The following is a 114,073-nucleotide window of genomic DNA, read 5'->3' on the forward strand; positions in this document are numbered from 1 at the left end:
TCGATGCGGCCAAGCGCCTGAAGGATGAGCTACCGGAAGGCACGCCGGCCGGCGAAGTGCTGATGCACTGGTTGAAGTCGGCGCGCGCCGACGATGCCGCACGCGGCGTGATCTGGCCGACGGTCGATCCGGTGCATGTGGGGAAAAGCGGCACCGCCTGGCAGATCTTCCCGAATTTCCAGATCGGCCACGCCGTCAACAACATGCTGTGCTACAGCGCGCGGCCCTACGGCGTTGATCCCAACAAGTGCATCTTCGAAGCCGCGGTCTACGAACTGTTCCCCGCCGGCCAGGAACCGAAGACCGAATGGCAGTACTCGCCGGCGACCGAAGAGGCCTGGTGCTACGTGCTCGGCCAGGACTTCTCGAACATGGCCGCCGTGCAAAAGGGCATGCAGTCCGCCGGCTTCCGCGGCACGCAGCCGAATCCGTACATGGAACGCAGCACGATCAACCTGCATCACAACCTCGCCAAATACATGGGCACCGGCGCGCCGCGACCGCTCAAGTAAGCAAAGTATCTCCGGAGATCCAACAATGAGTTTCAGCACCAAGGAACTGACGCCGCGCATCGCGAGCGAAATTCACGCCAGCAAGGCGGACCTGCTCAGCGGCAAGTACGCGGCGAAGATCCGCGAACTGCTCGAGCAGCGCGGCGTGCTGGTGTTCCCGCAGGTGAATTTCAACGACGACGAGCAGGTCGCGTTCACCAACACGCTCGGCACCTTCGCGCCCGAGCATGACGGCGAGATCATCTACAAGGTCACGCTCGACAACAACGTCAACCCGAAGGCCGATTACCTGAAGGGCTCGTGGTACTGGCACATCGACGGCACGATGAACAAGGTGCCGATCCTCGCGTCGATCCTGTCGGCCAAGGTGCTGACGACGACCGGCGGCGACACCGACTTCTGCAACACCTACGCCGCCTATGACGATCTGTCGGACGACGACAAGAAGGCCTTCGAGAGCCTGCGCGTCATGCACTCGGCCTGGAACACGCTGTTCTACTACGACCCGGAACCGGATCCGCGCCTGCTCAAGGGCATGATGCAGATCGGCGACCAGGAACTGCCGCTGGTGTGGAAGCACCGCTCGGGCCGCAAGTCGCTCGTCATCGGCGCGACCGCACGCCACGTTGTCGGCATGGACTACAAGCAGAGCATCGAGACGCTGGTGCGCCTGCGCGCCTGGGCGACGCAGCCGCAGTTCTCGTACCGCCACAAGTGGACGGTCGGCGACACGGTGATCTGGGACAACACCGGCACGATGCATCGCGCGACGCCGTATGACCCGAATGCGGGGCGGCGTCTGCATCGGACGAAGCTGCAGGGCGAAGAGGCGTTCTCGTAAGGACTAACCCGTCATTCCCGCGAAAGCGGGAATCCAGGGTTAAGAAGCACAGCACTCTCCGCCCTGGATGCCCGCTTTCGCGGGCATGACGGAGTTTGAAGAACGACGAACACACGAGGAGAGCACGATGGGCGCGCAGCAAGGTGCAGCAGCAGAATGGCGAGGCTACTGGTACCTGCCGCTGATCGCCGCGCTCGGCTACGCGACGTCGGTCATCCACGTCTACGCGATTGGCCCGTTCATCGAGCCGCTGCAGGCTGAGTTCGGCTGGTCGCGCGCGCAGATCTCCTTCGGCCTGACGATCTCCAGCTTCATCAGCGCGGTGTTCTGCATTCCGCTCGGCATGCTGGTCGACAAGATCGGCCCGCGCCGCATCGGCCTGCTCGGCGTGGTGCTGATGACCGGCGCGTTCGCGCTGCTCGGCACCGCGACCGGCACGAAAGCCAACTGGGCACTGCTGTGGACCGTGATCGCGTTCTCCACGGTCGGCGTGCAAGCCACCGTCTGGACCGCCGCGGTCAACAGCCGTTTCGAGAAATCCCGTGGTCTGGCGCTGGCCATCACGCTGTCTGGCGCGTCGCTCAGCGCCGCGTTGTTTCCGATGCTGGCGACCTGGCTGATCTCCAGCTACGGCTGGCGCATGGGCTTTCACGGCATGGGCGGCTTGTGGATCCTCGTCGTCTTTCCGTTCCTGCTGCTGTTCTTCCGCAGCGCGCGCGAAACCAAGACTGCGATTCCGAATCCTGAACTGGCGCGCGTCCATAGCGGCCTGACCTTCGCCGAAGGCCTGCGCACGCCGGCGTTGTACAAGCTGCTGCTTGCGGCCGGCCTGTTCTCGTTCACTGCGGTCGGCACGCTCGTGCATTTCGTGCCGATCCTGACCGGCGCCGGTTCGACGCGGCTTGAAGCCGCCGGCATTGCCGGCCTGATCGGTGTGTTCTCAATCATCGGCCGCCTCGGCACCGGCTTTCTGATCGATCGCTACCGCGCGCAGTACATCGGCGCCCTCGCCTTCATGCTGCCGGTCTTCGGCCTCGGTCTGCTGCTGCTCGACGCGACCAATCCGCTGCATCAGTCGCTGGCCGCCGCATCGATCGGCCTGACGCTGGGTGCCGAGGTCGATGTCGTCGCCTACCTCGCCGCGAAGTTCTTCGGTTTGAAGAATTTCGGCGCGCTGTATGGCGCGATGGTCATGGCGCTGTCGCTCGGTACGTCCTTCGGCCCCCTGACCGGCGGCGCGATCTTCGACGCCTTCGGCAACTACGCGCCGTTCATGCTGCTCAACATCGGCCTGATGAGCCTGAGCGCGCTGGCGCTGCTCAGCCTCGGCGCTCCGCCCGTCCATGCCGAACCGGAAACCGCTTAAGCCCGTTCAAACCCCATGACCAGCTCACCGATGAATTGCCAGCCGACGCAGACACCCGGGAATATCGACATTCCGGCGCTGCGCGAGAAGTACCGCATCGAGCGCGAGAAGCGCTACAACAGCGAAGGCCAGAAGCAGTATCTGCGGCCCAAAAATGGCTCCGAGCAGCTGGCCGATCCCTACAAGCCGGTTGCACCGCGCGCGCCGCTGGTCGAGGAGATCGACGTCGCCGTGCTCGGTGGCGGCTTCACCGGCCTTCTCGCCTCGGTGCAGCTGAAGAAGGCCGGCGTCACGAGTTTCCGCAACATCGAGCAGGCGGGTGACTTCGGTGGCGTCTGGTACTGGAACCGCTATCCGGGCATCCAGTGCGACAACGAGTCGTACTGCTACCTGCCGCTACTCGAGGAGACCGGCTTCATTCCGAGCAAGCGCTTCGCCGATGGCGTCGAGATCCAGAACCACTGCGTGCGGATTGCCAAGCAGTTCGGCCTCTACGACAGCGCGCTGTTCCATACCCAGGTCAGATCGCTGAACTGGGACGAGTCGATCAAGCGCTGGCATGTGAAGACCGATCGCGGCGACGACATCCGCGCGCGTTTCGTCATCATGGCCGGTGGGCCGCTCAACCGGCCGAAGCTGCCGGGCATTCCGGGGCTGCAGGATTTCAAGGGCAAGGTGTTCCACTCGGCGCGTTGGGACTACGGCTACACCGGCGGCAGCTGGGAGAATCCGGTGCTCGACAAGCTCGCCGACAAGCGCGTGGCGATCGTCGGCACCGGCGCAACCGCGATCCAGATCGTTCCCTATCTCGGCAAGTACGCGAAGCAGGTCTACGTGCTGCAGCGCACGCCGCCGAGCGTCGACGCGCGACCGAACCCGCCGACCGACGCGGCGTGGGCAAAGAGCCTACAGCCGGGCTGGCAGAAGCAGCGCCAGGAGAACTTCCACCGCGGGGCGATGGAAGGCTTCCATCCGGGCGAGCGCGATCTAGTCTGCGACTTCTGGACCGAGATCAACCGCAACGTTGCGGCACGCCTCGACAGCGATCAGGCCTGGGCCTCGTTGACCGCCGAGAAGTTCATGGCGATGCGCGAAGAACAGGACTTCAACGTCATGGAGCGCTTCCGCCGGCGCATCGACGAAATCGTCGAGGACAAGGCGACCGCGGAGTTGCTCAAGCCCTGGTTCCGCTTCCACTGCAAGCGGCCGCTGTCGAGCGACAGCTACTACCCGACCTTCAATCTGCCGAACGTCGAGCTGATCGATGTGTCGTCGACCAAGGGCGTCGAGCGACTGACCGAGCATGGCTTTGTGCAGGTCGGCAAGGAATACCCGATCGACCTGCTGATCTGCGCGAGCGGCTTCGAGGTGACCAGCGATCTCGACCAGCGCTGGGGCATTGATGAGATCAAGGGCCGCAATGGCGTCTCGCTGTACGACTACTGGGAAGATGGCTACAAGACCCTGCACGGCGTGGTCTCGCGTGGCTTCCCGAACCAGTTCTTCACCGGCTACATCCAGGGCGGCCTGTACGCGACGACGGTCGAGCAGTTCAACCGCCAGGGCCATCACATCGCGCAGATCATCAGCGCTGCCCTCAAGAAAGGCATCAAGGCGCTGGAGCCGACGCAAGCCGCGCAGGACGCCTGGTGCGCGACGATGGCGCCGTCGACGGATTTCTCGAAGTACATGCAGAGCGAATGCCCGCCGAGCTATCTGAACAACGAGTCCGGCAAGTTCCGCTACTACCTTGGCGAGTTCTATCTGGCCGGCTTCACGGCCTTTGAGCAGCTGCTGAAGGACTGGCGCGACAAGGGCGACTTTGAAGGGCTCGATGTTGAGCGCTGACACACATCGTCATTCCCGCGAAAGCGGGAATCCAGGGCTGAGAGCGCAGTTGCCCGTTCCCTGGATTCCCGCCTTCGCGGGAATGACGGGTGATTGAAAGGACAGGCAGGAGGATGTGATGAACAAACCGACCAACCTAACTATCGACGATCTGACCGAGCCGCTGACCTACCCGGTCGACGCTTTCCTGTCGCGCGACTACGCGAAGCTCGAAGGCGACCGCCTGTGGGCGAAGGTCTGGCAGCATGCCGGCCGCGTCGAGGAGATTCCCGAGGTCGGCAACTTCATCACCTACGACATCGGCAGCGATTCGATCGTCGTCATCCGCACCGGCGCCGACACGATCAAGGCTTATCACAACGTCTGCTCGCACCGCGGTCGCCAGCTGATCGACACGCCGCCGGACAAGCACAGCGCCTGCGGCAAGCGTTCGCAGTTTGTCTGCGGCTTCCACGGCTGGCGCTACAACCTCGACGGCGAATGCACGTTCAAGCTCGACGAGGACGACTGGAAAGGCACGCTGACCGATGTGCGCACGCATCTCGGCGAGGTCAAGGTCGATACCTGGGGCGGCTGGCTGTTCATCAACATGGACCCGCAGGCACAGCCGCTGCACGAGTATCTCGATCCGGTCACCAAGACACTCGGTCCGTTTTCACTCGACAAGATGCGCTACAAGTGGCGCCAGTGGGTGATCTTCGACTGCAACTGGAAGACCGCGATCGAAGCGTTCATGGAGCCCTACCACGTCGAGGGCACGCACACGCAGCTGCTCAAGTACGGCCAGTACTACGCCTACAGCAAGGCGCACAAGCTGCACGGCGTCAGCGGCTTCGACGAGCGCGACCCGAAGATGAAGATGAAGCAGAGCAGCTCGATCACGCGCGCCGGCAAGGGTGCGGACGCGCGCGTCTCGACCTACGAGCTGCAGAACGAGATCTACACGACGGTCAACAACGCCAGCACGACCGAGACCTTGGTCAATGCCGCGAAGCGCCTCGTCGACGAACTGCCGGAAGGCACGCCGCCGGCCGAGGTCATCAAACACTGGCTCGCGTCAGCGAAAGCCGACGATGCCGCGCGCGGCGTTGAATGGCCGACGGTCACGCCGGAGCAGATGGGCGAAGCCGGCCTGGCCTGGAGCGTGTTCCCGAACATGTCGATATTGCACGGCATCACTTTTGCGCTGTGCTACCGCGCCCGCCCCTACGGCGACGATCCGAACAAGTGCATCTTCGAGTCCTACGCGATCGAGCGCTATCCCGAGGGCCAGGCGCCGAAGACCGAATGGGTCTACGCCGAAGCCGGCGCCGAGCGCTGGGGCAAGGTGCTGTCGCAGGATTTCTCGAACATGGCCGCCGTGCAGCGCGGCATGAAGTCGCGCGGCTTCCGCGGCACGCTGCCGAATCCGCACCAGGAGCGCAAGGTCACCAATTTCCATCGCGTGCTCGCGGACTACATGCAGGCGGGAACGCCGAAACTCATCAAGTAGCCGCTGCCGCCTTCACAACAGACAAACGACAAGAGAAACGCACATGGCTGTCAAAGTTTACGAACGCATCCTCGATCTGCTCGAAGCCGAAGGCATCGACACCGTCTTCGGCATTCCGGATCCCAACTTCGTGCATCTGTTCGTCGCCGCCGAAAAGCGCGGCTGGAACGTCGTGACGCCGCATCACGAACTGTCCGCCGGCTTCATGGCCGAAGGCTATGCGCGCATGACCGGCAGGCCGGCGCTGTGCATCGCGACGCTGGGCCCGGGCGTTGCGCTCGCCTCCGGCTCGATGATGACCTCGCTGGTCGAGAACACGCCGGTGATCTATCTCGGCGGCCAGCGCGCGCGCATCACCGAGCAGCGCGTCCGTCGCGGCCGCATCCAGTTCATCCAGCAGGAAGCGCTGTTCGAGAACTCGGTGAAGTGGAGCGCGAGCATCGAGTACGCCGAGCAGACCGATGAAATCATTCGTCACGCGCTGCGTGTCTGCCAGTCCGGCACGCCGGGTCCGGTCTATATCGAGTATCCCTCGCACATCATCCAGCAGGATCTGGAAGTGCCGCCGGCGCTGCCGCCGTCGTCCTACCGCCTCGTCGAGCCGGGCGCGGACGGCAACATGGTTGCCAAGGCCGTCGAGCTGATCAAGAACGCCGAATGCCCGGTGCTGCTGGTCGGCCATGCGGTGCAGTGCACGCGCGCCGGCCAGAAGGTCAAGGAACTCGCGCAGCTGATGGGCTGCCCGATCCTGCAGACCTCGGGCGGCAACGCCTTCATCGAAGGCGTCGAGGACCGCACCTTCCCGTATCTGTTCTCCGAGGTCGGCGACGACATTGTTGCGAAGTGCGACGTCGTCGTCGCGATTGGCACCGAGATCGGCGAGCCGATCCACTACGGCCGCAACTTCCTGTGGGCCAACGGCAAGACCGATCGCCAATGGATCTATGTGGAGCTCGATCCGGAAGCGATCGGCCAGAACCGGCCGATCGACATTCCGTTGGTCGGCGACCTGCGCACCGTCGTGCCGCAGCTCTCCGCCGGGCTCAAGGGCAGCCCGCGCAAGGAGCATCCGGATCTGCCGCGCTGGATAAAGGAAGACAAGCAGCGCCTGGAGACCCTCGCCAAGCAGGACTTCAAGACCGACAGCGGCCGCGTGCACACCGGCCAGTGGGTCGTCGAAGCGACCAAGGCGATGCCGAAGAACGCGATCCACGCGCGCGACGGCGGCTGCACGGTGGTGTTCACCTGGACCTATCTGCAGGCCAAGCCGCACGACGTGGTGTGGAACCAGAACTTCGGCTGCCTGGGCACTGGTCTCGGCTACGCGATCGGCGCGTCGATTGCCGACGGCCGCCAGCGGCCGGTGCTGCTGACGACGAGCGACTCGTCATTCCTGTATCACATCGGCGATCTTGAAGTGGTTTCGCGCCTGAAGATTCCGCTCGTCGTCGTCGTCGCCGTCGACAACGCCTGGGGCCTCGAAGTGGGCGTCTACAAGCGCACCTTCGGTCATGGCAACACGACCGAGCCGGGCGTGCACTGGAGCAAGGACGTGCGCTTCGACCAGATCGCCAAGGGCCTCGGCTGCGAAGGCGTCTACGTCGAGAAGGGCGAAGACCTCGGCGCCGCGGTGACCGCCGCGTTCGCGAGCGGCAAGCCGACCGTCATCCACGTGCCGATCGACCCGGTCATCAACCACGGCGGCAACCAGAATCTGGATACGCCGAACTATGCGCGCTTCCGGACCTGGTATGCGGAAGGTCAGTCGTAAGATAAAGCTGTAGTTCCCTCTCCCCTTGCGGGAGAGGGCTAGGGAGAGGGGTCTGCGCACCTGCAAAGCCCCCTCTCCCCTAACCCCTCTCCCACAAGGGGAGAGGGGAACAAAAGGACAAGGAGAACCCATGCGCAGCTATCTGAAGTTCTACATCAACGGCCAGTGGGTAGCCCCAACAACGCCGAAGACCGCCGACGTCATCAACCCGGCGACAGAGCAGGTTTCGGGGCAGATCTCGCTGGGCAGCGAGGCGGACGTCGAAAAGGCCGTGCAGGCTGCGCACAAGGCGTTCCCGAAGTGGTCGCAGACGACGCGCGAGCAGCGTCTTGCGCTGCTGCAGGCGATTCAAGCCGAGTATGCAAAGCGCGAGAAGGAAATCGGCGAGGCGATCACCGAGGAGATGGGCGCGCCGGCCGCACTCGGCGGCGGCTTCCACATCGGCCTGGGTGCCGGCCATATCGCGACGGCGATCGAGGTGCTGAAGCATTTCCCGTTCGAGGAACGCCGCGGTTCGACGATCTTCGCCAAGGACCCGATCGGTGTCTGCGCGCTGATCACACCGTGGAACTGGCCGATGAACCAGATCACGGTCAAGGTGCTGCCGGCGCTGGCGACCGGCAACACGATGGTGCTCAAGCCGCCGCAGCTCGCGCCCTACTCCGCGCAGATCTTCGCCGAGGTGCTGCATGCCGCCGGCGTGCCGGCCGGCGTATTCAACATGCTGCAGGGCAGCGGTTCGGTGATCGGCGCGGCGCTGTCGAAGCATCCGCTCGTTGATCTGGTCTCGATCACCGGCTCCGAAGCGGTCGGCGTCGAGATCGCCAAGTCGGCGGCACCGACGGTCAAGCGCGTCTGCCAGGAACTCGGCGGCAAGAGTGCGTTCATCGTGCTCGACGACGCGAACTTTGCGGCGAATGTCGCCGGCGCGACCGGCGGCATGATGATCAACTCCGGGCAGACCTGCAGCGCCGGCTCGCGCCTGCTGGTGCCGAAGGCGCGCATGGCCGAAGCGATTGCGGCCGCGAAGGAAGCGGCGGCGGCTGTCACGGTCGGCGATCCGAACGGCAACTTTGCGATGGGCCCGGTCGTGTCGAAGAACCAGTACGTTGAGGTGCAGCGCTACATCGAAATCGGCATCCAGGAAGGCGCGACGCTGATCGCCGGCGGCCCCGGCCGCCCGGATGGCCTGACGAAGGGCTACTACTGCAAGCCGACCGTGTTCGCCAACGCGCGCAACGACATGAAGATCGCCCGAGAGGAAATCTTCGGACCGGTGCTCGTCATCATCGGCTACGACAACATCGATCACGCGATCGAGATCGCCAACGACTCCGACTTCGGCCTCGCCGGCTATGTCAACGGCGTCGATCCGGAGCAGTGCCGCAATGTCGCGCGGCGCCTGCGCACCGGCTGGGTGTCGATCAATGGCGGCTTCGACTTCATGGCGCCGTTCGGCGGCATCAAGCGCAGCGGCAATGGTCGTGAATGGGGCGAGCATGGTTTCCATGAGTATGTGGAGACGAAATCACTCATTGAGCCGGCACCGGTGGCTGCATAGATTCTCTGTTGACGTCTCCCAAAGTCCGTTCGCATCGAGTGCCGTGCGCGCAGCGCACGGTGTATCGAGATGCCGCAGCTGAAGCGCAGGTGTCTCGGACATCAATCATTCGACACGAACGGAGATTTGTTGGCACTCCCTGAATCGGAAACGACCCCATGACCGAACTCCGCTACGACAACCGCGTCGCCGTCATCACCGGCGCCGCCCGCGGTCTCGGGCGCGCCTACGCCGAACTGCTTGCTGCGCGCGGCGCCAAGGTCGTCATCAATGATCTGGGCGGCAGCCTGCAGGGCCACGGCAGCGATGCCAGTCCGGCGCAGGAAGCTGTCGACGCGATCAAGGCAGCCGGCGGCGATGCGGTCGCCAATACCGACTCGGTGGCGACCGAGGCCGGCGGCAAGGCGATCATCCAGTCCGCGCTCGATCACTACGGCCGCATCGACATCGTGATCCACAACGCCGGCAACGTCCGCCGCGGCCTGCTCAAGGAGCTCAGCTACGAGGACTTCAACGCGGTGCTCGACGTGCACCTGCGCGGCGCGTTCCATGTCGTGCGGCCGGCATTCCCGCACATGATCGCGGCCAACTACGGCCGCATCGTGCTGACCTCGTCGGTCAGCGGCATCTACGGCAACCAGACCGTCGCGAACTACGCGACCTCAAAGACCGGCATGATCGGCCTGTGCAATGTCGCGGCGCTCGAGGGCGCTGCGCACAACGTGCGCTGCAACGTCATCGCGCCCGGTGCAGTCACGCGCATGGCCGAAGGCCTCGACACCTCGCAGTACCCGCCGATGGGCCCGGAACTCGTCGCGCCAGTCGTCGGCTGGCTCGCGCACGAGTCCTGCTCGGTGACCGGTGAAATCCTCAGCTCGATGGCTGGCCGCGTATCGAAAATCTACATCGCTGAGACGCCGGGCGTGTATCAGCCATCCTGGACGGTCGAGCAGGTCGGTGAACAGATCACGGCGATCGGCGATCAGGCCGAACCCTGGATCTTCCCGCCGGTCCCCAGCGGCCAGATGAGCCATATCCTGCGCAGCTTCGAGATGGCCAAGAAAGGCGGCGCCGGCAAGCGCTGAAGGTCGTGTCTTGCGTAGCCCGGGTGCAAGCCGGGATCGACGAGCTCGGCCGGGCAAAGTGCCCGTGGTTCACCCGGGCTACTTCGAATACCTACCGTTCAAGCCAAAATTCCACGCGCTCATCGCGGAACATTTCCGTCAGCACGACTTTTGCGAGTCAATACAGCAGCACTTTCGCGCCACCACCCAGGGGCTGCAAACCATGAGCAAGGCGAGCGCCAACGCTCCGCGGATCGAGGACTACTACGTTCACGGTCCGTATCGGCTGTCTTACGAGGTTTACGGCCCGGACGACGGCGTTCCCATCATTCTGCTGCACGGCATCCTGCTGAACACCCACTGCAACCGCGATATCGCGGCGTGGCTATCGGACGAAGGCTATCGCGTCATTCTGCTCGACCTGCTCGGCCACGGCCGCAGCGACAAGCCGCTGAAAGCCGCCGAACACCGCGTGGATTTCTACTCCGAGCAGGTGCTGGGCCTGATGGATCACCTCGGCATCGAACGCGCAATCCTCGGTGGCCTGTCGCTCGGCGCGATCACCGCGCTGACGGTGGCCTGCCACGCCCCGCATCGCGTGCGTGCCCTGCTGCTGGAAATGCCGGTTGCTGAAAGCGGCGTGCCGGTCGCCGCGCTGACACTGGTGCCGCTGATGCTGCTGGTGCATTACGCGCGCCCGGCCTGGCGCCTGCTGGCGCGGGCGCTGCGGCGCATTCCGGACACGCCCTACGCGCTACTCAACAGCGCGATCCACGCTGGCGCCGTCGAACCCGAAGTCATCCGCGCCATCCTGCACGGCGTGCTCGTCGGCCCGATCGTGCCTTCGGTACGCCGCCGTCAGCATGTCCACCAGCCGGCGCTGGTGATCGGCCACGCGGGCGATCCTCTCCACGCGCTCGCAGACGCCAAGGCCTTGCGCCGGCACCTGCCGAATGCGGAGGTCATGATCGCGCGCTCGATCCTGGAACTGCGCACGCGGCCGGAACGCCTGCGGCCACGCATTCTCGACTTCCTGCACGAAGCCGTGGCGAGCACCGAGAAGGCGCCGCGTCCGGGCAAGCTGGCATTGGCTTCGGCACGCTGAGCGATGGGCTTATCAGCCCATCCTACGTAGATCTTCAGACCCGTAGGATGGGCCGCAAGGCCCATCGCTCAGTCCAAATCCAGCGAGCGGATCTCCGCGCTCGCACCCCAGTCCACCGGATAAAGATTCCGTTCGACGTAGCGATGAAAGGAGCTATGCGGCCACGCGACGGGGCTGGCCACGTGGCCATGCTTCACCGGGTTGTAATGGACGTATTCGACATGCCGGCGCAAATCGTCTTCATCGCGGATGAGATGCTCCCAGTACCGTCGCTGCCAGATGCCGCGCTCGCGCTTGCTGATGCGACTCGCGCTGCGCGGCTCATCGGTCTGCAATCCGCGCGAGAAATGACCCTTGATCAGATTCCAGCGCTTGGGATAGTCGATATCGGATTCAGGCAGGCGCCAGATCATGTGGAGGTGGTCGGGCAGAACGACCGCTGCGACGATGTCGAAAGGGTGCGCCAATTGGACCCGGCGAACCGCTTCACGCAATTTCCCAATCTCGCGCATCAGTAGATTGTTATTCCGGCGTTGCACCAGATTCACTGTGAAGAAGTAACTCCCGCCGGGAGTGAAAGCTCGGCGATATTCGGTCATTGGCTGACTCTTGGACGATGGGCTTCGCGATGCTCAGCCCATCCTACGCCCAACAAAGCACTCCGTAGGATGGGCTGAGAAGCCCATCAACGAGGCCTATCCCAATCCCTGACCCCGATCTGAGAACCGGTCGCGCAACTCGCGCTTCAGAATCTTGCCGCTCGCGTTCTTCGGCAGCGCGTCGACGACCTCGACGAGCTTCGGCGCCTTGTAGCCGGCCATGCGTTCGCGGCAGTGCGCGACGATGTCCTCGGCCTTCAAGGGCTGCCCGGGGCGGGCGACGACGACGGCCATCACCGCCTCGATCCACTTCGGATGCGGCACGCCGAACACGGCGACTTCCGACACCGCCGGATGCGTGAAGATCATCTCTTCGACTTCGCGGCTCGCGACGTTCTCGCCGCCGGTCTTGATCATGTCTTTCTTGCGATCGACGATGGCCAGATAGCCCTCGTCGTCGATGACGCCGAGATCGCCGCTGTGGAACCAGCCGTTGCGGAAGGCTTCGGCGGTCTTCTCCGGATTCTTCCAGTAGCCGAGCGTGACATGCGGGCCGCGATGGACGACTTCGCCGACGGTGCCGGGCGGCACCGGATGGTCGTCGTCGTCGACGACGCGGGTCTCGACGTTGATCGCCGGCCGTCCTGCGGAGCCGAGCTTGCGCAGCTGGTCCTCGGGCCGCAGTACCGTCGCGACCGGCGACATCTCGGTCTGGCCGTAGAAGTTGAACAGGCGCAGCTGCGGCAGGCGCCGGCTGATTTCCTTGATGACCTCGACCGGCATGATCGACGCGCCGTAGTAACCCTTCTTCAGCGACGACAGGTCGGTGTTGTCGAAATCCGGATGTCGCAGCAGCGCGATCCAGATCGTCGGCGGGCAGAACAGCTTGGTCACGCCTTCGGCCGCGATGGCCTTCAACAGCGCGCCGGCGTCCGGCCCGGGCAGGATGATCGACGTCGCGCCCAGGTACAGATCCGGCGTCAGGAAGGCATCGAGCTGCGCGCAATGGAACAGCGGCAGCGAATGGACTTCGATGTCCTCGCTCGTCATCTCGCCGTCGGCGATGCAGCTCGTGTAGTGCGCGTAGAGATTGCGCGCCGACAGCATCGCGCCCTTGGGGCGCGATTCGGTGCCGCTGGTGTACAGCAGCTGCGCCGGCGCATCGTCGTCGATCAGTACATCCGGTGCCGTGGCGTCGGCATGCTGCATCCAGTCCTGCACTCGTTCCCAATCCTTCGGTACGACATCGCCCTTGTCGTCGATCGCGCCGCGCAGCTTGCAGCGGATGCCTGACTCCGCAATCGCCGCGGCGGCAACGCCGACCAGCGCATCCTCGGCCACCACGCCGCTGACCTCGGCATTGCCGAGGATGAAGGCAACCTCCGTTGCGTTGAGCATGAAGTTGATCGGCACGACGACCGCGCCGAGGCGTGCCAGCGCGAAGCGCACGACGACGAACGCATGGTTATTGCGCGACAGCAGCGCGATGTGATCGCCCTTGCCGACGCCGCGCGCGGCCAGCGCGTTGGCGGCGCGATTGACCGTCTCGTCCAGCTCGGCGTAGGTCTGCCGCAGCTCACGGTAGACCAGCGCCGTCTTGCGCGGAAAGCGCGCCGCGCTGCGATGCAGCATGTCGGCCAGGCGATAGCTGCGCGCACTGGCAACCAGTGCGGCCAGCGCGGGATCGACGGACTGGGAACTCATGGGGGGAACTCCTGGGAAAATGTCGGCGTCTGCGGCGGATTCTAGCGCCAGGCAACGCAGTGCCCGGACCCTGCATCTGCGGAACAGCCTGACAGCGTTGGCAGACAACGCCGGAGCGCTCGGCACGGGCGATTCTCGACGATGATCAATCCGTAGAAAAAGCGAGTGAAACTCCAGGCTCCATCGATGAAAAAGCTCTCTCTGGTCGACGATACCTTCCTGCGCCTCGAAAGCCGCCGGCAGCCGCTGCACATCGGCATGCTGATGCTGTTCGAGCCGCCGGCCGATGCGCCGGCCGACTTCGCCGCGAAGCTGGCCGAACGCCTGCGCCAGTCGACGCAGGCGACGGCACCGTTCAACCAGCTGCTGGTGCGCCGCCGCGGCCTGCACTATTGGCAGGAAGACGGCGACTTCGATCTCGCCCATCACTTCGTCCACATGTCGCTGCCCAGGCCCGGCCGCATCCGCGAGCTGCTGGCGATGGTGTCGCGCGTGCACTCGGGGCATGTCGATCGCGCGTACCCGCTGTGGCGCATGTACCTGATCGAGGGCATCGAGGACGGCCGCATCGCGGTGTACCTCAAGGTGCATCACTCGCTGGTCGACGGCGTTGCCGGCATCCGCATGCTGACGCAGTCGATGTCGAGTGACCGCGCGACATCGGCGACCATGCCGCCGCCCTGGGAGATCGGGGCGAAGCGCGCCTCCGGCCAGGCGCTGCCGGTGCCGGCACCGGCGGCCGATGGCTTCAATGCGCTGCGCGCCCTCGCCCGCGAAGGCCTGCAGTCGGCCATGCCGGTGATCCGCCAGGTGCGCGAGACGCTGCGCGAGTTCCGCCGCGGCGACGGCGACGTCGCGCTCGCCGGCCAGGCGCCGCGCTGCCTGCTCAACAGCAAGGTCAGCGCAACCCGGCGCTTCGCCGCGCAGCAGTACTCGACGCCGCGCATGCGTGCGGTCGCGACCGCGTGCGGGGCGACGCTCAACGATGTCGTCCTTGCGATGTGCGGCGGCGCGCTGCGGCGCTACCTGACCGCCTTCGGCGAATTGCCGAACCGGCCGCTGATCGCCGGCGTGCCGGTGTCGATCCGCCGCGACAACACCAAGTTCGGCAACGAGGTCGCGTTCACGATCGCCCATCTCGGTACCCACATCGACGATCCGCTCGAACGCCTGCAGGCGATCAAGCGCTGCATGGACAAGAACAAGGAGCGCATCCGCCAATTCTCTCCAGCGCAGGTCATGGCCTATGCGGCGCTTATGCTGATGCCGGGCGCGCTCAACAAGCTGGTCGGCCGTGGCGCCGGCAACGCCTTCGGCAGCGTCGTCGTCTCGCACGTGCCGGGACCGCGCGAAGACCTCTACTGGCAAGGCGCGCGACTGACCGGCCTCTACCCGGCCTCGCTGCTGTTCGATACGCTCGCGCTCAATATCACGATCGTCAGCCGCCACGATTTCGTCGACTTCGGCCTCATCGCCTGCCGCAAGTCGGTGCCGCAGGTGCAGCGCCTGCTGGAGCATCTGGAGGACGAACTGGTCGCGCTCGAAGCGGCCGCCGGCATCGTCGCACCGAAGCCGGCACCGAAGCCGAAGGCGTCATCCAAGAAATCACCCAAGTCATCACCGAAGCCGCGCGCGAAGCCGGCCGGATCGTCCAAACCCAAAAAGAAGAAAACCGGAGCCCGCGCATGATGGCGAACTGGACCACTGCGGATATCCCCTCGCAACGCGGCCGTGTCGCGATCGTGACCGGCGCCAACAGCGGCATCGGCCTCGAAACGACGGTCGCCCTCGCCGCCGCCGGTGCCCGCGTCATCATGGCCTGCCGCAATCCGGACAAGGCCGCCGCGGCACTGGCGCAGGTGCGTGCCCGCGCACCGCAGGGCGAGGTCTCGGTGCTTGCACTCGATCTGGCGAGCCAGGCCTCGGTGCGTGCCTTCGCGGACACCTTCCTGCGCGAACACGCGCGGCTCGATCTGCTGATCAACAACGCCGGCATTCTCGGCGCGCCGCTCGGCTACAGCGTCGATGGCTTCGAGAATCATATGGCGGCGAATCATTTCGGCCACTTTGCGCTGACCGGCCTGCTGATCGAGCGCGTGCTCGCGACACCGGGCGCGCGCATCATCACCGTCGGCAGCCTCGGCCACTGGCGCGGCAAGCTCGATCCCGATGATCTCGCGTACAAGCACACGCCGTACACGCCGTTCGCCGGCTACTGCAACAGCAAGCTCGCCAACCTGCTGTTCGTGTTCGAGCTGGCGCGGCGCCTGCAGGCGCGCGGCGCGGGCGTCGTCGCCGCCGCCGGACATCCGGGCGGCGCGGACACCAACATCCAGAAGAAGAAAGGTACGTTCCTCGAACGCATCCACGAGAAGACCATCGAGCCGCTCGCACGCAAGTTCGTCGTCAACACCGCCGCGGCCGGCGCCCTGCCGACGCTGTACGCGGCGACGATGCCGGACGTGCAGCAGAACGACTACTTCGGCCCAACCGGCTTCTTCGGCATGAAAGGCGGCCTCGGCAAGGCCGGCCGCCAGAAGCGCGCCAGCGACGCGCAGATCGCGCAGCGCCTGTGGGAACAGTCGGAGCAGCTGACCGGTGTGCGCTATCTCGACTGAGATGAGCGAGCGGATTCCGGCCAGCTGGGACGCCATCACGCCCGAGTGGCTGACGCAGGCGCTCGCTGCGCAGCATCCCGACGCCGTTGTCGGCGGAGTCAAGATTCTGATGCGCGACGACGGCACCAACCGGCGCCTGCGCGTGGGGCTTGAGTATGCGCGCGGCAGCGGACCGGCATCGCTGTTCCTCAAGGCCAACGAACCCGCGCATCGCGAGGTGCACCTGCGCAACGGCAACCTGTTCAACGAGGCGCAGCTGTTCTCGTCGGCGACGCCGCTCGCGGTGGATCATCCGCTCGTCTACAAGGCGATGGTCGATCGCGAAGGCGGCAACTTCCTGCTCGTCATGGAGGACCTCAACCAGCGCGATGCCGATCCGCGCGATGCAACGCGACCGATGAGCATCGAGCAGGTCGCCGATGGCCTGCGCGGTCTGGCGCGCCTGCACAGCCGCTACTGGGGCTTCTCCGGCCTGACCCATCCGTCGCTCGCCTGGGTGCAGACCTGGGCACCAACCGAGGGCTGGCAGGTCGGCCTGCGCAAGCGCATCCCGATCGGCATCGCGCGCAGCGCCGCCACGCTGCCGGCGGGCGTCGCACCGCTGGGCGCGGATGCCTTGCTGGCGCTGTGGACGCGCTACGTCGCGTCGCTGACTCAGGGCACCATGACCTTGCTGCATGGCGACGCCCACATCGGCAACAGCTACGTGTTGCCGGGCGACAGGGTCGGCTTCCTCGACTGGCAGGTCGTGCGCCGCGGCGACTGGTCGCAGGACGTTGGCTATTTCCTGGTCGGCGCCCTGACCGAAGCGGATCGCCGCCACGGCGAGCGCGATCTGCTCGAGGCTTATCGGCTGGCACTGGAACTGGATGCCGCCGAACGCCCTTCGCCGCAGGCCGTCTGGCAGCGCTACCGGACCACGCCGGCCTACGGACTGCCGATCTGGCTGTCGACGCTCGGCACCGATGGCTGGCAGCTGCCGGAAGTTTCGCAGGCGCTGGTGCAGCGCTATGCCTGCGCGTTCACCGAACTCGACACGCCAGCCGCGCTCGCCGGCACGCGCTGAGCGGCGACGCGGCTGCAGCGGAACCGGCGCCGGCCTGCCGGGCCCGCCATAACGGCACGCCCGTTGCATTGATAAGGCTGCCGCGCCCGCTGCCGGCTTCAATGCAATCCGCCATGCGCCAGTTTCGTCTGTTTTCCACCGCCGTCGTCCTCTGCGTCGCATCCGTCGCCGCGCAGGCCGCTACCTACGTCGAGCTGTACCAGCAGGTGCCGGTGCCGCCGACCGACCTCGCCAGCGCCCGCAGTGCCGCGGCGGACGGCAAGATCACCGCGCCCGACCTGCTGGCGTTCCGGCAGGCGCTGGAGAGCGAGAAGGCCGCGATCGCTGCACTAAATGGGGGCGCCTACCCTGAGTTCAGCGACGAGGTGCCGCCGATGCCGGCCGCCGATGCGCCGGAAGTCATTTCCGCCGCGCGGGCTTTCGCGAGCTATCTGAACTTCAATTCCGGCGACAAGACGCCGGTCAAGGCCATGGCCAAGCGCACCCGCTGGGTGATGCGCGCCAAGGGCCAGCAGCACAGCGCCCTCGCCAAGACCGGCGCGCAGGGGCCGGACTTCGAGGCCAAGCGCGATCGCCTGATCAACGAGGAGCTGGTGCTGTGGGACGCGCTGTACAAGGACTGGAAAACCACGCGCTCGCCGCTGGTCGGCACCGCGCAGCCCTTGCTGACCGCCACCGATCTCGGCGCCAAGGCGCAAAGCGCCGAAGGCAAGACCATCATCGCGCGCTACCGTGCGGCGATGCTGCAGGAAGTCGAGCTGCTGTTCTCGCTGACCGAGCTTTCGGTGCTGCGCACCGATGCCTTCTCGCGCAATGCCGGCGACAGCATGCCGGATGCGCTCAGCGGCGCGACGAAGAAGTCGAAGTCGCCCTGACGGCGCGCACGACGCGCAGCCGGCACCGGAATTCGGCTAGGCCTGTTAACGCTATTCGGGTCGACCCGAATAGCGTTAACAGGCCCTAGTCGAGAATCGACCGCGCGATGATCTCCTTCATGATCTCCGACGTGCCGGCGAAGATGCGATTGATGCGCTCGTCCTGATACATGCGGCAGATCGGGTATTCGTCCATGTAGCCGGCGCCGCCGTGCAGCTGGACCCCCTCGTCGACCGCGCGTCCGTAGACTTCACTGCAGAACAGCTTGGCGCGCGCCGCATCCTCGGCGCTGAGCTTGCCTTCGTTATGGACCTCGACGCAGCGGTCGACGAAGGCCTGCGCGACTTCGATCTCGGCATCCAGCGCAGCGAGCTTGAAGCGGGTGTTCTGCATCTTCGACAACGGCTTGCCGAAGACCTTGCGATTGCGGACGAACTCGCGCGTCGTGTCGACGGCGAGACGCGCAGCGACGACATTGCCGGCCGCCGACAGCAGGCGCTCCTCGGCCAGCGCGTGCATCAGATGATAGAAGCCGCGATTCGCCTGGCCGAGCACATTGGCCTTGGGCACTTTCACATCATTGAAGAACAGCTCCGCGGTGTCCTGCGACTTGAGGCCCATCTTCTTCAGGTTGCGGCCGCGTTCGAAGCCCGGCATGCCGCGCTCGACGAGGAACAGCGTCACTGCGTGCGGATTGTCAGGCGCGGTGCGTGCCGCAACGATGACCAGATCACACAGAATGCCGTTGGAGATATAGGTCTTGGCACCATTGAGCAGCCAGTGGTCGCCATGATCCTCGGCATGACTCTTCATGCCGGCCAGGTCAGAGCCGGCGTCGGGCTCGGTCATCGCGACGGCGAGAATGCATTCGCCGCTGATGATCTTCGGGAAGAAGCGCTGCTTCTGCTCTTCGGTGCCGAAGGTGCCAAGGTAAGGCGCGATCAGGCGGCTGTGCACGGTCATGAAGAAGCCGGCATCGCCGTGCACCGCGTTCTCCTCGATGAGGATCTGCTCGTAGCGGAAATCCTTGATGCCGAGGCCACCGTACTGCTCGTCGGCCCACATGCACAGGTAACCCGCGGCACCGGCTTTCAGGAAGGCCTCGCGATCGACGATGCCGGCTTCACGCCAGCGCTCGGCATGCGGGCGTATCTCGGTCTGGAAGAACTTGCGCGCGCTGTCGCGGAACATTTCCATTTCCGGCGTCAAAGGCTGGCGTTGCATGCAGCAGATCCCCTGGTTGATTCGCGAAAGTCTTCGAAGGCGCAGCGCGCCTACAGTGTCTTGAGGTATTCGATCAGCGCCCGACGCTCGATGTCGGTCAACACGGCGGCGAAATCGTGGCCGCCGTTGCCCTGGCTGTACAGGTACGTGTTGTAGATCTTGCGATCCTCGACTTTCTGGTTGCCGACTTCGAGGAAGATGGGCAGTTGCCCGAGATTCCAGGCGAGCAGCACATTGCCATACAGCTCATGAAGGATCTGCTGCGTCAGCGGTGTCGCATCGCTGCCCGGCATGCAGTCGAGAAACGGCAGCGTGCCGGTGCCGCAGGCCAGCGTCTCGTACTTCCAGCCCATGCGCGCCTGGTCGTAAGCGCGTTCCAGACTGATGTCGTAACCCATCGCCACCTTGCCCTGCTGATCGGTGCGCGCCGGCGTTGACGCGCGACGCCAGAGCTTCGGCCGCGCCTCGGGCTTGAGCAGGCTCTCGACATCGGGCACCGAGCCGTTGTGCAGATACGGCGCCGTGGCCCAGACGCCGTACAGCGGCGGCGCGAGATAGCCGAGCGGACGCTCGCCGCGAATCTCGCTGCGATTCTGCGGGCCGCAGTCATTGTCGGTGCCGATCGTTTCTGAGTAACCGAGGAAACTCGTCGAGCCGTATTGATTGACAGCCTCGTTGTTGGTGTCGGCGCGACGGCGGTCGGTGCGGATGACCTCGTGCGGCGCGATATTGCTGGCCACACCTTCAAGCGCGGGATCGGCGAGATAGGTCGGATCGTTGACGTAACGCGGCGAGTAAGCGCCGTGGCAGCTCGCGCAAGAGCCGTTGCCGCCGCTCGGACGCGGCACCGGATTGTCGAGATTCGCCGCCCACAGATCCTTGCTGTGAAAAAGGATCGCGCCGCGTTCGGCCAGCGCCGTGTCCACCGGCAGCGGATACGCCGGCGACTTGAGCGAGAGGATCCACTTGTCGGCGTGCTGGCCGTACGCGCGAACCCAGTTCTCGCCGGCGGAGGCGCCAACAAAGCCATCCAGCGGCGTGTAGAAGATCAGGTCGACACGACTCGAGTCGGCGGCGAAATAGCCGTCCTGGAACTTCAGCGGTCGCGAGCCCATGTTCCACCACGACGGCGTATCGCCGGACGCGGTGGAGCCGGACATCAGCATGTCCAGCGTGTACTGGTCGATGCGCAGACCGGAGTCCTGGTTGGCGAGGAAGAACACATTGACGTCGCTGGCGTTGTTGGTCCCGCGGCTGGTCCCGAACAGCGCGAAGATCGCGCCGGCGGACAGACCGCTCTCGCCCAGCTCGCGCGACATCAGCGAGATGTCTTGCAGGTTGTTGCCCTGGCCGTAGTTGAAACCGCCGCCTTCGCCGGACAGGCCGGCGGCACTGCTGTGGCAGGCGTGGCAGGTGAAGCCGAAGCGGCCGGTCCATTCGCCGTTCGGTCCGCGCAGCTGGGTCACGAAGGCCGGCAGCTGTCCGCTGCCGCCATCGGTCCGGTTCGGATCTTCGCCAGGCAGCGGATAGGGGTTGCGCCCCGGCGCGATCGGCATGCCGTAGCGCTCCGCAACCAGCTGGTCGAAATTGTCCGGCCGCTCGCTGAGGCCCCACAGACGCCACAGGCGGTTGTAGGCATCCAGAGAGCGCTGCAGGAATCGCGCATCGTGATCGGCGCCCGCGAAGAACGTGCCGGACTTGGGGCCGCCGTTGCCGCGCATCAAGTCCTCGCCGATCTGCCAGCTGGCACGCAGCTCGCCGCAGGTTTTCGGTTGCGCCGATTCGCCAACCAGCTCGGGGTCGGCATGACAGTCAACCCACCAGGCGTTGTAGTGCACGGCCTTGCCGTCGCTGACCCCAGGCCGGACCAGCGAGCGCGGATCGGCCGGCAGGGGCGCCGCATCATCGCGGCCGTCGCAGTAGTCGAACCACCGATGACCGCCGTGCCTGCTGCCGAGCAACGGGTATTCGGCGGCAACCGGTCCACCGCCGAGTCCTCCGAGCAGCGCCGCGCATTGGTCCGGCGTCGCGAAGCATTTCAGCAGCACGTCCATGTCGGCATAGGCCGCCGAGCCCTGTGGCCAGGGCGCGCCGCCGGAATGCGGCAGTTCCTGGCCGGAGGCCATCAGCAAGATGCGCGACACCGGCGCGTTGCCGCCCAGGCGCTCCCAGCTTGCACGCAGATTGTCGAGATCCTGCGCCTCGGCGCCGAGCATGAAGTTGCGTCCCTTCTCGACGTCGCCGACGCCGCCCGGCAGATGGCAGCTGCGGCAGAACGCCAGACGCGGCTGAACCCGCTCGTTGAACAAGGCCTGCATGCTGCCGACCTGCGCGGACCCGCCACCGGGCTGCGGTGCGGCACCGCTGCCGCTGTATTCGCCGGCGCAGGCGCCGAGCAACAGCGCGATTGCCATCGTCGCCATCTGGCGCAGCTGCTTTCCGGCGTGGGCGTTCATGCATCCTCCTCGCAGAAAAAAACCGGGCTTGGTTGTCGCATTGGCCGTGTCGGCTCTTGTCTTTGCACTATCCGAGTTAAATTGACATTTGTCAATTTACGATCCTGTATATATTCTGGGCACCATGGACGATGCCCTAGACCCGCAGGCGGTAGCACGCCAACCCACGCAGCAGCGCGCCAAGGAGCGCTTCAACAGCATCCTGCACGAAGCGGAAGTGCTGCTGATCGAAAATGGTCTGTCGGGTTTCTCGATTCCGGATCTTGCCGAGCGGCTGGGTTACACGCGCGGCAGCGTCTACGCTTATTTCCCGACGCCCTACGCGATCCTCAACGAGCTGGTGAAACGCTATCTCGTCGACCTTGAAGCCCTGTTCTATGCGCGCGCTGCCGAGTTGCGCGAACTGGACTGGCGCGAAGGCATCGCGCGCGTCGTCGAGCTTGCGGTCCGCTTCCACAACGCGAATCCTGCCGCGCGCCTGCTGATTCTCGGCGGCGCGGTGACCGACGACAGCTACCGTGCGCAGGAGCTGACCAACAAGCATCTCGGCGAACTCGGGCGCAAGGTCTGGTCGCCGTCCAAGTCCCTGCCCAAGGGGCCACCGGATGTGACGACGCTGTGCGTCGACATCGGCACCGCGGTATTTCGCCGTTCGTTCTTCGTGCATGGCGAAATCACGCCGGCCTATCGCGACGCCGCGATTGCGGCGATGACCGGCTTTCTTGCGCCCTACGTCGAATCCGACCTGCACAAGCTCACTGGCAAGGCGGTCGCGAAGGTCGGCAGCAAGAAAAAACCGGCGCCGCGCCGCGGCTAGAAATTCCAGATCAGCTGCAGGTAGTACGAGCGCGGCGGCGCCAGCGTCGGCTGCACGCCGAAATCGGTCGCGAAGAAGCCAGCGGTGTAGAACTCATCGGTGAGGTTGCGCGCGCCGACGGTCGCGCGCAGGTTCCAGCGTTCGTAGAGATAGCTCAACCGTGCGCCGAGCAGCCAGTACGCCTCCTGGGTCGATGCCTCGCGATTGCTGGCCTCGTAGAAGAACCTGTCCGTGTAGTACGCGTCGACGACCGCCTCCAGCGGTCCGCCGCCGACACCCCAGGTCTTGCCCAACGAGAATGTCGTCGTCAGCTTCGGCGTGCGGATCAGTTGGTTACCGCTGTAGTTCTCGTTGTTGACGAAGGTGCCGTTGGAGCTGAAGCCCGAGGCGCCGTCGAAGTCGAGGTACTCGCTGTCGAGATAGGCGGCGCCGCCGCTGAGCACCAGATCGTCGAAGGTGCCGGGAAACAGCTGCAGATAACCGTCGAAGTCGAAACCGGTGATGCGCGCGCGACCGGCGTTCTGGAAGCTGATGACGCCGCCGGCGAACAGCGAAAGGTAATAGGTCTGCAGATTTTCGACGTCGTAACGGAAAGCCGCCGCATTGAAACGCAGCAGGCCGTCGAAGGCGGTCGTCTTGATGCCCAGCTCGACGGCTTCGATCTCTTCCGGCGCCACATAGTCGGGGCGGTCGTAGATCGCCACCGTGTTGTAGGTCGCCGCCTTTACCGCCTGCTGCCAGGACAGGAACAGCAGCGTCTCGCCGGCACCCGGCCGCCATTGCAGCGAGACCTTCGGCGAGAAATCCTTCTGCGTGTCGCGCGACGGATAGGGATCGCCGTTGCTGTCGGTCGCGCGATCGCTGTTGTCGAACAACTGCGTCTGGCTGCCGTCCTGGTTCTCCAGGCCGACCGTCGATTCGACGATGAAACGATCTTCGACCTGATAGCGGCCACCGAGCGTCAGGTCCAGCTGATCGCTGAGCTTAAAAGTCGCCTGGCTGAATACCGCGCGCGAGTCGGTGCCGATCAGGCCGGTCAGGTTGATCGCGCCGGTCGGCGTTCCTTGCACGAGGTTCAGGATATTCACCAGCGGCTGAGGCAGGCGCAGTCCGGCAAGACGCCCTTCTTCCAGGTCGATGCCGCCGATGACAAAGTTCAGTTCGCCGAAACCGTTCGTCGAGCGGAAGTAATACGCACCGAGTATCCATTCCAGCCAGTCCGGTCCGGCCTCGCCGTTGGACAGCAGCTGCAGCTCCAGCGATTGCGCGTCGATGTACTGGCTCGGCGCATCGAAGGTCGAGACCGGCAGGCGCGAGCCATCGAAATCGCGCGTGCCGGCGGTGTCCATGCGCTGGTCGCTGCCGAGCAGCTTGATATCGAACCACGGCGCCTTGTAGGCGATGCTGCCGTAGTACACGCTGTTGTCGTCGGTCTCGGCATAGGGATAGGCGTCAACCGAGCCTTCGTAGCCAGGCTGCGGCTGGATGCCAATCGTGCGCCCCAGCGCGGAAGGATTCGCGGTGTAGGCCGCGCTGCCGGCCACTGACATCATCTTGAGCTTGACGGCCGCGATGCGCAGATCGAGGTTCTCCGTTGGCTGCGCGCGCAGCTTGAAGCGGTAGCCGGTCATGTCGTCGCCTTCGAGCGGCTCCTCGAGCGATCCACGCGTACCCTTGTAATACCCGTCGGAGCGGCTGGTCACGGCCGTGACGTTGAAAGCGACGCTGTTGCCCAGCGGCAGGTTGGCATAGGCACGAAACAGCTGGGTGTTAAAGCTGCCGATGTTCGCCATCAGCTCGCCCTGCATCTCCTCGGTCGTCGGCTCCTTGGTGTAGACCGCGATGGCGCCGCCAGTCGCATTGCGGCCGAACAAGGTGCCCTGCGGCCCCTTGAGGACCTCGATGCGGTCGACGGCGCCGAAGTTCTGCGCGAGGTTCGACGCGAACGGATAGTAGATGCCGTCGATATAGGTCGCGACGCTGGGGTCCGCCGCGATCGTCGCATCGGTGCCGATGCCGCGCAGGAAGGTCATCACGTAGCTGACCTGCGTCGTGACGTTCAGGCCGGGCGTTGCGCGCTGCAGATCGGACTGATCGTTGATGCCGAGCGCATCGAGCATCTTGCCGCTGAAGGCCTGCACCGAGATCGGCACATCCTGCAGGTTCTCTTCGCGCTTTTGCGCGGTGACGACAATCTCCTCGACGAGGCGGCTGCGCGACGCGGGCGCGCTGCGCACCTCGGCTGGGCCTGCGGCTGCCGGCAGCGCAATCGTTTCAAGAGGCCGCGGTTCCGCTGTCGGGCCGGTTGACGTCGAAGTCTCTGCAGGCGGCTGGGCATCCGTTGCTGACGGCACCGGTGTGGCGGCCGGCGCCGCGCTAGGTTCCGCCGGCGCTGCCGCCGGCTCGTCGGCGTACAGCCAGTCAAGATCGTCCTGCCCCAGCACCGGCAGCGGGCAACACACGGCAGCGAGAACTGATACGGCCGCGATGGCGGTCCTTCTCATCCCATCTTCTCCCCTGCATAGACATTCGCCTGGAGACTGCGTGGCTACGCACGCTCAGTCCTGACCCAGCTGGGCTGAGGGAGAAAATGGCCGTTTTTGTGACAATTGTCAATTTCGAGGGGGCTGCCCTTCCGCCCCGCACCGACAGGAAGCAATCCCCGCTCAGCGGCCTTTGAAATGGCCCGGCCGGCGCTCGGTCACCGCGCGAATGCCCTCGGCGAAATCCTCACTGGGTTGCAACAGCAACTGCTGACGATGCTCTTCGGCAATCGCCGCAGTGACTTGTTCGTGCATGCCAGCGCGCAAGGTCGCGCGCGTCGCCAGCAGGGCCAGCGGTGCGTTCTCGGCAATCTCGGCGGCAAACTGCAGCGCGACAGTTCGCAGGCTCTCTCTGCTCGCCATGCGGTCGTACAGGCCCCAGCCGGCGCATTGCTCGGCGCTGTAGCGCGTCGCTGTCATGAACATCTCGGCGGCGCGCGTCGGCCCCAGCAAACGCGGCAGCGTATGCGTCAGGCCAAAGCCCGGATGGAAACCCAGCTTCGTGAAGTTCGCGGCGAAGCGCGCGTCGGGCGACACGACGCGGAAATCGGCCGCGACAGCAAGACCCAGGCCGGCGCCGATCGCCGCACCCTGCACCGCCGCGACGATCGGCTTGCGCGACGCGTAGACGCGCAGCACCTGATCGTAGAACTCGCGCAGCGGATCGCTGCTCTCTGCGCCAAAGCCATTCGGTGACACCAGGTCGGCACCGGCGCAGAAGGTCTTGCCCTGCGCGGCGAGCACGATCGCGCGGACCTGCATGTCGCCATCGAGCTCGTGCAGATGATCGGCGATCAGGCGCATCAGGCCGATCGTCGCGTAGTTGTGCGGCGGGTTGCTGAACTGCAGCAGGGCCACGTGGCCCTGGATTTCGACATCGACCTGCTCTTTCATGAATCACCTTCCGACAATGTAGCCCGGGTGAAACCCGGGAAGCCTGCATTCCGAATGCTCAATGGCCCCGGATTGCGTCCGGGCTACGGCTCAGAACCCTCTGTGTTGTATCTCGTGCGCCGCCCGATCCAGCGTCTCGCGGAAATCCGGATGCGCAATCGCGATCAGGCGACGTGCACGCTCGGCAAGGGCCTGCCCCTTCAGCTCGGCGGCGCCGAATTCGGTGACGATGACATCGACCTCAGTGCGCGCCGTCGTCACCGGGCCGGACAGGCTCGTCACGATCTTGCTGAGCGTGCCGCCCTTTGCGGTCGCCGCCAGCGCGATGATCGAACGGCCGCCGCGCGAGCGCATGCCGGCGCGGACGAAGTCGACCTGCCCGCCGGTGCCGCCGAAGTACTGCGCACCGCTCTGCTCGGCATTGACCTGCCCGCTCAGATCGACCTCGAGCGCCGAGTTGATCGTGACGAGGCGCTCCAGCTGCGAGAGCACCGCGGCATCGTGTGTATAGGAGGTCGCGCACATGCGCATCGCCGGATTGCGGTGTGCCCATCGGTACAGACGCTGGGTGCCGATCAATGCGCCATTGATCGAGACGCCGGTGTCGATCTTCTTGCGCGCATTGGTGACAACGCCGGCTTCGACAAGATCGACGAGGCCATCGCCGAGCATGCCGGAGTGCACGCCGAGATCGCGGCGGTCGCGCAGCAGGCGCAGGATCGCATCGGGTACCGCACCGACGCCGGTCTGGATGACCGCGCCGTCTTCGATGTACGCGGCGGCGTACCGCGCGATGGCCTGGTCGGTGTCGCTGATCTTCGCCGCCGGCACTTCGACGAGCGGGCGCGAGACATGGATCGCGCAATCGATGCGCGATGCCGGCAGCGTTTCACCGTAGCTGAAAGGCACCTGGTCGTTGATCTCGGCGATGACGACGCGCGCCTTGCTCACCGCCGCCTGCACGAAATCGCTGATCAGGCCGAAGCTGTGATTGCCCTGCTCGTCGGCCGGGCTGAGCTGGACGAACGCGACGTCGCAGCCGATCAGACCCTGCTCGATGTACGGACCGATCTGGCCGACATGGCAGGGAATCACCGCGAGCTTGCCGGCCGCGGTCAGCGTGCGCAGCGTGCCGATCGCGCCCATGCTCGACAGGCGGATTTTCTCCGCCGCTTCGGGCGTCAGCAGCTTCGAGAAACTGGTCGCCGCGAACGCCGACAGCTCGCCGATGGCATCCGCCTGTTCGATCAGCTTTTCGATCAGCGTCGTCGGCTCTCCGCAGGCCTGGCCCCAGACGATGCGGTCGCCGCGCTTGAGGAAGCGGCCGAGATCGAGGCCGGCCGCGTCGGTGACGACGGTCATGCCTGGCCCGCGAGCTTCAGCAGCTGCTGTGCGCGCGCCAGATACGGCCGGTCGAGCATCGCGCCCTTGTAGCCGATCGTGCCGAGACCCGGATTGGCGGCGAACAGATCGACGATCTCCTGAGCCTGCGCGATCTCGTCGGCGCTCGGCTTGAACGCCTCGTTGATGACGTCGACCTGCGCCGGATGGATCGCCAGCATGCCGCGGAAGCCCGCGCGGCGGCACTGCTCGGCACGGCGGCGCAGGCCGTCGAGATCCTTGTAGTCGCCATGAATGGTATCCACCGCGGCGACGCGCGCGGCGGCGGCGCCAACCAGGCACAGGCTGCGCGCCAGCTCATAGGTGAAGCCGTAACTGCCGTCGGCGTTCTTGTTCTCGCTGGCGCCGAGCGCGTCGGCCAAATCCTCGGCGCCCCAGGTCATCGCGACCAGACGCGGCGCGCCGGCGTAGCTGCCGGTCGTCAGCATGCCTTCGGCGGTTTCGGTGACGAGCGGAAACACCCTGGTGCTGCCCGGCTCGATGCCGTTGGCCACTTCGAGTGCTGACAGATAGTGATCGAGCACGACCAGATCGGCGCCACTGCGCGTCTTCGGCACCATGATGCCGCCCGGCTTGCCCGGCATCACCGCAGCCAGATCGTGCAGCGCATGCTCGCCCTGCAGCGGATTGATGCGCACCCACAGCCGCGCGTGATCGCCGGCCTGCGCCTTGAGAAAGTTCTGCACGAGCGTGCGCGCCTTCGGCTTCTCGGCATCGGCAACCGCGTCCTCGAGATCGAACAGCGCGATGTCGGCGGCGCTGTCGGCCGCCTTCTGCATTTTCTTCTCGCTGTCGCCGGGGGCGAACAGCCAGGAACGGGCGGCGAAGAGTTCTTTGCTGTACGTCATCGATATTCTCGTTTTTCTCTACGTAGGCTGGGATGCAGCGAAAGCGGAATCCCAGCGGCTTGCGAGATCTGCTGGGATTACGCTGCGCTGCATCCCAGCCTACGGTTTGCGTTGAGCTGTCCGTCAGTAGGACTTCGGCAGTTCCAGCACTTTCTCGGCGAGGAAGTTCAGGATCATGTGCGGGCTGACTGGCGCGGTGCGCGGAATCAGCACTTCGCGCAGCAGTCTTTCGACATGATATTCCTGCGCGTAGCCCATGCCACCCAGCGTCAGCATCGCGGTATGGCAGGCCTCGAACGCGAACTCCGCCGCCAGATACTTGCCGGCATTGGCTTCGACGCCGCAGTCGACGCCCTTGTCGAACTGCGTCGCCGCCTTCATGACCATCAGGTTCGCCGCTTCAAGCTGCGCCCAGCACTTCGCAAGCGGATGCTGGATGCCCTGGTTCATGCCGATCGGCCGGTCGAAGACGATGCGCTCGCGGGCGTATTTCGCCGCGCGCTGGATCGCCGCGCGGCCGATGCCGATCGCCTCGGCGCCGAGCAGTATGCGTTCCGGATTCAGGCCATGCAGGATGATCTTGAAGCCGTCGCCTTCGGCGCCGATGCGATCTGCTTCCGGAATCCACAGGTCGTTGATGAACAGCATGTTCGAATCGACGGCGTGGCGGCCCATCTTGTGAATCAGCCGCACCTCGATCTTGCTGCGATCCAGATCGGTGAAGAACAGCGACAGGCCATCGGTCTTGCGTTTGACCTGGTCGAGCGGCGTCGTGCGCGCCAGCAGCATCATCTTGTTGGCGACCTGCGCGACCGAGATCCAGATCTTCTCGCCGTTGACGAGATAGCCGCCGTCGCGCTTCTCGGCGCGGGTCTTGATCTTGGTGGTATCGAGGCCGACGTTTGGTTCGGTGACCGCGAAGCAGATGCGATCCTCGCCGCGCAGCACCGGCGGAATCATGCGCTGGCGCTGCGCCTCGGTGCCGAACAGTTGCACCGGCTGCATACTGAACACCGGCCCGTGGATGCTCGACGCCGCGGTCATGCCGCCGCCGGCCTCTGCAACCGCCTGCATCATGATCGCCGCCTCGGTGATGCCCAGGCCGGCGCCGCCGACCGCTTCAGGCATCGCCACGCCAAGCCAGCCGGCTTCGGCCATGGACTTCTGGAAGTCCATCGGGAACACACCATCGCGGTCGCGCTCCAGCCAGTAGTCGTCGGAGAACTGGGCACAGTGCTTGAGGATGGTGTCGCGGATGTTCTGCTGGTCCGGCGTGTAGGCGAAATCCATGGTTCTTATCCTGAACTTGACCGTACCGATATTAGCTCAATGTACTGGAATCTGTACGCTGCCCGTGAAACAATCCGGCCCGTCAGCAACGGGGAATTCATGGACAAGTCTGCGAAGCGCACGGGGCCGATGGCCGGCGTGCGGGTGATCGATCTGACCGCGATGGTCATGGGCCCCTATTGCACGCAGATCATGGCCGACATGGGCGCGGACGTGATCAAGATCGAGCCGCCGGACGGCGACGGCACGCGCTACATCTCGGTCGGCCCGTCGCCGACGATGGGCGGCGTGTTCGCCAACGTCAACCGCGGCAAGCGCAGCGTCGTGCTCGACCTGCAGAGCGACGCCGGCAAGGCCACGCTGCGCGCGCTGATTGCGACCGCGGATGTCTTCATCCATACGATGCGCTCCAAGGCGATCGCCAAGCTCGGCTTCGACTACGCGGCGGTCTCGGCGATCAAGCCGGATATCGTCTACACCAATGCGTACGGTTATGGCCGCCGCGGCCCGGACCGCGATCTGCCCGCCTACGACGACACGATCCAGGCCGAGTGCGGCCTGACCGCCGTGCAGCAGATGCTGACCGGCGAAGCTAACTTCGTCGGCTCGATCGTCGCCGACAAGGTCGCCGGCCTCACCGCGGTCTACGCGACGACGATGGCGCTGTTCCACCACGCGCGCACCGGCCAGGGGCAGGAGGTCGAGGTCGCGATGTTCGAGACCATGGCCTCGTTCATGCTCGTCGAGCACGCCAACGGCGCGATGTTCAGCCCGCCGCTGAGCCGCGCGCACTATCCGCGCGCCGTCGCGCCGAACCGCAAGCCGTACAAGACCAAGGACGGCTACATCGCCGCGCTGATCTACAACGACAAGATGTGGGCCAAGTTCGTCGAGGCGGTCAAGCCGGCCTGGGTCGACGGCAACATGGCGACGCTCAAGCAACGCGCCCAGCAGATCGACAAGGTCTACGGCCTGCTCGCGCAGACCTTCCTCGAACGCACGACGCAGGAATGGCTGGAGCTGCTGCAGTCGCTCGGCATTCCCGCCGCGCCGCTGCGCACGCCGGACGAGTTGTTCGACAATCCGCATTTGAATGCGGTCAACTTTTTCGAGACGGTCGATTCGGAATACGGCCCGGTGCGTTTTCCCGGCGTGCCGACGCTGTTCTCGCAGACGCCAGGGCGCGTGCATGGCCCGGCGCCGGAGCTGGGGGCGCATACCGAGGAAGTGCTGGCCGAAATGCGCGCCGCGGCGCGTGATCGCTAGACGCTGATACCGATCAGCGCCAGCTGCTCGCGCAGCGACAGCGTCGCCGCCGGCAGCCAGGCCAGCACGCCGATCGCGAACACGGCGTAGAGCGCCGCCGCCCGTCCCGCGGACAGCGGCGCGCCGCGGCGCTGCTCGGTGTGCTGATACCAGGCGACGCAGGCAAGGCTGAAGACCAGCTCGATCAGAATCGCGACCTGCGGCATCGTGCCGTAGGTGTTCATCGAGATCGTCGCGCCATCGGCGTGCAGCAGTTGATGCTCGAAGCCGACGACGAAATCGCAGAGCACATGGAACGTCGCGAGGAAGCCGCACCACAACGACAGGCTGCGATCGCGATAGAACGCGTGAACGACCGCGCCGACGATGACGCCCTGCAGCAGACCGGGAATCAGGTTGTGGCTGTAGGTCATGTCGACCTGCAGATTCCTGAAACTCGCGTCGAACAGCGACGGCGGCGACGCCGGCTCGATGCCGAGCAGCGCGAGGATCAGCCAGAGGAACTCCGGCACGTTCGCGCACAGCAACAGCAGCCAGAACGGATGCTGCCTGAGACGGCTCGCCGGGATCAGCGCCGCTGCGTAATGACCGACGATCATTTCCGCTCGCGCGTGACGATCAGGTTGATCAGCACGAAAAACAGTGCATAGGTCGCGATCAGGCCGATGATCAGCGATGGCACGTCAGTTTCTCCCCGTCCGATAGCCAAGATTGGCCGAGATCGACGCCGCCGCATCCTTCACCTGGCGGGCGAGATCGCCACCCTGGCGCTGCTGGCGCGAGCTCGGCGCCGCGACGATCAGCGCGCCGAGCACCGTTGCCGACGCATCGCGAATCACCGCCGCGGTACCGGCGGCGCCCTCGGCAGCCTGGTCCAGCGTCTGCGCCACGCCACTGGCCCGCGCGGCGTCGATCAGGGCCGCCAGCTCGCGCTTGCCCGTCTCGGTGCTCGCGGTCAGCGCCTGCGGCTTGAGCTTGCGCAGATAGCTGCGCACTTCCGCTTCCGGCAAGGCCGCCAGCAGCACGCGGCCACCGGCGGTGCAGTACAGCGGCCGGCGATCGCCGACGGCGACCGAGAAGCGCACGGCCTTGCGGCTCTCGATGACATCGACATAGGTGAGCGTGCCCGCGCCGTCGTCGGGCACCGCGAACAGCACGGTCTCGCCGCAGCGCGCGGCAAGGCCGCGCATGCCGTCGCGGATCAAATCGGAGGATTGCAGACGGCGGCGCGCCTCCAGCAAGGCACTGCCGATGCCGAAGGCGCGCGGGCCGAGGCGATAGACGCCGTCCGCGGCGATGACGAAATCGGATTCCGCCAGGCCACGCAGCAGCGCGGCCAGGCTCGTCTTTGGCGCCTCGAGCTGACGGCTCAGCTGCGCCAGGCTCAAGGGCTCCACTGCCGCGCACAGGGCTTCGAGGATGTGAATCACGCGCGTGACGGACTGCGGTGAATTCATGGCGGCAGCGGGACCGGATCGGAGAGTGCGAAAGATAGACCAGATCGTAGCCCGGATGAAATCCGGGGCTCGCACTCGCCGGAACCCAGAGCCCCGGATTTCATCCGGGCGACGGCCTCGATCGAATCGCTCAGCCGAACACTTCGTCGAACAATCCGCGCATCACCGCCCACGACCGGCGCTCGGCGTCGGCGCTGTAACGGAAGTTGGCCACGCCACGCGCATCGGCGTCGGGATTGGTGAAGCTGTGCACGGTGTTGCCATAGCTGATCAGCTGCCAGTCGACCCCGTCGCGGCGCAGCTCGCCGGTCACGGCATCAAGAACCTCGGGCTTGACCATCGCATCGTCGGCGCCGGTGCAGATCAGCACCTTCGCCTTCACCGAACCGGCGTCGCCTTCGACCTCGGCAATCAGACCGGCATGGAAGGTCACGATGGCCGCGAGCGGCGCGCCGCCACGCGCCAGCTCCAGACAGCAGGCGCCGCCGAAGCAGAAGCCGATTGCGGCGATATGGCGGGTGTCGACCTGCGGCTGCGCGCACAAGGCCTGGTGAGCAGCGAGCAGCCGCGCCCGCCAGGCCGGACGATCGCCGTACAGCAGGCGGATCGCAGGACTGACGCTGGGCAGATCGGGGAAGACTTCACCTGCGCCATGCGGATCGGCGGCGAAGGTGATGTAGCCAAGCTCGGCAAGCCACGCGGCGCGCACGGTTGCATGCTCGTTGAGGCCGAACGCTTCGGGAAACACGAGGACGCCGGGTCGCTTGCCACTCAGGCGTTCATCCCAGAACAACTGACCCTTGAACGTCGTGCCGCCGCTGGAATATTCGACGAGCTGCTGTCGCATCGCAAACCTCTCCGTGCGCGCCGGGCCGAGCGGCCCGCGAGCGCGCAGCTTACGACGAGTAACGCCCGCCGTTCACGCTCAGCGTATGGCCAGTGATGTAGCCGGCACCTTCGGACGCCAGGAACGCAATCGCCGCCGCCATGTCCTCCGGACGGCCGGCGCGCTTCATCGGCGACGAAGCGATGATCTGGTCGACGGCAGCGCCGATGCCGGCCCGCATCATCGGCGTATCGACGAAACCCGGCGGCACGTTGTTGACGGTGATGCCGGTCGGCGCGAGCTCCTGCGCCAGCGACTTGCTGAACGCGATGACACCGCCCTTCGACGCCGAGTAATGGACCATGCGCTGGGCGCCGGTCTGCGCGCTCGACGACGAGACGTTGATGATACGGCCCCACTTCGCCGCCAGCATGTCCGGCAGCACGGCCTGCGTGCACATCATCACGCTCTTGAGATTCACCGTCATCACCTTGTCCCACAGCTCTTCGGTGATTTCCATGAACGGCGTGAACGCCGAGATGCCGGCGTTGTTGACGAGGATGCTGACCGCGCCGAACTTCTCGTGCACGGCCTTGACCGCCGCGTCGATGTCGACACGCTTTGAGACATCGACCTTCGAAGCGATCGCCTGCATGCCGGCGCGATTCAGCTCGTCGGCCGCCGCCTGTGCGCCGGCTTCGTTGAGATCCCAGATCGCGACACGCGCACCATCCTTGGCGAGCTGCTGTGCGGCGGCGAGACCGATGCCCGATGCGGCGCCGGTGACGATGGCAACCTTGCCTGCGAGTGACATGTCTGGATTTCCGGTGACTTACTTGAGCGGCAGTTCGACGTCGACGACGCCGGTCGCGAGCTTGACGCCGTCCTGGTTCGCCATCGTCACGGCCAAGCGCACGAGCGGCACGCCCCAGGTCGTCTCGTCATGCTTCTCGATGACCTCGGCGGTCATGTAGGTGATGTCGCCTTCCAGCGCCGGGCCGCGGAACGAGGTGTTCGAGTAGCGCACGAAGCCCTGGTGGCCAGCCCAGTACGAGACGTAGTCCGTGACCCAGGCGCCCATCGTCGCGCCGTAGCCGTAGGCACGCGGCATGCCGATCTCGCCGGCCTTGTCGGCATCGACGTGACCGCGCGAAGGGCCCATGTACAGGCCGTCGCGCAGACGCGGATCGATCATCGCGCCCTTCTCGTCGAAGCCGAAGCCTTCGACCCAACCCGGATCCTGGTTGATCCAGGGATCCTTCATGCCCGGCACGCCGATCCAGCGGAAACTGCCCCAGACGTTGAACACGAAGGCGCGATATTCGGTCGCGAAGCTGACCAGCGTGTGCGGACCGATGACGCGGCGCACGAGCTTGTCGCCGACCTTCACTTCTTCGTAACGCGGCGACACGCCCTGGCGGTACGCCATGATCCAGTCGTGGCGTTCCTTGTCGATATCGATGATCTGCTGCTTGGTCCAGCGCGGGATCGCGCCGGTCGATGCGCCGAGCATGCCGCGCTTCTCGGCCTCGGCGGCGAGATAGCGGATCGACGTCGAACGCGACTTCGAGACCGGCACGTTGTGCTGGTTGTAATGCATCGTGTCGCCGCGCGAGAACAGCGTCGGCCCGGCGAACTTCGTATCGGTCAGCTTGTAGTCGTGGAAGCGGCGCTTCTGAGTCAGACGGTCGCCCGGATGCAGACGCGGGCCGTAGTGCCACCACTCTTCGCCGCCGAAGATCAGATGCGAACCCGGGATATAACCGACGCAGGCCGGCTGCACGCCGTGACCGTAGTCGATGCAGACCGCGAAGGACTGCGGCGCAACAATGCCGCCGAACGGCGAGGCCTTGGCGAACTCGTGATCCCAGTGGATCGGGTTCGGAAAGTCCATCGCCATGACCCAGCGCTTGATGTCGGTGGCCGAGCAGGGTTCGATCAGTTCGCCGCCGCCGACTTCCTGGCCGACCCGCGCCTTGACGTCGCTCAGGTCCATTTCGACGTTTCCGTCCTTGCTCTCTGCGGCCTTGCCCATGTTCCCCTCGTCGCCTGTCTGGGAGCCGGTTAGTGGACGTCCGGGCTCGCCGAATATTGAACCTCTTCGATCCAGGCAAGTTAACTTGTCCGTACGCGTATCGTCAACAGTGTTGTCTATAATGTGAGCACGCCAGAACCACACTGCAGTCATGGAGCGAGCGCATGTCAGTCTCAGGAAAATGGAACATCACGATCAAGGCGCCGACCGGCCCGCAGCACACGGTGCTCGAGATCAAGGAAGCGGGCGGCAAGCTCAGCGGCGCGCAGACCGGCCAGGGCGTCACGACCGAGATCAGCGACGGCAAGATCGACGGCACGACGATCGGCTGGATCAACCACGTGACCAAGCCGATCAAGATCAAGGTGACCTTCACCGGCACCGTCGACGGCAAGACCATGACAGGCAAGGCCAAGGCCGGCTTCATGGGCTCGTATGCCTTCACAGGCACGAAAGCCTGACTTCCAGTGCCTTGACTCGCTAATCAACAATGCTGACTATAATCGGCTTTGTTAAGCGCATGAAACCATTACTCAACGAGGAGAGCAGATCGTGATGCTGCCCGAGGCCAAGCTGTACATCGACGGCAAGCTGCGCAGCGCAGCTGGCGGAAAGACCTACGACAACATCGGCCCCTGGACCGGCGAAGTCGTCGGCAAGGCCGCGGATGCCTCCGCCGATGACGTCAACGAGGCGATCGCCGCCGCGCGTCGCGCCTTCGACCTGACCGACTGGGCGCAGCCGGAAAACCGCAGCGCACGCTTCGAGCTGATGAAGAAGTACCGCGCGCTGCTGCAGGCCAATCGCGACAAGCTGGTGCAGATCGCGCGCATCGAGGCCGGCTCGGCGATCGGCGCCGCCGCGCGCGCGCAGATCGACGGCGCACTCAGCGGCATGGACGGCCTGCTGCAGGAATTCCCCAAGGTGACCTGGGAGGAAGACCGCGGCATCAAGAACGAATACGGCTTCGACACCAAGCGTCTGGTCGTCCACGAGGCCGTCGGCGTCGTCGCCGCGATCACGCCGTGGAACGTGCCGCTCTACGTCAACATCGGCAAGGTCGTCGCCGCGCTGCTCGCCGGCTGCACCGTCGTGCTCAAGCCCGCGCCGGATACGCCGCTGATGGGCACCTACATGGGCGAACTCGCGGTCGAAGCCGGCTTCCCGGCCGGCGTCTTCAACGTCGTCACGTCGGCGGACCCGGCGATGGCCGGCGAGATGCTGACCAAGGACCCGCGCGTCGATCTCGTGTCGTTCACCGGCTCGACCGCGGTCGGCAAGCGCATCATGGAAAACGGCGCCGCGACGCTCAAGCGCGTGTTCCTCGAACTCGGCGGCAAGTCGGCGTACATCGTTCTCGACGATGCACCGAACTTCCCGATGGTCGTCATGGGCTCGATGGTGGTGTTCCACGCCGGCCAGGGCTGCGCCTACCCCACCCGCCTGCTCGTGCCGCGCTCGCGCTACGAGGAAGCGACCAAGGCGCTGGAAATGGCCTACGCCGGCTTCGCCAGCAAGTGGGGCCTCTACGACGAGCCGACCTGCATCATGGGACCGCTGATTTCCAAGCGTCAGCTGGAACGCGTCGCCAGCTACGTCGAGATCGGCCAGCAGGAAGGCGCACGCCTGCTCGCCGGCGGCAAGGTCCGCACCGACAAGGGCGGCGGCTTCTTCATCGAGCCGACCTGCTTCGTCGATGCACGCAACGACATGCGCATCGCCCAGGAGGAAATCTTCGGACCGGTACTGGTCGTGATTCCCTACGACGACGAGGAAGAAGCGATCCGCATCGCCAACGACAGCATCTACGGCCTCGGCGGCGCGGTGTTCGGCAGCACGCCGCGCGCACTCGCCGTCGCCAAGCGCATCCGCGCCGGCGCACTGAGCGTCAACGGCGGCATGAGCATCACCGGCGACCTGCCCTTCGGCGGCTACAAGCAGAGCGGCATGGGCCGCGAATGGGGCCGCGAAGGCATCGAGGAGTTCCTTGAGGCCAAGGCGATCGGCATCCGCGCTTCGTAAGCGACACTGCACAAACGATGGCGCGGACCAGTTCGGGTCCGCGCCATTTTTGTTGGCGCCGAGCTTGTCGCTGCGGCATCTCGATACACCGCGCTACGCGCAGCACTCGATGCTAACGGTGTTTTTTTGGGGCCGACAGAGAAACAGCCTTTCGCCTCGAGTGCCGTGCGCTTCAGCGCACGGTGTATCGAGAGGCCGCAGCGAAACTTAAGCGCTACGCGGCGCGCGCTGGCGAAACTCGTTCGGCGTCGCACCGGTGGCGCGACGGAACGCGAAGCAGAAACTCGACGGCGAGGCGAAACCCAGCGTGTAAGCCACGCCTTTGACGCTGTCCTGCGTGTGCAGCATGCGCTTGGCCAGCTCGATCCGCGTCGCCGCGATGTGTTCGCCGAGCGAGCAGCCGCGACTGCTGCGAAAACCACGTGTCAGCTGGCGCACCGATATCCGGCATAGCGCGGCCAGTTCGCTCAGGGTCGGTGCCGCACACTCCTCGCGCAGGCGCTCGTCGATCAGGCGCAGGCGCCAGCCTGCGAGCCCGCCACCGACGGCCGAGTCGTCGCTGACACCGGCGCAATGCCGCGCCAGCTCGATCGCCAGCTGCGCGATGATCAGCTCGACCAATGCCTCGGTCGCAAAACCCGGATGCCGGACTTCCTGCGTCAGACGCAGCAGCAGGCCGCGGACGTTCTCATTGCGGATGTCGAGGCTGTCCTGCAGGCGCCGGTCGGTCCATTGCAGCTCGCGACCGCAGGCCTTGCTCAGCGCATCCGGCTGCAGATGGCAGAGGATCGATGTCTGTGAAGACGCACCGTCGCTACGCGCCTGCAGCGTCTCGCCGGGCGGCAGCAGGAAAACCTTGCCGAGCCGCTCGTAACGCTGCGGACTCCAGCGTTCGCGATAGCAGGCCCGTGCGTTGCGCGGCCGCGGCGTCAGGCTGAAATCCAGCCAGTAGCTGTCGTCGTGGCGCACGATGTTGTCGGCCGGCTGCGTCATGTCGAAGCGCACCAGCTGCACCCTCGCCTGCGCAACGCGGCACTCGGCACCGACCGTCATCGAAGCTGCGGCAGCGACCATGGCTCTCCTCCTGACCGGCTCAGGCGGCCGGCCTGTGACTCAATCCCAGCGCAGGTGCAGTGTATCGACGCCGACGACGTGGCCGCCATGGAACTTCGGCGGATGCGCCGGATCGAGACGGAAGGCCGGCAGACGCGCGAGCATTTCCTCGTACACCACTTGCAACTCGACGCGCGCGAGGTGCGAGCCGAGGCAGCGGTGCGGTCCGGCGTTGAACGCGATATGGACCTTGTTCTCGCGGTTCATGTCGAACTGGTCCGGATTCGGGTATTCGCTCGCATCGAGATCGGCGGCCGGCAGGTAGAGCATTGCCTTTTCGCCCTTCTTCATCGACGCGCCCATGAACTCCATGTCCTTGCCGATGATGCGCGGCGGCACGGTGAACGTGTAGCGGCGCAGCAGCTCCTCGGTCGCGTCGGCAACCAGCGCCGGATTCGCGCGCAGCTGCGCCTGCAGTTCGGGATCGCGCGCCAGATGCCGCACGCCATGGCCCATGCCGTTCATGACGGTGTCGAGGCCGGCGATGAACAGCAGCACGCCGTAGTTCTCCATGTCCTCAATCTCGGTCGGCTTGCCGTCGACCTCGACCTTCCACAGCATGCTGAGGATGTCGTCCTGCGGATTGTCGCGGCGCTCCAGCATCGTCGAGCGCATGCTCGCGGCAATGCCCATCATGCTCTGCATCATGCGGCGCGGATCGAGGTTGGATGCCGCCAGATGATTGCGCACCAGCGTGCGGTACTCCTCCCAGCGCGACAGCGGCAGACCGAGCATCTTGAGGAACACCTGCACCGGCAGCGGCTCGGCCACCGCGGCAATGAAGTCGGCGTGACCGTCGGGCTTCATCCGGTCGATCAGCTCGCCGGCCAGTGTGCGGATGCTGTCCTTGAGCACCATGATCGCCTTGGGCGAGAACACCCGGTTCAACGGCATGCGGTACTTGGTGTGATCCGGCGGGTCGAGATTGATCGGCACCGCGATCGGAATGTGCGGCGAGCCCGGCGGCAGCATCGTCTTGAGCATCGCCAGCTTCTCGGGCGGGATGAACTGGCTGGAGAAATTCTCGGTATCGCGCGAGGCGTTGAAGTTCGCCTCATGGCTGATGAGCATCCAGTGGCCGCCGTTGCGCGGCGTCCAGAACACCGGCGGCGCGACCTTGTGCAGCTCCAGGATGCGGGCGTGCGGATCTGCGAGCAGGCCCGGATCGGCAAACATGTCGAAGTCGTAGACCACCGCATCGGCGACGTGGGCGGGCTTGGGGACGGCGGGCGTCAGGGTGGCTTGGCTCATGGGCAACGGTTCAGTTCTGGCGGCTTGACGGACCCGCACTATAAATCAACAATGGTGTTTATATATACCTCAGCCGGCGTACCGAGCCGGCACCGCGGAGCAGAGGACGAGCCGCCCGATGAACACCCCAGCCAAGCTGCAGCAGAGCTACGATTTTGTCGTTGTCGGCAGCGGCGCCGGCTCGATGTGTGCGGCACTGCAGATGCGCGCGGCGGGCAAGCGCGTCGCCGTGCTCGAGAAGACCGCCCTGGTCGGCGGCACGACCGCCAACTCCGGCGGCGTGATGTGGATTCCCTGCAACCGCTACATGAAAGAGGCCGGCATCGCCGACAGCGCGGAGCAGGCCAACGCCTATCTCGATGCCGTCATCGGCGAGCGTGCCGACATGCCGGGCGCGAGCCGCGAACGGCGCCAGGCCTATGTCGCGCAGGCGCCGCAGATGCTGGAGTTTCTGATCAGTCAAGGCATTCACCTACGGCGCATGCCATCGTGGCCGGACTACTACGATGCACCCGGCGCTTCGGTGCCGGGCCGCGCGGTCGTGTCGGAGCTGTTCGACATCAAGCAGCTGGGCGACTGGAAGGCGAAGCTGCGCCCGGGCTTCCTGCCGCTGCCGGCGAACCTCGACGAGGCGATGCAGCTGCCGCAGGTCAAACGCAGCGGCGCGGCCAAGAAGACCCTCGCGCGCATTCTCGGCCGCGCGATCGCCGACAAGTTCACCGGCCGCGCAAGGCGCACCGCCGGCGAAGCACTGCAGGCACAAATGCTGCACGCCGCGCTGAAGGCCGGCGTCGACATCCAGCTCAACGCAGCGGTCACTCAGCTGATCGTCGAAGGCAATCGGGTGGTCGCGGTCACGGTCAGGCAAGACGGTCGTGAGCAGCGTGTCGATGCCGGTCTCGGCGTGCTGATCAACGCCGGCGGCTTCGCGCGCAACCAGCAGATGCTCGATCGCTACATTCCCGGCACCCAGGCCAGCTGGTCGAGCTGCAGCGAAGGCGATACCGGCGAGATGATCGGGGAAGGCCAGCGCATCGGCGCGGCGACGGCGCAGATGAGCGAGCGCATCGGCATGCAGATCGCGCTGACTCCGGGCAGCGCCGACAAGGCGGTCAAGACCGCGATGCAGAACGACATCTGCCGCCCGCATGCGATCGTCGTCGACCAGAGCGGCGTGCGCTACGCCCGCGAGTCCAGCGCGCATCCCGTGTTCAGCGAGCACATGATCGAGCGCAAGGCGATTCCGAGCTGGATGATCTTCGACAGCCAGTACCTGAACAAGTACATGCTCGCCGGCACGATGCCCGGCCCGAAGAAACCGAAATCCTGGACCGACGAAAACTTCCTGCGCAGCGGCGCGACGGTCGCCGACCTCGCGCAGTCCTGCGGCATCGATGGCGCGAGACTGCAAGGTACGGTCGCGCGCTACAACGAGATGGTGCGCAAGGGCCGCGACGAAGATTTCCAGCGCGGCGACAGCGCCTATGACCGATGGGTCGGCGATCCGCTGGCCGGCGATTCGAACACGCTCGGCACCATCGAACAGGGTCCGTTCTATGCCGTCGCGCTGTATCCGGGCGATGTCGGCACCTTCGGCGGCCTGCTGACGGACCCTCATGCACGGGTGCTGCGCGCGGACGGCTCGGCGATTGCCGGCTTGTACGCCACCGGCACCTCGACCGCCTCCGTGATGGGCGGTGTCGAGCCCGGCGCCGGTGGCAGCATCGGCCCCGCCTTCACGTGGGCCTACGTCGCCGCGAAACACGCATTGCAGACGCCGTAGCGTCCGCAGCACGCCAAGCCAGCGATGCACGCGAGCCAGGCACGAGGAGAGCAGCACCGATGAACGCAGAGCATTTCTACAGCCTCGAAGGTCCATTGGACTCGATGCCGGTCGAACGGCAGCTTCGCGCCGCCAATCTCAACGGCTTCGGCGAACTGGTGCGCGAACTCGGCGGTGAGCCGCGCGGCATGCTCGACCGGCACAGCATCGACGCCCGCGCATTGCGCGATCCGGATGCCTACATCGACAGCCGCGCCGTCGTTGAGATGCTCGAAGACTGCAGCCGCTCGTTCAAGGACCCGCTGTTCGGCCTGCGTCTCGCCCAGTACCAGGAACCCGATGTGTTCGGCGCCGTCGCGACGCTGTGCCGCTCCGCCGCCAGCGTGCGCGAAGCGCTGAACTGCTTCGTCGATTTCATTCCGGTCGTGCACTGCCCGCTCGTCGAGCTGGAACTGGTCGAAGGCCGCGAGATCGCCGAGCTGCGCTGGAACATCCGTACCGACATCGGCCAGGCCGATCAAGCCCAGCACAAGGGCGCGCTGATGAACATGAAACTGCTGCGCCAGATCGGCGGACGCGCCTTCACGCCCAGCTACATCAAGCTGACCGTCGATACGCGCCAGAGCGACAGCGACGACGTCGCGCGCCGTTACGGTTGCGCATTCCAGGGCCGCACGAAATCGAATGTCATCGCCTTCCCGGCCGCCGTGCTGGATCAATCGGTGCCGAGTGCCAACCGCCTGTTGTTCAAGCTGCTCGGCGGCTATCTGGAGCGCGTACGGACCGCGTCGCGGCGCAGCACCGTCGAGCGCGTCGAGGATTATGTGCGCGGCGCGCTGTCGTCCGGTCAGTGCTCGATCGAGCATTGCGCGAAGAAGCTCGGCATTCCGGTGCGCACGCTGCAGTCGAGCCTGAGCTCCAAAGGCCTGCGCTTCTCCGACATTCTCGAACGCCAGCGTATCGAGCTGGCGAAGAATTATCTCGAGCAGGGCGAGCTGACGATCGACGATCTTGCCGCCGTGCTCGGCTACTCGGAGCAGTCCAGTTTCGGCCGCGCGTTCAAGCGCTGGACCGGAGCGACGCCGCAGGGGTTTCGGCGCGAACTGAAGCTGCGCGCAGCAGCCTAAGCCGCAGCAGAGGGTGCACCGAGAAACCGATCGAGTTCTCGATGCATGTTGAGGATCATCTTTTCCTGGTTCTCGGCCAGCCAGATCTGCTTGCAGCCCTTCGAATGCAGGCCCTTCTGCATGCGCGGGATGTTGTGGAAGTCCTGGCGCGGGATCAGCAGCACCTGCTCCGGATCGTTGATGTCGCTGATCTGCTGCACCTGCGGCTTGGGCGGCTTCTCCGCCGCCGGATAGGTCTTGGTCGACAGGATCTCGAAGATGCACTTGTCGGGATCGAAGCCGTCGGGGCGGATGCGGTAGATCATCGCGTTGCCGGCCTGCGGCAGGATCAGCAGGTTCGGGAACACGAAGACTTCGCCGCCCCACATGCCGAGGATTTCCGGGACGGGTTTGGGCATCGGGCGCTTCTGCATCGCCGCCGTCGTGTACAGCGCCTTGACGTACTCGCCGCCCAGGCTGGAGCCTTCGGGAATGGGTTTTCCTTTCAGCGAGCGGACGATCTCGACGTCTTCCTTCAAGACCATCGCGTCCATGCCGGTGACGAGCAGGTTCAGGCGGTCCGCCATCATGTCGACCGGGTCGCCCGCCAGGCGCGAGTGGCCCTGCATGGCGGTCTTCTTGCCGGCGTAGAAGCGGCCGTGGCCGTACTGGAAATTCTCCGTCATCACGTTGCGATGCGCGAAGTTGGCTTCCGCCTCGGCATTCGGTGTGCCGTTCCAGACGATCTCGGCGGAGTCCGGTTCGAGCTGCGGGTGCGTCGCCGGGACGTGGTAGCCCTCGAAGAAGGCTTCCTGGGCGACTTTCCAGTTGGCGGCGACCGGCAGGGCTTTCCACCAGTAGTGGCGCATGTCGCCGATCGCCAGGCCCTCGAGCAGTTCGCGCACCGGCGCGATGAATTCGTCGAAGGGCTGCGGGTGCTTGTCGAAGTTGATGAAGATGAAGCCGGCGAAGAGGACGTGATGGACTTCGCGCAGCGCGACGTCGCTGTCGCGCAGCTGGCCGTTGCGGAACTCGCCGCGCTCCAGCACGAACTCGTTCTGGCCCTGCAGGTTCCAGCGCCAGCCGTGGAACGGGCAGATGATCTTGCCGTTCTTGAAGTGGCCGCAGCCGCCGCCGGACAGCGCGGTGCCGCGGTGCGGGCAGGCGTTGTGGTAGACCTTGATCGTGTCGGCGTCGGCGCGCGTGATGATCACCGACTGGTCGCCGATGTCGTAGGTCGTGTAGTCGCCGACTTCAGCGACTTCGTCGACCCGCGCCGCCGCCTGCCAGACCCGGCTCCAGAGCTTCTCGAACTCGAGACGCGCAAACGCCGGATCGGTGTAGCGGCCCGTGCGGATGCCGTGTTCCAGCAGCTTCCAGCTGTCGGGCCAGTTCGTCGTTGCGTTCGCGTCCATGCCTGAGTTCCTGTCGAGAACCGGGTGTGTCGTTAGCCGCTAGTGGCGCGACTGGCCACCGTCCACCAGCACCGCATCCGCCTGGACCGGCGAGATCCCGCTCGCCCGATACTGGCGCGGACTGAGCTTGAACTCACGCTTGAACATGCGGCTGAAATGCGCCGGGCTCTTGAAGCCGACGCGGTAGGCGATCTCGCTGATCGCGGCATCGCCGGTCTTCGAGGTCGACAGCCATTGCGCCGCGAGCTGCAGGCGCTTGTCCCAGATCAGCTGCGAGAACAGCGTGCCGCGCAGCTTGAGCAGCAGGAACAGGTAACGCGACGAGATGCCGCAGGCCTTCGCGACCGTCGCGATGCTGAGCTTGGGGTCGGACAGATGCGTCTCGATGTAGCGCAGCACGTCCTGCAGACGCTTTTCGGCCAGGCTCTGGCGCTGCGGCACGCAGGCGGCGTGATCCTTGATCGCCTCGCCGAGCACGCTCAGCGCGGTGTCGACCAGCATCTGCTGCAGCTGCGGCTTGATCTCGCCCGGATCGTCGAACAGATCGGCGAGGATGCGCTCGGCAATCGCGAAGTTGCGGCCCTGGGCCGGCACGCAGAAGCCGGTGACGACATCGTGGCAGACGATCCGGCGCAGCAGGTGCATCGGCACCGTCAGGTGCAGCAGTTCGAGCAGGCCGTTCTTGCCGGTTTCGCAGTCGACGGTGAAAGGCGTCATCGAATGCGTGACGATGAAATCGCCGGCCTCGGCAACGCTTTCGCCACGCTGGTGCGACAACTGCACGCGGCCGTGCCTGACGAAGCACAGCGTCGCGACGTCGGTCGCGTCTTCGCGGATATGCGCGAGCGAGCGACGGAAATGCTGGCGCGAGCGTGAGCGCAGGCGAATAATCGAGGCGGCGCCGATCGCCTTGCGGTCGGCACGCACATCGATCACCGATCCTGCCGAGCCCGGCTCGATCGAGTAATCGCCGGAGTAGTACTCGCGGTTGCGCGGCCCGCGATAGCCGTTGCTGCAATCCTGAAAATTGCGCTCGTCGAAGATGAACAGGGTTTCCATCACGCTCTCCCGCTGGAAGCTATAGTGGCCACTCCGCGCCGCGAGAGAACAACGGCATGCCGGTAGCCTGGAATCATCCTAGCGAGCGGCCGGTGCCGCGGTCCCAACAGCCCATGCCGCTGCTTGGACATTTCGCGCAGGGACAATTTCCGGCAGCCGCCGGACAAGAACCGCCGACCGATCGATACCCGCCGCCAGCGCCCATGAAGCACCGACTGAACACCCTGCCCGCCTGTCTCAGCCTGCTGCTGGCGGTGCTGAGCCTGAGCGCCTGCAGCGACAGCCAGCCCGCCGGCACCGGCCCGGAACCGACCGAAATGGCGCCACGGCCCGCGGCCGACCCGGCGGTGCCAACCGCGCTGCGGACGATCCCCAGCCCGCTGTGCGTCGCCGACTACCTCGGCACGACCGGCCAGCTGCAGACCCTGCCCGACCTCGGCCTGGGCCTGGAGACCGCGATCACCGGCGGCGCGCCGGCCAGTCCGGAGATTGCCGCGACGCTGCCGGACATCGTCCACCTGCGCGACACGCGGGAGAGCTACAACGACACGCACTACTACGCGGTGCGCGACGGCAACATCTACATCAAGGCCAACCGCGAGCTGACCGGCATCGACGAGCCCTGGCGCGCGCTGCTGCAACCGGGCTGTCTGAACAACCGCGTCAGCGCCGTCTCGGTCGACGGCACGGTGATCCTCGCGTTGGACCGGGATCGCTGGATCTACACGCTCGACACCGTCCCTTACGGTCCGCTCAATCTGGGCTGGACGCGGCGCTGGGGCGCCTATTTCTGGACCGATCTCGGCGAGCAGCTGCCGGCCGACGTCGAGCACTGGGCGACCTCGCATTACAGCGGCGAGGACAAGATCTACATCGACGGCGGCGGCCGGGAGCAGGACATCTACGGCATCCTCACCGTCTACGCGCTGCGCGGCGACGGCCTGCGCATCACCTACATGGACCCCTGGCTGCCGAGCGACGAGAGCCGCGAGGTCTGCGGCCCGGAGCGCGGCACGGTCGCGCTTGCCGGCCTGTCCGGCAGCGGCTCGACGGTGATGGCCATCAGCCGCACTGGCGAGGTCTACACGCGGCTTTACGAATTCGATGTGTCCGGCGGCAACAGCCTGTTCTTCGACTACTCCTGGCAGGATCAGGACGATGTCGCCGAGCCGCTGCTGCAACTGCCGGCACCGGAGTGGATTCATCACGCGCGCATTCCCGGCAAGGCCACGCAGCGCATCAGCCTGCGCCAGCTCGGCAACGACACACGGCATCGCCTGATGCGCGTCGAAGGCCTCGACGGCGCCGGTCGCAGCGGCTACTGGGAAAAAGATCTGGCCGATGCGCGCTGGCGCTTCGTCGCGACCGATGAAGCGCTGCGCGGCAGCCTGCTGCCCTGGCCGGGCGCGACGCACTACGCACCTGAGGACAGCAGCTACAGCGGCACGATCGCCGGCTACGCCGCCGAAGTCATGGACTTCAATCCCTATTGCTCACCGGCGACGCTGCGCCTGCAGATCGGCGATGGCGCCGCCACCGAGCTGATCCTGCACAGCACCGACGGCCTGCGCCAGGAACGCCGTGCGCGCGGACTGACGGCGCAGCCGCACGTCTATCGCGGCGCGGTCGAAGTGCCGCGCCCGCTGTGGGATGCACGCGCGGAACAGGCCGAGCCACTGCGATCGTTCCTGCAGGAAAACTTCGGCGAACAGCGCTTCCTGGTCGGCACACTGGCCGCGACCGCAACGAAGCTGCAGATCTCGCAGCCCTGCTGGAACCTCGTCAAGACCGGCGCCAGCCCCGGCCTGAGCGTGCCGAACTACGACCCTGGCCTGTACGTCAACGAAGTGCTCGCGGCATTGGAAGAGAATCGCCTGCCGGCGCTGTGCCTGCCGCCGTAAGGCAGAGGTTCCCGAGTCAGAGTTCGAGGTAATCGAGCAGGATCTGGTTGATCCGCGCCGGCTGTTCGAGCGACATCCAGTGGCCGCCGCTGAGACGCTGGTACTGCCAGCCACTGCGGACGCGCCGCGCTGATGACGTCATCTGATCTTCGGTCAGGAAGTTGTCGTGCTCACTCCAGACGCCGAGCGTCGGCACCGTGACGTCCGGATGAACCTTGAACAGGATCGAGGCCAGGTTCGCCCGATACAGGCGGATTGCCGCAGTCAGCCGACCCGGCGCGCGCATGCGCTCGATGATGGCGTCGATGTGCGGATGCGAGCGCAGCCAGAAACGCAGCCCCAGCGGTCCGCGACGCATCAATAGCCACTCGGCAATGCCGACGAGCTGGAAATACAGCGTGTACCAGCCGAGCAGTTTCTGCCTGAAGCCCGCACGTCCGTAGCTGGTCGGGTGCCCGACCGACAGCACGACCAGCTTGCGCACGCGCTGCGGGAAATAGATGGCGACATACCAGGCGAGCACGGCGCCCCAGTCATGACCGACGAACTGCGCGCGCTCGATGCCGAGATGATCGAGCAACGCGATGAAGTCTGCAGCGACGGTCTGCGCGTCGTAGTCCTTCCGCCGCGGCGCCATGTCCGACTGACCGCAGCCGACCGTGTCCGGTGCCAGTACCCGGAAGCCTTCGGCATGCAGTGCCGCTATCTGGCGCTGCCACATCAGCGCCTCGTCGGGAAAACCATGCAGCAGCACGACGACCGGCCGCTGCGCATCGCCGGGCGCGGAGTCGAGATACGACAGGCGCAGGCCACGATGACCGAAGGACAACCGCTGGAGATCGCTGACGCTCATTGCTGCTGCCGGTGGGGGCTACGGATGGGGGCAGCTTAACGTCTGCAAGGGACTACACGAAATGCCCCGCAAAACACCTATCATCGGCCCTCCGCTCGACACCGAGACCTGCCCGTGTGGTTGTCAGACACCTCCGTCAAACGTCCTGTGCTGGCCACGGTCATCAACCTGCTGCTGGTGATCTTCGGCGCTTTCGGCCTCGCCAACACCTCGGTGCGCGAATATCCGGACATCGATCCGCCGGTCGTTTCGGTGCGCACCAATTATCCGGGCGCATCGGCACAGATCATCGAAAGCCAGATCACGCAGATCATCGAGGACCAGATCTCCGGCATCGAGGGCGTCCGCTCGATCTCGTCGGCCTCGCGTGACGGCGAATCGCGCATCACGATCGAATTCACGCTGTCGCGCTCGATCGACGATGCCGCCAACGACATCCGTGATCGCGTGTCACGCGTGCTCAACGATCTGCCGGACCAGGCCGAGCCGCCTGAAGTCGTCAAGGCCGACAGCGACGCCAGCCCGATCCTGTGGATGGTGCTGACCAGCGACCGGATGAATACGCTGGAGCTGACCGACTACGCGGAACGCTTCCTGTCGGATCGCTTCACGACCCTCAACGGCGTATCGGAGGTCCGCCTCGGCGGCGCCCAGAGCTATGCGATGCGGATCTGGCTGGACCAGGACCGGCTGGCGGCGCGCGGCCTTGGCGCCGAAGACGTCGAGACTGCCCTGCGCGAACAGAACATCGAACGGCCGGCAGGACGCGTCGAGTCGACCGAGCGCGAATTCACCCTGCGCACGACGCGACCCTTCCGCACCGCGGCGGATTTCGAGCAGCTGATCGTCGCCCGCGGCGCCGATGGTTTTCCGATCCGCCTGATCGACGTCGCGCGAGTCGAGCTGGGCTCGGAAAACCTGCGTGGCCTGTTCAAGGCCAACGGCGCCAACTCGCTGGGTGTCGGCGTCATCAAGACCTCCAACGCCAATACGCTGGAAGTTGCCGAAGCGGCCAAGGAAACGATGGCGCATCTGCAACCGACCCTGCCGGAAGGCATGAAGCTGCAGATGAACTACGACTCGTCCGATTTCATCTCGGCATCGCTGGAGGAAGTGATCCGCACGCTGGTGATCTCGGCACTGGCGGTGATCGTCGTGCTGTACCTGTTCCTCGGCAACATCCGCGCGACGCTGATCCCGGCGGTGACGGTGCCGATCTCGCTGATCGCCAGCTTCCTGTTCCTGTACCTGTTCGATTTCTCGATCAACATCCTGACGCTGCTGGCGCTGGTGCTGGCAATCGGCCTGGTCGTCGACGACGCCATCGTCGTCGTCGAGAACATTCACCGCCGCCTCGAACTCGGCGAGCCGCCCTTGCTGGCCGCTTTCCGCGGCACCCGCGAAGTCGGCTTCGCGGTCGTCGCGACCACCGTCGTGCTGTGCGCCGTCTTCATTCCGGTCGGCTTCCTGCAAGGCAACATCGGGCGACTGTTCCGCGAGTTCGCTGTGGCGCTGGCCGGTGCGGTCATCTGCTCGATGATCGTCGCGCTGACCCTGTCGCCGGTGCTGTCGTCGATCCTGCTGCGCCGTCACGGCGACCAACAGCATGGCGCCAGCTCCAGCTGGACCGACCGGGCCTTCGAGCGCATCGCGGCGCTTTATGAATCCACGCTGCGCCGTACGCTGCGGATCATCTGGGCACCGGTCGCCGCACTCGTGGTGCTGTCTGTCGGCACCGTGGCGCTGATGCAATCGATCCCGCAGGAATTCACACCGGTCGAGGATCGTGGCGGCTTCTTCATCCGCATCAACGCGCCGGAGGGCGCGAGCCTCGCCTACACGCAGGCCTATGTGAACCAGGTCGAGGAAGAACTGCTGAAGCAGCTCGGCAAGGGCGAAGTCGCCCGCGTGCTGGCGCGCATTCCCGACGGCGGCGGCACCGAAGAGGTCAACAGCGCGCGCTTCACCGTGAGCCTCGAGGACTGGGCCGATCGCCAGCGCAGCTCCATGGATATCTCGCAGGACTACACGGAAGGCCTGAAGCATCTGCCCGGCGTCAGCACCGCTATCCTGCAGCGTGCAGGCTTCAATACCGGCGGCCCCGGCCAGCCGGTGCAGATCGCGATCGGCGGCGGCGGCGATTACGCGACGCTGGCCGAATGGCGCGATCGCGTACTCGCACGCGCCAAGGAGAACCCGAAGCTACAGCGCCTGGATTCCGACTACAAGGAAACCAAGCCGCAGATCGAACTGGAAGTCGACCTCAAGCGCGCCGGCGATCTCGGCGTGTCGGTCGCCAGCGTCGCGGTTGCGCTGGAGTCGTTTATGGGCGGGCGCCGGGTAACCCGCTTCGAACGCGACGGCGAGGAGTACGACGTCATCATCCAGTCGCCGGAAAGCGAGCGCCGCTCGCCGGATCAACTGTCCGGCATCTACGTGCGCAGCCAAACCGACGGCGCGCTGATCCCACTGTCGAATCTCGTCATCAAGCGCGAGAGCGCGGCCGCGGCCGCCTACAACCGCCTCGACCGCGTGCGCTCGATCACGATCAGCGCCGGCCTCGCGCCGGGCTATACGGTGGGCGAAGCGCTGGCGTATCTGGAAAACATCATTCGCGAAGAACTGCCGGAGACCGTGCAGATCGGCTATCGCGGCGAGTCGCGCGAGTTCCGCGACGCCAGCTCGGCCGTGCTGCTGACCTTCGGCATGGCGCTGCTGATCGTCTTCCTCGCGCTCGCCGCGCAGTTCGAAAGTTTCGTCCATCCGCTGGTGATCATGACGACCGTGCCGCTGGCGATCTTCGGCGCCCTCGCCGCGCTGTGGTCGCTGGGCATGACGCTCAACATCTATTCGCAGATCGGCATCGTCATGCTGATCGGCCTCGCCGCGAAGAACGGCATCCTGATCGTCGAGTTCGCCAACCAGCTGCGCGATGCCGGCAAGGATTTCGACACCGCGTTGGTCGAAGCCGGCCGCATCCGCCTGCGGCCGATCCTGATGACGTCGGTGGCCACGATCACCGGCGCGCTGCCGCTGATCCTGACCGGCGGCGCCGGTTCGGAAGCACGGCAGATTCTCGGCGTCGTGATCTTCTTCGGCGTCGCGTTCTCGACCGTGCTGACGCTGTACGTCGTGCCGGCCTTCTACGGCCTGCTCTGCCGTCGCACCGGCTCGCCCGAGCGGCATGCCGCCGAGCTGGACGCACAGGCAGCGGCGAATCAGGAGAGCGTTTAGGTCACGCGACCTGCCGTGCGCCGATCATCCCGACGCAACAAGGCGCGCCCGGCCCGCCGCAGCTTTGCGGTCTGCTTTTCCGTGACCAGGGAAAACAGATAGGCAGATGCCATGACCATCAGCACGACCGCCAGGAACAGCGCGACATGCCAATGCGTCGGCTGCAGGTACAGGGACTGATTCACACCCTGCGCGGCATCGAAGGCGAACGTCAGCGTCAGCAGCAGAACCGGATAGTGAATCGCGTAGAGCGTGTATGAGTGATCGGCCATGACGCGCACCGGCCTTGCGAAAATCGCGGGGAAAGCCAGCTGCCGGCCTTTCATCTGGTGCAGCAGCATCGCAAGGCCCAGACTCAGAGGAATATCGGAAGCGGCGAAGTTGGACTCCATGCTGAGTCTGCCCATGAGCAAACCGAGAACCAGCAAGCCGACCGCGATACCCAGCAGCAGGTTATTCCGCTTGAACGACAGCACACCGGCCGCCAGACCCGCGAACCAGATCGTGAGGCCGAACAGGAACAGAGCGCCCAGGTAGACGCAGATCGCCACTGCGGACAACAGGCAGATCATTCGGCCGAAGTTCGTTCTGCATCCGAAGCCCAGGCATAGAAACCCGCAGACGATGTAGAACCAGAACTCGAAGGCCAGACTCCAGAGCGGCGCATTCGAACCAACAACCGCGCATGCGAAGCCCTGGAGCATGCCGATATTGCAGGCGACGACGTCCGCCGTTGTCTGCTGCATGACTTCGTCGCTGTAGAAAATGGCGGCGCCCTGCAGGTAGCCGATGCGGTCCAGTCCGATGCCGACCAGGATCGCCGGAATCGCGACGACATGCAGACGCGTCACGCGATCCACCAGATAACGGCCGAACTCGAAGTTCCCGCTCCGCGCATTCGTCCAGGCCCTCGCGCCGACCAGATAGCCGCTCAGCACGAAGAAGACCACCACCGCTTCGTGGCCAAAACCGCTGACGAGATACAGCGCGTAGCTGACCGGATCTTTGTCGGTGACTTCCGCGAACGGCGCAAACATTCGCCAGCGGGCGTGCTGCAGCAGCACGAGGAATGCGGCGCCCCAGCGCAGCAGGTCGAGATAGAGACTGAATGACTGATTGGCCAGAAACAGCGGGCCATCGTTCGAATCGACCGTTGCCTTGTTCACCTCGAGCCCCCACTCGTTGTGTACTGCCGGCACCCCTACCGGCCAGACCTTATTCGAAACACCCTACTCGCCTGGGCTGTTCGGCAGCAACTTGTACTTTCGTAGGAGACCGCGGAACTGGTGGTAGCTCAGCTCCAGCAGCTCGGCGGCGCGTTTCTGGTTGAAGCGGGCTTCCGACAGCGCGCGATTGAGCAGCTCGATCTCGAACTCGGCCACCGTGCGTTCCAGATTCAGCGGCAGATTCGGTGACATGAAGCCCGCGGCGCTGGCCGCGGCTGCCGCCGGCAATGACGCCGGCTGGGGCGCCGGCGCGGCGGCACTGACCGCGGCGGAGATCGTCGCGCTGTCCGCGCTGGCCTGCGGTCGGTACGGCGAAGCGAAGGGATCGAAGTCGACACGCTCGATGACCTGCCGGGCGTGATCCAGACGATAGACCGAGCGTTCGACGACATTGCGCAGCTCGCGCACGTTGCCGGGCCAGGCGTAACCGAGCAGTGCGCGCTCTGCGGCCGGCGAGAAGCCGGCGAAGTATTCGCGATCCAGCTCGCGCGCCATGCCCTCGGCGAACTTCTGCGCAAGCAGCAGGATGTCTTCCTGGCGTTCGCGCAGCGGCGGCACGGTGATGACGTCGAACGACAGGCGGTCGAGCAAGTCCTCACGGAACTTGCCGGCCCGCGCCTGCGCCGGCAGGTCGACGTTGGCGGCACCGACGAAGCGCACGTCGACCTTCAGCGTCTCGCTGGAACCGACGCGCTCGAACTCGCCGTACTCGACGACGCGCAGCAGCTTCTCCTGCAGGCGCGTCGACATCGAGGCGAGTTCGTCGATGAAGATCGTGCCGCCGCTGGCCAGTTCGAAACGGCCGACGCGTGCGCGCGCCGCGCCGGTATAGGCGCCGGCCACATGACCGAACAGTTCGGATTCGAGCAGCTCTTCATTGAGCGCTGCGCAATTGAACTTGACGAAGGGTTTGGCCCAGCGCTCCGACAGATAGTGCAGGCGCGCGGCGATCAGCTCCTTGCCGGAACCGCGCTCACCGATGATGAGTACCGGCTTGGCCAGCGGCGCCACGCGGGACACGCGTTCGAGGGTGGCGAGGAAGTTATCGGCCTGGCCGAGTATCGGATCCGCGGTGTCGGGCGTGTTCATTGGAGGATTCTGCTACTACTTGGTCAAAACCACCACTTCATAAGATTTCGGCCACCAGATGCGGCCACCCTGGGCGCCAATTATTCGAATCTTTATATTTAATTTCAAATGCTTAACCTCGATGGCATGACTTGGCACGAGCTTGGCGATATAGACGGCACATCCGAAATTCGCAGCAAGGAGCCTCGACATGAACAAGCTGACCCGCAAGACCCTGAGCACCCTGGCCGTCCTGACCGCCCTCATGGGCACGGGCGCGGCGCATGCCGACGACAGCCTGACCCAGCGCGTGGTCACCGGCGTCGGCCAGGTCATCGCCGCCCAGGGCAATGCCGCGCTGACGCAGATTCGCGTCGAACTCGGCCAGACCATCGAGCAGGCGCTCAAGCCGCTGCTGCCGACGCCGGAAGCCAAGCTTGCGACGGAAACCGCCGAAAACTCGGTCAAGGGCTAAGCGCCCTCAAGCGTCCCGCAACAGCCGTTAAAGTTTAAGTATCGATAGAGGATCAACAGCCATGGGCATCTTTTCCCGACTCAGCGATGTCATCAATTCCAACATCCACGCCATGCTCGACAAGGCGGAGGACCCGGAAAAGATGGTTCGCCTCATCATCCAGGAGATGGAAGACACCCTGGTTGAGGTCCGCTCGACCGCGGTGCGCTCTCTGGCCCGCAAGAAGGAGCTGCAGCGCACGATCGCCCAGCTCGAGGCCGACATTGCCGACTGGAGCCGCAAGGCCGAGCTGGCGATGAGCAAGGATCGCGAGGATCTCGCCCGCGGCGCGCTCGGCGCCCGCCAGCGCCTGACCGACCACCTGGCCTCGGTGGAGAAGGAAATCACTCACGTCAACGACGAGATCGTCAAGCTCGACGAGGACACCGGCAAGCTCAAGGCCAAGCTGGCCGACGCCCGCCAGCGCCAGAAGACCATCGTGCTGCGTCAGCAGTCGGTCGAGTCGCGCCTCAAGGTCAAGACCACGATCAACGATCGCAAGATGACCGACGCGATGCTGCGCATGGAGCAGTACGAGGGCAAGATCGACCGCATGGAGGCCGAACTGGAAGCCTATGACCTCGGCACGCGGACGATCTCCGACGAGTTCGCCCAGCTCGAAAGCAACGACACGATCGAGGCCGAACTGGCAAAATTGCGTACCAAGATGGGCAAGGACGGCGCTGCCGACAGCGACACGCCGGCCAAGTCCTAAAGTCCTGCAACCCTTAGCCGCTTCGGGAGCCCCGCGTGGAAGAGCTGATTCCGCTGGTCGCCATCCTTTGCCTGTTCGTGATCCTGCCCGGCATGGCGATGTTCTTCGCCGACCGCAAGCGCCGGTTCAACGCCGAACAGGCAAGCCAGACGACGACCAGCAGCGCCGCGCTGGAGTCGCTTGCCGAACGCATGGAACACCGCATCGACGCCCTTGAGCAGATCCTCGACGCTGAGTCGCCGGGCTGGAGGAAAAAGTACCGTGAGCATTCGTAATCGCATCCGCGCTGGCAGCACCTTCGGTCACCTGCATCGTTATCCGCGCGAGGGCTGGCTGTCCGGCGTCTGCGTCGGCCTCGCCGAGTTCTTCGACTGGAACGTCAAGCTGGTGCGCGTCGTGTTCGTCGCGGCGTTCATCATCAGCGGCTTCTTCCCGGTCGGCGTGATCTACCTGGTGCTGTGGTACCTGATGGACGATGCCGATGCCGATGCCGCTCCGGCTCAGCGCACCGAACGTCCCCGCTACCGCGATGCCCCGGCCGGCGCCTACAGCAGCAGTCGCAGCTACAGCACGCCGCCGCGCTCGAGCGAGGACGTCAAGACGCGCTTCACCCGTCTCGAGGAGCGTCTGCGCAACATGGAAGCCTGCGTGACCAGCGAGGATTTCGAGCTGCGTCGCGAGCTGCGCAAGCTCGAAGGCTGATCGCAGCGACGGCGCGCAGCGGCGGGCGTCACCTGTTTGGGATCGGCCTGAGGTATAAAGCCATGTCCAAAACTTTTGAATCGACCCGCCGACATGTTGATATGGATGCCCCGTATCGCGCTGCTCCTCTGTGCGCTGCTTTGCTCGGCTTGCGGTAGCGCCGACGAAGCGGCTGCCAGCCCCGCACCGGCTGGCGCGGCCGCCAAAGCCAAGGCCGCGAGCGCCGTCAGTGTCGAAGTCCGCAAGGTCAGCACGCAGCCACTGAGCCGCGAGCTGATCGCGGTCGGCAGCCTGATTTCCGACGAATCCGTCGTGCTCCGCCCGGAGATCGGCGGCCGTGTCGCCACCATCGGCTTCAAGGAAGGCCAGCCGGTCAAGGCCGGCCAGCTGCTGATTGCGCTCGACGACAGCATCTATCGCGCACAGCTCGATCAGGCGCGCGCCAACCACGAACTCGCGCGGCGCAACAACGACCGCGCGCAGGAATTGCTCGGGCGCAAGCTCATCGCCCAGGCCGATCGCGATCAGGCCAGCGCGACTTTCGATGCGGCCGCCGCCGCGGTCGCCCTCGCCCAGGCGCGTCTCGATCAGTGCCGCATCCTCGCGCCGTTTGCCGGCGTCACCGGCCTGCGTCTGGTCAGCCCCGGCGATTTCGTCGCGGCCGGCCAGGATCTGGTCAATCTCGAAGATCTCAGCATGCTCAAGCTGGATTTCCGCCTCGACGAATCCGCGCTGCCGGCGCTCGCGGTCGGTCAGGCGCTGACCCTCAGCATCGACAGCTATCCGGGCGAGACCTTCAAGGCCGAGCTATATGCGATCGACCCGAAGGTCTCGTCCGCGACGCGTTCGATCGGCCTGCGCGCGCGCCTGTCGAACCCGGACGGCAAGCTGCGCGCCGGTCAATTTGCCCGCGTGCGCTTGGCGGTGGACCAGCGCGTGCAGGCCATCGTCGTGCCGGAGCAGGCGATCTTCCCGCGCGGCGACAAGCAGTTCGCCTATGTCGTCGTCGAAGGCAAGGCGCAACTGCGCGAGTTGCAGATCGGCCAGCGCAGCCCGGGTTCGGTTGAAGTCCTCAGCGGTCTGACGGTCGGCGACGCGCTGGTCTACAGCGGCCTGCAGCACCTTGGCGACGGCACGCCCGTCAGCATCCAGGGCGGCTCCTGAAACGCTGTCGCGGCGCAAGATTCGCAAGCAGAAGTTCAGTACGAATTCATCTTGTTAGCCTAGTCTCGGCACAGGTCATACGCGACAATTCGCGATGCCGAAGCCAAGGGCAGGGACAGCACAACAGCATGAGCATCACGCGCATCAGACACGCCAGCAGCCTCGCGCCAGCGGTTCGCGCGTCGGTCGCTCGTGTCGGGCCAAACCGCGGAGGCCGGGCATTGGCGGATCCTTGCGATTCGCTGGCCGCCGGCTGTTGATGCGCAAGCGCCTGCTCGCACTGGGTCTGTTCGCCTGCTGCGCCTTGTCCTCGGTCTCGGCCGAAGCCCAAGGCAAACTCGATCTCAGCAGCCGGCTCGTCGATCCGCTTGCCGCGACCACACAACCCGATCCGGTCGCTGGCGCCCGGCGCGGCCACGTTTCGCTGACGCCGGCCGATGCCGCACGTCAGGTACAGAGCCTGTATGGTGGCCGTGTCCTTGCCGTGCAACAGGATGCTGACGGCTACCGCGTCAAAATACTCAAGGACGGCGAAGTCCGTATCTACAGCGTCAGCCCTCAGGAATAGAAATGCGAGCACTCGTAATCGAAGATGATCCGAACCTGCGCGAACAGGTCGCCCGCTATCTGGCGGAAGACGGCTTTGCCGTCGATGCCGCCGCCGACGGCACGCAGGGCGCGTACATGGCCGAGGAGTATCCGGCCGATGTCGCGGTCATCGACCTCGGCCTGCCCGGCACGCCCGGCATCGAGATCGTCCGCCGCGCCCGCGCCAGCGGTCGCAAGTTTCCGATCCTGATCCTGACGGCGCGCGACGGCTGGGAGTCGAAGGTCGAAGGCCTCGACGCCGGCGCCGACGACTATCTGGTCAAGCCCTTCCATCGCGAAGAGCTGATCGCACGCGTGCGCGCGCTGCTGCGCCGCTCCGGCGGCTGGGCGACGGCGCAGCTGGCTTCAGGCCCCTACGTTGTCGACACCAGCGCCAAGACGGTGACCGTCGACGGCAAGCCGGTCGAGCTGACTAGCTACGAGTTCCGCGTACTCGACTACCTGATCACGCACGCCGGCAAGGTGGTTTCGAAGTCGGAGCTGACCGAGCACCTGTACACCGAGAACGAGGAACGCGACAGCAACGTCATCGAGGTGTTCATCCGCCGCCTGCGCTCCAAGCTCGACTCGGCCAATCAGTACAACCCGATCACGACGCTGCGCGGTGCCGGCTATCGCTGGGACCTGCCGCGTCATTGATGGCGCAGGCTGGTACCGACAGGCCGCTCGACAACACCGCTCGCCCCGATAATCGATGAACTCGCTGCGCGCCCGCCTGCTGGTTGCGGCTGCGCTGCTGGTCGCGCTGTTCGGCAGCCTGGCCGGCCTGGTGCTCGATCGCGCGTTCAAGGCGTCGACGCTGCAGTCGCAGCAGGACAAGCTGCAGACGCTGGTGTATTCGCTGCTGGCGGCGTCTTCGACCAATGTCTACGGCGATCTGTCGATTGCCGTCGATGCGATTCCCGATCCTCGACTGCGCCAGCCGCTGTCCGGCCTGGACGCCGGATTGATCCGCGAGGACGGCCGCGTCGTCTGGAGCTCCGCCGATTTCAAGCGCTTCAAGCTACCGGCCACGCCGGACGTCGGCGAATGGAAGCTGGAGCGCCTCAACAAACCCGATGCCTTCTCGCTGAGTCTGGGGCTGCGCTGGTTCGACTCGGCGGACGATCCGCGGCGCTACACCGTGATCGTGATCGAGGATGCCGCCGCCTACAACAAGCAGCTCGCGGTCTTCCGCCGCACGCTGTGGGTCTGGCTCGGCGCGACACTGATCGGCCTGAGTCTCGCACTGCTGCTGCTGCTGCGCTGGGGCCTGTCGCCGTTGCGACGACTGGGCAAGGAACTGCAGCAGATCGAAGCCGGCGCGCAGACCCAGATCGTCGGCCGCTATCCGGAGGAGCTGCAGCCGCTCGCGATCGATCTGAACACGATGATCCTCAGCGAACGCCACCAACAGACGCGCTATCGCAACGCGCTGGGTGACCTCGCCCACACGCTGAAGACGCCACTGGCGGTATTGCGTGGCTTCACCGGGGAATCCTCCTTGGCAGCGGCGCAGCGCCAGCAGCTCAGCGAGCAGGTCGACCGCATGCTGCATATCGTCGATCACCAGCTGCGCCGCGCCGCCGCCGCCGGGACGCGCACGCTGACCGAGCCGGTGGCGCTGCGGGCACTCGCCGACAAGCTGCTGTCGGCCATCGCCAAGGTCTATTCGGCGAAACGGATACAGACTGAAAACCTGATCGTCGAGAACCTGCGCGTGCGCGCCGATCAGGGCGATCTCTACGACCTGATGGGCAACCTCATCGAGAATGCCGCGAAGTACGGCAACGGCCATGTGCGCGTCAGCGCGATGAGCGGCCAGCATCAGTGCCTGATCGTCGTCGAGGACAATGGCGGCGGCTTCCCGCCGGACGCCGAAAAGCTGCTGGAGCGCGGCGTGCGCGCGGATACGCGCATGCCCGGCCAGGGCCTGGGTCTGTCGGCGGTTGCCGAGATCGTCCAGGCCTACGGCGGCCGTCTGCTGCTCGATCGCTCCTCGCTAGGCGGGGCCAAGGTCATCGTCAGCCTGCCGACGAAATAAGCCCTCTCGGCTCAGGCCGGCAAGCGGATGAAGGTGCGCCGGTAGTACTCGAGCTCGGCAATCGAGTCGCGCACGTCGTCGAGCGCGAGATGCGACGAGGTCTTGCTGAAACCGCTCGTCAACGCCGGCGCCCAGCGCGCGCACAATTCCTTGAGCGTGCTGACATCCAGATTGCGGTAGTGGAAATGGCGCTCCAGCTGCGGCATCCAGCGCGCCAGAAAGCGCCGATCCTGGCAGATCGAGTTGCCGCACATCGGCGACTTGCCGGCCGGGACCCACTGCGCGAGAAATTCCAGCGTCTGGCGCTGCGCCTCGGCTTCGAGGATCGTACTGGCGCGCACCCTCGCCGTCAGGCCGGAGCCGCCATGCTGGCGCGTGTTCCATTCGTCCATCGCCGCCAGCTCCTCGTCGGGCTGATGCACGGCAATCACTGGGCCTTCAGCGAGCACATTGAGCTGGCTGTCGGTGACGATGGTCGCGATCTCGATGATGCGATGACGTTCCGGAATCAGCCCGGTCATCTCCAGGTCGATCCAAATCAGGTTGGATGGGTTTGCACTCATGGCGATTCGGCAGGGGGCGAGTAGTATCGTAGGCCGCAAGGATAGCGGCTCGGGAGAACGATGGCATGAGTTCAATCAACAGCATCCTCGGCACGATCGGCAACACACCGCTGGTCGAACTGACGCGCTTCGACACCGGCCCCTGCCGGCTGTTCGTCAAGCTGGAGAACCAGAACCCGACCGGCAGCATCAAGGATCGCATCGGCCTGTCGATGATCGAAGCGGCCGAGCGTGACGGCCAGTTGCAACCCGGCGGCACGCTGATCGAGGCCACCGCCGGCAACACCGGCCTTGGTCTTGCGCTGGTCGCCGCGCAGAAGGGCTACAAGCTGATTCTCGTCATCCCCGACAAGATGGCGCAGGAAAAGATTCTTCATCTGAAAGCGCTCGGTGCCGATTGCCGGATCACGCGCAGCGACGTCGGCAAGGGGCATTCCGATTACTACCAGGACATCGCCGAACGCCTTGCGCGCGAGATTCCCGGCAGCTTCTACGTCAACCAGTTCGCGAATCCCGCCAACCCGCTCGCGCACGAGAAGACCACCGGCCCGGAGATCTGGGCACAGTGCAGACATCAACTGGATGCCGTCGTCTGCGGTGTCGGCAGCGGCGGCACCTTGACCGGCCTGTCGCGCTATTTCTCCAGTGTCGAACCACAGGTCGAGATGGTGCTTGCCGATCCGCTCGGATCCATCCTCGACGATGTGGTGCGGACCGGCAGCCCGCAGAAGCCCGCCGGCAGCTGGCTGGTCGAAGGCATCGGCGAGGACTTTGTACCGCCGAATTGCGATCTGTCGCGCGTGCGCCGGAGCTACGCCATCTCCGATCGCGAGAGTTTCGAGACCGCCCGCGCGCTGCTGGCTCGCGAAGGCATCCTCGGCGGCTCCAGCACCGGCACCCTGGTGGCCGCGGCGCTGCGTTACTGCCGCGAGCAGACGAGCGCCAAACGCGTCGTCACCTTCGTCTGCGACAGCGGCAACAAGTATCTGTCGAAGATGTACAACGACTTCTGGATGCACGACCAGGGCATGCTCGAACGCCCGCGCCAGGGCACGCTGATGGATCTCATCGTGCGCCGCTATGCCGAAGGCTCCGCGGTGACCTTGAAGCCGGACGACAGCCTGCTGCACGCCTACCGGCGCATGAAGCTGTTCGACGTTTCGCAGTTGCCGGTCATGGACGCCGATCGGATCGTCGGCATCATCGACGAGTCGGATATCGTCCAGCATGTGCACCTGAGCCCCGACCGCTTCAAGGACCCGGTCAGCACGGCGATGGTCAGCCAGATCGAAACCGTCGCGCCGGACATGGCGGTCGAGCAGCTGCTGCCGATCTTTGCGCGTGACCATGTCGCGATCGTCGCCGACCGCAATCGCTTCATCGGCCTGATCACTCGCATAGACTTGCTGAATTACCTGCGCCAACAGCTCTGACCTGCCGATGCATGAAACCATTGCCGTAGTTTTTGATTTCGACGACACGCTGGCCCCGGATACCACGACCGGCTATCTGCGCCATGCCGGGCTCGCCGATGTTGCGCGTTTCTGGAAGGAGGACGTTGCGCCGCTGACTCTGGACGATTGGGATCCCGTACCGGCCTACCTGCATCAGATGATCGAGGTCGCCCGCGCCGGCCGGATTCCGCCGATCACACGCGAAAGCCTAGCGGCCTGGGGCAGCCAGGCCCCGTTGCACGAGGGTGTGGAAACCCTGTTCTCGCGCCTGCGACGCGCCGCCAGCGATGCCAACCCGCGCGTCAATCTTGAGTTCTATGTGATCTCCAGCGGCATCGGCGACGTGCTGCGCTCGACGCGCATCGCGCACGAGTTCAAGGACATCTGGGCCAGCGAGTTTCATTACGGCGCCGATGGCGCCGCCACGTTTCCGAAGAAGATCGTCAGCTTCACCGACAAGACGCGTTATCTGTTCCACGTGCAGAAGGGCTTCATCGGCAAGGCCGCGCGCGGTCGGCCGTTCGACGTCAACCGCAAGCTGCCGCCGGATCAAATCCGCGTACCGCTGAACCGCATGATCTTCGTCGGCGACGGTTACACCGACATTCCCTGCTTCTCCCTGCTCAAGCAGAACGGCGGCGTACCGATCGCGGTCTACGATCCGAATCACGAGGAAAAATGGGGCAGCGCTTTCCAGTTCGTCAGCGACGGCCGCGTCTCCAATATCAACTCGGCGAACTACAGCGAGAAGTCGGACCTCAGCAACTTCCTGATCATGGCCGTGCGCAAGCTGGCGAACGATATCCTGCTGTCCGAGCGCATCTACCAGGGCTGAACCCATGAACGGACCCGTCAACGGATTCTCGACCCGCTGCATTCACGCCGGCCAGTCGCCGGACCCGACGACCGGTGCCGTGATGACGCCGATCTACGCGACCTCGACCTATGTGCAGCAGAGTCCCGGCGTGCATCAGGGTTTCGAGTATTCGCGCACGCAGAATCCCACGCGCTTCGCCTACGAGCGCTGCGTCGCCGATCTGGAGGGCGGCGTGCAGGCGCATGCCTTTGCTTCCGGACTGGCCGCAACCGCCACGCTGCTCGATTCGCTGGAAACCGGCTCGCACGTCATTGCCTCCGACGACATGTATGGCGGCACCTACCGTCTGTTTGCGCGCGTGCGCCAGCAGAGTGCCGGCCTGAGCTTCAGCTATGTCGACATGCGTGAGCCCGCCAATATCGAAGCGGCGATCCGGCCGAACACGCGATTGATCTGGGTCGAGACGCCGAGCAATCCAATGCTCAAGCTGGCCGACCTCGCGGCGATCGCCGTGATTGCCAAACGTCACGGTCTCATCGCCGCGGCCGACAATACCTTCGCCAGCCCTTATCTGCAGAATCCGCTGGCGCTGGGCTTCGACCTCGTCATGCATTCGGCGACGAAATACATCAACGGCCACTCCGATGTCGTCAACGGCCTGCTGATCGTCGGCGATAACCCGGCGCTGGCCGAACGGCTGACGTTCCTGCAGAACGCCGTTGGCGCCGTCGCCGGCCCTTTCGACAGCTTTCTCGCGCTGCGCGGCGTCAAGACCCTTGCGCTGCGCATGCAGCGGCATTGCGACAACGCATTGGCGTTGGCGCAGTGGCTGGAGAAGCACCCGCGCGTGGCGCGCGTGCACTACCCCGGCCTCGCCTCGCATCCACAGCACGCGCTGGCGAAACAGCAGATGCCGCGCGGTTTTGGCGGCATGATCTCGATCGATCTGAAAGGCGGTCTTGAGGATTCACGGCGCTTCCTCGAACGCTGCGAGCTGTTCGCGCTCGCCGAGTCACTCGGTGGTGTCGAGAGCCTGATCGAGCATCCAGCGATCATGACCCATGCCAGCATCCCCGCCGAGGCACGCGCCGCACTGGGCATCAGCGATACCCTCTGCCGACTGTCGGTCGGCATCGAGGACCTCGAAGACCTGCAGGCAGACCTCAGCCACGCGCTGAACGTTTAGACTACGCGCCCTGCCATTGGCACTCAGCTAAAGAACATGTCCGATCTAGCCAAGAAGAAATGCGTGCCCTGCGAGGGCGGCGAACCGGCACTGGATCTCGCCGCGGCGAGCACTCTCAAGGCGCAGCTCGACGGCCGCTGGAAACTCGCGAAGGAAGGCAAGCTGCTGCACGCGACCTTCAAGTTCGACAACTACTGGCAGACGACCGCCTTCGTCAACGGCGTCGCCTGGATCGCGCATACACAGGACCATCACCCCGACATCAGCTTCAGCTACAACAGCGCGACCATCGAATGGTGGACGCATGCGGTCGGCGGTCTTTCGCAGAACGATTTCATCTGCGCAGCGCGAGTGGATCTGCTGCTCGCCTGAGCAATAGCCCGGGTGAAACCCGGGGACTTTGGCGACTGGATACGCCAACCCGGCTCATCCGGGCTGCAAAGAGATTCAGAGCGTTGTGCGGCCGCTGAGCGCCTGCACCAGCGTTCCTGCATCGACGTACTCCAGCTCGCCGCCCATTGGCACGCCGTGGGCGATGCGCGTCACGCGGATCTCGCGAGCCTTGGCCATCTCAGCGAGGTAGTACGCCGTGGCCTCACCCTCGACGGTCGGATTGGTCGCGATGATCATCTCGCGCACCCAGCCGGCATCGAGCATCTGCGCCAGCGCCGGCAGGCCGAGCTCTTCGGGGCCGATGCCATCGAGCGGCGACAGGCGACCCATCAGCACGAAGTAGCGGCCGCGATACGAGGTGTTGTGCTCGACGGCGATCAGATCCGCCGGCCCTTCGACGATGCACAGCTGCCCGCTCGTTGCGCGCTGCTCGGTGCAGTAGCCGCAACGCGCATCCTCGCAGAACATCCGGCAGTGCTGGCAACGACCGATGCCGTCCAATGCTTCGGCAATCGCCTTGCTGAGCAGCGATGCGCCTTCGCGCTCACGATCGAGCAGATGAAAGGCCATGCGCTGCGCGGATTTCGGGCCAACGCCCGGCAGGCGACGCAGGGCATCGATCAGCAGACTCAGTCGCGGCGAGTACGGGGTCACGGCGTCGTGGATTCAGTAGGGAAACGGCGGCCGCATAGCATAGCCGCAGGCCGCCGTTTCCGTGCCCCGCCGGGCCGGTCTTACGGCGCCGGTGCCGGCATGTCGGTGCGCGGCTCGGTGACCGACGCGGCGACCAGCCGGCGGGTGCCGGCATCGACCAGATAGGCGGCACCGAAGGTTTCGGTGTCCACACCCTGCTCGATGCTCGTGTACCAGTGCTCGCCGACCAGGCGTTCCGGCTGGATGTCGAGCAACAGATAGCCCTGCTGCTCGAGGTTGACGTACTTCATGTGCGGATTGAGCAGCTGCAGCACCGGCGCCAAAGGATTGAGCGCATCCAGCCCCGGCGAGGTGATCGACGTGCAGACGAACTCCACGCCGCGCGAACCGGCGCCGGTGAGCGGGTTGTAGACCAGCGGATTGCCCGGATCGGGCGACAGATCCATCGACCAGGACGTGTGGATGTCGCCGGTCAGCACGACCGGATTCTCCACATTCAGCGACTCGAGCAGCGCGTAGACGCGCGCGCGCTCGGCGCGGTAGCCGTCCCACTGGTCGGTGTTGATGATCAGGCCGCCGGTGCTGACGACCGGCAACGACTGCAGCAGCGTCTGCAATTGCTCGATCGGGATGTTGGTCAGCGCCGACAGTTCCGGCAGGTTGGGAATCCGCAACTGGCCGAACATGACCTGCTGGCCGAGCAGCTTCCAGGTCGTGCCGGATTCCGCCAGCTGTTCGCCGAGCCAGGCGAGCTGCGTGTCGCCGAGCAGATGACGGTCTTCGTCGTTGATCGAAGCGGCATCGACCAGCGAGGCCTGCAGATCGCGGCCGATCAGGCGCGTGTCGAGCATGACCAGGTCGGCCAGATCGCCGTAGCGGAAGCGGCGATAGATGCGCTCCGGCTGCGCAGGATCGATCTGACGGATCGGCAGCCATTCGTAGTAAGCCTGGATCGCCCAGGCCTTGCGCTGCGCCCAGACGCCTTCCGCGCCCTCGGTGTGGTTGTTCGCTCCGTCACGCCAGGAATTGTCGGCCGTCTCGTGGTCGTCCCAGATGTTGATGAAGGGATGCTGGCGATGCGCTTCCTGCAGGTCGGGATCCTGCTTGTACTGGGCGTGCCGCGTGCGGTAATCGTCCAGCGTCAGAATTTCGTGCGAAGGCTCGTAGGCGCGCACTTCACCGTACTGATTGGTGCCGTACTCGTAAATGTAGTCGCCCAGATGCAGCACGACGTCGAGATCGCTACGCTCGGCAATCTTGCGATAGGCATTGAAGTAGCCATGCGCAAGGCTAGAACAGCTGACGACGCCGATGCGCAGATGATCGGTTGCGCCCTGCGGCGCGGTGCGCGTACGCCCCACCAGCGACTGCGCGTCGCCCGCATCGAAGCGGTAGTAGTAGCTGGTTGCCGGCTGCAGACCGGTCACGTCGACCTTGATCGTGTAGTCGCGCGAAGCGTCGGTCGAGGCCGAACCGCTGGTCACGAGCTGGCTCAGGGCCGGATCCGACCAGACCGAGTACCTGACGCTCGCTGTGCCGGAAGTCAGTCCGGATACGCGAGTCCACAGCATCACCCGGTCGGCCAGCGGATCACCGCTGGCAACACCGTGGCGAAACTCCAGATCGGCACCGCCTGGATCGCGCCCACCGGCCCCATCGCTGGAACCGCAGGCCGGCAGTAACGGCAAGCTGCCCAGCGCCACCGAACCCAATGCGGCACGGCGCAGGAAATCGCGACGACTAAGGGCATGAAACCGTGGGGCGCGGATGCGGGGACCGGACATGAGTGGCTCTCGGAAAGATGGCTAAGAAACAGCTGCTGAAGATGAATCAGCCGGTCAGGGTATCTCGCCGATATGACGGTTTATTGATGATCAACCCCATCCTTCGAATCCCCCATTGCCGGCCGCTTTTGGCAGATTCCGACTATATCGCGCTGCCGGGTCGACAGCCGGCCCAACAGCGACACGACGGCTAGCCGCTACGCTTGCGCAACTGCTTCTGCTGCATGATGGTCGCCGAGATTTCCTCGACGGACATCGTCGCCGAGTTCAGAAACGGCACGCCGAAACGCCGGTACAGCTGCTCGGCCTGGCGCAGCTCATAGGAAACCTGTTCAAACGACGCATACCGTGAACCCGGGCGGCGTTCCGCCCGGACCTGCGCCAGGCGCTCGGGATCGGAGGTCAGACCGAAGCAGCGTGATTCCAGACCCTTCAGCGAAGCCGGCAGCCGCATCTCCTGCAGATCGTCCTCGGTCAGCGGGAAGTTGGTCGAAAAAAGACCGTACTGCAGCGCCATGTACATGCTGGTCGGCGTCTTGCCGCAGCGCGACGGCGCAATCAGGATCAGGTCGGCCCGGCTCAGGTCGCGGGTCGAGGCGCCGTCGTCGTGCTCCATCGCATAGCTGATCGCCTCCATGCGGTCGTTGTACTGGCGCTGGTTGGACATGCCGTGCGCACGGCCCTGGGCGTGGGTCGAACGGACCTGCAGTTCCTTCTCCATCTCGTTGATGAAGAGGTCGAACATATCCATGAACAGACCCTTAACCCCACGCAGGATCGCGCGTGCTTCATCATTGACCGTCGTGCTGAAAACCAGCGGCCGCTGACCAGACTGATCGCCAACGAAATTGATATAGTCCACCGTGCTTTGCGCGCGCTCCGCGGTATTCACGAACGGTAGGCTGGCCTTGTCGAATTCGAGGCCATCAAACTGGGTCAGCAGGGTGTTCCCCAAGGTTTCGGCAGTGATGCCGGTGCCATCGGAAACGAAGAATACGGGACGTGGGCTGGCCATCGGGACGCTCTAGAGCTGCTGCGGCATTGCCGCGACCCGGCGACTTTACCCTTTATGACCACCTTTTCGATCAGCGAATGAGCAAGAACGTCCTGTGGTACTCGGAACTCGGCATGGCCGACGTCGAAATCGTCGGCGGCAAGAATGCCTCCCTGGGTGAAATGATCCAGAACCTCGCCAAGTCCGGCGTCAGCGTGCCCAACGGCTTCGCGACGACGGCGGAGGCCTTCCGCGAATTCCTCGCTTATGAGCAGCTCGACGAGCGCATCAAGGGCATGCTCAAGACCCTCGACATCGAGGACGTCACCGCCCTGGCGGCCACCGGCAAGAAGATCCGCCAGGCCCTCGCCGCCGCGCCGTTCCCGGCCGCGCTGGAACGCGATATCCGCACGAGTTACGAAACCCTGGTCAACGAGTCCGGCGCGGAAATCTCGGTTGCCGTGCGCTCGTCGGCGACGGCCGAAGACCTGCCGGACGCCTCGTTTGCCGGCCAGCAGGAAACCTTCCTCAACGTCCAGGGCATCGATTCGGTGCTGGCGGCGATCAAGGAGGTCTTTGCTTCTCTCTACAACGACCGCGCGATCGCCTATCGCGTCCATCATGGCTTTGAACACGCATCGGTCGCGCTGTCGGCCGGCGTGCAGCGCATGGTGCGCTCCGACAAGGGCGCGAGCGGCGTCATGTTCACGATGGACACCGAGTCCGGCTTCCAGGACGCCGTCTTCATCACCTCGTCCTATGGCCTCGGTGAAGCCGTGGTCCAGGGCGCGGTCAATCCGGACGAGTTTTACGTCTACAAGCCCGGCCTGCGCGCGAAGCGCCCGGCGGTGCTGCGCCGCAGCCTTGGCGCCAAGGCCCGCAAGATGGTCTACACAGCGGACCGCACGCTGGGCAAGACGGTCGAGTTCGTCGATGTCGCGGTCAAGGAACGCGGCCAGTTCAGCCTGAATGACGAAGAGATCCAGGCCCTCGCCCAGCAAGCGCTGATCATCGAAGACCACTACGGTCGGCCGATGGACATCGAGTGGGGCAAGGACGGCATCGACGGCAAGCTTTACATCCTGCAGGCGCGCCCGGAAACGGTGAAGTCGCGCGCCTCGGCCAATGTCCTGCGCCGCTACAAGCTCAAGAACAAGGGCACGGTCGTCAGCTCCGGCCGCGCGATCGGCCAGAAGATCGGCGCCGGCAAGGTCCGCATCCTGACCTCGATCGACCAGATGACCCGCGTGCGTCCGGGCGACGTACTCGTGACCGACATGACGGACCCGGATTGGGAGCCGATCATGAAGCGCGCCAGCGCGATCGTGACCAATCGCGGCGGCCGCACCTGCCACGCCGCGATCATCGCGCGTGAGCTGGGCATTCCCGCCGTCGTCGGCTGCGGCGATGCCACCGTGGTGCTCAAGGACGGCGACGACGTCACCGTGTCCTGCGCCGAGGGCGATACCGGCCTCGTTTATGCCGGTCATATCGACTTCGTTGTCGATGAAGTCGCGCTCGACGCGATGCCGGACATCCCGGTCAAGATCATGATGAACGTCGGCACGCCGGAGCAGGCTTTTGACTTCGCCGCGCTGCCGCACCGGGGTGTCGGCCTCGCCCGCCTCGAGTTCATCATCAACCGCCAGATCGGCATCCATCCGCAGGCCTTGCTGGAACTGGATCGCCTGCCGCCGGACGAACGCCGCATCATTGATCCGATGATTGCGCCGTACGGCTCGCCGGTCGATTACTTCGTCAAGCGCCTCGCCGAAGGCATTGCGACGATCGGTGCCGCGTTTGCGCCGGAGCCGGTGATCGTGCGCCTGTCGGACTTCAAGTCCAACGAATACGCCAACCTCATTGCCGGCAAGCGCTATGAGCCGCACGAGGAGAATCCGATGATCGGATTCCGCGGCGCCTCGCGTTATATCTCGGAAACCTTCCGCCCCTGCTTCGAGATGGAATGCAAGGCGATGAAGTACGTCCGCGACGAGATGGGCCTGACGAATATCAAGGTCATGGTGCCGTTCGTCCGAACGCTCGACGAAGCGCGTCAGGTCGTCGATATCCTCGCCGCCAATGGCCTCAAGCGTGGCGAGAACGGATTGCAACTGATCATGATGTGCGAGCTGCCGAGCAACGCGGTGCTGGCCGAGAAGTTCCTCGAACACTTCGATGGCTTCTCGATCGGCTCCAACGACATGACCCAGCTGACGCTCGGTCTGGATCGCGATTCCGGCCTGATTGCGCATCTGTTCGACGAGCGCAACGAGGCGGTCAAGGTCATGCTCGAAATGGCGATCAAGGCCTGCAAGAAGCACAACAAGTACATCGGCATCTGCGGTCAGGGCCCGTCCGACCATCCGGAACTGGCGCGCTGGCTGCTTGATCAGGGCATCGAGTCGATGTCCTTGAACCCGGACACGGTGGTGGAGACATGGATGTATCTGGCAGGCCAGAAGGCCTGAGCTCGCGCGTCGGCAAATTCCTCGCCGCCCTGCTGCTGGCCTGTGCCAGTGGCAGCGTGGCGTCGGCCGACGAGCCCGGTCAGTTCGACTACTGGGTGTTGTCGCTGTCCTGGTCGCCCCAGTTCTGCAAGGCGCAGCCGGGCGCCGAGCAGTGCAAGCAATCGCGCGGCATGGTCGTGCATGGGTTGTGGCCGCAGAACGAGCGCGGCTATCCGGACTACTGCGGCGACCGCGAGCGTGTGCCGATGGAGATCGTCGATCGCATGCTGCCGCTCAGCCCGGATCCCAAACTGATTCAGCAGCAATGGCGCAAGCACGGCAGCTGCAGCGGATTGCCGGTCGGCGAGTATTTTCTCAACGTGGAACGCGCCTGGCGCAGCGTCGTCCTGCCGGCATCGCTGAGCGCCGACACACCCGGACTCGAGTCGTCTGCCCGGGAAATCGAAGACAGCCTGATCGAGGCCAATCCCAAGCTCGATCACGAAAACATGGCGCTGATGTGCAAGGGTCGCTGGCTGAGCGAAGTCCGCATCTGCCTGGACAAGGATTTCCAGCCGCGCGCCTGCGGCGACGACGTCCAGGATCGCTGCAAAGGCGAGGTCAACATCCGCCCGAACCGCTACCGCAAGCCGCAATAGACGCTGCGCGAGGGGCCGGCGAAGCGGCCGCCGAAAGCCGAATCCGGCAGCCGATTATTTTTCCGCTTCAACGGGTTCCATTCTGCTTTTCATTGGGTATAATGCGCGCCCCTGTACGTGGGGCTATAGCTCAGCTGGGAGAGCGCTTGCATGGCATGCAAGAGGTCGTCGGTTCGATCCCGACTAGCTCCACCAAGGTTTTTTTGGATTTCCGCTGCAAACCGCTACATCGCCAGCCTCGTCGATCTAGCGTGCGTCACCGGTGCCACACACCGCACGTCCCTATCGTCTAGAGGCCTAGGACACTGCCCTTTCACGGCGGCGACCGGGGTTCGAATCCCCGTGGGGACGCCATACTTTTTACAGTCACTCGGTCCTGTGACTGCCGGGGAAACCCGCCCAAGCCCGCAGCAGCGGGCTTTTTTGTGTCCGCTTATTCGCAAGTTACCGCAGATCGCGTAATCTCTGGATGACGCAGGGGGTTCGACGATTCGTCGGGCGCGTACAGGTCCAGGGGTACTGAATGCGACAAGGAATGTCCGGGTACAGGCAGGCACGATCGCGATGAGTACCCCGTCGGAAACACCCCAGCTCAAACCGCCTCCCAATCCCAGCGAGGTTCTGGCGGACAGCGCGCTCAGTCAGAGCGTAGGACGCCCTGCAGTCGACGCACTGCGTCGCACCGTCGGCCTTGCAATGGTCGATGTGTTCGGCAGTTTCATTCGCAAGCTGCCGGATACGCTGCGCCAGAGTGTGGCCACTCAGACAGTGGCCGATCAGCGCTATGGCGGCGAACTGGCGAAGTTGGTCGAAGCACAACCCGAACGCTGGATCTCCGGCTTGATCCGGCGCGTAGACGCCAATCTGATCGGCTCGGTCAACGCCTCCAAGCAGATCGAAGAAGACAAGTCGCACTCGGCCGGCGACGAGTTGATGCTGACCCGCATCGAGCTGCGCGCCGAAGCCCAGTTCTCGGAACTGGTGCTTGAACTGAGCACGCGCCTGGACAGCATCCGCCGCACGGTCTATTTCCCGGTGCGCACCGGCGCGCTGGCGCCGGCCGGCCTGTGCCGCGCCCTGCAGGACACCGCCAGCGAGATGAAGTGCGCCAGCGCGCATATTCGCGTGCTGTTCGGCAAGTTCGACGAGCTGGTGTTTCCGGAACTGCCGCGGCTGTATCAGCGTCTGATTTCCGCCCTGAGCGATATCGAAGTCCGCGCGGCGGAGGCGGCCTCCCTGCTGGCCCGGGAAACGGCACGCGCCGCCACACTGCGTGGCGAAGCAGGTCCGGCAGAACCGTCGGGCGCGGGCTATGCGCGACGCAAGGTGGCCGTCGAGCCGCTCGACCCCAAGACCAATTCGATGCTGGTGTCGGTGGCATCAACACCGGCCAAGCCGGGCGAGCCCTATTCCGACCGCGCACTGGCGAGCGATCTGTTGACGCTGCAGACACAGGAACCCTTGTCGGGGGTCGACATCCAGCTTGAACAACGCTGGATTCCTCTACAGCGCATTTCGCTGGCCGGCAAGTTCCTCAATGAGGTGATTGCCGATCCTCTGGTTTCGGGCAGCGGCCTCGGTCCGCAGCACGAATCTGTTCGCTTCCCGCTGCTGAAATCGGCACTCGCCGACTCCACGCTGTTCACCGCGGTGACGCACCCTCTGCGCAGCCTGGTCAACGACCTGATGCTCAAGGCGGCAACCTCGCGCGTCACCGGCACGGTCGAAGCCCGGCAGATGGCGGAAACGCTGCAGCAGGTGCTGGTCCAGTTCGATCTGGCGCCGGACTTCGTCCGCGAGGCCATGCTCAACGCGCAGCCGATCAACGAAGAGCAGATCAATTCGTTCTTCAATCTGCAGAAGCAGCAGGCACGCCAGCGCACCGAGACGGTGATTCACGAGGCCAAGCGCCTGGTCATCCGCGAGCTTGAGCTGCGCACCTTCGGTCGCGACGTGCCGGAGTCGGCGCTGAAGTTCCTCAACACCAACTGGGGCCCGATCCTCGTCAAGGGATTGCTGCAGCATGGCGCGGACAACGTGCATTGGCGCGCCGGCATGGAGCGCATGGAAGAGATGCTCACGCAGCTCTCGATGTCGGATCAGGAAGTGCCGCCGCCGCAGGAATGGCAGGATCTGGTTGCCGCGATGGGCAAGGATCTGGCCGACGCCGGCATGCCGGCCGATCGCATCAAGGCTGCGCTCGAAATGCTCGACCAGGCCTGGCAGGCACCGCAGCAACGAATGCCGTTCTGAGTCCTGCTGACACGCAACAAAAAAGCCCGGCGATCAGCCGGGCTTTTTTGTTGCGTGAGCCTGATCAGGCCGCCGTGCTTTTTGCCGCGAGCTTGGCGTCGGCGTTCTCATAGACGATGAACGGCTTGGCCTCGCCACGAACCACGGCGTCATCGACGACCACCTTGCTGACGTTCTGCATCGACGGCAGGTCGTACATGACATCCAGCAGCAGGTTTTCCATGATCGTGCGCAGGCCGCGCGCGCCGGTCTTGCGATCCTTGGCCCGCTTGGCGATATGCAGCAGGGCTTCCTCGCGGAACTCCAGCTGCACGCCTTCCATGTTGAACAGCTTGCCGTACTGCTTGACCAGCGCGTTCTTCGGTTCCTTGAGGATCGCCATCAGCGCGGCCTCATCGAGTTCGTCGAGCACCGCGGCAACCGGCAGACGGCCAATGAATTCCGGAATCATGCCGAAGCGGATCAGATCGTCCGGCTCCGCCTGCGCAAGCAATTCCGAGGCACGGCGGCTGTCCTTCTCCGACTTCACCGCGGCCGAGAAGCCGATGCCGGTGCGCTCGGTGCGCGCCTGGATCACCTTGTCGAGACCGGCGAACGCGCCGCCGCAGATGAACAGGATGCTCGCCGTGTTGACTTGCAGGAACTCCTGCTGCGGATGCTTGCGGCCCCCCTGCGGCGGCACGCTGGCGATCGTACCTTCGATCAGCTTCAGCAGCGCCTGCTGCACGCCTTCACCAGACACATCGCGGGTGATGCTCGGGTTTTCCGACTTGCGCGAAATCTTGTCGATCTCGTCGATGTAGACGATACCGCGCTGCGCCTTCTCGACATCGTAATCGCACTTCTGCAGCAGGCGCGCGATGATGTTCTCGACGTCTTCGCCGACGTAGCCGGCTTCCGTCAGCGTCGTCGCATCGGCGATCGCGAACGGCACATCGAGCAGGCGCGCGAGCGTCTCGGCGAGCAGTGTCTTGCCCGAACCGGTGGGGCCGATCAGCAGAATGTTCGCCTTGGACAGCTCCACGCCGTCGGCAGAACCTTTCTGCGACAGGCGCTTGTAATGGTTGTAGACCGCGACCGACAGGATTTTCTTCGCCGTGTCCTGACCGATGACATACTCATCGAGCACCGCGCGGATCTCCTGCGGCTTGGGCAGGCCCTTGATCTGCGGCTTGGCGTGGACTTCTTCGCGGATGATGTCGTTGCAGAGATCAACGCATTCGTCGCAGATATAAACCGAAGGGCCGGCAATCAGCTTGCGCACTTCATGCTCGCTCTTTCCGCAGAAAGAGCAATACAGCACCCGTCCGTTCTGTGAACCGCTGCGTGTCTCGCTCGTCATCGTCCTTCCTCAACCGGGCAATTCCACCCGGCGACATCTGTATAGCACAGTGTCATTTTCCTGCAAATTTTCAGCTGAACGGCGCCAGAAGGCAGCCGTTTAGGCCTTGGCCGGTATCCGGCTGCTCAGAATCTGATCAACAATCCCGTATTCCACGGCCTGTTCAGCATTCATGAACATATCGCGCTCGACGTCGCGCGCGACCTTTTCGATCGGCTGACCGGTATGTTCCGACATCAGCCTGTTCAGGCGCTCACGCAGATACAGGATCTCGCGTGCCTGGATTTCGATATCCGTCGCCTGCCCCTGCGCACCGCCCGAAGGCTGGTGAATCATCACGCGCGAATTCGGCAAGATGAAACGTTTGCCCTTGGTGCCGGCACCGAGCAGGAACGCGCCCATGCTGGCAGCTTGGCCGAGGCACATCGTGCTGACATCCGGCTTGATGAACTTCATCGTGTCGTAGATCGACAAGCCCGACGTGATCACGCCGCCCGGCGAGTTGATGTAGAGGTGAATGTCCTTGTCCGGATTCTCAGACTCTAGGAACAGCAGCTGCGCAACAACCAGGTTTGCCACGTGATCGTCGATCCCGCCGACGATGAAAATCACCCGCTCCTTGAGCAGGCGCGAGTAGATGTCGAAAGCACGCTCGCCGCGAGCAGTCTGCTCGACGACCATCGGAACCAGGTGTTGTGCGCGAGTCTGGATGTCAGTCATTGCTCATTCGGGAGCTGAGTGGCCGGCAACACCGGCGGGAACCACACGACTTTCTACCTCATTCTTGAAGCAACCCCGGCCGGACCGCGCCGGGGTTTTCCGCTCTGGCGCGCAGCTTAAGCGGCGGCCTTCGGGTTCATCAGATCGTCCAGGCTCAGTTTCGTCTCCGAAACCGTGCCAGCGGTCGTCAGCGCATCGACGACTTGATCTTCCATCACCATCGCGCTCAGACCCTGCATCAGATCCTGACGCGAGCGGTAGAACTGCTTGACCTGATCCGGCTGCTCGTAATCCATCGCAATCAGATCAAGCTGCGTTTCGATACGTGCCGGGTCCAGCTTCAGGCTCTGCGACTTGATCACTTCGCTGAGCAGCAGGCCCAGGCTCACGCGCTTCTTTGCGGAATCCTGGAACGCTGCATCCGGCAGCAACTCCTTCAACTTCTCGGCATCCACCTTCGCCATGTTCATGCGACCGGCGGCTTCCTGACGCAGGCGCGGAATCTCCTGGGCAACCAGCGCTTCCGGGACTTCGATCGGATTCGCGGCCAACAGCTGATCCAGCACCTGCACCTTCAGACGCGACTGCACAGCCTTGTCGCGTTCCTTCGACAACGCGCCGCGGCACTTGTCACGCAGCCCTGCAAGACCTGCGCCCGCTTCAACGCTGTGCGCCTTGAGGAACTCTTCGTCGATCTCCGGCAGCGTCGCGCCTTCGACCAGCTTGAGCGTCAATTCGAACTGGGCGGTCTTGCCGGCCAGGTTCTCGGCGCGATAGTCCGCCGGGAAAGCGACATCAACAGTGAACGTCTCACCTGCAGTGTGGCCCACGACGCCGTTTTCAAGGTCGGGCAGGAACTGGCTTGCACCGATCTCGAAGCTGACATCCTTGCCTTCGCCGCCGGCAAAGGCTTCGCCATCGAGCTTGCCGAGGAAATCAACCTTGACGCGATCGCCGCTGGCGGCGGCGCGGCTGACTTCGACGTACTCACGCTTGGCCTTGCGCAGGTTTTCGATCAGCTTGTCGACGTCGGACTCGTTGACCTCGACCACCGGCTTTTCGATCTTCAGCGTCGACAGCGGCGCCAGCGTGATCTCCGGATACACCTCGAAATTGGCGACGTATTCCAGCGGCTCGCCGGCCTTTTCGGTCGTGATGTCGATCTGCGGCTGACCCGCCGGATTCACGCCGGCCTTCGACAGCGCCTGCGGATAGGTCTGCTGCACGATGTCCGAGATCGCGTCCATGCGCGCGGAATCGCCGAACTGCTGTTCGATGACCTTCTTCGGCGCCTTGCCCGGACGGAAGCCCGGCAGCTTGGCGCGCGTGGCGTAACGCTGCAGGCGATCGGCAACCGCCTTGGCAACCTGATCGGCGGGGACACGTACACGCATCTGCCGGCGCAGGCCGCCCGGCGACTCAACATTAACTTCCATTTGCTAGGCTCTGTTATCGAATCGAAAATTCTTTATGTGCTGGGCACTTGGTGCGAAAGGAGAGACTCGAACTCTCACGCCTTGCGGCGCTGGTACCTAAAACCAGTGCGTCTACCAATTCCGCCACTTTCGCGCCAGCCAAACAGTATATCAGCGCGTAGTTTCATGGCGCAGCCGGCCCCAGCGCCCAGGCGGTCATCCCTGCGAAATGCACCCCCGATAACCCAACATCCAGCAGCCTTTGTCGGCATCCGAAATAAGACTTGACATGCAAATGGGAATGCTTATCATTTGTCTGGCCAACCCCAGCCGGAGCTTCCCCATGTCGGACCTGCACCTGCCATCTGCCGCAACCCAGTCGAGCCTGTCTTCGCGCGCCTCGAGCGTCGTCCGCGTCCGTAGCGACGACCTGCTGCGCGGCACCCGCGAAATCGTCATCGAACACCGTGGCGAAGAGTACCGCCTGCTCCGCACGCGCAACGATCGCCTGATCCTGAACAAGTAGAGCCAGCTGCTTCACTCCCATTCGCGCTGCAGCCCCCTGCGCGAGAAGCGGATCCGCCCCGCAACATGCCCCCGCATGTTGCGGGGCACTTTTTTGACCTGCCCACCTCGGCCGGATGATCCGCTACCCTGCACGCCCGGATCACTGACAACGCTGAATCTGCATCTTGCATGAGCCCGCGCGAGGCCCCTATTCCCCCGCCGAAGCGCCGCGCCGCGCAGCGCCCGCTGCTGCTCGCGTGCCTGCTGATCGCGCTGGTCGCCGCGGCACTGGCGGCGCTGTGCTCCGGCGCGCTGCCGGTTTCGGCCGCCAAGGTCTTCGGCATCCTCGGCCTGCCGACCGGACTCGACGGCGCCATCGGCGACCACGAGCGTACCGCCGTGCTCGAGTTGCGCCTGCCGCGCGTCCTGCTGGCCATCATGATCGGCGCCACGCTCGCGTTGGCCGGCGCCGCGATGCAGGGGCTGCTGCGCAATCCGCTCGCGGATCCGGGCCTGATCGGCGTCTCCGCTGGCGCCGGCTTGTCGGCGAGCCTGGTCATGGTGCTCGGCATCGATGCGCTGCTGCCGCGCGCCATCGCACTACCCCTGGCCAGCTTTGTCGGCGGCGCACTCGCCGCATGGATCGTGCTGCGCGTGAGCCTCGTCGACGGGCGAACGCGCATCGCGACGATGCTGCTCGCGGGTCTGGCGCTCAACGCGATCGCTGGCGCCGGTATCAGCTTCCTGTCGTATGTCGCCAACGACTTCGCGCTGCGCTCGGTCACGGTCTGGATGTTCGGCTCGCTCGGCCGCAGCGGCTATGCGGAACTGCTGATCGGACTACCGCTGCTGCTGATCCCACTCGTGCTGATTCCCCTGCATGCCCGTTCGCTGAATGCATTGCTGCTCGGCGAAGCGGAAGCCCAGCATCTGGGCGTGGACGTTGAAGCGCTGAAGCGCCGCCTGAGCCTGCTGATCGTGCTTGCCGTTGCCACCGGCGTCGCGCTGGGTGGCATCATCGGATTCGTCGGCCTTGTCGTGCCGCATCTGATCCGGCTCTGGAACGGCCCCGACCACCGCATGCTGCTGCCCTGCTCCGCACTGCTCGGCGCGTTGCTGCTGGTGCTCGCCGATACCGCTGCGCGCACGCTGTTCCTGCCGGCGGAGTTGCCGATCGGCATTCTGACCGCGCTGATCGGCGGTCCGTTCTTCATGCTGATGCTGCTGCGCTTCGGCCGCAGCACGGCGCTGTCATGAGTCTTTCGGCAAATAACCTGCTGTATCGACGGCACGGTCGTGCGCTGGTCGATGGCGTGTCTCTGCAGGCCGACGCCGGGAAGATCCATTGCATCGTCGGCCCGAATGGCGCCGGCAAGTCCACGCTGCTGAGCCTGCTGTCCGGCGAGCGCGCGGCGCACGGCGGCACCGTGCACTACAACGCCCAGGATTTGAACGCACTGAACCTGCGCCAGCGCGCGCGCATCCGCGCCGTGCTGCCGCAACGCGATCTGCTGAGCTTCGCGTTCAGCGCCGAGGAAGTCGTCCGTCTTGGCCGCATGCCAAGCGACCAACAGACGGCAGCGCGTGAATCGGAGATTGTCGAACAGGCTCTGCACGCAACCGACGTCTGGACCCTGCGAGACCGGCATTACACCGATCTATCCGGCGGCGAGCGCGCACGTGTGCAACTGGCGCGCGTGCTGTGCCAGATCTGGGAGCCGGCAGAACAGGGCTCCCGTATCCTGCTGCTCGACGAACCGACGGCGAGCCTCGACATTGCCCATCAGCATCGCTGCCTGCAGTGGATCAAGACCTTCGCGGCAACGGGAGTCGCCGTGATCGTCATCGTCCATGACCTGAACCTGGCCATGAGCTATGCAGATCAAGTGACCTTGCTGAGCGAAGGTCGCGCCGTCGCGAGCGGCACAGCGACCGAGGTGTTGACGGCGAAGAACATCGAAACCACCTACGGCATTCCGGTACAGATCGTTCAGGCTCCAGGCCGCAGCCAGCCGATCATCGCAGCGCGGATCTGAAAGCCGCTGGAGCAGGACCTGTCTTTACTGGCCCCGCTCCAGCTTGTCGGCGATCAGAATTGATAGCTGACGCTGATGGCGCCGTTTGCAGGCTCGCCAAAGTACAGATTGCTGTACTCGTCGAGTACGTAGTACTTGCGATCGAGCAGGTTTTCACCGTTGAGCTGCACCGACAGCGCCGGCGTGAATTTCCAACGCGCCATCAGGTTCAGCAAGGCAATGCTGCCCTGCTGAAAGTCCGTATAGCCTTCGGGTGCCTCGACTGAGGCTGTGCCGCGCGACTGCCAGTTCACGCCGCCACCTACGGTCAAGTTGCTCAATACGCCCTGCGGCGTCCAAGTCGTGAAAGCCTTGATCAACGTGCGCGGTGTCCAGATCCGGATCGCGTTGCCATCACCATCTTCCAGCAGGTAGTGCGAATAGCCCAGCGACAGATTCCAGCCCGCCACCGGCGAACCTGAAGCCTCCAGCTCAAAACCGCGCGACTGAGTTCCGTCGATGGCCACGGACGCCTGGAGCCTGCGGTCCTCGTCGTCGTCGCCGGTGCCGATCACATAGATCGCGTCGCCGGATTCCGGATCGAAGGCTGCCGCGGCAACGTTGTCCTGCCGCGTGTCGAACAAGGTCAACGATGTGTTCAGGCGGCCGTCGAAGTGCTCGCCCTTGATGCCGATTTCTGCGCTCTTGCCTTCGATCGGATCGAGATAGCTGCCATCCTCGTAGCGTGCGTTCTGCGGATTGAAGATCGAGGTATAGCTGGCAAAAGCCGACCAGTCCGCGCTGATGTCGTAGATCAGACCCGCATACGGAGTGGTCTTGCTCTGATCCTGATTGAATGTGCCCGAATAGACATAGAAGTAGTCGGACTTGTAGGTGCTGTAACGCGCACCCGCAATGAACTTCAGCGAATCAGCCAACACAAAGCGCGCAGCGGCGTAGATGCCCTGCTGTGTGTTCTCGATATCGGCGATCTGCACACCTGGCAGATGGACCGGCTGTGGATACGAACCATCCCACTCGAAGAAGTTGCCGACCGGCGGCAATTCCCCTTCGATGGCGAACTCATCGCTCGTAATGTCGACGCGCGAGCCGTTGTAGCCCAGCAACAGCTCATGCTCGCGACCCAGGAACTCGAAAGGCCCCGAGGCATGTAGGTCCAGAGCGCTTTGCTTGACGTCGCCATTGCCGCGATTTTCGTAAGGCTCGAGACCCGTGCCATCGACCGGATCGGGGAAGCCGTACACGTAGAACAGGTCCAGGTCTTCCTTCAGCGTGCGATAGCTGAGCGTCGAGCTCAGCGCCCAACCGTTCTCGAAGCGGTGGCGCAGCTCGGCAAAGCCGGTCTGCTTGGTCTTGTCCCAGAAACTCCAGTCGGTGGCCGTCGTGACGCTGCGATTGAAGTTGGCCAGCGTGCCGTCGGCCAGGAACAGCGGAAACGAGCCCCAGGTGTTGCTGTCCGCGTTATTGTCCTGATAGTCGTAGCCCAGCGTCAGGGCCGTGTTCGCCGAGAGGTCAGCGTCGATCACCCCGTAGAACACCAGCTTCTTGTTCCCGTAAAGATTCTGATACGACTCGCGATCCTGGTAGACGCCCACCACGCGCGCGCGCACATTGCCGCTGCCGGTCAGCGGCGTCGAAGCATCGATCACCAGACGCTGATCGTTCCAGGAGCCAAAAGTCACGTCGGTGCTGGCAGTGAAGGTACGGCTGTCGGCATGCTTGCGCACCAGATTCACCGACGCCGAGGGGCTGCCGGCGCCCGTCATCAAACCGGTCGCGCCGCGCACGATCTCGATGCGCTCGTACAGCGCGGCGTCGAGCGTCTCGTCCGCCGAGTCGGTGTTGAAGTTGGTTGTCGCGGGCACGCCGTCATACAGCACGCTGTCGATCGTGAATCCGCGCGACGAGAACACCACGCGCTCAGAGTCGTAAGCGTACGAGTACACACCCGGCGTGTTGTCCAACACGTCGCGCAGCGACTGCAGGTTCTGGTCCTCGATCCGCTCGCGCGTAATCACGGTGACCGACTGCGGCGTCTCGCGCACCGAGAGCGCCAGGCCAGTCGCCGCGCCACTGTCGCCGGCGGTATACGGCGCAGACTCGCCGGTGACGACGATCGGTTCCATCACAGTCGCCTTGGCAGGCGCGACCGCCACGTCGACCGGCGCGGACACAGCGCCGGAGTTGGTGCCGGATTCGGCCGCCGCGATCGGCGCGTAGTGGAGAAATGCGAGGCAAACAGCTGCCGCGGGCAGCAACTTCAACAGCTTCATCGTCAGGCTCCGAATGATCAGGAGCGCTACTAGCTGGCGATGGGCTGGCCGGGCGCAGGGGGAATCGAAAGGACTGCGGCGCTACCGGAATGTCCGGCGGCGCTGAACCGTTGCCATGGGTGAAGTGGTCGGGGAGACAGGATTCGAACCTGCGGCCCTCTGCTCCCAAAGCAGATGCTCTACCAAGCTGAGCTACTCCCCGACCGGGGCACCGCATGCTGTTCTGGTGGGTCGTGATGGACTTGAACCATCGACCAACTGGTTAAAAGCCAGCTGCTCTACCGACTGAGCTAACGACCCGCTCAAAACAGGGCGCGCATGATACCGGAATCGCCCCCAAGGCCCAAACTCGAGCCCGACGGCATGCCGCCCCGTCTTGTCGTCGGGAGCGCAGCGGCCGCTCAGGCGCCGTCCGGGATATCCGGCTCGACCAGCGCGGCCAGCATCGTCAGGGACTCCTGCCAGCCGAGATAGCAGAACTCGACGGGGATCGCGTCCGGAATGCCGGACTGAACGATGTCCAGTTCGGTGCCGCAGGCCACGGCCTTGAGCTTCACCGTCACCTCCATCTGACCGGGCATGTTCGGATCATCGAACTGGTCGTTGTAGCGCAACAGCTCGCCGGGCACGAGTTCCAGATAAGTGCCGCCGAAGGACTGCCCGTTGCCGGTGCCGAAGTTGGTAAACGACATCTTGTAACCGCCGCCCACCCTGGCATCGATGCTGTGAACCTTGCCGGTGAAGCCATGCGGCGGCAGCCACTTGACCATGGCTTCCGGGTCGAGGAAGGCGCGGTACAGCTTGGCGGGTGTGGTGCGGATAACGCGGTGCAAACGAACGGTGCCGGTCATGGGTTGTCTCCTGTTTTCTACAATGGGGGTACTGACACCTGTAGTCGAGTGGCGCGAGCCGGTTTCGACATCGCCTAAGATCGCCGAGGCCGGCGTCAGTGCCATGATCAGGCACCTGGCAGGAATGTCCAACGATAAGAATGTGCGAGGAGAACACCATGAACAAGCTCTACGGCCTGTGCCTGCTGGCGGCGCTGATTTCCGGCTGCGGCAAGTCCTCCGAGGGCGTCGGCGGTGCTGCAAGCGAGGCCCAACCCGCCACACAGCGGGCCAACGCGGACATGGCGAGCACGCTCAACCTCGCCGACCAGCGCGACTTCGAGAATGCATCTCGCGGCCTGATCGCCAAGCCCACCGGCCAGATTCTCGGCGCGGACGGCCAGGTGCTGGTGGATTTCGCGGGCTTCGATTTCCTACAGGGCGATGCGCCGGCCACCGTCAATCCCAGCCTCTGGCGCCACGCACTGCTGAACAAGCAGGCGGGTCTGTACAAGGTCATGGACGGCATCCATCAGCTGCGCGGCTTCGACATCTCCAACATGACGCTGATCGATGGCAAGACCGGCTGGATCGTCGTTGACCCGCTGACCGCGCGTGAAGTCTCTACAGCCGCCATCGCGTTCGCCCGCGAACATCTGGGTGACAAGCCGGTGTCGGCCATCATCTATACGCACAGCCATGTCGACCATTTCGGCGGCGTGCTTGGCGTGCTGAGCAAAGAGGAAGCCGCCGCGCGCAAGGTGCCCATCATCGCGCCCGAAGGATTCATGGAAGAGGCGACCAGCGAGAACGTCATGGTCGGCATCGCCATGGGCCGCCGCTCCGGCTTCCAGTTCGGCAAGAACCTCGAACGCTCCCCCACCGGCTTCGTCGACGCCGGCCTCGGCAAGAACGTCGCCTACGGCAGTTTCGGCGTCATCGCGCCGAACGATCACATCACGCAGCCGACGGAAGAACGCATTGTCGACGGCCTGCGTCTGGTCTTCCACAACGTGCCGAACACCGAAGCACCCGCTGAACTGAGCTTCAATCTGCCGGACATGAAGGCTTACTGCGGTGCCGAGATTCTCGCGCAGACGATGCACAACCTGCTGCCGATCCGTGGCGCCAAGGTGCGCGATTCGCTGAGCTGGAGCCGCCACCTCGATGAAGCCGTCGAGCAGAACGCGGACACCGAAGTCTACTTCGCCTCGCACAACTGGCCGGTGTGGGGCACGGAAAATGTCGCCGAGTTCATCAGCAAGCAGCGCGACATGTATCGCTACATCCACGACCAGACCGTGCGACTGATGAACGCCGGCTACACGCCGAACGAAATCGCCGAAACGGTGAAGCTGCCGAAATCGCTGGCGAGCTACTTCGGCGTGCGCGGCTATTACGGAGACATCCGCCACAACGTCAAGGCGGTGTATCAGTTCTACCTCGGCAACTACGACGGCAACCCCGCGCGTCTCAATGCGCTGCCACCGGCAGTCGTCGCCAAGCGCTACGTCGCGCTGATGGGCGGCGCCGATCAGGCCATCGCGACTGCGCAGAAATCCTTCGACGAAGGCGACTATCGCTGGGCCGCGGAACTGCTGAATCACGTCGTGTTCGCGGACGCGGGCAACTCGGCCGCCAAGACGCTGCTCGCCCGCACCTACGAGCAGATGGGTTACATGGCCGAGTCCGCCACCTGGCGCAACAGCTACCTCACCGCCGCCGCGGAACTGCGCAACGGCCCGCCGACCAAGGGCGTCAGCCGCGCCAATTTCCTCGACGTGCTGATGCAGACGCCGATCGAACGCTTCCTCGATGCGATGGCCGCATCGCTCAATACGGAGTCAGCAGAAGACAAGAGCTACAAGATCAATCTGGTGTTCTCGGACCTCAAGGAAACCTATGTGCTGTGGATCGAGAACTCGGTCCTGCATCACCGCAAGGCCGAAGCCGCGCCCGATGCGAACGCCACGCTGGAGCTGACGCACGACATCTTCATCAAGATGATGACGAACACCGGCAGCGTCGGCGACACCTTGCTGAGCGACGACCTGAGGACAAGCGGCAGCCGTATCGACCTGGCGCGTTTCTTCGGCCTGTTCGACAAGGCCGAAGGCATCTTCAACGTGGTCGTCGACTGAGCTTCGGCCGCAAGGCGGACCATCCGAACTACCGCAGCCGGAAAAAGAAAAAGCCCGCACCTGGCGGGCTTTCTCTCCTGCAATGAGTTTACATCGCCAACTCGGCTTCGACGTCCTGCACCTTGCGGCGTGCCATCGCAAGATTGGCGCGCGCCTTGTCGAGCACGACGTAAAAGAACAGGCCAGGCTTGGACGCGACCGGACGGATGATGTGGTACTGCTTGCCGAGCGAGATCAGGATGTCCTCGATCTTGTCGTTGAGCTTGAGCGAATTCATGGTCTTGATCTTGGCACGCACGACCTCGGTATTGCCGGCCGCGGCCAGTTCGAGATCCACGCCACTGCCCGACTGGCCGAGCATCATGCCGCTGTTGGCGTCGACCAGGGCGCTGCAGAGCCCGCCGTCGAGGGTCAGGAAACTGTCGAGGGATGCTTGTACGTTGTTCATTTTTTATAACTCCGGTGTTTCAGGGGTGATCAGTTGCCGCACGCAATCGCGCGCAGCCCACAGCAGCGTTCCGGTGACGACATCGACACCGCCCACGGCCGCAAGAACCATGGGTTGTCCGTAGAGGGGTACTTCGAGCAGCAACATCTTTCCGTCCTGGCCTTCAACCAGCACACTGCCGCCGCCGCTCATGCCCAGTTCGCGCAATGCGGCTTGACCCAAGGCCATCATCGAGCTGGACAGCGCCGACAGGCGCGACACCGGCACGTTGCCGCGCGTGCAGCTGACAACCTCGAATCCGTCGGTGCGCGCCAGCACCGCGCCGCTGAGGGCCGGCACCGTCAGCAGCAAGGCATCGAGGCATTGCTTGTGATGCGCCGCACTGGCGGAGGAAGTGGCGAACATGCCGTCCATGAAATTCTCGTCAGGCGGGATTGAGGCCCGCGAGAAGTTCGCGAGTCTCGATTTGGTTGAGCAGGGCGTCGATCAGCAGCACGACATCGTCTTTTTGGCGAACATCGACACTGAACGCCGGCACATTGAGACCACGCTCCGCCAGCCACCGCGCGTAGGTGTCGATTGGCACTCCACTCTCTTCGCTGCGTCCGACGCCGACGACCATCGTCGCCGCGACGGCAAAGTTCCGGAAAGCATCGACATACAGGGCCAGATCCTTGAGCGGATCGGGTCGCGTGCCGTCGGCGAGAATCACCACGCCGAGCGCGCCCTCGCTGGTGATCTTCCACATGAAGTCGAAGCGATCCTGCCCCGGCATGCCGTACAGGCGCAGCCGGTCGCCGCCTTCGAGGGCGACTTCGCCGTAGTCGAACCCGACGGTCGTGCTGTGCTTGCCGTGCTGCGCGCGGTCGGTATTGAGCGCTTCGGTTGCCACTGGCGAGTGGTCACTGATCGCGGCGATCGCCGTGGTCTTGCCCGCACCCATGGCTCCCGCAAAGAGGAGCTTGTATTCGCGCGGCATCTTATTCGGCGATGGCGATCGAGAACGCGAGGCGGATGCGACGCAGCACACCACCGATCGCGGATTCTGCGGAAGGCGTCGATGGCTGCGCCTGCGGCAAACCCGATGTCGTGCCCGCGGCTTCGCCGGCCTCAAGCACACCGACCAGCGAGCAGGCATTGAGGAAAGCGCCGATGGCGCTCAGCGGAATGCCGGCGACCATCGACAGCTGCAACGGCGTCAGCTCGCGTTGCATGAGCAGCGAAGTGCAGCGCAGATCCAGGCTGCGACGGCCGATTGCTCCAAAATCCGGCCAGCGTCGCAGCCGGTAGCAGCGACCCGGGTCGACACGCTGCAACAAAGTTCCGCGTGAGCGAGCGATGCCGATGGCCCACAGCAGGGTTTCGATCGGAGCCGGCTGCCTGGCACCGGTCTCGAGGCGATGCAGCAAGACCGCATCCGCGGCAGCCACCGCCTGCACTTCGACTTCGCCAGCCAGCAGCTGCGCTATTTCGTCGATGCCCAGCGCCTGAGACCATTGCAGGCGCCGCTCCGGCAATTTGATCCAGCCGAGCTGCGTGCCGGCACGGATCATCACCGCGACCGCCTGCGGCGTATGCAGCGCCTCGTCGAGCCGTTGGCACAGGCTGGTTTCTTCGCCGGTAGATCCGACAGCGATACCGCCAAGCTGGCCGCTGGCGTGGTTGAGGCAGCTGACCAGCCGGCTGGCGCCGAACGGATAGCGCAGCGTCAGCACGGACTCATCGGCACTGGTCGATGGAAAAAACACGCGTGGCGATCCGTCTGCCGAGCCCCGACGAACCATCGCCTGCGCCAGCAGATTCTGCGTTTCGTAGACGACAACGTCGGCCGTCAACTCATCCGAGTACTGCCAGACATCGTAGGTCTTGCCCTTCAGCAGGCTGAGGGTCTCGCGCAGCGAGACTTCCGCGCGCCAGTCGAATCCGATGCAGCTGATTTTGCGAGTACGAGGCGTCTGGCTGGCCATGTCTCAATAGGTGTCTGCGGAATGTAGGAAAAATCTTGCATTCAGCACGGCACATATTCAGGACAGCGCGGATGGACGGCAGCTGCCGAGCGACAGCAGGTCAGTCCCGGCTTTGAGCGGCGCGCCGTTTCACAGACAACGAATCCGACTTCAATCGGCTGCGCGAACCTTCCGCAGCAGACTCAATGCCATGACAACCAGCAGAGCGGCCGCGATCAGCAAAACGCCCCAGAGCAGGTAACGCTTGAGCGGCGTAGGAACCGGCAAGGGCTGAGTTGCCTGCATGCCTCCCAAGGCAAACTCTTCGCCGACGGAGGAGAAACCCATCATGGTTCCGGCATCTCCACCCGAGGTCTGCTTCCACCAGTCGCAGGCGCGTCGCGGTGCCGACTCTGCGTTCGCGCTGCCATAGGCCAGCGTGAATGGCCCTTCACCCTGTGCAATGAAGCGCAGCACTTCCGGCACATAGCCCAAGCTGAGCGTTGGTGCGGCATTGCCAAAGGCTTCTCGGCCTTCAGTGATGTGCAGGCGCCATTGCGGATCATTGCTGGCGGGAAAAAGAATATCCGCAGTGCTGCGCCGATCTGCATCCTGTTCGATGTTGGATTGCTGGCCCTGCCAGCGGGTTTGCCAGGCAGCCTGTTCGTTGGCACGGCTCTGCAGCCTGAGCGTGACGAGCTGGTTGCGAACCGGCAGAGCGATGCGTGCTGCCTGCACAGGTGCGAGCCTGCCCGCGTCGTAGTCGAACATTGCCTCGGCCGCATCGCTACGGGCCTGAGCATCGAACCAGCGCAGCGGCAATGCCTTGACCTTGGTGGGCTCGACGGTCTCGGCGATCACCGCCTCGACGGCAGGCGCCGGACCTTCGTTGACGCGCACGAGGCGCAGGTACTTGTATCTGGCCGGCGGCAGCGTGATGCGGAATCGCTCAAGCGTTGCAGACGCCGACGTCAGGCGCAGCAGATTGGTCTGCGGAACCACGGCGCTCCACTGATCGAGATTCTCGCTGGCTTCGACGCGCACCGGCACTTCGGATGCGCCATCGCTGCTGATCCAGCGCAGGCGCAATGCCACGATCGAGGCATCCAGCGCACTGGCATCGATGACGTAGCCGCTGAGTGCCAACATCTCCTCGGCGGCGGGCTCTGCAGTCTCGATGTCGACGTGCACATCGCTGCCCTGCGGCGCTGTCAGGTTCACGTCCACCGAAGAAGAAGCCTGTTCGCGGATGCGCTGCAACGGGAACACCGGCAGCTCAACCTCGCGCCCTTGCGGCGGTGCTGCCTCTTCAATCTCCTCCTGACTGCAGATCGCATGCGGCACGGCAATCCGGTCGGCGTTGAAGACGCGCAGATCGCCAAGACCCGGGCGCAGCACAGCAGCGTAGACGGCATCCGGCAGCTCCAGCTGCCAGACCGGACGCTGTGGATCGCCTTCAACGCTCATGCCGCGCGCAAAATCTTCCGGCGCCAGGGCACCCGCGACGCCGCAATGCAATGCGAGACCGGCGAAGATCAATCTTGCCTTCATGCTGCGACAGCCTCCTTCTTCGGCGGGGGCAACGGCGAGATATAGCCGATGACCAGCAGCAGGACGCCGACGGTCATGAACGACACCACGCGTGCCAGCGTGCCGCTGTCGGCGGTATCCACCAGGAACAGCTTGGCAACGACGACCACCATCAGCGCCGCACCGGCAATCCAGCCGGCACGCCACTGGCGGCGACTGGCGATAACCATCGTCGTGAAAGCGAGCAGTCCCCAGAACACCGAGAAGGAGGTCTGCGCGGTTGCGGAATGCGAGAACGCATAGCCGTCGAGGGGAATGCCGGTGATGTAATGCAAGGCGCGCGCAAGCATGGCATTCATCCAGACGAACACCAGCGCCGCGGCACTGACCGCAATGCCCTGTGCGCCCGCTTCACCGGCGCGCAGCTTCTCGAGCAACCCCACACTGAAGGCATAGCGGATGCCCGCCAGCAGCACCATGGCGATGGACAGATCCATCGGATTCAACAGCGGCAGGTAACCCAGAGGAACCGGGCTGCCATCGCTGACGAGGTTCATGATCAGTATCCACAGCATCGCGAAGGCGGTCAGGATCTGGCCCGCGGTGTGTCGATAGGCTTCCGGGTGCTTTGCCACCGGCCAGGCCGGGCGCGGTTCGGTGGCACCCAGCAGCCACAGCGTTGCCGCTGGCAGCAGGCCCCACGGCAGGAAACGCCAGACACCGTACAGCTGCTGGCTGACCTGCCAGTAGGCTTCCCAGGCAAACAGCGCGACGACGAGCAGCAGGGACGTCCAGTGCGCCAGGGGCAGCGCCGGCTTCAGCGTGCTTTCCGGGTCCTGATCGATCCGCCACAGCGATCGGTACCACAGCGCCAGCAGCAGCGGCCAGCCGAACCATCCGCCGGCAGCCAGCGGATGATCATGGGTACCGGTCTGGGCAATGCCGATCGCAACCGCCGGGACCATCAAGCCGAACGCCAGCTTCTCCAGCTGCCGCCATGCCAGACGTCGCGCGAGCAGCAACAGCGCGGTGTTGTTCAGCGCGAAGTACGCGAGATTCAGCCCTGCCGCATACAGCGGCCAGCTGCGCTGGACCTCGGCCAGATTGCCGCACACCCACCACGCGGCACCCCACAGCATGAAGATGGACGACAGGCCGCGCTCCGACGCTCGCAGATGTTCGTCGCCGCGACGCAGCCAGAACGCACTCAGGCCACCGGCAATCGCCAGCATGGCGATGCCGAGATATTCGCCATTGAGCAGCGGGACGGCCTCCGTCGCGAGCAGTGACGGCGGATCGGCAAGAAAGGCGATGCCGGCCAGCACCTGCAGCAGGCCGCCGAATACGCGGGCGAGCATGCGCTGCTGACGCACACCGAGCCACAGCAGACCGGCGCCTTCGACAGCCCACATGGCCGAGGTCGCCTGCGTGTCGAAACCCAGCGGAATCGCAAGACTGCCGAAGATCATGCCGAGCGCGGCGAAGGCTTCGCTGAGCAGGCGCAGGCTGTCGCCGCCCTTGCGGTACAGCAGCCAGGCCAGCACGAGATAGAAGGCGCCCAGCGCCAGTGCGCTCCAGGCCATCGCAAACGGAATGCTTTCGACCATCGAGCCATGCAGCGCAAAAGCGGCGACCGGCAAGCCGAACACCAGTGTGCCGGAGACGTAGCCGCGCAGATCGGGCTTCTGGCGGATCGAGAACAGCACCGAGATCGCGACGTACATCAGGAAGAACAGGATCAGAAACGCGTCCGTACTGATGCGATCCTCGATCGTGTAGCTCGTTGCGCGGAACAAGCTGCTGACGCCGAAGGTGAAGACGAAGCCGATGAGGTTGAGCACGCGCCAGGCACGGAACCAAGCGACGCTGAACACGCCGAGATTGAGGATTGCGTAGTACGTGAACAGCGCGATGTGATTGCCGCTGCCGGTCGAGAGCAGCAAGGGCGCGAGGAATCCGCCGGCGGTACCGATGACCGCGAGCGGCAGCGAGTTCTGCAACACGGCCAGCAGGGACGCCGCAACCGCGATCACCACCATCAGGCCCAGTGCGAGGCCGACCGGCAGCAGCGTGTACAGCCGCGCTGCGGCGAACACCGTGAGATACAGGGCCGCGACGCCGCCGCCTTGCAGCAGATGCGCGTACAGACGTCGACGCGCGCGCAGGCGCCAGCCGACGACGAGCAGCACCAGCGCCGTCGCAGCAATCATGATGAAGCGCACTTCCAGCGGCAGCACGGCGTTCTCCGCGGCGTACTTGGCGAGAAACGCGAGACCGAAGAACAGGATGACGATGCCGGCACGCGCGAGCGGATTGCCGCCTTTCAGCCACTGCAGCGCCGTGCCGATCGCCTGCTCGGTGTATGGGGGTGGCTGGGGCGGCGACTGCGATGGCGACGCTGCGACGCGCGGCGGCGTCGATGGCGCCGGCGAAACGGCGTCGGTATTTGCCGAACCCGCCGACACCCGCTGCGCAAAAACCTGCCCGGGCGCCATTGCCGCGGGCTTGGGAGCGGCTGGTGCGGCCACAGGAACCGCCGGCGGCTGGACTGCCGCTGGCGGAGCTTGTTCAGCAGTCGGTGGCCGCACTTCGGCGGCCGGTTCGCGGCGGGCCTGTGCCATCGCCGCGGTATGAATCACCTGATCGAGCTTCTGCTGCCGAGCGAGTGCGTCAACGCTGCGCTGCAGATACAGAACGCGGCCGAACAGCAAGCCGATCGCGGCGCCGACGACGAATCCGCCGAAGCCCATGTCCCAACCGACCAGAATGGCGCCGAAGCCAAGCGCCAGAATCAGGCTGAGACCGCTGGTGGGTTTCACATCGCTGGGTGACTGTTGCATCTGTTGCCTCCCCCGCCCCGTCATGATCGACATCGCAATGCCGAAGGCCATCATCACCGATTTGGCGTGCGCCAACAAAAAAGGCGCGAACTCGCGTTCGCGCCTTTTCGAGACTTCAGGACTGGAAGATCAGACCTTGCCGCCCAGTTCCGGGACGACGGTGAACAGATCGCCGACGAGGCCGATGTCGGCCACTTCGAAGATCGGTGCTTCCGGGTCCTTGTTGATCGCAACGATCGTGCGGGCATCCTTGATGCCGGCCAGATGCTGGATCGCGCCGGAGATACCGATCGCGAAATACAGTTCCGGCGCGATGATCTTGCCGGTCTGACCGACCTGCATGTCGTTCGGCACGTAGCCGGAGTCGACCGCGGCGCGCGAGGCACCGACGCCGGCGCCGATCTTGTCGGCGAAGTCGAAGATGACCTTGAAGTTGTCCGAGCTGCCGAGTGCACGGCCACCGGAGACGACGCGCGATGCCGACTGCAGGTCCGGGCGTTCCGACTTCTGCGCTTCGAGCTTCACGAAGCGCGTGTGCGACGGCAGCGTAGCGCTGACGCTGGCGGCTTCAACCGCAGCGCTACCGCCTTCACCGACGGCCTGGAACGAAGCCAGACGCACCGTGGCAACGACCGTACCGGCCGGCGCTTCAACGGTGGTGATCGCGTTGCCGGCATAGATCGGACGCTCGAAGCTCGTCGCGCCATGCGTGGCCATGATGTCGCTGATCTGCTGGACATCGAGCTTGGCGGCAACGCGCGGGGCGAGGTCCTTGCCGAACGTCGTGCCCGGGAACAGCACATGCGTATAGCCCTTGGCGAGCTCAGCCACCTGCGGCGCGAGGATCGCGGCCACCGGGTTGCTGTTGGCGGCGTTGTTGACCGTCAGCACCTTGGCGACGCCATCGAGCTTGGCGGCCTGCGCGGCGACGGCGGCGCCATCGGTCGCGAGCACGGCGATGTGGATTTCACCGCCGATGCCCTTCGCGGCGGCGACGGTCTTGGAGATCGCGTTGTTGAGCTTGCCTTCGGCGTGCTCGGCAACAATCAGTACTTTGCTCATCGTATTTTCCTTGTCAGTCCGTGCGCGCTTACAGCAGGCCCTTGGCCTTCAGAGCGGCGACCAGTTCGTCGGTGGTCTTGACCATCACGCCCTTCGAGCGACTCGGCGGCGCGGCGGTCTTGGTGGTCTTGATGCCGGCACCGGCGGTCACGCCCAGATCGGCGAGCGTCGTCGGATCGATCGGCTTCTTCTTCGCCTTCATGATGTCCGGCAGCTTCAGGTAGCGCGGCTCGTTCAGACGCAGGTCGACGGTGATGACCGCCGGCAGGTCGACTTCGAGGGTTTCGAGGCCGGCGTCGATTTCACGCGTGACCTGCGCCTTGCCGCCGTCGACAACCACCTTCGAGGCGAACGTCGCCTGCGGAATCTCGAGCAGGCCGGCAACCATCTGGCCGGTCTGGTTGGCATCGTCGTCGATCGCCTGCTTGCCGCAGAACAGGATGTTGGCGCCTTCCTTCTTCATCACGGCGGCGAGCGCCTTGGCGGCGGTCAGCGGCTGCACATCGCCTTCTTCCTTGATGTGGATGCCGCGGTCGGCACCGAAAGCCAGCGCGGTGCGCAGGGTTTCTTCAACCTTGGCGCCACCGATGGAGATCGCAACGATCTCGGTGACCTTGCCCTGCTCCTTCAGGCGAACCGCTTCTTCCATCGCGATTTCGTCGAAAGGATTCATGGAGTGCTTGATGCCGTCGGTGACGACACCGCTGCCGTCCGACTTGACCTGGATGCGGACGTTGTAATCAACGACGCGCTTGACGCTCACGAGTGCTTTCATCTGCTCTTCTCAGTTGCGATACACAAATCGAAAGATTGAAATTCGATGGGCCAATTCAATGGGGCCTGTCACCGGTACAAAACGTTTGCTGCAAATTTTTCTGCGCGACCCTTACATATTCGCGTAGTTCGGACCGCCACCGCCTTCCGGCGCGACCCAGTTGATGTTCTGCGCAGGATCCTTGATGTCGCAGGTCTTGCAGTGTACGCAGTTCTGCGCATTGATCTGGAAGCGCTCGCTGCCCTTCTCGCCGATCACTTCGTAGACGCCCGCCGGGCAGTAGCGCTGCGCCGGCTCGGCGTACTTCGGTAGATTCTGTTCGATCGGGATGCTCTTGTCCTTGAGCACGAGGTGAACCGGCTGGTCTTCCTCGTGGTTGGTGCTCGACAGGAACACCGACGAGAGCTTGTCGAAGCTCAGCTTGCCGTCCGGCTTGCGATATTCCAGCTTCTGCGACTCCGACGCCAGCTTCAGCGTCAGGTGGTCCGGCTTCATGTCGTGGACGGTGAACGGGAACTTGCCGCCGAAGATGTTCTGCTCGATCCAGTTGATCGCGCCGCCGATCAGCACGCCGAACTTGTGCAGGATCGGGCCGAAGTTGCGACTGCGATACAGCTCGTCATGCAGCCAGCTGGCCTTGAACATCTGCTCGTACGTCGCCAGCGTCTTGCCGCCTTCGTCGCCGGCGAACAGGGCTTCGGCGAGCGCTTCGGCGGCGATCATGCCGGACTTCATCGCCGTGTGGCTGCCCTTGATCTTGGCGAAGTTCATGGTGCCGAGATCGCAGCCGGCGAGCAGGCCGCCCGGGAATGCCATCTTCGGCATCGAGTTGAGGCCGCCCTTGGCAATCGCACGTGCGCCGTACGCCGTGCGCGTGCCGCCTTCGAGGTACTGCGCAATCACCGGGTGATGCTTGAAGCGCTGGAATTCGTCGAACGGCGACAGATACGGATTGCTGTACGACAGGTCGACGATCAGGCCGACGAACACCGTGTTGTCTTCGAGGTGATACAGGAACGAGCCGCCAGTGGCGCTCGTCGTCGTCAGGTCCAGCGGCCAGCCGGCGCCGTGCACGACCAGACCCGGTTTGTGCTTGGCCGGATCGATCGTCCAGATTTCCTTGATGCCGATCGCGTAGTGCTGCGGATCGGCTTCAGTCGCGAGCTGGTACTGCGCGATCAGCTGCTTGCCGATGTGGCCGCGGCAACCTTCGGCGAACACCGTGTACTTGGCGCGCAGCTCCATGCCCGGCGCGAAGTCCGGCTTGTGCTCGCCCTTGTGGTTGACGCCCATGTCGCCGACGGTGATGCCCTTGACGACGCCGTCTTCAATGATCGCGGTCTGCGCGGCGAAGCCCGGGTAGATCTCGACGCCGAGGCCTTCGGCCTGCTGGCCCAGCCAGCGGCACAGGTTGGCCAGCGAGATGATGTAGTTGCCCTCGTTGTGCATGGTCTTGGGCACGAAGAAGCCCGGCATGCGGAACGACTTCCTCTCATCGAGGAAGAAATAGATATCGTCGCCGGTCACCGGCGTCTTCAGCGGTGCGCCGAGTTCCTTCCAGTTAGGGAACAGTTCGTTGAGCGCGCGCGGCTCGAACACCGCGCCGGAGAGGATGTGGGCGCCGACTTCCGAGCCCTTCTCGACAACGCAGACATTCAGCTCTTTGCCGGCCGCTTCGGCCTGCTGCTTGAGGCGAATGGCCGTCGACAGGCCGGCGGGGCCGGCACCGACGACGACAACGTCGTACTCCATGACATCACGTTCAACCGACATGCGAGTTGCTTCCTGGCTGACCCAAGGCTATGAATCCTCATAGGTCCTTGCAGGTCTTGGTGGCTGGATAGAGCCGTATATTCTAAGCGAGACGGCGCAATATCGCAGCGCAGCAAAGGCATCGAGGGCTGTCGCTACGGCCTAATTTTGGCCATAAATTGACCAGCCGCGTCATTTTGCCGCGAAACCCCTACCCGTCGAGCAGCGCGCGCGGCACGGTCACCGGGAAATCCAGCAGCATCTGCCCGAAGGCCTTGCCCTGCGGATCGGTGCGCAGCGAAGCCGCGCCGCCGTTGCCCAGCGCATGGAACAGCATGAAGTTCAGGCTGTCGCTGCCTGGCAACAGCCAGCGCTCGACGCGGCCCGCCGCACCGCCCGCCAGTACGTGCGCAAACCAGTCGCGTACGGCCGCCGCCGTCAGGGCCGCGACCAGATACGGCAGGTACTCCGGCCGCCGCGCGATGACGCCGATGTTGGCGTGATCGCCCTTGTCGCCCGAGCGCGCCAGCGCCAGGCGGATCAAGGGCACCTGCAGCGGATCGCTAATCTCGTCCGGCAGGCGTGGATACGGCACCGTCTGGACGATTCTTGCGGGCTTCGAGGGCGCACGCTGCGGAATCTCGACGGCGATCCGCTCCTCGCCGACGCGAATCTCGACCGGCACGCGATCCTTCGGCACCAGCATCGAGTACAGCTTGGGAATCATGTGCGGCTCGGGCCGGCCGCCGCCGAAGTAGCCGGTGAATCCCGGCGCCATGCCGGTCGCCGCCTGCGCGATCTCGCGCGCAAACAGCTTGAGCGCCTTGGGGTTCGGATGCTGGACCACGATCTTGACGACGACCTCACGCGTCGCGCGGGCGCCGGCGCTTGCGTGCGGGCCGTAGGTTTCCTCGGCGCCGATGCAATGGATGTCGACACCGGTGAAATCGCCGAGTTGCTGGGCGAGCAGCTGGCGGCGCACTTTCTCGACGACCGCGTTAGCCGACGCGCGACCCTTCCTTGCCGCATCGATGCCGCCGATCATGAACAGCGCGGCGCAGCGCATGCCGGCCGGATACGTCGCGCTGACCTTGTAGGTGCTTGTCGGCGCCGTGCCCTTGCAGCCCGTGACACGCACCTGATGCTCGGCGATCTGCTCAAGCTGGACCGCCGTGAAGTCGCAGCTGACATCGGGCAGCAGATAGGCATTCGGATTGCCGATCTCGTAGAGCATCTGCTCCAGAACCGTGTGCACGCTGACCAGGCCGCCGGTGCCTTCCGGCTTGGTCACGACGAACGCGCCGCTGGCGTCGACCTCGATGACCGGGAAGCCCATGTCGGCGTAGCCCGGCTCGACCAGTTCCCAGTCGGTGAAGTTGCCGCCCGTGCACTGCGCACCGCACTCGATGATGTGGCCGGCGATGGAGCCGGCAGCAAGCTTGTCGTAGTCGTCGGCGGCCCAGCCGAATTCATGCATCAGCGGTCCGAGCACGACTGCGGAGTCGACGCAGCGGCCGGTGATGACGACTTCGGCGCCGGCATCCAGCGCACGCGCGATCGGGATCGCGCCCAGATACGCGTTCATCGACACCAGCATCTTCGGTTGCGGATCGCCGCTATCGATCTCGACGCAATCGGCAAAGTCCCTGCGCCGCGGCAGCAGGTCATCGCCAAGCACGACCGCCACCTTGAGCGGGATGCCGGCCTTGGCGGCCACCGCTTCGAGCGCCGCCTTGCAAGCGAGCGGATTGACACCGCCGGCATTGGCGACGACGCGGATGTTCTTTTCCTTCAGCTGCGGCAACAGCGCCGCCATGACGTGTTCGACGAAGTCGGTCGCGTAGCCGTCGTTGACGTCCTTCATGCGCTTGGCGGCGAGGATCGACATCGTGATCTCGGCCAGGTAGTCAAAGACCAGATAATCGATGCGGCCTTTCTCGACGAGCTGCGCCGCAGCCGTGTTGGTATCGCCCCAGAAGGCCGAGGCACCGCCGATGCGGATGGATTTGCGCGTATTCATTTCATTCCTCGACTAGCGGCGTGGAGGATTGCCGCTCCGCGCGTGCGGATCAAGGAAAAGCTGCGTTACCGCCTTCGTAGGCTGGGATGAGCGCAGCGAATCCCAGCAGCTCCACCGGTCGGCCGCACAGCGCTGGGATTCGCTACGCTTCATCCCAGCCTACGTGTTCAGCACATAGAGCGGCACGCCCAATACCACGGCAGCGAAAACGCCGGCCAGCAGGTCATCGACCATGATGCCGAAGCCGCCATGGACGCGGCGATCGAGGATGCGGATCGGCCAGGGCTTCCAGATGTCGAACAGGCGGAACAGCGCGAACGCAGCACCGAGCAGCAGCGCGCCGCTCAGCGCGGTGGCCGGCGGCCACAATACCAGCGGCGCGGCGGCGACGAGCAGGCCGACGATCTCGTCGAACACGATACCGCCATAGTCGTGCACACCGAGCAGTCGCGCGCTCTCGCCGCAGAACCAGCAGCCGACTGCGAAAAGCAGTGCAACCACGAGCGCATACCACTCCGGACTCAGCAGCCACAGCGGCAGGAACAGCAGCACGCCGACCAGCGTTCCCATCGTGCCCGGCGCTTTTGGCGCGAGGCCGGCGCCGAAACCGAAGGCGACGAAGTGCTCGAAGGTGCCGAGGATCAGCGCCGGCGGCGGATTCGGCGTGCGCGAGGTTTCGGAAACCTGGGGACTCTGCGTCATCTAGAAATGTCGATAGCCGGCGGATTGGACGGCCATGGTAGCGCCGCCAGCTGCATCCAGTCTGAATCCGCGCTCGCGGGTGATGCGGCCAATCACCGTCAGCGGCGCTTCAACGAAACGACAGGCGTCGACGAGACGTTCCGCCGGAATGCACAGGCACAGCTCGTAGTCGTCGCCGCCGCTCAGTTGCAGTTCCTGACGCGTCGAGGACTCAGGCGCGTAGCTCATCAGCGCAGCGGAGCTCGGCAGTGCCGCGGCATCGATCACCGCGCCGACATCGCTGGCATCGAGAATGTGCTGCAGATCGCCGGCAAGGCCATCCGACAGGTCGATCATTGCCGTTGCCAGTCCACGCAAGGCGCAGCCGGTCGCAACGCGCGGCAACGGTCGGTTCAGGCGTTGCAGCAGATATTCATTGGCCGGCTGCCCGGCAAGCACTTCGCGCAATCCGGCCGCGGCATCGCCGAGCGTACCGGTCACGCAGACCAGATCGCCGGGCTTCGCACCATCGCGGCGCACGGCGCGGCCACGCGGCACCTCGCCCATCGCGGTGATCGAGATCGTCAGCGGCCCGCGTGTCGTGTCTCCGCCGGCCAGCACGATGCGACATTGCGAGGCCAGTGCCTGCAGGCCGCGAGCAAAGCCTTCCAGCCATGCGGAATCCGCTTCGGGCAGGCTCAGCGCCAGTGTGAACCAGCGCGGCTCCGCAGCCATTGCGGCAAGATCGGAGAGATTGACCGCGAGCGATTTCCAGCCGACGTCGTACGGCGAGGTCTGCAGCGGAAAGTGGCGGCCGGCAATCAGCGTATCTGTCGTCACCGCCAGCTCGTGATCGGCGCGCGGCGCCAGCAGCGCCGCATCGTCGCCGATGCCGAGGATCACGCCGTCGTCCGCACGCGCCGCGTGCAATGGCGCGAAATAGCGACGGATCAGCTCGAACTCGTTCATGGCGAGCCGTGCCCGGCGCCGCTCAGGTTTCGTCGGGCCGCAGCTGCCGCGCCAGCTTGTCGAGCACGCCGTTGACGAACTTGAAGCCGTCTTCGGCGCCGAACATCTTGGCGAGGTTGATCGACTCGTTGACGACGACGCGCCACGGCACTTCCGGCTTGTGGCGCAGTTCGTAGGCACCGAGCAGCAGCACCGCATGCTCGACCGGATCGAGCTGATTGAGCGGGCGATCGAGCTGCGGCACCAGATCGAGCGTCAGCGCCGGTGCATGCTCGACAACGCCATTGAGCAGCTCTTCGAAGTAAGCCGGATCGGCGCGGCCGAGGCCTTCTTCCTGCTCGCGGAACTGGCGCAGCAGCTGCGTCGGCGTACCTTCGTTGAGCAGCCACTGGTACAGCGCCTGCACGGTCAGGCGACGGGCAAGACCGCGACGGCTCTGCGGCTGAGCGTCGCTCACTGGAGCACCTCGATTCTGGAAAGAGCATTCATCCCTTTGCCGTGAGCGGACGCACACCTCCCGCACCCACTGCGCTTCGCGCAGACACCGTGTCGGTGCGCTCTCACGAAAGCGCCTTTCCGAATCGGATCATTTCCAGCATCGCAGCAGTCGCTTCATAGCCCTTGTTGGTCGGCCCCTTGCCGGCGCGCGCCCAGGCCTGCTCGACGGTGTTCGTCGTCAGCACGCCGAAACCGACGGCCTTGCCGGTGCGCAGCTGCACGTCGATCAGACCGCGCGCGCATTCGCCGGCGACGAAATCGAAATGCGGCGTATCGCCCTTGATCACCGCACCGAGTGTCACGACGCCATCGTAGCGGCCATGCGCGAGCAGCTTCAGCGCCGCGAGCGGCATCTCGTAAGCGCCCGGTGCACGGAACTCGCGGACGTTGGCCGCTGGCACGCCCCAGGCCTTGAGGCAGGCGCGTGCACCGGTGCCGAGCGCGTCGACGATGCCGACGTTCCAGCGCGTCGACAGGATCGCGATGCGGACGTTGGCGAACTCGCCCTTCGTCGGCAGCTCCGGCGCGGCATAACCGGTCTTGGCATCCGCCGGCGCGGCGGCTGTCTTGGCAACGGTCTTCGACACAGTCTTCTTCGGCGTTTTCTTCATGGGGACGGATTGACGTAATCGATGACTTCAAGACCGAAGCCGGAAATGCCCTGCATGCGCTTGGGCGCGGACAGCACGCGCATCTGGCGCACGCCGAGGTCGGACAGGATCTGCGCGCCGAGACCGTAGGTGCGCAACATCGGCCGCGGGTCGTGCGGGAACTCCTCACCTTCCTTGTTCAGCGCGACGATCTGCTGCACCAGTTCGCGCGGCGTCTCCGGCTTGCGCAGCAGGACGACGACGCCGTTGCCTTCGTCGGCAACGCGCTTGAGCGCCTGGCGCAGCGGCCAGCCGAAGTGGTCGTGCTGCACGCCGAGCACGTCGGCCAGCATGTTGCGGATGTGCACGCGCACCAGCGTCGGCTTCGCCGCGTCGATCGCGCCTTTGACCATCGCAAGGTGAATCGTGTTGTCGACCGTGTCCTGGTAGGTCACGAGGCGGAACTCGCCGAACTCGGTGTCGACATGCGTCTCGGCGACGCGCTCGACGGTGTGCTCATTGTCGAGGCGATAGCGGATCAGGTCGGCAATCGTGCCGAGCTTGAGGCCGTGCTCGCGCGCGAACTTTTCAAGGTCCGGGCGCCGCGCCATCGTGCCGTCTTCGTTGAGGATCTCGACGATGACTGCTGCCGGCGTCAGGCCGGCGAGACGCGCGAGATCGCAGCCCGCTTCGGTGTGGCCGGCGCGCGTCAGCACGCCGCCCGGCTGCGCCATCAGCGGGAAGATGTGGCCCGGCTGCACGAGATCGTCCGGCGTCGCGTCGGCCTTGACCGCGACGCGCACGGTCTGCGCGCGGTCATGCGCGGAGATGCCGGTCGTCACGCCTTCAGCCGCCTCGATAGAGACCGTGAATGCGGTCTTCTGGCTTTCCTCGTTGCGCGACACCATCTGCGGCAGACGCAGCTGGCGGCAGCGCTCCGGCGTCAGCGTCAGGCAGATCAGGCCGCGGCCGTAGCGCGCCATGAAGTTGATGTCTTCCGGACGCACGCATTCGGCGGCCATGACCAGATCGCCTTCGTTCTCGCGATCCTCGTCGTCCATCAGGATCACCATCTTGCCGCGCTTGATGTCGGCGATGACGTCTTCGATGGAATCCAGCTGCACACCGCTTTCCGTCTCGCGGGCGCTGCCGATATTTGTGATCTTGCTCATGCGTCCTCCCGGCTCGCGAGTAGCCGTTCGAGATAGCGCGCCACCAGGTCTGCTTCCAGATTCACGCTGTCGCCGGCCTGCAAGGCGCCCAGCGTGGTCTGGCTCAGGGTGTGCGGAATGATGTTAACTCCAAATTGATCGCCTTCGACCTCGTTGACGGTCAGGCTGATGCCGTCGATGCAGATCGAGCCCTTGCGGGCGATGTAGCGCGAAAGCGCACGCGGCGCCTCGAAGCGGAATCGCCAGGAACGCGCCTCCTCGATGCGCGAGACCACGCGGGCGACGCCGTCGACGTGACCGGACACCATATGGCCGCCGAGCGGTTTGCTCGCGGTCAGCGCACGTTCCAGATTGACGCGCTGACCGGGCTTCCACTGGCCCGCCGTCGTCAGCTGCAGGGTCTCGACCGACAGGTCGGCTGTGAAATGATCGGCGCTGCAATCGATCGCCGTCAGGCACACGCCGTTGACCGCAATGCTGTCGCCCGGCTGCGTGCCGGCCAGATAACCGGCTGTTTCGAAGCGCATGCGGCTGTCGCCGCCGATCGTGGCGACTTCGCTGATGCGGCCGACCGCCTCAATGATTCCCGTGAACATCCTTCACTTCCTTGTAGATCTCTCGTCTATTGGAACCCGTAGCCCGGATGCAATCCGGGGTGTGCGGCTCTCTGCAGGCAAAGACCCCGGATTGCATCCGGGCTACGGCGCCGCGCGCGGCTGCAGCGTCAGGCGCAGATCGTCGCCAACCCGGCGCACATCGCGCCACTGAAATTCCAGCTTCTGCGACAACCGCTCCAGGCCCGGCAATGCCGCCAGCGGGCGCGCATCATGCCCCAACAGGCTCGGCGCCACATAGAGCAGCAGCTCATCGACCAGGCCGGCCTGCAGCAGCGCCCCGGCCAGCGCCGGTCCGCACTCGACCAGCGCGGCGTTGATGCCCTGCTCGGCCAGCGCCGCCATCGCGGCGGGCAGCGACAAATGGCCGTCGTCGCCTGGCGCCACCGTCACCGCGGTCACGCCCTCGATGGCCGGCGTCGTACGCTGCGAAACCCAGTACCGCCTCGCGCCCGTCGACCAGACCTTGGCTGCGGGAGGGACCCGGCCTGCGCTGTCCAGCACGATCCGGTCCGGCTGGCGCCACTCGCCCGGCAGGCGCACCGTCAGTTCAGGATCGTCGGCCAGCACCGTCGCGCTGCTCGTCAGTACGGCACCGGCCTCGGCACGCAGGCGATGGACATCGGCGCGCGCTTCGGCGGACGTGATCCAGCGGCTCTCGCCATTGGCCATCGCCGTGCGGCCATCGAGGCTGGCACCGAGCTTCAGCGTCAGCCAGGGCCGGCCGCGCTGCATGCGCGTCAGATAATCGCGATGCACGCGGCTGGCTTCGCTCTGCAGCAAACCGACCTCAACCTTGATCCCGGCGGCACGCAAACGCGCAAAGCCCTGGCCGGCGACCTTGGGGTTCGGATCTTCCAGTGCCGCCCAGACCTTGGCGATGCCTGCGGCGATGACCGCGTCCGCGCAAGGCGGCGTACGACCGAAATGCGAGCAGGGTTCCAGTGTCACGAACATCTCGGCGCCACGCGCGCGTTCGCCGGCCTGCTGCAAGGCCTGCGGTTCGGCGTGGGCCTGTCCGGCGCGCGAATGGAAACCGGCACCAACGACTTCGCCGTCGCGGACGACAACGCAACCGACGCTGGGATTGGGATGCGAGGTCGTGCGGCCTCGCTCGGCGAGACGCAGGGCCTGGGCCATGTAGCCGGCCGCCAGCGCCAGGTCGCTCATCGCGCGTCAGCCCTTGGTCGGACGGCTGTCGTCCGGCTTTGCGCCCTCGCCAAGCAGCTGCAGCTGCGAACGGCGCTGCTCGGCGCTCGGCAGGCTCTGCAGGCGCGCGATCTCCTCGTGAAATGCATTCACGTCTTCGAAACTGCGATAGATCGATGCAAAGCGCACATAGGCCACGTGATCGAGATCGCGCAGCTCTTCCATCACCCATTCGCCGAGCTTGGGCGACGGCACTTCCCGATCATTGGTCTCGCGCAGCTTGCGCTTGACGTTCTCGATCGCATGATCGAGCTGCTCGGCCGTGATCGCGCGCTTGTACACCGCGCTTTCCATGCCGCGGCGCAGCTTGTCCTCGGAGAACGGCTCCGGATCGCCGCTGCGCTTGATGATGTTCGGCATCGCCAGCTGCGCGCGCTCGAAGGTCGTGAAGCGACCATCGCATTTCTCGCACTCGCGCCGGCGCCGCACCTGCGTACCATCCTCGGCGAGACGCGAGTCGACGACTCGCGTGTCCGGGTTCTTGCAGAACGGGCATTGCATGATGGGGCCCGTCGGATTCCTGGATTCAGCCGCCGTAGACCGGGAAGCCGGCACAGAGCTTCTCGACGTCGCCACGCACCTTGGCGATGACGGCGTCGACGTCTGCGCCGCTGCTCATCGCATCGACGATGTCGGCAATCCAGCCAGCGATCTTGGCCATCTCGGCTTCCTTGAAGCCGCGCGTCGTCGAGGCCGGCGAGCCCAGGCGCAGGCCCGAGGTCACGAACGGGCTCTTCGGGTCATTGGGCACCGAGTTCTTGTTGGTCGTGATATGGGCCTTGCCCAGTGCGGCTTCGGCATCCTTGCCCGTCACGTTCTTGGCGACCAGATCCAGCAGGAACAGGTGGTTGTCGGTGCCGTTGCTGACGACCTTGTAGCCGCGGTCGAGGAAGACCTTGGCCATGGCTCGTGCGTTGGCGATGACCTGCTTCTGGTAGACCTTGAAGCTCGGGTCGAGCGCTTCCTTGAACGCCACCGCCTTGGCGGCGATGACGTGCATCAGCGGACCGCCCTGGATGCCCGGGAACACCGCCGACTGGAACTTCTTGTTGAAGTCTTCCGGCTGGCCCTTGGTCAGGATGATGCCGCCGCGCGGTCCGCGCAGGGTCTTGTGCGTGGTGCTGGTGACGACGTGCGCATGCGGCAGCGGACTCGGGTATTCGCCGGCAGCGACCAGACCGGCGATGTGCGCCATGTCGACCCAGAACCAGGCGCCGACCTTGTCGGCGATCTCGCGCATGCGCTTCCAGTCCTTGACCCGGCTGTAGGCCGAGAAGCCGCCGATGATCATCTTCGGCTTGGTCTCGAGCGCGATGCGCTCCATCTCGTCGTAGTTGATCAGGCCGGTGTCGGTGTCCAGACCGTAGGGCACGATCTTGTACTGCTTGCCGGAGAAGTTCGCCGGGTTGCCGTGCGTCAGGTGCCCACCCTGGGCGAGGTTCATGCCCATGACGGTGTCGCCAGGGCTGACCAGCGCGAGGAAGATCGCGGCGTTGGCCTGGGCGCCGGAGTGCGGCTGGACGTTGGCGTAGTCGCAGTCGAAGACCTGCTTGATGCGGTCGATCGCCAGTTGCTCGGCGATGTCCACGTACTCGCAGCCGCCGTAGTAACGCTTGCCCGGATAGCCTTCGGCGTACTTGTTGGTCAGCTGCGAGCCCTGCGCTTCCATCACCGCCGGGCTGCAGTAGTTCTCCGACGCGATCAGCTCGATGTGCGCTTCCTGGCGGTGCTCCTCGGCCGTGATGGCCTGCTGGAGTTCAGGGTCAAACTGGGCGAGCGACTTGGCGTTGGTCCACATGGGCGATTTCTGCTTCGTTGGGCAATAAGTGAGGCGGCGTCGATCAGTCGACGACTTCGAGCATCAAATCCAGCGCGGCACGCGCCGGATCGGCAATGTCCTTGGGCACGCGGATCTGGTTGACGACCTTGCCGGCCACCAGGTTGTCCAAGGTCCACGCGAGGTGCTGCGGATCGGTACGGAACATCGTCGAGCACATGCAGACGGTCGGCGACATGAACTCGACCTTGACGCCCTGTGGCTTCATCTCGTCGGCCAAGCGATTGACGAGGTTCAGCTCGGTACCGACCAGCCAGTGATCGCCCGGCTTCGATCCGCGCACGGTGCGCAGGATGTATTCGGTGCTGCCGACGAAGTCCGACTTGCTGCAGACTTCCATCGCGTTTTCCGGATGGCTGATGACCTTGCCGTTCGGTACGCGCGAGCGGAAGTTGTCGATATGCGCCGGCTGGAACATCTGGTGCACCGAGCAGAAGCCCTTCCACAGGATCATCTTCGCATTGCGAATCTGCTCGGCGGTCAGGCCGCCCATGTCCTTGTTGAAGTCCCAGACCACCATCTGCTCGAGCGGGATCCCCATCTTGACGGCGGTATTGCGGCCGAGGTGCTGGTCGGGGAAGAACAGCACCTTCTCGCGACGCGCGAACGACCACTCCAGCACCGCGCGCGCATTGCTCGACGTGCAGACAATGCCGCCGTGGCTGCCGCAGAAGGCCTTCAGATCGGCCGCGGAATTGATGTAGGTCACCGGCGTGACGGCCTGATCCGGATCGAGGATCGTCGTCAGCTCGTCCCAGCACTTGCGGACCTTCGCGAGGTTCGCCATGTCGGCCATCGAGCAGCCGGCGGCAAGATCCGGCAGGATCACCGCGCGCTGGCCGAAGGTCAGGATGTCGGCAACCTCGGCCATGAAGTGCACGCCGCAGAACACGATGAAATCGGCCTTGGAATTGGCCGCCATCTGCGACAGCTTCAGCGAGTCGCCCGAGAAATGCGCATGACGGAACACCTCGTCACGCTGGTAGTGGTGACCGAGGATGCACAGACGATCACCCAGGATCGCCTTGGCCGCGATGATGCGCGCATCGCACTCGCCATCGTCCAGCAGGTTGAATTCGTCCAGCTTGAGAACGGCTGCCATGGGGGAGGCCTCCGACAAATCGATCGAACAAAAGGTCGCGGCTTGTCAGCCGCGAGAACCGGTCGCAGAAACGACTAATTGTATCCCTTGGCGGCCCCAACCACTATGGGTAGTGGCTGGAGCGCCCAATGAACGCCTAGCCTTCTTCTTCGTCCGGATTGTCGGGGCAGATGCCCGCAGATTCATCGACTTCGGTGTCTTCGTCGTCGATCGGCCGCACGCAGACGCCGGTCGTACCGATGATGTCGGCGTCGCCGTTCTCGAACTTTGCGTTGACCTTGTAGTTACCCGAGGCCGCACCGGCGGTCAGGACGTTCGCCGCGAACAGGATCTTGGTTCTGTCGGCGGTCGAATTGTCCGTATTGGTCACGGTCCAGCTGACATCGCGGGTCAGGGCCTGCGTGCGCGGCTGGCCGTTCAGCACGAAGTTGCCCTTCGCCAGATAGACCGTCGCCGATGCTGCATTGACCGTCCTGTCGACCGGGGTGACGTCGATGGACACCGGCACGCCGGCAACGACATTGATCGTCAGGGGGCTGCTGACGACTTCCGGCGGATCCGGAATCTCTTCCTCGTCGTTCTCGTCGTCGCCGCCGTAGGTGCCCGTCAGCACCGCTGTGCCGGCAGCGGCCGCGGTGACGAACTGCCGGCTCAACGCCGCCGAAGTCTTGAGCGCGGTGGTATTGCTGCTTACCAGCGGCAGCACGCCGGTCAGATCCTGGGTATCGCCGTTGGCGAAGGTCGCGATGCTGGTGATCAGCTCGTTCGTCTTGACGAACAGCTCGTTGTTCGGCGCGTCCTTGTATTCGCGGGTCAGCGTGATCTTGGTCGGGATCGCGACGTTGACGTCCGAAGTGCGGCGCAGCACCGAACCATCGGCGTTCTTGCACAGCGGGAAGATGGCTTGCGCGATCAACGGGCCGCCAACCTGTCTGCCGATGACCTGGCCGGTGGACGCGACGATGTCGGCGATGACGTCCTTTGCCGGAATCTCCTCGTCTTCGTCCTGCCCCTCAAACGACCAGCTCGCACGCTGCAGGCTGCCCAGGTCGATGGTCTCGTCGCCGATCTCGGTCGTGACCGTCAAGGTGCGTCCGGTATCCGGCGCCAGCGTCAGCGACGAGTCGCTGATCTTGAGCTTGGTCAGGTCGGTGGCTTTCACTTCGACCTCGTAGCTCGCGCTCAGGCCGACAAACGTGCCGGTGATCGTCGCGACACCGATCTTCTTCGGCAGGATCGTGCCGGAGCCGTACACCGCCTCGCCCACTTCAGGCGGCGTCGAGGTATCGCCATCGAGCGGAATATCGCCGTTGCTGACGGCAACGATCTCGGGGTTGCTTGAGGTCCAGAAGCCGCGGCTGGTGTAGTCGCCGACGCCGCTGTTATCGAAGATGCCCTGCAGCTGCAGCTGGTCCGGGAAGCACTGGTAGGAGAACTTCTCCGTCGCATCGACCAGCGACGAAATGCGGACGACCTTCAGGGACTTGAGGCCGTTGCCATTGCCAAGACCTTCCAGATCGCAGGCCGACAGGCCGCCCGCCGTGGCAACAACGAGCAAAACGCGCAGCGTGGTTTTGAAGCTGGTCATGCAGGATGACTCCAAAGGAACTCAGTGGGCCTGATCGGCTTTCGGATCGGCCTTAGGCTGGACCGTGGAACGGACGTGCAGTTCCCGCAGCTGGCGCGGATCGACCGCACTGGGGGCGTTGGTCAGCGGATCGTGCGCGGTCTGCGTCTTCGGGAAGGCGATGACTTCACGGATCGACGAGCCACCCGCCATCAGCATGACCATGCGGTCGATGCCGATCGCCAGGCCGCCATGCGGAGGCGCGCCGTAGGACAGCGCTTCGAGCAGGAAGCCGAACTTCTCTTCCTGCTCCTCAGCGCCAATACCGAGCAGCTCGAACACCGCCTGCTGGATGTCCGGACGATGGATACGCACCGAGCCGCCGCCGAGTTCGACGCCGTTGAGGACGATGTCGTAGCCCTGCGAAAGAATCGTGCCCGGGTTGGCCTTGAGCGCCACGGCATCGAAAGGCTTGGGCGCCGTGAACGGATGATGCAGCGAAGCCCAGCGACCGCCGTCGCGGTCATCCCACTCGAACATCGGCCAGTCGACCACCCACAGCGCCTTCCAGCCCTGCGCGGTGATGCCCATGTCGTTGCCGAGCTTCAGGCGCAGCGCGCCGAGCGCGTCGCAGACCACCTTCCACTTGTCGGCGCCGAAGAAGATGACGTCGCCGTCCTGGGCGCCGGTGCGCTCGAGGATGCCGGTCAATGCAGCGTCGTGAATGTTCTTGACGATCGGCGACTGCAGACCGTCACGGCCCTTGGCCTTTTCGTTGACGACGATATACGCCAGACCCTTGGCGCCGTAGATCTTGACGAACTCGGTGCACTTGTCGATCTCGCCGCGCGACAGCTTCTCGCGGCCGCCCGGAATGCGCAGCGCCGTGACGCGGCACTTCGGATCGTTGGCCGGGCCGGAGAAGACCTTGAAGTCGACATCCTTGAGCAGGTCCGCCACTTCAACCAGCTCCAGCGGGTTGCGCAGGTCCGGCTTGTCCGAACCGTAGCGCTGCATCGCCTCGGCGTAGCTCATGTGCGGCAGCGTGCCCAGATCGACGTTCAGCACGTTCTGGAACAGGTCCTTCACCAGCGTTTCGATGATCGCCATGATCTGTTCCTGGGTCAGGAACGAGGTCTCGACGTCGAGCTGGGTGAATTCCGGCTGGCGATCCGCGCGCAGGTCTTCGTCGCGGAAGCAGCGCGCGATCTGGTAGTAGCGGTCGAGGCCGGACATCATCAGCAGCTGCTTGAACAACTGCGGCGACTGCGGCAGCGCGAAGAACTGGCCGGGGTGGGTGCGCGAAGGCACGAGGTAATCGCGCGCGCCTTCCGGCGTCGCCTTGGTCAGGATCGGCGTCTCGACGTCGACGAAGCCGTTGGCGTCCATGAACGTGCGGATGCGCTGCACGACATCGTGGCGCAGACGCAGGTTCTTCTGCATCTTCGGGTTGCGCAGGTCGATGTAGCGGTACTTGAGGCGGGTGTCCTCGCCGACTGTCTCGTCTTCCGGATGGAACGGCGGCGTCTCCGCCTTGTTCAGCAGCTCCAGCTCCTTGCCGAGCAACTCGATCTTGCCGGTGGTCAGGCCGGCGTTCTCGGTGCCGGCCGGACGCGGCCGGACGCGGCCGGTGATCTTGACGACGTATTCCGAGCGCAGACGGTCGGCGGCCTGGAAGGCCTCCTGGGTGTCCGGATCGAAGACGCACTGCAGCAGGCCTTCACGGTCGCGCAGGTCGATGAAGATCACGCCGCCATGATCGCGCCGGCGATGCACCCAACCGCAAACGGTCACGGTCTCTCCGACCAGTTGCTCGGTGACCTGACCACAATAGTGACTACGCATGTTCGTTGGTGTTTGACCGGCGCGCCGCGCCGTGGGAGTTCATGAAGCCCGACCGGGCGGTCCCGCCGGGTCGAAAAGGCCGCGTAGTTTACCTGCGGGCGTGCGCTGCGACCATGCGCCGATGGCGCGGGCCTGCCGCCGAGCCGCCGCTACAGGCTGGTCAGCCCGGCCGGGGCACCGGGCACGGTCTTGCGCTTTGCGGTGTCCGGCGTGACGACGCCCAGCGAAATCACCAGGCGCATGGCGTCCTCGACCGACATATCGAGCAGCGTCACGTCGGCCTCCGGCACCAGCAGGATGAAACCGGAGGTCGGATTCGGGGTGGTCGGCACGAAGCAGGTCAGGACCTTCATCTGGGTCTTTTCCTGCACTTCGCCGATCGGCGAGCCGGTAATGAACGCGATACTCCACAGGCCCTTGCGCGGATATTCGATCAGCACCGCCTGACGGAACGAGACCGACTTGTCGGAAAGCACCGTCTCGGCCAGCTTCTTGATGCCGCCGTAGACGGTGCGGACCAGCGGAATCTGCCCGAGCATCGCCTCGGTCCAGATCACCAGGCGGCTGCCGAGGTAATTCGCCGCGATGGCGCCGGTGCCGACCACCAGCACGATCGACAGCAGCACGCCCAGGCCCGGCACGTCGGGGCGGATGGACGGCGGGATCAGCAGCAGGCTGGTGTCGAGCAGGCCGATAACAAAGCGCAGAACCAGCAGGGTCGCGCCCAGCGGCATCCAGATCAGGACGCCGGCAATCAGCCATCGGCGCAGAAGGGCGGTCACGGCTCAGTCGCCCGCCTTGCTGCTGGCGGCCTTGGTGGCAGTCTTGGGGCTCGCCGCCGGCTTTTCGGCAGCCGGCTTGTCGGCCGCGGTGCTGGCCGGAGCAGACGCCGGGGCGGCATCGCCGCCGCCGGCCAGATTGCGCTTCTTGTCGCCGCCGGACTTGAAGTCCGTCTCGTACCAGCCACCGCCGCCGAGACGGAAGCCGGCGGCAGAAATCTGCTTGCTCAGCTTGTCCTTCTTGCACTTCGGGCACTTGCCCGGCTTTTCCGAAATCTTGTGCATGACTTCAACTTCGGCACCACAGGCGGCGCAGACGTACTCGTAAATCGGCATGAAGGAACTCGGTTCAGCGGCAAGGGCGCGCGGCGGCCGGGACCGGACGGCGGCGCCAGCGATTCATGGGGATGGGGGCGGCATTTTCAAGCCTTGCGCGGGCACAGTCCAGCGCCGCGCCCGGCTTGCCGGCACTGCGAATCCCCGCGTACTGCAGGTATCCTTGGCGCCGATGATCCGGGGGCTGTCCACAACATTGATCCAAGGCCACGGCGCCAGCCCGGCCCGTCGGCGGCTGCGCGTCCGCTAGCATCATGCATTCGTCGATCACGCTCGATATGCGGTCGCTGTACATGATGCTGCTGATCGTGCATTTCTCGTTCGCGTTCTTCCAGGTCAGCATGTGGACGATCCGCCGCAACAGCCCCGGCATGCTGCTATGGGGTCTGTCGAACGTGACGACCGGCATCGGCAGCGTGCTGCTGATCCTGCGCGATGTCGCCCCCGACTGGCTGTCGATCACGCTCGGCAACGGCTTCTTCCTGTGCAGCTGGGCGCTCATGTGGTGCGGCCAGCGCCAGTTCAACGGTCACCGCCACAGCACCGCCTGGTACTGGCTGCCGTCGCTGGCGATCATGCTGCTGTTCGAACTCGTGCCCCTGTTCCAGCACGACACGCGTGCACGCATCTGCGTGACGCATGGAATCCTCGTGCTGCTCTCGGTGGCCAGCTTCTGGGATATGCGCAATGCCCAGCGCAGGGAACCGCTGAAGACGCGGCGCGCCCTGATGGGGGTTTATATCTTCAGCGTCAGCATGAGCACGCTGCGCATCGCGCTGACGCTGCTGGGCCCGGAGATCGCCTCCTTCATGGAGCCCAGCGCGGTCCAGTCATCGATGCAGATTCTCGGCCTCATCACCTCCGTCAGCTGGAATCTGGTCCTGCTGCTGATGACCCACGAGCGCCAGGAGAACCAGCTGACACTGGCGGCTCAGATCGACGGGTTGACCCAGGCGCTGAACCGCGCCGGCTTCGATCAGCTTTCGTCGCGACAGCTGCAACGCAGCCGCCGCGACGGCCAGCCGGTCTCGGTGCTGCTGCTCGATCTCGACAACTTCAAGCAGGTCAACGACCGCCATGGCCATGCCGCCGGCGACCAGCTGCTGCGCGCATTCGCCGACGCGGCGCGCCGCATGCTGCGGCCGAGCGACCTGCTTGGCCGACGCGGCGGCGAGGAATTCTGCGCCCTGCTGCCGCAGGCTTCGCCGGACCAGGCCAGGCAGGTGGCGGAGCGCATCCGCAGCGAATTCGAATCGACCGGCATCTGGAGCGGCAACACCCGCGTCAGCACGACGGTCAGCATCGGTGTCGCCGAAGTCCGCGGCGACGACTTCGGCGACCAGGCGCTGGAGCGCGCGGATGCGGCGCTCTACGAAGCGAAGAGCGCCGGCCGCAATCTGGTGCGCAGCGCCAGCGCCTGAACCGGCACCGCTGCCGGCGCGGCTACAATGCGCGCCCGCCTCCGTTGCCGCTCTGCCCCAGCCTTTCATGCCCACCGATCTGCGCCGCGGCGCTGTTCATGCCCTGATCGCGGCTGCCGCGTTCTCGGTCATGGGCGTGTGCATCCGCTACGCCTCGGCGACGACCGGCAACGAGGTCATCGTGTTCATGCGCTGCGCGGTGGGGCTGGCGATCCTGCTGCCATTCCTGCTGCGACGTGGCGGCGCCGGCATCCGCACCCAGCGGCTCGGCGGCCATCTGTGGCGCGCCGGCTTCGGCATCCTCGCGATGTACGCATTCTTCTACGCGATCGCACGGCTGCCGCTCGCCGAGGCGATCCTGCTGACCTACTCGACGCCGCTGTGGCTGCCGTTCATCGCCTGGGCCTGGATCGGCGAAAAACCGGCGCCGATCACTTGGCCCGCCGCGCTGTTGGGCCTGATCGGCATCACGCTGATCGTGCGCCCCGGCATGCATCCGATCGATCCGGTCGCCGGCCTCGTTGGCGCGGCCTCGGGCCTGCTCGCCGCCTGCGCGATGGTTAGCATCCGGCGCATCTCGAACACCGAACCGCCGGCGCGGATCGTGTTCTATTTCGCGCTGATGGGCACCGCGATCGCCAGCATTCCCTTGCTGTGGGCCTGGGCGCTGCCGCCGCCGGAAGCGTTGCTGCTGCTGGCGGCGACCGGCCTGCTTGCGACCTTCGGCCAGATTCACCTGACGCGCGCCTACAGCCTTGCGCCCGCCGCGCTGATCGGGCCGTTCACCTATGTCGCGGTGATCATTTCCGCGATCCTGGGCTGGTTGTTCTGGGATGAACGCATCGATCTGTGGTCGGCGTCCGGCACGCTGCTGGTCATCGCGACCTGCGTGATGATTTCGGTTTACGGCCGCCCTGCACCTGCCGCGGACACCTGAGTCCTTGCCTTACGGCGGCGGCTGCAGATCCTCGGTCACGACGCCCGGCAACTCGATCATGTGGCTGCGGAAGTAGCGGTAGGCCTCGGCGGCGACGGCGGCCTGCCCCTTGAAACCGAACTCGATCTGCCGCGACTTCGCATCGCCGCGGGTCGGCAGGCTGGACAGACGGATGCCCGGGTAGCGCCGCAGCGTTTCCTCCATCAGCGGCAGCAGATCGCCTTCGCTGGTCGTGCCGACGACGCGCAGGCTGAACTCGAGGTCCGGCTCGCTGCGATGCAGATGGGCGTAACGCTGGTCGAGCACCCACTCGAGCATCGGCCAGGCCATCTCCGGGAAACCCGGGACGAAATTGCAGTCCTCGACGAAGAAGCCGGCAACCCGGTTCACCGGGTTCGGGATCAGCCCCGCGCCATGCGGAAACTCCGCCATGATCAGACGCCGCTCAGCGCCCTGCGGACCGTACTGCTCGAGAATCAGCGCACTGGCTTCGGGATGACGCACGATCGGCAACCCGAAGGCCCGCGCCGCGCCCTGCCGCGTGCAGTCGTCCGGCGTCGCGCCGATGCCGCCGCAGGACAACACGACGTCGCCGCGCTCGCGACCCCAGCGGATCGCTTCGGCAATGTCCGTCTCGTCGTCGCCGGCCAGGCGCGCCCACGCCAGCTCCAGGCCGCGCGCGCGCAGCAGTTCAATGACCTTGCCGAGGTGCTTGTCCTGGCGTTTGCCCGACAGGATCTCGTCGCCGACGATCAGTAGCCCAATCCGTTTCATTTCCTGCCCTTGCGCTGCGTAACTCTGGCCTTGCGTGCGGCCGCGAGCGCCAGTATCGCCCAGGGCTTCAGTTCTTCGAAGTCGTCCAGCGCGGCGTCGGGAACCGTGTAGTAGTCCGCCTGGCGTTCGACTCCGCGCGCGGTGTACGTGAACGGCCTCCCGCCCGCGGCGAGAAACCGCTCGCGCGTCGTGGCGCTGGCTTTCAGATAGAGAATCTCGTCGTCGATGATGGCAAAGAACGCATCGCCGCAATACAGACCCCAGGCACCGAACATGCGCTTGGCACGCACCGCGCCGAGCGGTGCCACCAGCTCGCACACATGATCGACCAGCCCGCTGGCGCTGCCGGCAGCCACTTTATTCCTGCGCCCAGCCGAACTTCTCGACCGCATTGAAGATGTCGGTCTCGGTAACGATACCGATGATCTTGCCGTTCTGCTCGACGGTCAGGCGGCTGAAATTGTGATCGGCGATCGTGGCGGCGGCTTCGCGAATGCTCAGCTCCGCCGGCACCGACACGACGGGACGCGTGCAGATGTCCTTGACCTTCGTCGTCGCCGGATTGTTTCCGGCGCGGACGATCTTGGAGACGATGTCGCGGCGCGTGAAGATGCCCCACAAGCCCTTGGCATCCGGCTCGACGACGACCGAACTGATGTTGTTGTCGGTCATCAGATGCATCGCACTCTCGACCGTCTCGCTGTCGGCGACCGTGATCAGCGTGCGTGTCATCAGATCGGAGACCGTCTGCGGCACGCGGCCGGTGTCGGTCATCTCTTCCATCGGCTGCAGCAGGCGGCGGATCTCGCGCTGCTTGCGCTCCTTGGCAAGCTGGGCCTGCTGCGCCTTGCGCTTGGCCTCGATGTCCACCCCGCCCTGTATCCGTTCGATCAGCGCATCGGCGAACTGGCTGGTGCCGACTTCCGTCGCGCCTTCGATCTGACGCGCGAAATCGTAGGTCACGATGCCGTCGCCGATCACTTCCGGATAGACCAGCGTGATCAGGTCGGCGGCCTCCTGCCAGCCCATGTACTCGAGCATCATGACACCGGAGAACAGCAGCGAGCCCGGGTTGACCTTGTTGAGGTTGGCGTACTTGGGCGCGGTACCGTGCGTCGCCTCGAACACCGCGATGCTGTCGGACATGTTGGCGCCCGGCGCGATGCCCATGCCGCCGACTTCCGCGGCAACCGAATCCGACAGGTAATCCCCATTGAGATTCGGCGTCGCCAGCACGTCGAACTCGTCCGGACGCAGCAGCATCATCTGGAACATGATGTCGGCGATGCGATCCTTGATGACGATCTTGCCTTCCGGCTGCTTGCCCTTGTACTCGTTGTAGAGCTGCTCCTCGGTGATCGTGACGCTGCCGAACTCGTCGCGCGCCACTTCGTAACCCCAGTTGCGGAACGCGCCTTCGGTGAACTTCATGATGTTGCCCTTGTGCACCAGGGTCACCGACTCGCGGCCGTTGTCGATCGCGTACTGGATCGCCTTGCGAACCAGACGCTTCGAGCCGAAGGCGGAAATCGGCTTGATGCCGATGCCGGCGCCTTCGAAGAACTTGGCGTTCATTTCCTCCTTGAGGAACTTGGCGACCTTCTCGTTCTCCTGGGTCCCGGTCTTGTATTCGATGCCGGCGTAAACGTCTTCGGTGTTC

The 114,073-nt window shown here is 64.9% G+C and carries 99 protein-coding genes and 5 tRNA genes (2 of these 104 running past the window's edge); 44 read left to right on the top strand and 60 right to left on the bottom strand.

Features of this window, described 5'->3' with window-relative positions; all coding sequences use genetic code 11:
- The 9 genes from AC3WUF_RS13320 to AC3WUF_RS13360 all read left to right on the top strand — a co-directional run.
- Positions 1–512, top strand: partial view of an aromatic ring-hydroxylating oxygenase subunit alpha gene (locus AC3WUF_RS13320; RefSeq protein ID WP_492426334.1) — the 3' portion only. The gene continues 835 nt to the left of window position 1, outside the view; only the last 512 of its 1,347 coding nucleotides appear in the window; the start codon falls outside the window, past its left edge; its stop codon occupies positions 510–512.
- Positions 513–537: 25 nt separating this feature from the next.
- Positions 538–1,353, top strand: coding sequence for a TauD/TfdA dioxygenase family protein (locus tag AC3WUF_RS13325; RefSeq protein ID WP_492426336.1), 816 nt, complete (start codon positions 538–540; stop codon positions 1,351–1,353).
- Positions 1,354–1,480: 127 nt separating this feature from the next.
- On the top strand, positions 1,481–2,719 hold the full coding sequence (locus AC3WUF_RS13330; RefSeq protein ID WP_492426338.1) for an MFS transporter: 1,239 nt from the start codon (positions 1,481–1,483) through the stop codon (positions 2,717–2,719).
- A 15-nt stretch (positions 2,720–2,734) separates the two neighbouring features.
- On the top strand, positions 2,735–4,567 hold the full coding sequence (locus AC3WUF_RS13335; RefSeq protein WP_492426340.1) for a flavin-containing monooxygenase: 1,833 nt from the start codon (positions 2,735–2,737) through the stop codon (positions 4,565–4,567).
- A 118-nt stretch (positions 4,568–4,685) separates the two neighbouring features.
- Positions 4,686–6,059 (top strand): aromatic ring-hydroxylating oxygenase subunit alpha, encoded by a 1,374-nt coding sequence (locus AC3WUF_RS13340; RefSeq protein WP_492426342.1) that lies wholly within the window; start codon positions 4,686–4,688, stop codon positions 6,057–6,059.
- A 43-nt stretch (positions 6,060–6,102) separates the two neighbouring features.
- Entirely contained in the window at positions 6,103–7,830 is a 1,728-nt protein-coding gene (locus tag AC3WUF_RS13345; RefSeq protein WP_492426344.1) for a thiamine pyrophosphate-binding protein, read from the top strand.
- 130 nt (positions 7,831–7,960) lie between these two features.
- Entirely contained in the window at positions 7,961–9,391 is a 1,431-nt protein-coding gene (locus AC3WUF_RS13350) for an aldehyde dehydrogenase family protein (RefSeq protein ID WP_492426345.1), read from the top strand.
- Between the two features lie 158 nt (positions 9,392–9,549).
- Entirely contained in the window at positions 9,550–10,476 is a 927-nt protein-coding gene (locus AC3WUF_RS13355) for an SDR family NAD(P)-dependent oxidoreductase (RefSeq protein ID WP_492426347.1), read from the top strand.
- A 202-nt stretch (positions 10,477–10,678) separates the two neighbouring features.
- Positions 10,679–11,560, top strand: a complete 882-nt coding sequence (locus tag AC3WUF_RS13360; RefSeq protein WP_492426349.1) for an alpha/beta fold hydrolase — start codon at positions 10,679–10,681, stop codon at positions 11,558–11,560.
- A 68-nt stretch (positions 11,561–11,628) separates the two neighbouring features.
- Here the strand turns inward: AC3WUF_RS13360 and AC3WUF_RS13365 are convergent, their stop codons facing one another.
- Positions 11,629–12,159: an REP-associated tyrosine transposase gene (locus AC3WUF_RS13365; RefSeq protein WP_492426351.1), complete on the bottom strand. Its 531-nt coding sequence runs from the start codon at positions 12,157–12,159 to the stop codon at positions 11,629–11,631.
- A gap of 96 nt (positions 12,160–12,255) precedes the next feature.
- Entirely contained in the window at positions 12,256–13,863 is a 1,608-nt protein-coding gene (locus tag AC3WUF_RS13370) for a fatty acyl-CoA synthetase (RefSeq protein ID WP_492426353.1), read from the bottom strand.
- 186 nt (positions 13,864–14,049) lie between these two features.
- On the opposite strand from AC3WUF_RS13370, the gene AC3WUF_RS13375 reads away from it, so the two are divergent.
- The 4 genes from AC3WUF_RS13375 to AC3WUF_RS13390 all read left to right on the top strand — a co-directional run bounded on the left by AC3WUF_RS13375 (position 14,050) and on the right by AC3WUF_RS13390 (position 18,422).
- The gene (locus tag AC3WUF_RS13375; RefSeq protein WP_492426355.1) at positions 14,050–15,552 is read left to right on the top strand and encodes a WS/DGAT/MGAT family O-acyltransferase; all 1,503 of its coding nucleotides are present in this window, start codon (positions 14,050–14,052) and stop codon (positions 15,550–15,552) included.
- On the top strand, positions 15,549–16,481 hold the full coding sequence (locus AC3WUF_RS13380; RefSeq protein WP_492426357.1) for an oxidoreductase: 933 nt from the start codon (positions 15,549–15,551) through the stop codon (positions 16,479–16,481). The genes AC3WUF_RS13375 and AC3WUF_RS13380 overlap by 4 nt, the downstream gene beginning before the upstream one ends.
- A 1-nt stretch (position 16,482) precedes the next feature.
- Positions 16,483–17,547 carry a phosphotransferase gene (locus AC3WUF_RS13385; protein WP_492426359.1) on the top strand — a complete coding sequence of 355 codons (1,065 nt, stop codon included), beginning with the start codon at positions 16,483–16,485 and terminating at the stop codon, positions 17,545–17,547.
- 113 nt (positions 17,548–17,660) lie between these two features.
- Positions 17,661–18,422 (top strand): hypothetical protein, encoded by a 762-nt coding sequence (locus tag AC3WUF_RS13390; protein WP_492426361.1) that lies wholly within the window; start codon positions 17,661–17,663, stop codon positions 18,420–18,422.
- A gap of 85 nt (positions 18,423–18,507) precedes the next feature.
- On the opposite strand, the gene AC3WUF_RS13395 is transcribed toward AC3WUF_RS13390, so the two are convergent.
- Both AC3WUF_RS13395 and roxB read right to left on the bottom strand, forming a co-directional pair.
- On the bottom strand, positions 18,508–19,647 hold the full coding sequence (locus AC3WUF_RS13395; protein WP_492426363.1) for an acyl-CoA dehydrogenase family protein: 1,140 nt from the start codon (positions 19,645–19,647) through the stop codon (positions 18,508–18,510).
- A gap of 50 nt (positions 19,648–19,697) precedes the next feature.
- Complete coding sequence (gene roxB / locus AC3WUF_RS13400) at positions 19,698–22,103, bottom strand: rubber dioxygenase RoxB (RefSeq protein WP_492426365.1); 2,406 nt, start codon at positions 22,101–22,103, stop codon at positions 19,698–19,700.
- A 124-nt stretch (positions 22,104–22,227) separates the two neighbouring features.
- On the opposite strand from roxB, the gene AC3WUF_RS13405 reads away from it, so the two are divergent.
- Positions 22,228–22,920 (top strand): TetR/AcrR family transcriptional regulator, encoded by a 693-nt coding sequence (locus AC3WUF_RS13405; RefSeq protein ID WP_492426367.1) that lies wholly within the window; start codon positions 22,228–22,230, stop codon positions 22,918–22,920.
- Here AC3WUF_RS13405 and AC3WUF_RS13410 read toward each other — a convergent pair.
- The 5 genes from AC3WUF_RS13410 to AC3WUF_RS13430 form a co-directional block, all read right to left on the bottom strand.
- Positions 22,917–25,424 (bottom strand): TonB-dependent receptor, encoded by a 2,508-nt coding sequence (locus AC3WUF_RS13410; protein WP_492426369.1) that lies wholly within the window; start codon positions 25,422–25,424, stop codon positions 22,917–22,919. The genes AC3WUF_RS13405 and AC3WUF_RS13410 overlap by 4 nt on opposite strands.
- 162 nt (positions 25,425–25,586) lie before the next feature.
- Positions 25,587–26,357, bottom strand: coding sequence for an enoyl-CoA hydratase/isomerase family protein (locus AC3WUF_RS13415; protein WP_492426371.1), 771 nt, complete (start codon positions 26,355–26,357; stop codon positions 25,587–25,589).
- A gap of 90 nt (positions 26,358–26,447) precedes the next feature.
- On the bottom strand, positions 26,448–27,719 hold the full coding sequence (locus AC3WUF_RS13420; RefSeq protein WP_492426373.1) for an acetyl-CoA hydrolase/transferase family protein: 1,272 nt from the start codon (positions 27,717–27,719) through the stop codon (positions 26,448–26,450).
- The gene (locus AC3WUF_RS13425) at positions 27,716–28,606 is read right to left on the bottom strand and encodes an HpcH/HpaI aldolase/citrate lyase family protein (RefSeq protein WP_492426375.1); all 891 of its coding nucleotides are present in this window, start codon (positions 28,604–28,606) and stop codon (positions 27,716–27,718) included. Before AC3WUF_RS13425 ends, AC3WUF_RS13420 begins: the two co-directional genes overlap by 4 nt.
- Before the next feature lie 123 nt (positions 28,607–28,729).
- Positions 28,730–29,896 (bottom strand): acyl-CoA dehydrogenase family protein, encoded by a 1,167-nt coding sequence (locus AC3WUF_RS13430; protein ID WP_492426377.1) that lies wholly within the window; start codon positions 29,894–29,896, stop codon positions 28,730–28,732.
- Between the two features lie 129 nt (positions 29,897–30,025).
- Here AC3WUF_RS13430 and AC3WUF_RS13435 point away from each other — a divergent pair, with 129 nt between their 5' ends.
- Entirely contained in the window at positions 30,026–31,162 is a 1,137-nt protein-coding gene (locus tag AC3WUF_RS13435) for a CaiB/BaiF CoA transferase family protein (RefSeq protein ID WP_492427192.1), read from the top strand.
- Here the strand turns inward: AC3WUF_RS13435 and AC3WUF_RS13440 are convergent.
- The 5 genes from AC3WUF_RS13440 to AC3WUF_RS13460 form a co-directional block, all read right to left on the bottom strand.
- A complete protein-coding gene (locus tag AC3WUF_RS13440) occupies positions 31,159–31,761 on the bottom strand; it encodes a hypothetical protein (RefSeq protein WP_492426379.1) in 603 nt (200 codons plus the stop codon). The two genes, AC3WUF_RS13435 and AC3WUF_RS13440, sit on opposite strands and share 4 nt — an antisense overlap.
- A gap of 84 nt (positions 31,762–31,845) precedes the next feature.
- A complete protein-coding gene (locus tag AC3WUF_RS13445) occupies positions 31,846–32,619 on the bottom strand; it encodes an IclR family transcriptional regulator (RefSeq protein ID WP_492426381.1) in 774 nt (257 codons plus the stop codon).
- 130 nt (positions 32,620–32,749) lie between these two features.
- Positions 32,750–33,466 (bottom strand): dienelactone hydrolase family protein, encoded by a 717-nt coding sequence (locus AC3WUF_RS13450; RefSeq protein ID WP_492426383.1) that lies wholly within the window; start codon positions 33,464–33,466, stop codon positions 32,750–32,752.
- A gap of 49 nt (positions 33,467–33,515) precedes the next feature.
- Entirely contained in the window at positions 33,516–34,259 is a 744-nt protein-coding gene (locus tag AC3WUF_RS13455; protein ID WP_492426385.1) for an SDR family NAD(P)-dependent oxidoreductase, read from the bottom strand.
- 18 nt (positions 34,260–34,277) lie between these two features.
- Complete coding sequence (locus tag AC3WUF_RS13460) at positions 34,278–35,480, bottom strand: FAS1-like dehydratase domain-containing protein (RefSeq protein WP_492426387.1); 1,203 nt, start codon at positions 35,478–35,480, stop codon at positions 34,278–34,280.
- A 164-nt stretch (positions 35,481–35,644) separates the two neighbouring features.
- Between AC3WUF_RS13460 and AC3WUF_RS13465 the strand changes: the two genes are divergently transcribed.
- On the top strand, positions 35,645–35,941 hold the full coding sequence (locus AC3WUF_RS13465; RefSeq protein ID WP_492426389.1) for a hypothetical protein: 297 nt from the start codon (positions 35,645–35,647) through the stop codon (positions 35,939–35,941).
- An 88-nt stretch (positions 35,942–36,029) separates the two neighbouring features.
- Entirely contained in the window at positions 36,030–37,502 is a 1,473-nt protein-coding gene (locus AC3WUF_RS13470) for an aldehyde dehydrogenase family protein (RefSeq protein ID WP_492427194.1), read from the top strand.
- A 207-nt stretch (positions 37,503–37,709) separates the two neighbouring features.
- Here AC3WUF_RS13470 and AC3WUF_RS13475 read toward each other — a convergent pair whose 3' ends face one another.
- Together AC3WUF_RS13475 and AC3WUF_RS13480 are read right to left on the bottom strand one after the other, a co-directional pair.
- Entirely contained in the window at positions 37,710–38,576 is an 867-nt protein-coding gene (locus AC3WUF_RS13475; protein ID WP_492426391.1) for a helix-turn-helix transcriptional regulator, read from the bottom strand.
- A 39-nt stretch (positions 38,577–38,615) separates the two neighbouring features.
- A complete protein-coding gene (locus AC3WUF_RS13480) occupies positions 38,616–39,866 on the bottom strand; it encodes a cytochrome P450 (protein ID WP_492426393.1) in 1,251 nt (416 codons plus the stop codon).
- Between the two features lie 118 nt (positions 39,867–39,984).
- Here AC3WUF_RS13480 and AC3WUF_RS13485 point away from each other — a divergent pair, with 118 nt between their 5' ends.
- Both AC3WUF_RS13485 and AC3WUF_RS13490 read left to right on the top strand, forming a co-directional pair.
- Positions 39,985–41,649, top strand: a complete 1,665-nt coding sequence (locus tag AC3WUF_RS13485; RefSeq protein ID WP_492426395.1) for an FAD-dependent oxidoreductase — start codon at positions 39,985–39,987, stop codon at positions 41,647–41,649.
- A 59-nt stretch (positions 41,650–41,708) separates the two neighbouring features.
- On the top strand, positions 41,709–42,776 hold the full coding sequence (locus AC3WUF_RS13490; protein ID WP_492426397.1) for an AraC family transcriptional regulator: 1,068 nt from the start codon (positions 41,709–41,711) through the stop codon (positions 42,774–42,776).
- Here AC3WUF_RS13490 and AC3WUF_RS13495 read toward each other — a convergent pair.
- Both AC3WUF_RS13495 and AC3WUF_RS13500 read right to left on the bottom strand, forming a co-directional pair.
- A complete protein-coding gene (locus AC3WUF_RS13495; RefSeq protein WP_492426399.1) occupies positions 42,773–44,170 on the bottom strand; it encodes an aromatic ring-hydroxylating oxygenase subunit alpha in 1,398 nt (465 codons plus the stop codon). The genes AC3WUF_RS13490 and AC3WUF_RS13495 overlap by 4 nt on opposite strands.
- A 39-nt stretch (positions 44,171–44,209) precedes the next feature.
- Entirely contained in the window at positions 44,210–45,229 is a 1,020-nt protein-coding gene (locus AC3WUF_RS13500; protein WP_492426401.1) for a helix-turn-helix domain-containing protein, read from the bottom strand.
- A 203-nt stretch (positions 45,230–45,432) separates the two neighbouring features.
- On the opposite strand from AC3WUF_RS13500, the gene AC3WUF_RS13505 reads away from it, so the two are divergent.
- Positions 45,433–47,130, top strand: coding sequence for a hypothetical protein (locus AC3WUF_RS13505; protein WP_492426403.1), 1,698 nt, complete (start codon positions 45,433–45,435; stop codon positions 47,128–47,130).
- A gap of 16 nt (positions 47,131–47,146) precedes the next feature.
- On the opposite strand, the gene AC3WUF_RS13510 is transcribed toward AC3WUF_RS13505, so the two are convergent.
- Positions 47,147–47,983: an alpha/beta fold hydrolase gene (locus tag AC3WUF_RS13510; protein ID WP_492426405.1), complete on the bottom strand. Its 837-nt coding sequence runs from the start codon at positions 47,981–47,983 to the stop codon at positions 47,147–47,149.
- A 114-nt stretch (positions 47,984–48,097) separates the two neighbouring features.
- On the opposite strand from AC3WUF_RS13510, the gene AC3WUF_RS13515 reads away from it, so the two are divergent.
- Positions 48,098–51,217: an efflux RND transporter permease subunit gene (locus tag AC3WUF_RS13515; RefSeq protein WP_492426407.1), complete on the top strand. Its 3,120-nt coding sequence runs from the start codon at positions 48,098–48,100 to the stop codon at positions 51,215–51,217.
- Here the strand turns inward: AC3WUF_RS13515 and AC3WUF_RS13520 are convergent.
- Both AC3WUF_RS13520 and pspF read right to left on the bottom strand, forming a co-directional pair.
- Positions 51,214–52,383 (bottom strand): acyltransferase family protein, encoded by a 1,170-nt coding sequence (locus AC3WUF_RS13520; protein ID WP_492426409.1) that lies wholly within the window; start codon positions 52,381–52,383, stop codon positions 51,214–51,216. The genes AC3WUF_RS13515 and AC3WUF_RS13520 overlap by 4 nt on opposite strands.
- Positions 52,384–52,446: 63 nt before the next feature.
- Complete coding sequence (gene pspF / locus AC3WUF_RS13525; RefSeq protein ID WP_492426411.1) at positions 52,447–53,532, bottom strand: phage shock protein operon transcriptional activator; 1,086 nt, start codon at positions 53,530–53,532, stop codon at positions 52,447–52,449.
- A gap of 190 nt (positions 53,533–53,722) precedes the next feature.
- On the opposite strand from pspF, the gene AC3WUF_RS13530 reads away from it, so the two are divergent.
- From AC3WUF_RS13530 to AC3WUF_RS13565, 8 genes are all read left to right on the top strand, one after another.
- The gene (locus AC3WUF_RS13530; RefSeq protein WP_492426413.1) at positions 53,723–53,986 is read left to right on the top strand and encodes a hypothetical protein; all 264 of its coding nucleotides are present in this window, start codon (positions 53,723–53,725) and stop codon (positions 53,984–53,986) included.
- Between the two features lie 61 nt (positions 53,987–54,047).
- The gene (gene pspA, locus AC3WUF_RS13535) at positions 54,048–54,740 is read left to right on the top strand and encodes a phage shock protein PspA (RefSeq protein ID WP_492426415.1); all 693 of its coding nucleotides are present in this window, start codon (positions 54,048–54,050) and stop codon (positions 54,738–54,740) included.
- A gap of 35 nt (positions 54,741–54,775) precedes the next feature.
- On the top strand, positions 54,776–55,015 hold the full coding sequence (gene pspB / locus AC3WUF_RS13540) for an envelope stress response membrane protein PspB (RefSeq protein WP_492426417.1): 240 nt from the start codon (positions 54,776–54,778) through the stop codon (positions 55,013–55,015).
- Positions 55,002–55,442 (top strand): envelope stress response membrane protein PspC, encoded by a 441-nt coding sequence (gene pspC, locus AC3WUF_RS13545; RefSeq protein WP_492426419.1) that lies wholly within the window; start codon positions 55,002–55,004, stop codon positions 55,440–55,442. The genes pspB and pspC overlap by 14 nt, the downstream gene beginning before the upstream one ends.
- Positions 55,443–55,547: 105 nt before the next feature.
- Positions 55,548–56,606, top strand: coding sequence for an efflux RND transporter periplasmic adaptor subunit (locus AC3WUF_RS13550; RefSeq protein WP_492426421.1), 1,059 nt, complete (start codon positions 55,548–55,550; stop codon positions 56,604–56,606).
- A 259-nt stretch (positions 56,607–56,865) separates the two neighbouring features.
- Positions 56,866–57,174, top strand: a complete 309-nt coding sequence (locus AC3WUF_RS13555) for a hypothetical protein (RefSeq protein ID WP_492426423.1) — start codon at positions 56,866–56,868, stop codon at positions 57,172–57,174.
- A gap of 2 nt (positions 57,175–57,176) precedes the next feature.
- Positions 57,177–57,854: a response regulator gene (locus AC3WUF_RS13560; RefSeq protein ID WP_492426425.1), complete on the top strand. Its 678-nt coding sequence runs from the start codon at positions 57,177–57,179 to the stop codon at positions 57,852–57,854.
- A gap of 55 nt (positions 57,855–57,909) precedes the next feature.
- Positions 57,910–59,238: an ATP-binding protein gene (locus tag AC3WUF_RS13565; protein WP_492426427.1), complete on the top strand. Its 1,329-nt coding sequence runs from the start codon at positions 57,910–57,912 to the stop codon at positions 59,236–59,238.
- An 11-nt stretch (positions 59,239–59,249) separates the two neighbouring features.
- Here the strand turns inward: AC3WUF_RS13565 and orn are convergent, their stop codons facing one another.
- Entirely contained in the window at positions 59,250–59,801 is a 552-nt protein-coding gene (gene orn / locus AC3WUF_RS13570; RefSeq protein WP_492426429.1) for an oligoribonuclease, read from the bottom strand.
- A gap of 65 nt (positions 59,802–59,866) precedes the next feature.
- Here orn and AC3WUF_RS13575 point away from each other — a divergent pair, with 65 nt between their 5' ends.
- From AC3WUF_RS13575 to AC3WUF_RS13590, 4 genes are read left to right on the top strand one after another with little or no spacing between them, the layout of a single operon-like run.
- On the top strand, positions 59,867–61,234 hold the full coding sequence (locus AC3WUF_RS13575; RefSeq protein ID WP_492426431.1) for a pyridoxal-phosphate dependent enzyme: 1,368 nt from the start codon (positions 59,867–59,869) through the stop codon (positions 61,232–61,234).
- A gap of 7 nt (positions 61,235–61,241) precedes the next feature.
- Complete coding sequence (locus tag AC3WUF_RS13580) at positions 61,242–62,090, top strand: HAD family hydrolase (RefSeq protein ID WP_492426433.1); 849 nt, start codon at positions 61,242–61,244, stop codon at positions 62,088–62,090.
- A 4-nt stretch (positions 62,091–62,094) separates the two neighbouring features.
- The gene (locus AC3WUF_RS13585) at positions 62,095–63,258 is read left to right on the top strand and encodes a cystathionine gamma-synthase (protein WP_492426435.1); all 1,164 of its coding nucleotides are present in this window, start codon (positions 62,095–62,097) and stop codon (positions 63,256–63,258) included.
- A gap of 36 nt (positions 63,259–63,294) precedes the next feature.
- Positions 63,295–63,630 (top strand): 4a-hydroxytetrahydrobiopterin dehydratase, encoded by a 336-nt coding sequence (locus AC3WUF_RS13590; protein ID WP_492426437.1) that lies wholly within the window; start codon positions 63,295–63,297, stop codon positions 63,628–63,630.
- Positions 63,631–63,705: 75 nt separating this feature from the next.
- Here AC3WUF_RS13590 and recR read toward each other — a convergent pair whose 3' ends face one another.
- From recR to ppsR, 3 genes are all read right to left on the bottom strand, one after another.
- Positions 63,706–64,305, bottom strand: coding sequence for a recombination mediator RecR (recR, locus tag AC3WUF_RS13595; RefSeq protein ID WP_492426439.1), 600 nt, complete (start codon positions 64,303–64,305; stop codon positions 63,706–63,708).
- Between the two features lie 80 nt (positions 64,306–64,385).
- Positions 64,386–66,089, bottom strand: coding sequence for an alkaline phosphatase D family protein (locus tag AC3WUF_RS13600; protein ID WP_492426441.1), 1,704 nt, complete (start codon positions 66,087–66,089; stop codon positions 64,386–64,388).
- 190 nt (positions 66,090–66,279) lie between these two features.
- A complete protein-coding gene (gene ppsR / locus AC3WUF_RS13605; RefSeq protein ID WP_492426443.1) occupies positions 66,280–67,104 on the bottom strand; it encodes a posphoenolpyruvate synthetase regulatory kinase/phosphorylase PpsR in 825 nt (274 codons plus the stop codon).
- A 77-nt stretch (positions 67,105–67,181) separates the two neighbouring features.
- On the opposite strand from ppsR, the gene ppsA reads away from it, so the two are divergent.
- The 5 genes from ppsA to AC3WUF_RS13630 all read left to right on the top strand — a co-directional run bounded on the left by ppsA (position 67,182) and on the right by AC3WUF_RS13630 (position 72,445).
- Positions 67,182–69,554, top strand: a complete 2,373-nt coding sequence (gene ppsA, locus AC3WUF_RS13610; RefSeq protein WP_492426445.1) for a phosphoenolpyruvate synthase — start codon at positions 67,182–67,184, stop codon at positions 69,552–69,554.
- Positions 69,524–70,192 carry a ribonuclease T2 family protein gene (locus AC3WUF_RS13615; RefSeq protein WP_492426447.1) on the top strand — a complete coding sequence of 223 codons (669 nt, stop codon included), beginning with the start codon at positions 69,524–69,526 and terminating at the stop codon, positions 70,190–70,192. The genes ppsA and AC3WUF_RS13615 overlap by 31 nt, the downstream gene beginning before the upstream one ends.
- A 119-nt stretch (positions 70,193–70,311) precedes the next feature.
- Positions 70,312–70,387 (top strand) — tRNA-Ala (locus AC3WUF_RS13620).
- A gap of 83 nt (positions 70,388–70,470) precedes the next feature.
- Positions 70,471–70,546 (top strand) — tRNA-Glu (locus AC3WUF_RS13625).
- A 210-nt stretch (positions 70,547–70,756) separates the two neighbouring features.
- A complete protein-coding gene (locus AC3WUF_RS13630; RefSeq protein WP_492426449.1) occupies positions 70,757–72,445 on the top strand; it encodes a DUF1631 family protein in 1,689 nt (562 codons plus the stop codon).
- A gap of 64 nt (positions 72,446–72,509) precedes the next feature.
- Here AC3WUF_RS13630 and clpX read toward each other — a convergent pair whose 3' ends face one another.
- From clpX to AC3WUF_RS13650, 4 genes are all read right to left on the bottom strand, one after another.
- Positions 72,510–73,787: an ATP-dependent Clp protease ATP-binding subunit ClpX gene (gene clpX, locus AC3WUF_RS13635; protein WP_492426451.1), complete on the bottom strand. Its 1,278-nt coding sequence runs from the start codon at positions 73,785–73,787 to the stop codon at positions 72,510–72,512.
- Positions 73,788–73,886: 99 nt separating this feature from the next.
- Entirely contained in the window at positions 73,887–74,507 is a 621-nt protein-coding gene (gene clpP / locus AC3WUF_RS13640) for an ATP-dependent Clp endopeptidase proteolytic subunit ClpP (RefSeq protein ID WP_492426452.1), read from the bottom strand.
- A 116-nt stretch (positions 74,508–74,623) separates the two neighbouring features.
- Positions 74,624–75,943: a trigger factor gene (tig, locus tag AC3WUF_RS13645; RefSeq protein ID WP_492426454.1), complete on the bottom strand. Its 1,320-nt coding sequence runs from the start codon at positions 75,941–75,943 to the stop codon at positions 74,624–74,626.
- 48 nt (positions 75,944–75,991) lie between these two features.
- Positions 75,992–76,076 (bottom strand) — tRNA-Leu (locus AC3WUF_RS13650).
- 189 nt (positions 76,077–76,265) lie between these two features.
- Here AC3WUF_RS13650 and hemP point away from each other — a divergent pair.
- From hemP to AC3WUF_RS13665, 3 genes are all read left to right on the top strand, one after another.
- Entirely contained in the window at positions 76,266–76,448 is a 183-nt protein-coding gene (gene hemP / locus AC3WUF_RS13655; RefSeq protein ID WP_492426456.1) for a hemin uptake protein HemP, read from the top strand.
- Positions 76,449–76,618: 170 nt separating this feature from the next.
- The gene (locus AC3WUF_RS13660; protein ID WP_492426458.1) at positions 76,619–77,686 is read left to right on the top strand and encodes a FecCD family ABC transporter permease; all 1,068 of its coding nucleotides are present in this window, start codon (positions 76,619–76,621) and stop codon (positions 77,684–77,686) included.
- On the top strand, positions 77,683–78,465 hold the full coding sequence (locus AC3WUF_RS13665) for a heme ABC transporter ATP-binding protein (protein ID WP_492426460.1): 783 nt from the start codon (positions 77,683–77,685) through the stop codon (positions 78,463–78,465). The genes AC3WUF_RS13660 and AC3WUF_RS13665 overlap by 4 nt, the downstream gene beginning before the upstream one ends.
- Positions 78,466–78,518: 53 nt before the next feature.
- On the opposite strand, the gene AC3WUF_RS13670 is transcribed toward AC3WUF_RS13665, so the two are convergent.
- The 4 genes from AC3WUF_RS13670 to AC3WUF_RS13685 all read right to left on the bottom strand — a co-directional run bounded on the left by AC3WUF_RS13670 (position 78,519) and on the right by AC3WUF_RS13685 (position 81,589).
- Positions 78,519–80,738, bottom strand: a complete 2,220-nt coding sequence (locus tag AC3WUF_RS13670) for a TonB-dependent siderophore receptor (RefSeq protein WP_492426462.1) — start codon at positions 80,736–80,738, stop codon at positions 78,519–78,521.
- A gap of 125 nt (positions 80,739–80,863) precedes the next feature.
- Positions 80,864–80,940: transfer RNA gene (locus tag AC3WUF_RS13675), tRNA-Pro, on the bottom strand.
- A gap of 22 nt (positions 80,941–80,962) precedes the next feature.
- Positions 80,963–81,038: transfer RNA gene (locus tag AC3WUF_RS13680), tRNA-Lys, on the bottom strand.
- Between the two features lie 101 nt (positions 81,039–81,139).
- A complete protein-coding gene (locus tag AC3WUF_RS13685; protein ID WP_492426464.1) occupies positions 81,140–81,589 on the bottom strand; it encodes an SRPBCC family protein in 450 nt (149 codons plus the stop codon).
- Positions 81,590–81,747: 158 nt separating this feature from the next.
- Between AC3WUF_RS13685 and AC3WUF_RS13690 the strand changes: the two genes are divergently transcribed.
- Entirely contained in the window at positions 81,748–83,709 is a 1,962-nt protein-coding gene (locus AC3WUF_RS13690) for an alkyl/aryl-sulfatase (RefSeq protein ID WP_492426466.1), read from the top strand.
- 88 nt (positions 83,710–83,797) lie between these two features.
- On the opposite strand, the gene AC3WUF_RS13695 is transcribed toward AC3WUF_RS13690, so the two are convergent.
- The 24 genes from AC3WUF_RS13695 to AC3WUF_RS13810 all read right to left on the bottom strand — a co-directional run bounded on the left by AC3WUF_RS13695 (position 83,798) and on the right by AC3WUF_RS13810 (position 109,281).
- Complete coding sequence (locus AC3WUF_RS13695; protein WP_492426467.1) at positions 83,798–84,157, bottom strand: hypothetical protein; 360 nt, start codon at positions 84,155–84,157, stop codon at positions 83,798–83,800.
- A gap of 3 nt (positions 84,158–84,160) precedes the next feature.
- Complete coding sequence (locus AC3WUF_RS13700; protein ID WP_492426469.1) at positions 84,161–84,571, bottom strand: roadblock/LC7 domain-containing protein; 411 nt, start codon at positions 84,569–84,571, stop codon at positions 84,161–84,163.
- A 10-nt stretch (positions 84,572–84,581) separates the two neighbouring features.
- Positions 84,582–85,136: a GTP-binding protein gene (locus tag AC3WUF_RS13705; protein WP_492426471.1), complete on the bottom strand. Its 555-nt coding sequence runs from the start codon at positions 85,134–85,136 to the stop codon at positions 84,582–84,584.
- Position 85,137: 1 nt separating this feature from the next.
- Positions 85,138–86,124, bottom strand: a complete 987-nt coding sequence (locus AC3WUF_RS13710; protein WP_492426473.1) for a hypothetical protein — start codon at positions 86,122–86,124, stop codon at positions 85,138–85,140.
- 150 nt (positions 86,125–86,274) lie between these two features.
- On the bottom strand, positions 86,275–87,654 hold the full coding sequence (locus tag AC3WUF_RS13715; protein WP_492426475.1) for a DUF3999 domain-containing protein: 1,380 nt from the start codon (positions 87,652–87,654) through the stop codon (positions 86,275–86,277).
- A complete protein-coding gene (locus AC3WUF_RS13720) occupies positions 87,651–90,473 on the bottom strand; it encodes a DUF2339 domain-containing protein (protein WP_492426477.1) in 2,823 nt (940 codons plus the stop codon). The genes AC3WUF_RS13715 and AC3WUF_RS13720 overlap by 4 nt, the downstream gene beginning before the upstream one ends.
- A gap of 129 nt (positions 90,474–90,602) precedes the next feature.
- Complete coding sequence (locus AC3WUF_RS13725; RefSeq protein WP_492426479.1) at positions 90,603–91,535, bottom strand: electron transfer flavoprotein subunit alpha/FixB family protein; 933 nt, start codon at positions 91,533–91,535, stop codon at positions 90,603–90,605.
- A gap of 28 nt (positions 91,536–91,563) precedes the next feature.
- Complete coding sequence (locus tag AC3WUF_RS13730; protein WP_492426481.1) at positions 91,564–92,310, bottom strand: electron transfer flavoprotein subunit beta/FixA family protein; 747 nt, start codon at positions 92,308–92,310, stop codon at positions 91,564–91,566.
- Positions 92,311–92,421: 111 nt separating this feature from the next.
- Positions 92,422–94,083 (bottom strand): electron transfer flavoprotein-ubiquinone oxidoreductase, encoded by a 1,662-nt coding sequence (locus tag AC3WUF_RS13735; protein ID WP_492426483.1) that lies wholly within the window; start codon positions 94,081–94,083, stop codon positions 92,422–92,424.
- A gap of 190 nt (positions 94,084–94,273) precedes the next feature.
- Positions 94,274–96,082 carry an acyclic terpene utilization AtuA family protein gene (locus tag AC3WUF_RS13740; RefSeq protein ID WP_492426485.1) on the bottom strand — a complete coding sequence of 603 codons (1,809 nt, stop codon included), beginning with the start codon at positions 96,080–96,082 and terminating at the stop codon, positions 94,274–94,276.
- A 159-nt stretch (positions 96,083–96,241) separates the two neighbouring features.
- The gene (locus tag AC3WUF_RS13745) at positions 96,242–96,784 is read right to left on the bottom strand and encodes a phosphatidylglycerophosphatase A family protein (RefSeq protein ID WP_492426487.1); all 543 of its coding nucleotides are present in this window, start codon (positions 96,782–96,784) and stop codon (positions 96,242–96,244) included.
- Positions 96,785–97,732: a thiamine-phosphate kinase gene (thiL, locus tag AC3WUF_RS13750; protein WP_492426489.1), complete on the bottom strand. Its 948-nt coding sequence runs from the start codon at positions 97,730–97,732 to the stop codon at positions 96,785–96,787. It abuts the gene before it with no gap.
- Between the two features lie 22 nt (positions 97,733–97,754).
- Complete coding sequence (gene nusB, locus AC3WUF_RS13755; protein ID WP_492426491.1) at positions 97,755–98,189, bottom strand: transcription antitermination factor NusB; 435 nt, start codon at positions 98,187–98,189, stop codon at positions 97,755–97,757.
- 103 nt (positions 98,190–98,292) lie between these two features.
- On the bottom strand, positions 98,293–98,841 hold the full coding sequence (ribH, locus tag AC3WUF_RS13760) for a 6,7-dimethyl-8-ribityllumazine synthase (RefSeq protein ID WP_492426493.1): 549 nt from the start codon (positions 98,839–98,841) through the stop codon (positions 98,293–98,295).
- Complete coding sequence (gene ribBA / locus AC3WUF_RS13765) at positions 98,838–99,944, bottom strand: bifunctional 3,4-dihydroxy-2-butanone-4-phosphate synthase/GTP cyclohydrolase II (protein WP_492427196.1); 1,107 nt, start codon at positions 99,942–99,944, stop codon at positions 98,838–98,840. Before ribBA ends, ribH begins: the two co-directional genes overlap by 4 nt.
- Before the next feature lie 44 nt (positions 99,945–99,988).
- Positions 99,989–100,588: a riboflavin synthase gene (locus tag AC3WUF_RS13770; protein WP_492426495.1), complete on the bottom strand. Its 600-nt coding sequence runs from the start codon at positions 100,586–100,588 to the stop codon at positions 99,989–99,991.
- Positions 100,589–100,690: 102 nt separating this feature from the next.
- Positions 100,691–101,776: a bifunctional diaminohydroxyphosphoribosylaminopyrimidine deaminase/5-amino-6-(5-phosphoribosylamino)uracil reductase RibD gene (ribD, locus tag AC3WUF_RS13775; protein WP_492426497.1), complete on the bottom strand. Its 1,086-nt coding sequence runs from the start codon at positions 101,774–101,776 to the stop codon at positions 100,691–100,693.
- Positions 101,777–101,782: 6 nt separating this feature from the next.
- On the bottom strand, positions 101,783–102,316 hold the full coding sequence (gene nrdR / locus AC3WUF_RS13780; RefSeq protein WP_492426499.1) for a transcriptional regulator NrdR: 534 nt from the start codon (positions 102,314–102,316) through the stop codon (positions 101,783–101,785).
- Positions 102,317–102,341: 25 nt separating this feature from the next.
- A complete protein-coding gene (glyA, locus tag AC3WUF_RS13785) occupies positions 102,342–103,613 on the bottom strand; it encodes a serine hydroxymethyltransferase (protein ID WP_492426501.1) in 1,272 nt (423 codons plus the stop codon).
- Between the two features lie 43 nt (positions 103,614–103,656).
- Positions 103,657–104,754 (bottom strand): quinolinate synthase NadA, encoded by a 1,098-nt coding sequence (nadA, locus tag AC3WUF_RS13790; protein ID WP_492426503.1) that lies wholly within the window; start codon positions 104,752–104,754, stop codon positions 103,657–103,659.
- A 136-nt stretch (positions 104,755–104,890) separates the two neighbouring features.
- Positions 104,891–106,342 (bottom strand): hypothetical protein, encoded by a 1,452-nt coding sequence (locus AC3WUF_RS13795; protein WP_492426505.1) that lies wholly within the window; start codon positions 106,340–106,342, stop codon positions 104,891–104,893.
- Positions 106,343–106,363: 21 nt separating this feature from the next.
- Positions 106,364–108,166: an aspartate--tRNA ligase gene (gene aspS / locus AC3WUF_RS13800; protein ID WP_492426507.1), complete on the bottom strand. Its 1,803-nt coding sequence runs from the start codon at positions 108,164–108,166 to the stop codon at positions 106,364–106,366.
- 149 nt (positions 108,167–108,315) lie between these two features.
- Positions 108,316–108,948, bottom strand: a complete 633-nt coding sequence (locus AC3WUF_RS13805; RefSeq protein WP_492426509.1) for a DUF502 domain-containing protein — start codon at positions 108,946–108,948, stop codon at positions 108,316–108,318.
- 3 nt (positions 108,949–108,951) lie between these two features.
- Positions 108,952–109,281 (bottom strand): FmdB family zinc ribbon protein, encoded by a 330-nt coding sequence (locus AC3WUF_RS13810; RefSeq protein WP_492426511.1) that lies wholly within the window; start codon positions 109,279–109,281, stop codon positions 108,952–108,954.
- Positions 109,282–109,535: 254 nt separating this feature from the next.
- On the opposite strand from AC3WUF_RS13810, the gene AC3WUF_RS13815 reads away from it, so the two are divergent.
- The gene (locus AC3WUF_RS13815; protein WP_492426513.1) at positions 109,536–110,702 is read left to right on the top strand and encodes a GGDEF domain-containing protein; all 1,167 of its coding nucleotides are present in this window, start codon (positions 109,536–109,538) and stop codon (positions 110,700–110,702) included.
- Between the two features lie 67 nt (positions 110,703–110,769).
- Positions 110,770–111,639 (top strand): DMT family transporter, encoded by an 870-nt coding sequence (locus tag AC3WUF_RS13820; RefSeq protein ID WP_492426515.1) that lies wholly within the window; start codon positions 110,770–110,772, stop codon positions 111,637–111,639.
- Positions 111,640–111,648: 9 nt separating this feature from the next.
- Here AC3WUF_RS13820 and AC3WUF_RS13825 read toward each other — a convergent pair whose 3' ends face one another.
- The 3 genes in view from AC3WUF_RS13825 to icd are tightly spaced (at most 1 nt apart) and all read right to left on the bottom strand, a layout consistent with a single transcriptional unit that may run on beyond the window.
- Complete coding sequence (locus AC3WUF_RS13825; RefSeq protein ID WP_492426517.1) at positions 111,649–112,413, bottom strand: competence/damage-inducible protein A; 765 nt, start codon at positions 112,411–112,413, stop codon at positions 111,649–111,651.
- On the bottom strand, positions 112,410–112,769 hold the full coding sequence (locus tag AC3WUF_RS13830) for a TfoX/Sxy family protein (protein WP_492426519.1): 360 nt from the start codon (positions 112,767–112,769) through the stop codon (positions 112,410–112,412). Before AC3WUF_RS13830 ends, AC3WUF_RS13825 begins: the two co-directional genes overlap by 4 nt.
- Position 112,770: 1 nt before the next feature.
- A protein-coding gene (icd, locus tag AC3WUF_RS13835) for an isocitrate dehydrogenase (NADP(+)) (protein ID WP_492426521.1) crosses the window boundary here: on the bottom strand, positions 112,771–114,073 show its 3' portion. 464 nt of this gene lie beyond the right edge of the window; the window shows 1,303 of its 1,767 coding nt (coding positions 465–1,767); the start codon falls outside the window, past its right edge — the gene reads right to left on this strand; the stop codon is at positions 112,771–112,773.

The organism is Fontimonas sp. FW305-C-3 (assembly GCF_058783185.1).

Excerpts from the sequence above, each read along its gene's own strand:
- AC3WUF_RS13325 (WP_492426336.1), top strand. The coding sequence starts at position 538 with ATGAGTTTCAGCACCAAGGAACTGACGCCGCGCATCGCGAGCGAAATT.
- AC3WUF_RS13330 (WP_492426338.1), top strand. The coding sequence starts at position 1,481 with ATGGGCGCGCAGCAAGGTGCAGCAGCAGAATGGCGAGGCTACTGGTAC.
- AC3WUF_RS13335 (WP_492426340.1), top strand. The coding sequence starts at position 2,735 with ATGACCAGCTCACCGATGAATTGCCAGCCGACGCAGACACCCGGGAAT.
- AC3WUF_RS13340 (WP_492426342.1), top strand. The coding sequence starts at position 4,686 with ATGAACAAACCGACCAACCTAACTATCGACGATCTGACCGAGCCGCTG.
- AC3WUF_RS13345 (WP_492426344.1), top strand. The coding sequence starts at position 6,103 with ATGGCTGTCAAAGTTTACGAACGCATCCTCGATCTGCTCGAAGCCGAA.
- AC3WUF_RS13350 (WP_492426345.1), top strand. The coding sequence starts at position 7,961 with ATGCGCAGCTATCTGAAGTTCTACATCAACGGCCAGTGGGTAGCCCCA.
- AC3WUF_RS13355 (WP_492426347.1), top strand. The coding sequence starts at position 9,550 with ATGACCGAACTCCGCTACGACAACCGCGTCGCCGTCATCACCGGCGCC.
- AC3WUF_RS13360 (WP_492426349.1), top strand. The coding sequence starts at position 10,679 with ATGAGCAAGGCGAGCGCCAACGCTCCGCGGATCGAGGACTACTACGTT.
- AC3WUF_RS13365 (WP_492426351.1), bottom strand. The coding sequence starts at position 12,159 with ATGACCGAATATCGCCGAGCTTTCACTCCCGGCGGGAGTTACTTCTTC.
- AC3WUF_RS13370 (WP_492426353.1), bottom strand. The coding sequence starts at position 13,863 with ATGAGTTCCCAGTCCGTCGATCCCGCGCTGGCCGCACTGGTTGCCAGT.
- AC3WUF_RS13375 (WP_492426355.1), top strand. The coding sequence starts at position 14,050 with ATGAAAAAGCTCTCTCTGGTCGACGATACCTTCCTGCGCCTCGAAAGC.
- AC3WUF_RS13380 (WP_492426357.1), top strand. The coding sequence starts at position 15,549 with ATGATGGCGAACTGGACCACTGCGGATATCCCCTCGCAACGCGGCCGT.
- AC3WUF_RS13385 (WP_492426359.1), top strand. The coding sequence starts at position 16,483 with ATGAGCGAGCGGATTCCGGCCAGCTGGGACGCCATCACGCCCGAGTGG.
- AC3WUF_RS13390 (WP_492426361.1), top strand. The coding sequence starts at position 17,661 with ATGCGCCAGTTTCGTCTGTTTTCCACCGCCGTCGTCCTCTGCGTCGCA.
- AC3WUF_RS13395 (WP_492426363.1), bottom strand. The coding sequence starts at position 19,647 with ATGCAACGCCAGCCTTTGACGCCGGAAATGGAAATGTTCCGCGACAGC.
- roxB (WP_492426365.1), bottom strand. The coding sequence starts at position 22,103 with ATGAACGCCCACGCCGGAAAGCAGCTGCGCCAGATGGCGACGATGGCA.
- AC3WUF_RS13405 (WP_492426367.1), top strand. The coding sequence starts at position 22,228 with ATGGACGATGCCCTAGACCCGCAGGCGGTAGCACGCCAACCCACGCAG.
- AC3WUF_RS13410 (WP_492426369.1), bottom strand. The coding sequence starts at position 25,424 with ATGAGAAGGACCGCCATCGCGGCCGTATCAGTTCTCGCTGCCGTGTGT.
- AC3WUF_RS13415 (WP_492426371.1), bottom strand. The coding sequence starts at position 26,357 with ATGAAAGAGCAGGTCGATGTCGAAATCCAGGGCCACGTGGCCCTGCTG.
- AC3WUF_RS13420 (WP_492426373.1), bottom strand. The coding sequence starts at position 27,719 with ATGACCGTCGTCACCGACGCGGCCGGCCTCGATCTCGGCCGCTTCCTC.
- AC3WUF_RS13425 (WP_492426375.1), bottom strand. The coding sequence starts at position 28,606 with ATGACGTACAGCAAAGAACTCTTCGCCGCCCGTTCCTGGCTGTTCGCC.
- AC3WUF_RS13430 (WP_492426377.1), bottom strand. The coding sequence starts at position 29,896 with ATGGATTTCGCCTACACGCCGGACCAGCAGAACATCCGCGACACCATC.
- AC3WUF_RS13435 (WP_492427192.1), top strand. The coding sequence starts at position 30,026 with ATGGCCGGCGTGCGGGTGATCGATCTGACCGCGATGGTCATGGGCCCC.
- AC3WUF_RS13440 (WP_492426379.1), bottom strand. The coding sequence starts at position 31,761 with ATGATCGTCGGTCATTACGCAGCGGCGCTGATCCCGGCGAGCCGTCTC.
- AC3WUF_RS13445 (WP_492426381.1), bottom strand. The coding sequence starts at position 32,619 with ATGAATTCACCGCAGTCCGTCACGCGCGTGATTCACATCCTCGAAGCC.
- AC3WUF_RS13450 (WP_492426383.1), bottom strand. The coding sequence starts at position 33,466 with ATGCGACAGCAGCTCGTCGAATATTCCAGCGGCGGCACGACGTTCAAG.
- AC3WUF_RS13455 (WP_492426385.1), bottom strand. The coding sequence starts at position 34,259 with ATGTCACTCGCAGGCAAGGTTGCCATCGTCACCGGCGCCGCATCGGGC.
- AC3WUF_RS13460 (WP_492426387.1), bottom strand. The coding sequence starts at position 35,480 with ATGGGCAAGGCCGCAGAGAGCAAGGACGGAAACGTCGAAATGGACCTG.
- AC3WUF_RS13465 (WP_492426389.1), top strand. The coding sequence starts at position 35,645 with ATGTCAGTCTCAGGAAAATGGAACATCACGATCAAGGCGCCGACCGGC.
- AC3WUF_RS13475 (WP_492426391.1), bottom strand. The coding sequence starts at position 38,576 with ATGGTCGCTGCCGCAGCTTCGATGACGGTCGGTGCCGAGTGCCGCGTT.
- AC3WUF_RS13480 (WP_492426393.1), bottom strand. The coding sequence starts at position 39,866 with ATGAGCCAAGCCACCCTGACGCCCGCCGTCCCCAAGCCCGCCCACGTC.
- AC3WUF_RS13485 (WP_492426395.1), top strand. The coding sequence starts at position 39,985 with ATGAACACCCCAGCCAAGCTGCAGCAGAGCTACGATTTTGTCGTTGTC.
- AC3WUF_RS13490 (WP_492426397.1), top strand. The coding sequence starts at position 41,709 with ATGAACGCAGAGCATTTCTACAGCCTCGAAGGTCCATTGGACTCGATG.
- AC3WUF_RS13495 (WP_492426399.1), bottom strand. The coding sequence starts at position 44,170 with ATGGACGCGAACGCAACGACGAACTGGCCCGACAGCTGGAAGCTGCTG.
- AC3WUF_RS13500 (WP_492426401.1), bottom strand. The coding sequence starts at position 45,229 with ATGGAAACCCTGTTCATCTTCGACGAGCGCAATTTTCAGGATTGCAGC.
- AC3WUF_RS13505 (WP_492426403.1), top strand. The coding sequence starts at position 45,433 with ATGAAGCACCGACTGAACACCCTGCCCGCCTGTCTCAGCCTGCTGCTG.
- AC3WUF_RS13510 (WP_492426405.1), bottom strand. The coding sequence starts at position 47,983 with ATGAGCGTCAGCGATCTCCAGCGGTTGTCCTTCGGTCATCGTGGCCTG.
- pspF (WP_492426411.1), bottom strand. The coding sequence starts at position 53,532 with ATGAACACGCCCGACACCGCGGATCCGATACTCGGCCAGGCCGATAAC.
- AC3WUF_RS13530 (WP_492426413.1), top strand. The coding sequence starts at position 53,723 with ATGAACAAGCTGACCCGCAAGACCCTGAGCACCCTGGCCGTCCTGACC.
- pspA (WP_492426415.1), top strand. The coding sequence starts at position 54,048 with ATGGGCATCTTTTCCCGACTCAGCGATGTCATCAATTCCAACATCCAC.
- AC3WUF_RS13550 (WP_492426421.1), top strand. The coding sequence starts at position 55,548 with ATGCCCCGTATCGCGCTGCTCCTCTGTGCGCTGCTTTGCTCGGCTTGC.
- AC3WUF_RS13555 (WP_492426423.1), top strand. The coding sequence starts at position 56,866 with ATGCGCAAGCGCCTGCTCGCACTGGGTCTGTTCGCCTGCTGCGCCTTG.
- AC3WUF_RS13560 (WP_492426425.1), top strand. The coding sequence starts at position 57,177 with ATGCGAGCACTCGTAATCGAAGATGATCCGAACCTGCGCGAACAGGTC.
- AC3WUF_RS13565 (WP_492426427.1), top strand. The coding sequence starts at position 57,910 with ATGAACTCGCTGCGCGCCCGCCTGCTGGTTGCGGCTGCGCTGCTGGTC.
- orn (WP_492426429.1), bottom strand. The coding sequence starts at position 59,801 with ATGAGTGCAAACCCATCCAACCTGATTTGGATCGACCTGGAGATGACC.
- AC3WUF_RS13575 (WP_492426431.1), top strand. The coding sequence starts at position 59,867 with ATGAGTTCAATCAACAGCATCCTCGGCACGATCGGCAACACACCGCTG.
- AC3WUF_RS13580 (WP_492426433.1), top strand. The coding sequence starts at position 61,242 with ATGCATGAAACCATTGCCGTAGTTTTTGATTTCGACGACACGCTGGCC.
- AC3WUF_RS13585 (WP_492426435.1), top strand. The coding sequence starts at position 62,095 with ATGAACGGACCCGTCAACGGATTCTCGACCCGCTGCATTCACGCCGGC.
- AC3WUF_RS13590 (WP_492426437.1), top strand. The coding sequence starts at position 63,295 with ATGTCCGATCTAGCCAAGAAGAAATGCGTGCCCTGCGAGGGCGGCGAA.
- AC3WUF_RS13600 (WP_492426441.1), bottom strand. The coding sequence starts at position 66,089 with ATGTCCGGTCCCCGCATCCGCGCCCCACGGTTTCATGCCCTTAGTCGT.
- ppsR (WP_492426443.1), bottom strand. The coding sequence starts at position 67,104 with ATGGCCAGCCCACGTCCCGTATTCTTCGTTTCCGATGGCACCGGCATC.
- ppsA (WP_492426445.1), top strand. The coding sequence starts at position 67,182 with ATGAGCAAGAACGTCCTGTGGTACTCGGAACTCGGCATGGCCGACGTC.
- AC3WUF_RS13615 (WP_492426447.1), top strand. The coding sequence starts at position 69,524 with ATGGATGTATCTGGCAGGCCAGAAGGCCTGAGCTCGCGCGTCGGCAAA.
- AC3WUF_RS13630 (WP_492426449.1), top strand. The coding sequence starts at position 70,757 with ATGAGTACCCCGTCGGAAACACCCCAGCTCAAACCGCCTCCCAATCCC.
- clpX (WP_492426451.1), bottom strand. The coding sequence starts at position 73,787 with ATGACGAGCGAGACACGCAGCGGTTCACAGAACGGACGGGTGCTGTAT.
- clpP (WP_492426452.1), bottom strand. The coding sequence starts at position 74,507 with ATGACTGACATCCAGACTCGCGCACAACACCTGGTTCCGATGGTCGTC.
- tig (WP_492426454.1), bottom strand. The coding sequence starts at position 75,943 with ATGGAAGTTAATGTTGAGTCGCCGGGCGGCCTGCGCCGGCAGATGCGT.
- hemP (WP_492426456.1), top strand. The coding sequence starts at position 76,266 with ATGTCGGACCTGCACCTGCCATCTGCCGCAACCCAGTCGAGCCTGTCT.
- AC3WUF_RS13660 (WP_492426458.1), top strand. The coding sequence starts at position 76,619 with ATGAGCCCGCGCGAGGCCCCTATTCCCCCGCCGAAGCGCCGCGCCGCG.
- AC3WUF_RS13665 (WP_492426460.1), top strand. The coding sequence starts at position 77,683 with ATGAGTCTTTCGGCAAATAACCTGCTGTATCGACGGCACGGTCGTGCG.
- AC3WUF_RS13670 (WP_492426462.1), bottom strand. The coding sequence starts at position 80,738 with ATGAAGCTGTTGAAGTTGCTGCCCGCGGCAGCTGTTTGCCTCGCATTT.
- AC3WUF_RS13685 (WP_492426464.1), bottom strand. The coding sequence starts at position 81,589 with ATGACCGGCACCGTTCGTTTGCACCGCGTTATCCGCACCACACCCGCC.
- AC3WUF_RS13690 (WP_492426466.1), top strand. The coding sequence starts at position 81,748 with ATGAACAAGCTCTACGGCCTGTGCCTGCTGGCGGCGCTGATTTCCGGC.
- AC3WUF_RS13695 (WP_492426467.1), bottom strand. The coding sequence starts at position 84,157 with ATGAACAACGTACAAGCATCCCTCGACAGTTTCCTGACCCTCGACGGC.
- AC3WUF_RS13700 (WP_492426469.1), bottom strand. The coding sequence starts at position 84,571 with ATGGACGGCATGTTCGCCACTTCCTCCGCCAGTGCGGCGCATCACAAG.
- AC3WUF_RS13705 (WP_492426471.1), bottom strand. The coding sequence starts at position 85,136 with ATGCCGCGCGAATACAAGCTCCTCTTTGCGGGAGCCATGGGTGCGGGC.
- AC3WUF_RS13710 (WP_492426473.1), bottom strand. The coding sequence starts at position 86,124 with ATGGCCAGCCAGACGCCTCGTACTCGCAAAATCAGCTGCATCGGATTC.
- AC3WUF_RS13715 (WP_492426475.1), bottom strand. The coding sequence starts at position 87,654 with ATGAAGGCAAGATTGATCTTCGCCGGTCTCGCATTGCATTGCGGCGTC.
- AC3WUF_RS13720 (WP_492426477.1), bottom strand. The coding sequence starts at position 90,473 with ATGCAACAGTCACCCAGCGATGTGAAACCCACCAGCGGTCTCAGCCTG.
- AC3WUF_RS13725 (WP_492426479.1), bottom strand. The coding sequence starts at position 91,535 with ATGAGCAAAGTACTGATTGTTGCCGAGCACGCCGAAGGCAAGCTCAAC.
- AC3WUF_RS13730 (WP_492426481.1), bottom strand. The coding sequence starts at position 92,310 with ATGAAAGCACTCGTGAGCGTCAAGCGCGTCGTTGATTACAACGTCCGC.
- AC3WUF_RS13735 (WP_492426483.1), bottom strand. The coding sequence starts at position 94,083 with ATGTCGGTTGAACGTGATGTCATGGAGTACGACGTTGTCGTCGTCGGT.
- AC3WUF_RS13740 (WP_492426485.1), bottom strand. The coding sequence starts at position 96,082 with ATGAATACGCGCAAATCCATCCGCATCGGCGGTGCCTCGGCCTTCTGG.
- AC3WUF_RS13745 (WP_492426487.1), bottom strand. The coding sequence starts at position 96,784 with ATGACGCAGAGTCCCCAGGTTTCCGAAACCTCGCGCACGCCGAATCCG.
- thiL (WP_492426489.1), bottom strand. The coding sequence starts at position 97,732 with ATGAACGAGTTCGAGCTGATCCGTCGCTATTTCGCGCCATTGCACGCG.
- ribH (WP_492426493.1), bottom strand. The coding sequence starts at position 98,841 with ATGAAGAAAACGCCGAAGAAGACTGTGTCGAAGACCGTTGCCAAGACA.
- AC3WUF_RS13770 (WP_492426495.1), bottom strand. The coding sequence starts at position 100,588 with ATGTTCACGGGAATCATTGAGGCGGTCGGCCGCATCAGCGAAGTCGCC.
- ribD (WP_492426497.1), bottom strand. The coding sequence starts at position 101,776 with ATGAGCGACCTGGCGCTGGCGGCCGGCTACATGGCCCAGGCCCTGCGT.
- nrdR (WP_492426499.1), bottom strand. The coding sequence starts at position 102,316 with ATGCAATGCCCGTTCTGCAAGAACCCGGACACGCGAGTCGTCGACTCG.
- glyA (WP_492426501.1), bottom strand. The coding sequence starts at position 103,613 with ATGTGGACCAACGCCAAGTCGCTCGCCCAGTTTGACCCTGAACTCCAG.
- nadA (WP_492426503.1), bottom strand. The coding sequence starts at position 104,754 with ATGGCAGCCGTTCTCAAGCTGGACGAATTCAACCTGCTGGACGATGGC.
- AC3WUF_RS13795 (WP_492426505.1), bottom strand. The coding sequence starts at position 106,342 with ATGACCAGCTTCAAAACCACGCTGCGCGTTTTGCTCGTTGTTGCCACG.
- aspS (WP_492426507.1), bottom strand. The coding sequence starts at position 108,166 with ATGCGTAGTCACTATTGTGGTCAGGTCACCGAGCAACTGGTCGGAGAG.
- AC3WUF_RS13810 (WP_492426511.1), bottom strand. The coding sequence starts at position 109,281 with ATGCCGATTTACGAGTACGTCTGCGCCGCCTGTGGTGCCGAAGTTGAA.
- AC3WUF_RS13815 (WP_492426513.1), top strand. The coding sequence starts at position 109,536 with ATGCATTCGTCGATCACGCTCGATATGCGGTCGCTGTACATGATGCTG.
- AC3WUF_RS13820 (WP_492426515.1), top strand. The coding sequence starts at position 110,770 with ATGCCCACCGATCTGCGCCGCGGCGCTGTTCATGCCCTGATCGCGGCT.
- AC3WUF_RS13825 (WP_492426517.1), bottom strand. The coding sequence starts at position 112,413 with ATGAAACGGATTGGGCTACTGATCGTCGGCGACGAGATCCTGTCGGGC.